General features: G+C 66.7%; 83 protein-coding genes and 1 tRNA gene (2 of these 84 cut by a window edge). 42 read left to right on the top strand and 42 right to left on the bottom strand.

What is annotated here, in order from left to right:
- The 3 genes in view from PV761_RS01005 to PV761_RS00995 are tightly spaced (at most 50 nt apart) and all read right to left on the bottom strand, a layout consistent with a single transcriptional unit that may run on beyond the window.
- Positions 1–610 carry the 5' portion of a PH domain-containing protein gene (locus PV761_RS01005; protein WP_347893642.1) on the bottom strand. 17 nt of this gene lie to the left of the window's left edge, so only the first 610 of its 627 coding nucleotides appear in the window; the start codon lies at positions 608–610; the stop codon falls past the left edge of the window.
- Entirely contained in the window at positions 603–1,571 is a 969-nt protein-coding gene (locus PV761_RS01000) for a biotin--[acetyl-CoA-carboxylase] ligase (protein WP_347893640.1), read from the bottom strand. Before PV761_RS01000 ends, PV761_RS01005 begins: the two co-directional genes overlap by 8 nt.
- 50 nt (positions 1,572–1,621) lie before the next feature.
- Entirely contained in the window at positions 1,622–2,512 is an 891-nt protein-coding gene (locus tag PV761_RS00995; RefSeq protein ID WP_347893638.1) for an NAD(P)-dependent oxidoreductase, read from the bottom strand.
- A gap of 223 nt (positions 2,513–2,735) precedes the next feature.
- On the opposite strand from PV761_RS00995, the gene PV761_RS00990 reads away from it, so the two are divergent.
- From PV761_RS00990 to PV761_RS00975, 4 genes are all read left to right on the top strand, one after another.
- Entirely contained in the window at positions 2,736–4,319 is a 1,584-nt protein-coding gene (locus tag PV761_RS00990) for an acyl-CoA carboxylase subunit beta (RefSeq protein WP_028272527.1), read from the top strand.
- 77 nt (positions 4,320–4,396) lie between these two features.
- The gene (locus tag PV761_RS00985) at positions 4,397–4,585 is read left to right on the top strand and encodes an acyl-CoA carboxylase subunit epsilon (protein ID WP_347893856.1); all 189 of its coding nucleotides are present in this window, start codon (positions 4,397–4,399) and stop codon (positions 4,583–4,585) included.
- Positions 4,586–4,694: 109 nt separating this feature from the next.
- Positions 4,695–6,380, top strand: coding sequence for a DUF885 domain-containing protein (locus tag PV761_RS00980; RefSeq protein ID WP_347893636.1), 1,686 nt, complete (start codon positions 4,695–4,697; stop codon positions 6,378–6,380).
- A gap of 189 nt (positions 6,381–6,569) precedes the next feature.
- Positions 6,570–8,018 carry a dicarboxylate/amino acid:cation symporter gene (locus tag PV761_RS00975; protein ID WP_347893634.1) on the top strand — a complete coding sequence of 483 codons (1,449 nt, stop codon included), beginning with the start codon at positions 6,570–6,572 and terminating at the stop codon, positions 8,016–8,018.
- A gap of 98 nt (positions 8,019–8,116) precedes the next feature.
- Here the strand turns inward: PV761_RS00975 and PV761_RS00970 are convergent, their stop codons facing one another.
- Entirely contained in the window at positions 8,117–8,668 is a 552-nt protein-coding gene (locus PV761_RS00970) for a hypothetical protein (RefSeq protein WP_347893632.1), read from the bottom strand.
- Between the two features lie 209 nt (positions 8,669–8,877).
- Here PV761_RS00970 and PV761_RS00965 point away from each other — a divergent pair, with 209 nt between their 5' ends.
- Positions 8,878–9,549: a TetR/AcrR family transcriptional regulator gene (locus PV761_RS00965; RefSeq protein WP_028272522.1), complete on the top strand. Its 672-nt coding sequence runs from the start codon at positions 8,878–8,880 to the stop codon at positions 9,547–9,549.
- 1 nt (position 9,550) lies between these two features.
- Complete coding sequence (locus PV761_RS00960) at positions 9,551–12,082, top strand: MMPL family transporter (RefSeq protein ID WP_347893631.1); 2,532 nt, start codon at positions 9,551–9,553, stop codon at positions 12,080–12,082.
- Between the two features lie 123 nt (positions 12,083–12,205).
- Here the strand turns inward: PV761_RS00960 and PV761_RS00955 are convergent, their stop codons facing one another.
- Positions 12,206–13,735, bottom strand: a complete 1,530-nt coding sequence (locus PV761_RS00955) for a DUF222 domain-containing protein (protein ID WP_347893630.1) — start codon at positions 13,733–13,735, stop codon at positions 12,206–12,208.
- A gap of 484 nt (positions 13,736–14,219) precedes the next feature.
- Between PV761_RS00955 and PV761_RS00950 the strand changes: the two genes are divergently transcribed.
- The 3 genes from PV761_RS00950 to PV761_RS00940 all read left to right on the top strand — a co-directional run bounded on the left by PV761_RS00950 (position 14,220) and on the right by PV761_RS00940 (position 17,724).
- Positions 14,220–14,918, top strand: coding sequence for a nucleoside triphosphate pyrophosphatase (locus tag PV761_RS00950; protein WP_347893628.1), 699 nt, complete (start codon positions 14,220–14,222; stop codon positions 14,916–14,918).
- Positions 14,919–15,111: 193 nt separating this feature from the next.
- Positions 15,112–16,896, top strand: coding sequence for a biotin carboxylase N-terminal domain-containing protein (locus PV761_RS00945; protein ID WP_347893854.1), 1,785 nt, complete (start codon positions 15,112–15,114; stop codon positions 16,894–16,896).
- 96 nt (positions 16,897–16,992) lie between these two features.
- Complete coding sequence (locus PV761_RS00940) at positions 16,993–17,724, top strand: glutamine amidotransferase (RefSeq protein ID WP_347893626.1); 732 nt, start codon at positions 16,993–16,995, stop codon at positions 17,722–17,724.
- 65 nt (positions 17,725–17,789) lie between these two features.
- Here PV761_RS00940 and PV761_RS00935 read toward each other — a convergent pair whose 3' ends face one another.
- Positions 17,790–19,202: an MFS transporter gene (locus PV761_RS00935; RefSeq protein WP_347893624.1), complete on the bottom strand. Its 1,413-nt coding sequence runs from the start codon at positions 19,200–19,202 to the stop codon at positions 17,790–17,792.
- Between the two features lie 268 nt (positions 19,203–19,470).
- Between PV761_RS00935 and PV761_RS00930 the strand changes: the two genes are divergently transcribed.
- The 5 genes from PV761_RS00930 to PV761_RS00910 all read left to right on the top strand — a co-directional run bounded on the left by PV761_RS00930 (position 19,471) and on the right by PV761_RS00910 (position 26,189).
- A complete protein-coding gene (locus PV761_RS00930; RefSeq protein ID WP_347893622.1) occupies positions 19,471–20,883 on the top strand; it encodes an MFS transporter in 1,413 nt (470 codons plus the stop codon).
- A 1-nt stretch (position 20,884) separates the two neighbouring features.
- Positions 20,885–23,122: a molybdopterin oxidoreductase family protein gene (locus tag PV761_RS00925; protein WP_347893620.1), complete on the top strand. Its 2,238-nt coding sequence runs from the start codon at positions 20,885–20,887 to the stop codon at positions 23,120–23,122.
- The gene (locus PV761_RS00920) at positions 23,119–24,720 is read left to right on the top strand and encodes an FAD-dependent oxidoreductase (RefSeq protein WP_347893618.1); all 1,602 of its coding nucleotides are present in this window, start codon (positions 23,119–23,121) and stop codon (positions 24,718–24,720) included. Before PV761_RS00925 ends, PV761_RS00920 begins: the two co-directional genes overlap by 4 nt.
- A 453-nt stretch (positions 24,721–25,173) precedes the next feature.
- Positions 25,174–25,443, top strand: a complete 270-nt coding sequence (locus PV761_RS00915; protein WP_347893616.1) for a hypothetical protein — start codon at positions 25,174–25,176, stop codon at positions 25,441–25,443.
- A gap of 104 nt (positions 25,444–25,547) precedes the next feature.
- Positions 25,548–26,189, top strand: a complete 642-nt coding sequence (locus PV761_RS00910) for a hypothetical protein (RefSeq protein ID WP_347893614.1) — start codon at positions 25,548–25,550, stop codon at positions 26,187–26,189.
- Positions 26,190–26,209: 20 nt separating this feature from the next.
- On the opposite strand, the gene PV761_RS00905 is transcribed toward PV761_RS00910, so the two are convergent.
- A complete protein-coding gene (locus PV761_RS00905; protein WP_347893612.1) occupies positions 26,210–27,625 on the bottom strand; it encodes an NAD(P)H-quinone dehydrogenase in 1,416 nt (471 codons plus the stop codon).
- 95 nt (positions 27,626–27,720) lie between these two features.
- Between PV761_RS00905 and PV761_RS00900 the strand changes: the two genes are divergently transcribed.
- Positions 27,721–28,539: a purine-nucleoside phosphorylase gene (locus PV761_RS00900; protein ID WP_028272508.1), complete on the top strand. Its 819-nt coding sequence runs from the start codon at positions 27,721–27,723 to the stop codon at positions 28,537–28,539.
- Here PV761_RS00900 and PV761_RS00895 read toward each other — a convergent pair whose 3' ends face one another.
- Complete coding sequence (locus tag PV761_RS00895) at positions 28,540–29,022, bottom strand: Rrf2 family transcriptional regulator (protein WP_347893852.1); 483 nt, start codon at positions 29,020–29,022, stop codon at positions 28,540–28,542.
- 103 nt (positions 29,023–29,125) lie between these two features.
- On the opposite strand from PV761_RS00895, the gene PV761_RS00890 reads away from it, so the two are divergent.
- On the top strand, positions 29,126–30,865 hold the full coding sequence (locus tag PV761_RS00890) for a phospho-sugar mutase (protein ID WP_347893610.1): 1,740 nt from the start codon (positions 29,126–29,128) through the stop codon (positions 30,863–30,865).
- A 43-nt stretch (positions 30,866–30,908) separates the two neighbouring features.
- Here the strand turns inward: PV761_RS00890 and nirD are convergent, their stop codons facing one another.
- Entirely contained in the window at positions 30,909–31,274 is a 366-nt protein-coding gene (gene nirD / locus PV761_RS00885) for a nitrite reductase small subunit NirD (RefSeq protein WP_028272505.1), read from the bottom strand.
- 293 nt (positions 31,275–31,567) lie between these two features.
- Between nirD and nirB the strand changes: the two genes are divergently transcribed.
- The 13 genes from nirB (at position 31,568) to PV761_RS00820 (ending at position 48,050) form a co-directional block, all read left to right on the top strand.
- A complete protein-coding gene (nirB, locus tag PV761_RS00880; protein ID WP_347893607.1) occupies positions 31,568–34,207 on the top strand; it encodes a nitrite reductase large subunit NirB in 2,640 nt (879 codons plus the stop codon).
- 2 nt (positions 34,208–34,209) lie between these two features.
- A complete protein-coding gene (cobA, locus tag PV761_RS00875) occupies positions 34,210–35,244 on the top strand; it encodes a uroporphyrinogen-III C-methyltransferase (protein WP_347893605.1) in 1,035 nt (344 codons plus the stop codon).
- A gap of 19 nt (positions 35,245–35,263) precedes the next feature.
- The gene (locus tag PV761_RS00870) at positions 35,264–36,418 is read left to right on the top strand and encodes a uroporphyrinogen-III synthase (RefSeq protein ID WP_028272502.1); all 1,155 of its coding nucleotides are present in this window, start codon (positions 35,264–35,266) and stop codon (positions 36,416–36,418) included.
- Between the two features lie 177 nt (positions 36,419–36,595).
- Positions 36,596–39,292, top strand: coding sequence for a GMC family oxidoreductase (locus PV761_RS00865; RefSeq protein WP_347893603.1), 2,697 nt, complete (start codon positions 36,596–36,598; stop codon positions 39,290–39,292).
- Positions 39,293–39,305: 13 nt separating this feature from the next.
- Positions 39,306–41,390 (top strand): hypothetical protein, encoded by a 2,085-nt coding sequence (locus PV761_RS00860; RefSeq protein WP_347893601.1) that lies wholly within the window; start codon positions 39,306–39,308, stop codon positions 41,388–41,390.
- Positions 41,387–42,451, top strand: coding sequence for an alpha/beta fold hydrolase (locus PV761_RS00855; protein WP_051629065.1), 1,065 nt, complete (start codon positions 41,387–41,389; stop codon positions 42,449–42,451). Before PV761_RS00860 ends, PV761_RS00855 begins: the two co-directional genes overlap by 4 nt.
- Positions 42,448–43,437 carry an acetoacetate decarboxylase family protein gene (locus PV761_RS00850; RefSeq protein WP_347893599.1) on the top strand — a complete coding sequence of 330 codons (990 nt, stop codon included), beginning with the start codon at positions 42,448–42,450 and terminating at the stop codon, positions 43,435–43,437. Before PV761_RS00855 ends, PV761_RS00850 begins: the two co-directional genes overlap by 4 nt.
- Complete coding sequence (locus tag PV761_RS00845; protein WP_347893597.1) at positions 43,434–43,916, top strand: hypothetical protein; 483 nt, start codon at positions 43,434–43,436, stop codon at positions 43,914–43,916. Before PV761_RS00850 ends, PV761_RS00845 begins: the two co-directional genes overlap by 4 nt.
- The gene (locus tag PV761_RS00840) at positions 43,913–44,413 is read left to right on the top strand and encodes a hypothetical protein (protein WP_347893595.1); all 501 of its coding nucleotides are present in this window, start codon (positions 43,913–43,915) and stop codon (positions 44,411–44,413) included. Before PV761_RS00845 ends, PV761_RS00840 begins: the two co-directional genes overlap by 4 nt.
- Complete coding sequence (locus tag PV761_RS00835) at positions 44,410–45,816, top strand: patatin-like phospholipase family protein (RefSeq protein ID WP_347893593.1); 1,407 nt, start codon at positions 44,410–44,412, stop codon at positions 45,814–45,816. The genes PV761_RS00840 and PV761_RS00835 overlap by 4 nt, the downstream gene beginning before the upstream one ends.
- A gap of 213 nt (positions 45,817–46,029) precedes the next feature.
- A complete protein-coding gene (locus tag PV761_RS00830; RefSeq protein ID WP_347893591.1) occupies positions 46,030–46,908 on the top strand; it encodes an FAD-dependent oxidoreductase in 879 nt (292 codons plus the stop codon).
- Between the two features lie 92 nt (positions 46,909–47,000).
- Positions 47,001–47,747, top strand: coding sequence for a deoxyribose-phosphate aldolase (gene deoC / locus PV761_RS00825; protein WP_028272494.1), 747 nt, complete (start codon positions 47,001–47,003; stop codon positions 47,745–47,747).
- 72 nt (positions 47,748–47,819) lie between these two features.
- On the top strand, positions 47,820–48,050 hold the full coding sequence (locus tag PV761_RS00820) for a hypothetical protein (protein ID WP_028272493.1): 231 nt from the start codon (positions 47,820–47,822) through the stop codon (positions 48,048–48,050).
- Between the two features lie 106 nt (positions 48,051–48,156).
- Here PV761_RS00820 and PV761_RS00815 read toward each other — a convergent pair whose 3' ends face one another.
- Both PV761_RS00815 and mfd read right to left on the bottom strand, forming a co-directional pair.
- Positions 48,157–48,981: a metal-dependent hydrolase gene (locus PV761_RS00815; protein ID WP_347893588.1), complete on the bottom strand. Its 825-nt coding sequence runs from the start codon at positions 48,979–48,981 to the stop codon at positions 48,157–48,159.
- A 4-nt stretch (positions 48,982–48,985) separates the two neighbouring features.
- The gene (mfd, locus tag PV761_RS00810; RefSeq protein WP_347893586.1) at positions 48,986–52,663 is read right to left on the bottom strand and encodes a transcription-repair coupling factor; all 3,678 of its coding nucleotides are present in this window, start codon (positions 52,661–52,663) and stop codon (positions 48,986–48,988) included.
- 197 nt (positions 52,664–52,860) lie between these two features.
- On the opposite strand from mfd, the gene PV761_RS00805 reads away from it, so the two are divergent.
- From PV761_RS00805 to PV761_RS00795, 3 genes are read left to right on the top strand one after another with little or no spacing between them, the layout of a single operon-like run.
- On the top strand, positions 52,861–54,357 hold the full coding sequence (locus tag PV761_RS00805; RefSeq protein WP_347893584.1) for an SDR family oxidoreductase: 1,497 nt from the start codon (positions 52,861–52,863) through the stop codon (positions 54,355–54,357).
- A 54-nt stretch (positions 54,358–54,411) separates the two neighbouring features.
- The gene (locus tag PV761_RS00800; RefSeq protein WP_347893582.1) at positions 54,412–54,909 is read left to right on the top strand and encodes a DUF2505 domain-containing protein; all 498 of its coding nucleotides are present in this window, start codon (positions 54,412–54,414) and stop codon (positions 54,907–54,909) included.
- A gap of 4 nt (positions 54,910–54,913) precedes the next feature.
- Positions 54,914–55,135, top strand: a complete 222-nt coding sequence (locus tag PV761_RS00795; RefSeq protein WP_028272873.1) for a hypothetical protein — start codon at positions 54,914–54,916, stop codon at positions 55,133–55,135.
- Positions 55,136–55,190: 55 nt separating this feature from the next.
- Here the strand turns inward: PV761_RS00795 and PV761_RS00790 are convergent, their stop codons facing one another.
- The 3 genes from PV761_RS00790 to PV761_RS00780 all read right to left on the bottom strand — a co-directional run bounded on the left by PV761_RS00790 (position 55,191) and on the right by PV761_RS00780 (position 58,397).
- The gene (locus PV761_RS00790; RefSeq protein ID WP_347893580.1) at positions 55,191–56,174 is read right to left on the bottom strand and encodes a glycosyltransferase family A protein; all 984 of its coding nucleotides are present in this window, start codon (positions 56,172–56,174) and stop codon (positions 55,191–55,193) included.
- Entirely contained in the window at positions 56,174–57,778 is a 1,605-nt protein-coding gene (locus PV761_RS00785) for a polysaccharide pyruvyl transferase family protein (RefSeq protein WP_347893578.1), read from the bottom strand. The genes PV761_RS00790 and PV761_RS00785 overlap by 1 nt, the downstream gene beginning before the upstream one ends.
- 481 nt (positions 57,779–58,259) lie before the next feature.
- Complete coding sequence (locus tag PV761_RS00780; RefSeq protein ID WP_156037236.1) at positions 58,260–58,397, bottom strand: hypothetical protein; 138 nt, start codon at positions 58,395–58,397, stop codon at positions 58,260–58,262.
- A gap of 197 nt (positions 58,398–58,594) precedes the next feature.
- On the opposite strand from PV761_RS00780, the gene PV761_RS00775 reads away from it, so the two are divergent.
- Positions 58,595–58,819 (top strand): helix-turn-helix domain-containing protein, encoded by a 225-nt coding sequence (locus PV761_RS00775; RefSeq protein WP_011691098.1) that lies wholly within the window; start codon positions 58,595–58,597, stop codon positions 58,817–58,819.
- On the opposite strand, the gene sufU is transcribed toward PV761_RS00775, so the two are convergent.
- From sufU to PV761_RS00760, 3 genes are all read right to left on the bottom strand, one after another.
- Positions 58,816–59,301, bottom strand: a complete 486-nt coding sequence (gene sufU / locus PV761_RS00770; protein WP_028272871.1) for a Fe-S cluster assembly sulfur transfer protein SufU — start codon at positions 59,299–59,301, stop codon at positions 58,816–58,818. The two genes, PV761_RS00775 and sufU, sit on opposite strands and share 4 nt — an antisense overlap.
- Positions 59,298–60,629: a SufS family cysteine desulfurase gene (locus PV761_RS00765; RefSeq protein WP_347893575.1), complete on the bottom strand. Its 1,332-nt coding sequence runs from the start codon at positions 60,627–60,629 to the stop codon at positions 59,298–59,300. The genes sufU and PV761_RS00765 overlap by 4 nt, the downstream gene beginning before the upstream one ends.
- A gap of 126 nt (positions 60,630–60,755) precedes the next feature.
- Positions 60,756–63,437, bottom strand: coding sequence for a helix-turn-helix transcriptional regulator (locus tag PV761_RS00760; RefSeq protein WP_347893573.1), 2,682 nt, complete (start codon positions 63,435–63,437; stop codon positions 60,756–60,758).
- A 403-nt stretch (positions 63,438–63,840) separates the two neighbouring features.
- Here PV761_RS00760 and PV761_RS00755 point away from each other — a divergent pair, with 403 nt between their 5' ends.
- Positions 63,841–64,887, top strand: coding sequence for a hypothetical protein (locus tag PV761_RS00755; RefSeq protein ID WP_347893571.1), 1,047 nt, complete (start codon positions 63,841–63,843; stop codon positions 64,885–64,887).
- A gap of 98 nt (positions 64,888–64,985) precedes the next feature.
- Here the strand turns inward: PV761_RS00755 and PV761_RS00750 are convergent, their stop codons facing one another.
- The 3 genes from PV761_RS00750 to PV761_RS00740 all read right to left on the bottom strand — a co-directional run bounded on the left by PV761_RS00750 (position 64,986) and on the right by PV761_RS00740 (position 69,831).
- The gene (locus tag PV761_RS00750; RefSeq protein ID WP_347893569.1) at positions 64,986–66,431 is read right to left on the bottom strand and encodes a glycosyltransferase; all 1,446 of its coding nucleotides are present in this window, start codon (positions 66,429–66,431) and stop codon (positions 64,986–64,988) included.
- Positions 66,428–68,248 (bottom strand): polysaccharide deacetylase family protein, encoded by a 1,821-nt coding sequence (locus tag PV761_RS00745; RefSeq protein ID WP_347893567.1) that lies wholly within the window; start codon positions 68,246–68,248, stop codon positions 66,428–66,430. Before PV761_RS00745 ends, PV761_RS00750 begins: the two co-directional genes overlap by 4 nt.
- 134 nt (positions 68,249–68,382) lie before the next feature.
- A complete protein-coding gene (locus PV761_RS00740; RefSeq protein ID WP_347893565.1) occupies positions 68,383–69,831 on the bottom strand; it encodes a polysaccharide deacetylase family protein in 1,449 nt (482 codons plus the stop codon).
- A gap of 591 nt (positions 69,832–70,422) precedes the next feature.
- Here PV761_RS00740 and PV761_RS00735 point away from each other — a divergent pair.
- Positions 70,423–71,604, top strand: coding sequence for a chitinase (locus PV761_RS00735; protein WP_347893563.1), 1,182 nt, complete (start codon positions 70,423–70,425; stop codon positions 71,602–71,604).
- A gap of 9 nt (positions 71,605–71,613) precedes the next feature.
- Here PV761_RS00735 and PV761_RS00730 read toward each other — a convergent pair whose 3' ends face one another.
- The 13 genes from PV761_RS00730 to PV761_RS00670 form a co-directional block, all read right to left on the bottom strand.
- Complete coding sequence (locus PV761_RS00730; protein ID WP_347893561.1) at positions 71,614–72,378, bottom strand: hypothetical protein; 765 nt, start codon at positions 72,376–72,378, stop codon at positions 71,614–71,616.
- Positions 72,379–72,518: 140 nt separating this feature from the next.
- The gene (locus PV761_RS00725) at positions 72,519–74,492 is read right to left on the bottom strand and encodes an S-layer homology domain-containing protein (RefSeq protein ID WP_347893559.1); all 1,974 of its coding nucleotides are present in this window, start codon (positions 74,490–74,492) and stop codon (positions 72,519–72,521) included.
- An 80-nt stretch (positions 74,493–74,572) separates the two neighbouring features.
- Complete coding sequence (locus PV761_RS00720; RefSeq protein ID WP_347893557.1) at positions 74,573–75,580, bottom strand: GDP-mannose 4,6-dehydratase; 1,008 nt, start codon at positions 75,578–75,580, stop codon at positions 74,573–74,575.
- Between the two features lie 53 nt (positions 75,581–75,633).
- Complete coding sequence (locus PV761_RS00715; RefSeq protein ID WP_347893555.1) at positions 75,634–77,067, bottom strand: nucleotide sugar dehydrogenase; 1,434 nt, start codon at positions 77,065–77,067, stop codon at positions 75,634–75,636.
- A gap of 550 nt (positions 77,068–77,617) precedes the next feature.
- Positions 77,618–80,317, bottom strand: a complete 2,700-nt coding sequence (locus PV761_RS00710) for a LuxR C-terminal-related transcriptional regulator (protein WP_347893553.1) — start codon at positions 80,315–80,317, stop codon at positions 77,618–77,620.
- Positions 80,314–82,992 carry a LuxR C-terminal-related transcriptional regulator gene (locus tag PV761_RS00705; protein ID WP_347893551.1) on the bottom strand — a complete coding sequence of 893 codons (2,679 nt, stop codon included), beginning with the start codon at positions 82,990–82,992 and terminating at the stop codon, positions 80,314–80,316. The genes PV761_RS00710 and PV761_RS00705 overlap by 4 nt, the downstream gene beginning before the upstream one ends.
- A 330-nt stretch (positions 82,993–83,322) precedes the next feature.
- Positions 83,323–86,103: a LuxR C-terminal-related transcriptional regulator gene (locus PV761_RS00700; protein ID WP_347893549.1), complete on the bottom strand. Its 2,781-nt coding sequence runs from the start codon at positions 86,101–86,103 to the stop codon at positions 83,323–83,325.
- Positions 86,081–88,813 carry a LuxR C-terminal-related transcriptional regulator gene (locus tag PV761_RS00695; RefSeq protein WP_347893547.1) on the bottom strand — a complete coding sequence of 911 codons (2,733 nt, stop codon included), beginning with the start codon at positions 88,811–88,813 and terminating at the stop codon, positions 86,081–86,083. Before PV761_RS00695 ends, PV761_RS00700 begins: the two co-directional genes overlap by 23 nt.
- 239 nt (positions 88,814–89,052) lie before the next feature.
- Entirely contained in the window at positions 89,053–89,634 is a 582-nt protein-coding gene (pth, locus tag PV761_RS00690) for an aminoacyl-tRNA hydrolase (RefSeq protein ID WP_347893545.1), read from the bottom strand.
- 91 nt (positions 89,635–89,725) lie between these two features.
- Positions 89,726–90,316, bottom strand: coding sequence for a 50S ribosomal protein L25/general stress protein Ctc (locus tag PV761_RS00685; protein WP_347893543.1), 591 nt, complete (start codon positions 90,314–90,316; stop codon positions 89,726–89,728).
- Between the two features lie 275 nt (positions 90,317–90,591).
- Positions 90,592–91,572, bottom strand: a complete 981-nt coding sequence (locus tag PV761_RS00680; protein ID WP_028270407.1) for a ribose-phosphate diphosphokinase — start codon at positions 91,570–91,572, stop codon at positions 90,592–90,594.
- The gene (glmU, locus tag PV761_RS00675; RefSeq protein WP_347893540.1) at positions 91,569–93,095 is read right to left on the bottom strand and encodes a bifunctional UDP-N-acetylglucosamine diphosphorylase/glucosamine-1-phosphate N-acetyltransferase GlmU; all 1,527 of its coding nucleotides are present in this window, start codon (positions 93,093–93,095) and stop codon (positions 91,569–91,571) included. The genes PV761_RS00680 and glmU overlap by 4 nt, the downstream gene beginning before the upstream one ends.
- A 93-nt stretch (positions 93,096–93,188) precedes the next feature.
- Positions 93,189–93,260 (bottom strand) — tRNA-Gln (locus tag PV761_RS00670).
- A 192-nt stretch (positions 93,261–93,452) separates the two neighbouring features.
- Between PV761_RS00670 and PV761_RS00665 the strand changes: the two genes are divergently transcribed.
- Complete coding sequence (locus PV761_RS00665) at positions 93,453–94,055, top strand: TetR/AcrR family transcriptional regulator (protein WP_028270409.1); 603 nt, start codon at positions 93,453–93,455, stop codon at positions 94,053–94,055.
- Between the two features lie 106 nt (positions 94,056–94,161).
- Here the strand turns inward: PV761_RS00665 and PV761_RS00660 are convergent, their stop codons facing one another.
- The 5 genes from PV761_RS00660 to PV761_RS00640 all read right to left on the bottom strand — a co-directional run bounded on the left by PV761_RS00660 (position 94,162) and on the right by PV761_RS00640 (position 100,510).
- Positions 94,162–95,997 carry an ABC-F family ATP-binding cassette domain-containing protein gene (locus PV761_RS00660; protein ID WP_347893538.1) on the bottom strand — a complete coding sequence of 612 codons (1,836 nt, stop codon included), beginning with the start codon at positions 95,995–95,997 and terminating at the stop codon, positions 94,162–94,164.
- Positions 95,998–96,059: 62 nt separating this feature from the next.
- On the bottom strand, positions 96,060–97,022 hold the full coding sequence (locus PV761_RS00655; protein ID WP_028270411.1) for a 4-(cytidine 5'-diphospho)-2-C-methyl-D-erythritol kinase: 963 nt from the start codon (positions 97,020–97,022) through the stop codon (positions 96,060–96,062).
- Positions 97,023–97,104: 82 nt separating this feature from the next.
- Complete coding sequence (rsmA, locus tag PV761_RS00650) at positions 97,105–97,992, bottom strand: 16S rRNA (adenine(1518)-N(6)/adenine(1519)-N(6))-dimethyltransferase RsmA (protein WP_347893536.1); 888 nt, start codon at positions 97,990–97,992, stop codon at positions 97,105–97,107.
- A 184-nt stretch (positions 97,993–98,176) separates the two neighbouring features.
- Positions 98,177–99,352, bottom strand: coding sequence for a ubiquitin-like domain-containing protein (locus PV761_RS00645; RefSeq protein WP_347893534.1), 1,176 nt, complete (start codon positions 99,350–99,352; stop codon positions 98,177–98,179).
- 270 nt (positions 99,353–99,622) lie between these two features.
- The gene (locus PV761_RS00640; RefSeq protein ID WP_347893532.1) at positions 99,623–100,510 is read right to left on the bottom strand and encodes a TatD family hydrolase; all 888 of its coding nucleotides are present in this window, start codon (positions 100,508–100,510) and stop codon (positions 99,623–99,625) included.
- Positions 100,511–100,683: 173 nt separating this feature from the next.
- On the opposite strand from PV761_RS00640, the gene PV761_RS00635 reads away from it, so the two are divergent.
- The 3 genes from PV761_RS00635 to PV761_RS00625 are packed head-to-tail and all read left to right on the top strand — an operon-like array spanning position 100,684 to position 105,730.
- Positions 100,684–101,802, top strand: a complete 1,119-nt coding sequence (locus PV761_RS00635) for a MoxR family ATPase (RefSeq protein WP_043438132.1) — start codon at positions 100,684–100,686, stop codon at positions 101,800–101,802.
- Between the two features lie 14 nt (positions 101,803–101,816).
- Positions 101,817–103,217 (top strand): DUF58 domain-containing protein, encoded by a 1,401-nt coding sequence (locus tag PV761_RS00630; RefSeq protein ID WP_347893530.1) that lies wholly within the window; start codon positions 101,817–101,819, stop codon positions 103,215–103,217.
- Entirely contained in the window at positions 103,214–105,730 is a 2,517-nt protein-coding gene (locus PV761_RS00625; RefSeq protein WP_347893528.1) for a DUF3488 and transglutaminase-like domain-containing protein, read from the top strand. Before PV761_RS00630 ends, PV761_RS00625 begins: the two co-directional genes overlap by 4 nt.
- 24 nt (positions 105,731–105,754) lie before the next feature.
- On the opposite strand, the gene PV761_RS00620 is transcribed toward PV761_RS00625, so the two are convergent.
- Both PV761_RS00620 and rsmI read right to left on the bottom strand, forming a co-directional pair.
- Positions 105,755–107,254, bottom strand: a complete 1,500-nt coding sequence (locus PV761_RS00620) for an NAD-dependent succinate-semialdehyde dehydrogenase (protein WP_347893526.1) — start codon at positions 107,252–107,254, stop codon at positions 105,755–105,757.
- A 155-nt stretch (positions 107,255–107,409) separates the two neighbouring features.
- Positions 107,410–108,231 (bottom strand): 16S rRNA (cytidine(1402)-2'-O)-methyltransferase, encoded by an 822-nt coding sequence (gene rsmI, locus PV761_RS00615; protein ID WP_231511167.1) that lies wholly within the window; start codon positions 108,229–108,231, stop codon positions 107,410–107,412.
- A 174-nt stretch (positions 108,232–108,405) separates the two neighbouring features.
- Here rsmI and PV761_RS00610 point away from each other — a divergent pair, with 174 nt between their 5' ends.
- Entirely contained in the window at positions 108,406–110,121 is a 1,716-nt protein-coding gene (locus PV761_RS00610; protein WP_347893524.1) for a phospholipid carrier-dependent glycosyltransferase, read from the top strand.
- Positions 110,122–110,178: 57 nt separating this feature from the next.
- Positions 110,179–112,008 carry an AMP-dependent synthetase/ligase gene (locus PV761_RS00605; protein WP_347893522.1) on the top strand — a complete coding sequence of 610 codons (1,830 nt, stop codon included), beginning with the start codon at positions 110,179–110,181 and terminating at the stop codon, positions 112,006–112,008.
- Between the two features lie 99 nt (positions 112,009–112,107).
- Here PV761_RS00605 and PV761_RS00600 read toward each other — a convergent pair whose 3' ends face one another.
- Together PV761_RS00600 and PV761_RS00595 are read right to left on the bottom strand one after the other, a co-directional pair.
- The gene (locus PV761_RS00600; RefSeq protein WP_347893520.1) at positions 112,108–113,382 is read right to left on the bottom strand and encodes a TIGR01906 family membrane protein; all 1,275 of its coding nucleotides are present in this window, start codon (positions 113,380–113,382) and stop codon (positions 112,108–112,110) included.
- Positions 113,383–113,504: 122 nt separating this feature from the next.
- The gene (locus PV761_RS00595; RefSeq protein WP_347893518.1) at positions 113,505–114,497 is read right to left on the bottom strand and encodes a stage II sporulation protein M; all 993 of its coding nucleotides are present in this window, start codon (positions 114,495–114,497) and stop codon (positions 113,505–113,507) included.
- A 71-nt stretch (positions 114,498–114,568) separates the two neighbouring features.
- On the opposite strand from PV761_RS00595, the gene PV761_RS00590 reads away from it, so the two are divergent.
- Positions 114,569–115,343 carry the 5' portion of an RDD family protein gene (locus PV761_RS00590; protein WP_028270423.1) on the top strand. 35 nt of this gene lie beyond the right edge of the window, so only the first 775 of its 810 coding nucleotides appear in the window; it begins with the start codon at positions 114,569–114,571; the stop codon falls past the right edge of the window.

The raw sequence follows: 115,343 nt of genomic DNA, 5'->3' as shown, positions 1-115,343 counted from the left end.
CACCTTCTCTCGTATCCCACATCTCTCCCCTATCCCACGGCCGGGACCGGGGCATGTCCCCGCCGATATCCTGCGCCCGGTCCGCCTCGTAGATCACTCCTGCCGGCAGTTCATCGATGGCATCGAGAACGAAGTTCCGGAACTTCGCAGCCTCCGGAACATCCGGGATGACCGACTCGGCACCGTGTCCGGTATCCAACGATATATTCCCGGAACGCAATATGCGTTGCCACAGTGACTGACTGACGCCGACATGATGAACCGCCGCGAGCGGGATCTGCATGTCCCGCCTGCGCAACATACCGTAACGGGCAATTATCCGTCGGCTCGTGAGCACGTACTGGGTGGCGTGCCATCTAAGAAGCCGCGGCAGGCAGTATCCCAACAGTATCCACGCAACACCGCCGACGCACACTGCGACAAGCCAAAATGTCCATTCCTCGGAGATCAGCGGAACCAGCCTGGCCGGCTCGCCCCTCACGATCCAGGCGCTGGCGAAGGCGCCCACAGCGGGTCCGGCGATGAACAGCAGGCCCGGGAAAAAGAGCTTCCGGGGCTGCGGCCGGGTAACAGTGATGACCTGTTCACCCGGCAGGAGCTCTTTACGCATATCCGCTTTCCGCGGTGCCGGTTCCCGTACCGGTTCCGGTACCTGGCGGGGTCCAGGGGCGGAGATGGACGACGTCGCCGGCCGTCACCACGTGCTCGTGCTTGCCTGCGTCCACCACCAGGAGGGAGCCGTACTCGTCCAGGCGGGAGGCATGGCCGATGATCTCGTGGTCTCCGGGCAGCTGTGCGCGCACCTGCTTGCCGAGGGTGGACATCACCGATTCCACGCGCTTATGCAGCGACGGCCCGCCGGCCATCCCGGCGGCGGGGTCGCCGTCGGCATTGCAGAAATTGCGGTACAGCGCGGCAAAGCGCGACAGGTAGCTCTTGAGCAGTGCGGTCCGGTCGACTGTCCGCGCGTTCTCCAACAGCACGGACGTGGCCGTGGGGACGGGGAGCTCCTCGGCAGTAAGAGTCACGTTAAGCCCGGTGCCCAGGATCACAGGCGGAACGGTGCCGTCCCCCATCGGTCCGAGCTGAGCCAGGATGCCAGCAATTTTCCGGCCGCGCACCATGACGTCGTTGGGCCACTTTATTTCGGCAGGGATCCCTGCCGTTTCCAGAAGGGCCTCCCGGAGTGCAAGGGCGGCGAGCAGTGAGAACCAGGAGTAGCTGTGGGTGGGCAGCGGCCGTCCTTCGGCGTTCACCGGCCGGAGGACGATTGACACGGACACGGAGCTCAGCGGCGGCGCCTCCCAGTGCCGGTCCAGGCGGCCGCGGGCCGCGGTCTGGTGCTCGGCGGTGAGGACAGACAGGTCCGGCCAGGCGCGGGGATCCACAGTGACTCCCTGCAGGAGGTCCGCGTTGGTGGACCCTGTTGAGTCCACCACGGTGAGCTGCGCTATGCCGTTGGCAGCCAGGAAATCCTCACTGCCCAGTTCGTTCCTGTTGAGTCCAACGCGGGCAGCGGGAGACTGCGGGGTGATCGGGTCCTGGCCGTCGGCAGGCTGTGGGGCGTCCATAGTTGAATCCTACCGAGTTGGTACGGCCCCGGCGGCGGGCGGACGGGTTCTCAGAGGAAAATGTCAGGGACCAGCCGGCCCTCCGGCGCACCGAGGCTGTACGGCGAAAAATCGGTGACGCCGGCTGCGGTGAGCACCTGTTCGTCCGTGTAGAAGTTGCCGCTCCGCCGTCCGGCCCCGCCCGCGAGGTTGCTTCCCGTCAGCACTGCGTGTGCCGCATCCGCCATGATCTCCGGTCCGCGGGCTGCCTTGACCATGGTCTCGCCTCCGGGCATGTTTCGGATGGCAGCGGTGTCGATCAGCGTGCAGGGCCAGAGCGAGTTGACGTTGATGCCGTCTTCCTTGAGTTCCTCGGCCAGGCCGAGGGTGGTGAGGCTCATTCCGTATTTGGCCATGGTGTAGGCAAGGTGCATGCCTGCCCACTTGGGATCCAGGTTCAGCGGCGGTGACAGCGTCAGGATGTTTGCGTCTGCGGAGCGGCGAAGTGCCGGCAGGGCGAGCTTGGAGAGCAGGAAGGTTCCCCGGACATTGATGTCCTGCATCAGGTCGTAGCGCTTCATGTCCACGGCGTCGGTTTTGGACAGATCGATCGCGGAGGCGTTGTTGATCACGATGTCGATCCCGCCAAAACGTTCGACGGCGGCGGCAACCGCCCCGGCGACGTCGTCGTCATTGCGGACGTCGCCGACGATCGGGAGCGCCCGGCCGCCTGCGGCTTCCAGTTGTTCCGCGGCGCTGAAGACCGTGCCTTCGAGTTTTGCGTGCGGCTGGCCGGTCTTGGCCATCAACACGATATTGGCGCCGTCGCGCGCGGCGCGGAGCGCAATGGCGAGGCCGATGCCGCGGCTGCCGCCCGACATCAAAATGGTGCGTCCCTGAAGGGAACCGGCGGCCTGGTACGGCCCTGCGGCGGTGCCCGAAGCATCGTTGCTTGAAGTCATAAGGACACTCTAGCCGAAGTATGTTACCGGCGAGTAACATAACGGTCGGCGTCACCCGACGGCAGAAAATTGTAGGTTTTCTACAGCGGTCCCGGCCAATAGCGTCACTAGACTAGCCAACAGGGTCCTGTTTTTGTGCGGAAGCTACTTAAGCGCCGTCGCGACACAGGGCCAGCGACCATCAGCTACAGCGAACCATCAGCTACAGAGCCGGAGACACTTGATGAGCCACGATCTGACAACGACTGCGGGAAAGATTGCAGACTTCCGCGACCGCCAGGCGCGTGCCGAGCAGCCATCCGGCCCCGAGGCCATCGAAAAGCAGCACGCCCGCGGGAAGAACACGGCACGCGAGCGCATCGACCTCCTGCTGGACGAGGGATCGTTCGTCGAGTTCGACGCCCTGGCCGTCCACCGCTCCACGGCCTTCGGCATGGAGAAGAAGAAGCCCCTGGGTGACGGACTGGTGTCCGGTTACGGCACGGTGGACGGCCGCCCCGTGGCCGTCTACAGCCAGGACTTCTCGGTCTACGGCGGCTCACTCAGCCAGGTCAACGGCGAGAAGATCGTCAAGGTGCAGGAATTCGCGCTGCGCAACGGCTGCCCCGTGGTGGGCATCCTCGACGGCGGCGGCGCCCGCATCCAGGAAGGCGTGGCCTCCCTGGCCATGTTCGCGGACATCTTCCGCAACAACGTCCACGCTTCCGGAGTGGTCCCCCAGATCTCCCTCATCATGGGCCCCTCCGCCGGCGGCGCGGCCTACTCCCCTGCCTTGACCGACTACGTGGTCATGGTGGACAAGACCTCGCACATGTTCATCACCGGACCGGACGTGATCAAGACAGTCACCGGCGAGGACGTTGACATGGAGACCCTGGGCGGAGCACGGCAGCACAACGCCACCACCGGGACATCCACGTACCTGGCCTCGGACGAGGCGGACGCCATCGAGTTCGTCCGTGAACTCCTGGATTTCCTCCCCTCCAACAACCTGGCCGAGGCTCCGGTCCTGGAGCACCAGCAGGACCTGGAAGTCGACGACGACGACCTCGCCCTGGACACGCTCATTCCGGATTCGGCCAACCAGCCCTACGACATGCGCAAGGTCGTTGAGCAGATCGTGGATGACGGGCACTTCCTGGAGATGCAGGCCCTCTACGCACCCAACGTGATGATCGGCTACGGCCGCATCGAGGGGCACACCGTCGGCATCGTGGCCAACCAGCCCATGCAGTTCGCCGGCACCTTGGACATCTCCGCATCGGAAAAAGCAGCGCGCTTCGTCCGGCACTGCGACGCCTTCAACATCCCCATCATCACGCTGGTGGACGTGCCGGGCTTCCTGCCGGGCAAGGACCAGGAATTCCAGGGCATCATCCGCCGCGGCGCCAAGCTCCTGTATGCCTATGCCGAGGCCACCGTCCCCAAGCTCACGGTCATCACCCGCAAGGCATACGGCGGGGCGTACATCGTGATGGGTTCCAAGAAGCTCGGCGCCGACCTGAACCTGGCCTGGCCCACGGCCCAGATCGGCGTCATGGGCGCCCAGGGCGCCGTCAACATCCTGTACCGCCGCGAGCTTGCTGCGGTGGCGGAGGCCGGCGGCGACGTCGAGGCCAAGCGCGCAGAGGTCATCCGGCAGTACGAGGAGGAGCTCCTCAACCCCTACCAGGCCGCGCAGCTCGGGTACGTGGACGCCGTCATCGCGCCGTCAGAGACCCGGGTGCAGATCATCAAGGGCCTGCGTGCCCTGCGGGACAAGCGCGCCAGCCTTCCCGCCAAGAAGCACGGGAACATTCCGCTGTGACGGTCAGCCACTCCGCGGTTGAGCCCGGGGACGAGTCCGCGGTCGGGTCCGGGGAGACGACGGCGGCCGAGCAGCCGCTGTTCGCCGTCGTCAAGGGCGATCCGACCGATGTGGAACTCGCGGCGCTCACCGCCGTCGTCCTTTCCCTCGGCAGTGCCGCACCCGAGGGCAACGCGAAGCCCAGCGTCCGCCACTGGGTGCGGAGGCAGCAGCTGCGGCTGGCCCCCACCCCGGGGCCGGGCGCGTGGAAGCGAAGCCGCGGCTAAGGCCGGCAGCTGCCGTCTGGCCGTAGCATCACCGCAGCGGCCGGGAACTGACACACCGAAAAGTTCAGTGAGTCTTTCATAACTGGGATCGCCCCGTTAGTCTCGTGGGGTGACTACCGAAACCGCAGCCTCAGTGCGCCCCCACACAGCCATCGACGCCGTCGCAGACGCCTACACGGATACCCTGATCAGCCTCAACCCGAGCTTTGCCACCACGCTCGGCGTGCCCGGCCACGAGACTGAATTCCAGGACTTCTCGCCTGCGGGCATCGAAGAATTCATCGCAGCGGCGCGGAAGGCCCTCGGCGACCTGGACGGGCTGGAGCCGGTGGACGACGTTGACGCCGTCACGCTCGACGCCATGCGGGAACGGCTGGGGCTGCAACTGGAAATCCACGAATCCGGCTGGGATGCCGCCGACCTGAACAACATCTCCTCGCCGGCGCAGGACATCCGCGCCATCTTTGACCTCATGCCCACCGATTCCACGGAGCACTGGGAGCACATCGCCGGGCGCGCCCACAGCGTCCCCGGCGCCATCGACGGCTACATCGAGTCGCTGCGCTTCGCTAGGGAACAAGGCAGGGTCTCAGCCTCCCGGCAGGTGTCCATCGTCGTCGAGCAGGCCACCAGATACGCGGCCGAGGACGGCTTCTTCGCGAAGATGGCCGCCGGGGCAAAGACCGCGGACGGCCCGCTTTCCGCGGAGCTGCAGGCCAAGCTCGACGACGGCGCCGCCGCGGCCCGCGCCGCGTACCTCAAGCTGGCGGATTTCCTGTCCGCCGAACTGCTGCCCGTGGCACCGGCCAAGGACGCTGTGGGCCGGGACCGGTACGCGCTGGCATCCCGGGCCTTCCTCGGCGCGACGGTGGACCTCGACGAGACGTACGCCTGGGGCGTCCAGGAACTGGAACGGCTCATTGCCGAACAGGAGCGCGTGGCCAACGAGATCCGGCCCGGCGCCTCCGTGGCGGAAGCCAAGGAAATCCTAAACAGCGATCCCTTGCGCCAGCTTAAAGGCACCGACGCGCTCAAAGCCTGGATGCAGGGCCTCTCGGACAAGGCCGTGGCGGATCTGGCCGGCGTGCACTTCGAGATCCCGGACATCATGAAGACGCTCGAATGCCTGATCGCTCCCACCGACGAAGGCGGCATCTACTACACCGGACCTTCGGACGACTTCAGCCGGCCGGGCCGGATGTGGTGGTCGGTCCCCGCGGGTGAGGACACCTTCACCACCTGGGCCGAAACCACCACGGTGTTCCACGAAGGCGTGCCCGGGCACCACCTCCAGATCGCCACGGCCATCTACCGCCGGGAGCTGCTCAACAAGTGGCGCCGCAACGTCTGCTGGACTTCGGGCCACGGCGAGGGCTGGGCGCTGTACGCAGAGCAGCTGATGCTGGAACTGGGCTACCTTAAGGACCCGGGCGACCACATGGGCATGCTCGACATGCAGCGCATGCGGGCCGCGAGGGTGGTGTTCGACATCGGCGTGCACTTGGAGCTGGACGTGCCGGAACGCTGGGGCAGCGGCACCTGGACGCCGGACAAGGGCTACGACTTCCTGAAGCAGAACCTGGCGATCAGCGAAGGCCAGCTCAACTTCGAATTCGCCCGCTACCTCGGGTGGCCGGGCCAGGCACCGTCCTACAAGGTGGGCCAGCGCCTCTGGGAGCAGATCCGTGCCGAGCTCGAAGCCCGCCCCGGCTTCGATCTGAAGTCCTTCCACACCAAGGCACTCAACGTCGGCTCCGTCGGCCTCGATACGCTGAAGCGCGCGCTGCTGGGGTAGGCCCTGCCGGATGCCGGTCCCTCCGGCCCCGTTCACGAGACGTTTGCCACACCGGGCCTGGGAATAACTTCATAAAACGCTGACCTGGCACCGAAATTGCTTGCATGTGAGCGTGAGGGCCGAATGGGGCCGCGTAATATTTCTCAATGTCGAGTGGAAGCTGTATTTTGTGCGGCCTAGCGTGTTCGGGTGACCACTCAAACCAGCACTCCCTCCCCCGCAGGAAACACCGGCTTCCGGCTGCCCAAATGGGCCGGTTCGTTCGGCTTCCAGATCATTGCCGCCCTGATCGTGGGCCTGGGTCTTGGCCTCCTGGCCAAGTACACGGGCAGCACCAAGGCAAGCCCCAATGCCCTCGGCGCCACCCTGCAGACGATCGGCTCGAGCTACGTCTCGCTGCTGCAGACCGCCGTGGTGCCCCTTATCTTCACCGCCGTCGTCAGCTCCATCTCGAACCTCCGGCAGGTCTCCAACGCTGCGAAGCTGGCCTGGAACACGCTGCTGTGGTTCGCCATCACGTCGCTGATCGCGGTGCTGATAGGCATCGGCCTGGGTGTGCTGCTGCAGCCCGGCGCCAGCACCGGCATTACCCAGGAAGCCAAGTACAGCGGCAAGTCCGGTGACTGGTGGGCCTTCCTCACCGGCCTGTTCCCCAAGAACTTCCTCGGCCTCGGCGCCAGCTCCACTGTGACGGAAAACGCGAACGCTGCAACGACAGTGAGCACGTCCGTCAGCTTCAACGTCCTGCAGATCCTAGTGATCGCGATCGCCGTCGGCGTGGCGGCGCTGAAGGTGGGCAAGGCCGCCGAGCCCTTCCTGAACCTCAACGCCTCAGCCCTCGCGGTCATCCAGAAGGTGCTGTGGTGGATCATCCGCATCGCCCCGCTGGGCACTGTGGGCCTCATCGGCAACGCCGTGGCCGTCTACGGCTGGGACACCATCGGGTCGCTGGGCAAGTTCACCTTTGCCATCTACGTCGGCCTGGCCCTGGTCCTGTTTGTGGTCTACCCGGTCCTGGTCCGCACCCATGGGCTGTCCGTCAAGCAGTACTTCTCCGGCGTCTGGCCCGCTGTCCAGCTGGCCTTCGTGTCCCGCTCGTCCGTGGGCACCCTGCCGCTGACCCAGCGCGTGACGGAGCGGAGCCTGGGCGTACCCCGCGCCTACGCCTCCTTCGCCGTACCGCTGGGCGCCACCACCAAGATGGACGGCTGCGCCGCGATCTACCCGGCCATCTCCGCGATCTTCGTCGCCCAGTTCTTCGGCATCCAGCTCAACTTCAGCCAGTACCTGCTGATCGCCCTCGTCTCCGTGCTGGGCTCCGCCGCGACGGCCGGCACCACGGGCGCCGTCGTGATGCTGACCCTGACGCTCTCCACGCTGGGACTGCCGCTGGCCGGCGTCGGCCTCCTGCTGGCGATCGACCCGATCCTGGACATGGGTCGCACTGCGGTCAATGTCGCCGGGCAGGCGCTGGTCCCCACAATCGTGGCCAAGCGCCAGGGCATCCTGGACGAGGCGCTGTACAACGCACCGCGCAACGGCGACCCGTTCGCGGACGACTCCGCCAGTGCAGATCCGACGGCGGCCGCTCCGGCAACTGAACGGGACGAACGCGAGCTGGCGGACGCCAAGGCGTAACCCCCTTCGTCACCGAAGCGCGAACGTACAGTTGAGGCCTCAAATCCACACGGGTTTGGGGCCTCAACTGTATGTCCCCGCTGATGTGGTGGGACGTCCTAGCGGCCGCCGCCGCCGATCACGCCGTTTTCCACGGCCTTGGTGACGGCGTCGGCTTCCGCCTGGGTGAGCTTGCCGTCCGCGACAGCCTTGTCCAGCCGGGACTTCAGGGCCGCGGCGCGCTCGGACCGTTCCTCGGCGCGCAGCTCCTCAAGTGCGGAGGTGACCTTGGATTGGTCTATCCCAAGCGACTCCGCGAGGGACTTGGCCAAGGCGGCTTCCCTGGCCGCACGGTCCGGCTTCTCTCCCTCGGCGGGCCGTGTGGCCGGCTTGTTGGCATCGCGGAACGCCTTCAGCGCCTCCGTAACCTTTGCCTCGTCAACACCGAGCTTGGCCGCAAGCTCCGATGCCTGCACGCCCACTCCGTGCCCGTGGCGGCCGCCCTTGTGGCCGCGGTCGTGGCCGTCGGTGTTGGCATCGGCCGATGCGCTGGCCGACGGAGTGGGAGTCGGAGTGGTGGCTGCGGACGCAATTCCGCTGACGCCGATCCCGGCCCCGACAACCAGGGCAGCGGCGCCCAGGCCGAGGCCCAACTTCTTTCTGCTGGTCATGGCACGTCTCCTCGATCCGCCGCAGCTGCGCGGCTACTTCAGGTGGCAGGTACAGTACGCCTACCTTCCTCAAGGCTCCGGCATCCACTTATGGAAGACCTGTCATGAAGCTGTTAGGAAGCTGTGAATCGGACATTCTGAGAAACTTGCACAGAGTGTAAAAATGCACGTAGTGTAATGCCGTGCCACCCACCCAGAATGCGCCAGCCATCCCGCCGCGCAGTGAAACCGCCGAACCGCCGCCGCCCTCGCGCCGGGAACTCAACAAAGCCGCAACACGCCAGGCCATTACCGATGCCGCCCTGCAGCTCCTGCGCAGCAAGGGGCCGGGAAACTTCACGGTGGAGGACATCGCTGACGCCGCAGCGATATCGCGGCGCACCTTCTTTAATTACTTCAGCAGCACCGAGGCGGCACTCGCCTCCGTGACCCACGGCTTCCTGGACAACGCGTTGGCGCAGTTCCGGCTGCGGCCCGCCGACGAGCCCATCCTTGAGTCGGCGAGGGCTGCACTGGTTCAGTTGGCCGACCCCATGACGGTGGCCCCCATGGCCGAGCTGTACAGCCTGGCGCAGTCCAATCCGCAGCTCAACCGTTCCGAACTTGAGGCGTGGGATCACTGCACCGCGGAAATCATCGATGCGGCCCGCGAACGTTTCGCACGGACCACGGGTGAGGAGCTCGACGAGCTTTACCTGCGCGCGCTTGCGGGGTCCATCATCTCCTGCGGAAAAGCCGCCATGGACGTCTGGTTCGCCGAGCGCGGCGCAGACCTCTCCGCCACGTCGCTTGCAAGGCTCCGCCAGCTCCTGATCGACGCCATGGGCCTCCTTGGCTCAGGCTTTACGCCCACCGCCAACCTCTCCACAGATCGGCACTGACATGGCCCTCTTCCTCTACCGCCTCGGCAAGTTCTCGTATCGCCGCCGCTGGCTGGTCATTTCGCTCTGGCTGGCAGCGCTTGTGGCCGTGGGCGGGTCTGCCGCCGCCTTCCACGGCACGCTGTCCAACAACTTCCAGATCCCCGGCACCGAAACGCAGCAGATGGCGGACAAGCTCAAGAAGGAGCTTCCCTCGTCCTCCGGCGGCTCGGCAAGCGTGGTGTTCGAAGCCAACGACGCCCGGTTCAGCCAGGCCGGAAGGGATGCGGTCACGGCTGCGCTGACGAAACTCGAGACCCTTCCCGATGTCCAGGGCACGGTCGATCCCTTCGCCACCCAGGCGCAGCTGGACAAGGCTGTCGCAGATCTCGACGCCGGCAGGGAGCAGTCCGCGGCCGGCAAGGCGCGGCTGGACCAGGCCGCTGCCGAGCTTGCCGCCGGAAAGGCACAGCTGGGAGCAGCAGAACAGCAGATGGCGGCCGCCGGTTTGCCTGCTGCCGCGATTGAGGCACAGCTCGGCAAGCAGAAAGCAGCCCTCGCCGAGGGCCAAGCCAAGCTCGACGCCGGTACTAAGGAACTGGAAGCGGGCGAAGCCAAGCTTGCGCTTGGCGCCCGCCAGCTGGAAGCCTCGAAGGGCCTCCGCTTCGTCTCCGAGGACGGCAAGGCCGCAATCGCACAGGTCCAGTTCAGGACCTCCATCAACGGCCTGACGCCCGACGTCCGCCAGCAAGTCCAGGACATCGTCAAGGAGGTCTCGGCCGCCAACGTCACTGCCCTGCCCAGCAAGGAAATCAGCGAGGACATCTCCGAACTCTTTGGCACCGCCGAGATCATCGGCATCGCCGTTGCGGCCCTGGTCCTGGTGTTGATGCTCGGGACCCTGATCGCCGCCGGGCTTCCGCTGCTGATGGCCGTCGTCGGCGTGGCCGTCGGTGTGGGCGGAACGATCGCCCTGAGCGGTGCCACGGAAATGAGTTCCATCTCGCCCATGCTGGCGCTGATGCTCGGCCTGGCAGTGGGAATCGACTATTCGCTCTTCATCGTCAACCGGCACCGCAGCCAGTTGCTGACCGGCATGGACGCTGAGGAATCGGTGGCCCTGGCCACTGGTACTTCGGGCAACGCCGTGATGTTCGCCGGACTGACCGTCATCATCGCCCTGGCTGCCCTGGTGGTCCCCGGCCTTCCGTTCCTGGCAGTTATGGGTCTCTCCGCTGCCGCCACAGTGGCCGTCGCCGTCGTCGTTGCCTTGACCCTGACCCCCGCTGTTCTCTCCCTGGTGGGCCGGAAGCTGATCTCCAAGCGTGCTTGGGCCAAGGCGGAGAAGCACAACGCCGCCCCGGGGCACGACACTGAGGACCGCACCAGGGACGAATACCGCAGCAGCCACGGCTGGGGCGGCATGGTCACCAATCACCCGTGGCTGGCCCTGTTGGCCGGCGTCGTCCTGCTCGGTGTGGTGGCGCTGCCCGCCAGCCAGCTCCGGCTGGCTTTGCCGGATGCCAGTTCCGAGCCGGTCGCCTCGCAGGCCTTCAAGGCCTATGACGTCACCAAGCGGAGCTTCGGCGAGGGCATGACCGGCCCGATCATTGTGGTGGGCGACCTTCCTGAGGGACTCAGCGACGCCGAGGCACAGGCCAAGCAGTTCGATGTCGCGGACATTCTGCGGGAAACCGGAAATGTCACCGCTGCCGTGCCGCTGGCACTGAGCGAGGACCGCCGCACCGCGGTGTTCCAAGTCATTCCCAATGAAGGGCCGGCCAGCGCGAGCACCGTGCAGGTGGTCTCCGAACTCCGAGCCGAAAAGGGCCAGATCAGGGACTCCACCGGCGTCAGCATCGGGCTCACCGGACAGACCGCCGGCAACGTCGACGTATCCACCAAACTCGGTGACGCGCTGCCGCCGTACTTGGCGATCGTAGTTGGTCTCTCCTTGATCCTGCTGCTGCTGGTGTTCCGCTCCATCTGGGTGCCGCTGCTGGCCACCGGGGGCTTCCTGCTCTCGCTCGCCGCAGCGTTCGGCGCGGTCGTGGCTGTGTACCAGTGGGGCTGGCTCGGAGCGGTGTTCGGCGTCGAAAATCCCGGTGCCGTGCTGAGCTTCCTGCCGATCATCCTGATCGGCGTGCTGTTCGGGCTGGCCATGGACTACCAGGTATTCATCACCTCCGGCATGCGGGAATCGTTCATGCACGGGGAATCAGCCAAGCACGCCGTCCGGTCGGGATTCAGCCACGCGGCCGCGGTGGTCACAGCCGCCGCGATCATCATGGTCAGCGTGTTCTCCGGCTTCATCTTCTCGCACCTGAACATGGTCCGGCCGCTTGGGTTCGCCATGGCCTTCGGCGTGCTGATTGATGCCTTCGTGGTCCGCATGACGATCGTCCCTGCCGTGATGTACCTGCTCGGCGAAAAGGCATGGTGGCTGCCGCGCTGGCTGGACCGCATCCTGCCGGACGTGGATGTGGAGGGGGCGAAGCTCCGCAAACCTACGCCGGCCGCCGATGTGGAACCGGAAGAAGTCGGCGCACGCTGACAGGCCTCCTCTAGTCCGCCACAGGCCGCCCGCTGATCAACTGATCGGCGGGCCGCCTGTTTGTGCGGGTCAAATTCTGTGGGCCCTGTTCTCCGTGCCGCGTTCTCTGGGACCGTGCCGGAGTTAGGCCGCAACTGGGGCACCACGCCGTGACCGGAGGGTACGCCTGTGAACCTTGGCACGATGGCGGAGCTCTTTCCGACGACTGGAATCTTCTCGGTAGCGGATTTCTTCCGGGTGGCCGGAGTCTGTGGCCGGGCTGCCTCGTTGACTCCCCGGCAGCGGCGGCGCAGTGGAGTGATAGGTGTGGCCGTTGGGAGTTGTCAGTTGGATGCCATGCCTGGCCCTACCGGGACCACTCGTCCCGGCGGGAACACTCGTTCCGGCGGGTGCGTTTGGTGCGTTGGCCGGGTGTGCTCTCCAGCCCGGCGTTTCCTTGTTGTGGTTGCAGGCTTCGCAGAGCCCGGCACCGTTGCCCGCCGTTGTAGCGCCACCGCCGTGCCAGGGAACGATATGGTCCAGGTGCCGGATGGGAGCATCACAGTACGGGGTTCGGCACGTGTCGTCGCGGGCCTCGATGAACCGCCGGAGCCCCGCCGGGAAAAGTCTCGCCCGGGAGTCCATCGCCACCAACTCACCCGTGCCCGGGGCTGTGTACAGGCGGCGGATCCACGTATTGAACGCTTGGTCCCCGTCCTTCGAGTCCGACCCAGTGGCCTCATTACTAAGCACGTTGCGCGCCCAGCCGCCGGGAACTACACCGTAGCCGGGCAGGCGGGCCGGTTCGCTGTCGCCCTGGAAGAGGGTGCGGTCGGTCATCACCAGCTGGATCTCAATACCGCTGATCCCGCCCGGTGTGCCCGTGACGCGTTCAACCAGGTCGTCCGCCATGATCTGCCCCCGGGAGCGGATGTCCCCGGACGACCGCAAAGTATCAGCCTGCCGGATCAGTGCAGCGTGGACCGCAACACCGGCCGAAACCGGCAACAGGGCCGTCAGATAGCACATCGTGTCAGGGGCGGGACGGAGACTCACATGCCGCTCCGTCACAGCATGCGCAGCACGTTTCGCGACAGAGCGCGGATCCAGCCGGTACGCCGCGGCCCGGGCCGCACCAACAAGGGCCCGGTCACCGGCCCCGGCCAGCGCCCCGGAATCCGGCGCCAGTTCCTGATCGACCGCACACCGGTCGTCCGCCGACAGGCACGCCGTCTCACGCACCAGCAACGTGGCCCGCCACTCACTCAACTGCCCCGCTTCCAAGGCAGCAAGCGTGTGCGGCATCTCCGTCACCAAAGCCTTCGCCAGACCCAGCAACCGGCTCCCCTTCGCCGGAGACTCCCGCCGGGCCAGCGCAACCTGCGCCCCGACACCCGCCCCGAGCTGGTCTGCGGGGACCCCGGCAATCGACTGCGCCCGGCGCTGCAGCAGATCAAAGGCCACCGTCAACCGGGCCTGACGGGCAGCCAACGCAGACTTCCGATCCTCCAATGCCCGGATCTCATCGATCAAGCCCGCACCACCGTCCCCGGGCGGAACACCGTCCAGCCCCCAGGCCGGGTCCTGAGTTGCCGGCCCCTGACCACAGCTGCAAGCGCGACCGCACCCCACCGCCAGTGCCGGCGTCTCGTCGGATCCCCCAAGACCGTCCATAGCTCAGGTGTCTCTCTGGGCCCTGACATTAATGTTTCTGGCATTGGCTGCCTTGGTAACCGCGCTGGCATTAGCTGCCACGAGACAAATCACGGCCTGCCGAAGCCGGCCAGCGGCTTCCCCTGCCATTGGGGAGGTCCCCAAACCGGTCGTAGCTATGGGCGCACGACTGAGGACAGCTGCCACTTCGAGACGGGTCCGGACAGTGTTCACCGCGGAGTTCAGCTCATCCAACGTCCGGTTACATTCGATCAAGCCGGGAATATCCGGGGGCAAGGTGAATTCCTGGAGCAAACAGTCGAGCATCGCGCTCAGACTGTGGAGGTCGTAATGATCGCGTCCGGCCATTGCCCCTGCCGTTTCCGGTCCATGTTTCCCGTCCATGAACCCACTATCCCGCCGACCTCCGACAATAAGCCGAGCGATAAAGACCTGAGCGAAAAGAGCGGCGACAAGGCGACTCAGAGGGAACTAGGCTGGACCGGTGACCCGCCTCATTCTTGCCTCCCAGTCCCCCGCACGCACCAAGCTGCTGAGCCATGCCGGCATCCGGCACGAGATCCTCGTCTCCGACGTGGACGAGGACGCAGTCCAGGCCCGCTACGGCGTGACGGACCCACACGACACCGCCCTGCTGCTGGCCCGCGCCAAGGCGGAGGCCGTGGCCTCGCTGCCCGAGGCGGAGGGTGCCCTGGTGCTCGGCTGCGATTCCGTCTTCGAGTTCGACGGAGAGGCACACGGCAAACCGTACACGGCCGACGTCGCCAAAGAGCGGATGCTGCGCATGAGCGGCGCCATGGGCGTGCTGCACACGGGCCACTGGCTGGTGGACTGCCGCGACACCGAGCCGGACGACGACGCCGACGCCGAATCCGGTTCCGACACCGGCACCGGCACCGGCGCCACCCTGGGCTCCGTCACCTCCGCGGAGGTCCACTTCATGGATATGAGCGTCGACGAAATCGACGCCTACATCGCCACCGGCGAGCCGCTCCAGTGCGCCGGTTCGTTCACGATCGACGGCTACGGCGGGGCCTTCATCCGCAAGGTCGACGGCGACCCGCACACCGTCGTCGGGCTTTCCATTTCCACCCTCCGCGCGCTGCTGGGCCAGGCGCGGGTGGGCATTACGGAGCTGTGGACCGGCGGCGCCATTGACCCCGCAGAAGTCCGCGCTGAGTGAGCCAATTCGCAACTCTTTGTAGCTTCCCTACAAAGGACCGGAGCTTTACACGCGGAATCCGCAAGTAATATCGGCGGAACCCTCAAAATCGCGCTAGGCTCCCTGAAGGAAAGAAGGAGACGCCTTGTCAGCAAATACGGAGCAGTCCGCAAGTCCAGAGCAGTCCACCGCCCCCAGCCACGCAGGTGCCGCCCTGACGAGCTCCAAGCGGCTGAGCAAAGTCCTGATCGCCAACCGCGGTGAAATCGCGGTGCGCATCATTCGCGCCGCCCGCGACGAAGGGATCTCATCGGTGGCCGTCTACGCCGACCCGGACCGTGACGCCCTGCACGTGCGCCTCGCGGACGAAGCCTACGCGCTGGGCGGCAACACTGCCGCCGAGTCCTACCTGGTGATGGAAAAGCTCATCGAGGTTGCCCACGAGTGCGGCGCTGACGCCATCCACCCCGGCTACGGCTTCCTGGCCGAAAATGCCCAATTCGCGGCCATGGTCATCGGCGCCGGCATCACGTGGATCGGCCCGTCCCCCGAGGCGATCTCGGCCCTCGGCGACAAGGTCCAGGCCCGCCACATCGCCGAAAAGGTGGGCGCCCCGCAGGTCCCCGGCACGGCCGACCCCGTGGAATCAGCCGAGGAAATCCTCGAGTTCGTTGACAAATTCGGACTGCCCGTGGCCATCAAGGCTGCCTTCGGCGGCGGCGGGCGCGGCATCAAGGTGGCCCGCACCCGCGAAGAGATTCCCGAACTTTTTGAATCCGCCGTCCGCGAGGCCGTCGCTGCTTTCGGCCGCGGAGAGTGCTTCATCGAGCGATTCCTGGACGCCCCCCGCCACGTAGAAACCCAGTGCCTGGCGGACGCCTACGGCAACGTCGTGGTGGTTTCCACCCGCGACTGCTCCCTGCAGCGGCGCAACCAGAAGCTTGTGGAAGAAGCCCCGGCACCCTTCCTCACCGAAGAGCAGAACCGCCGCCTGTACGACTCGTCCAAGGCCATCCTCAAGGAAGCCGGCTACCTCGGTGCCGGAACCTGCGAATTCCTGGTAGGCCAGGACGGCACCATCTCCTTCCTGGAGGTCAATACCCGCCTCCAGGTGGAGCACTGCGTTTCCGAGGAAGTCACCGGAATCGACCTTGTCCGCGAACAGTTCCGGCTGGCCCGCGGCGAAAAGCTGGGCTATGACGATCCCGAAGTGCGGGGACACTCCATTGAATTCCGCATCACGGGCGAAGACCCGGGCCGCAACTTCATGCCTGCCCCCGGCACCATCACCACGCTGAAAAACCCCACAGGACCCGGCATCAGGATTGACTCCGGCGTGGAGCAGGGCGATGTCATCAGCGGCAACTTCGACTCGATGCTCTCCAAGCTGATCGTCACAGGCGCCACCCGCGAGCAAGCACTGCAGCGCTCCCGCCGGGCCCTGGAGGAGATGGTGGTGGAGGGCATTCCCACCGTCATTCCGTTCGACCTCGCTGTGGTCACCAACCCCGACTTTGCCCCTGCGGAAGGACCGTTCAAGGTCCACACCCGCTGGATCGAGACGGCTTTCGTCAACGACATTCCGGCATGGACGCCTAACGGCGCCGAGGGTGAAGCGCCCGACGCCGGCGATCGCCAGCGCGTCGTCGTCGAGGTGGGCGGCAAACGACTTGAGGTGGTGCTGCCGGCGTCGCTCGGCTCGTTCAGCACCGGCGGCGGTTCCGCCAAGCCGGCCAAGGCCAAGAAGCGCTCCCGCTCCGGCGGACCGGCTGCAGCCGCCGGCGGCAACGCCTTGACCTCTCCCATGCAGGGGACCATCGTCAAGGTGGCCGTCGCCGAAGGCGACGTTGTTGCCGAAGGCGATCTCGTCGTCGTACTCGAAGCGATGAAGATGGAGCAGCCGCTCACGGCGCACCGGGGCGGCACCATCACCGGACTTGCCGCCACCGCCGGCGAGACGGTGTCCGCCGGTGCCGTGATCGCCACGATCGAGGACTGATCCGGCCGGCTCACCTTCAGCTCGAACCACAGCATTACCAGCCGCCCCCCCGGCGCGCCCATGGCGCCCGGGGGCGGCTGCATGCAGACTTAGCGTGTGAAGCCATTTCTCCTTCTTGCATCGCGCGCCGAGGACAGGGCAGCCGAGGAAGAATACGAGGCCTACCTGCGCTATGGCGGCCTTGAGCCCGCGCAACTCCGGCGCATCCGGATGGAAGCCGGGCCCCTGCCGGAGCTGGACCTGTCCGACTACTCCGGCGTGATTGTGGGCGGCAGCCCCTTTACATCCAGCGACCCGGCGGACCACAAAAGCGCAGCCCAGCACCGGGTGGAGCGTGAACTGCGCCAGCTGCTGGACCGCATTGTGCCGGCCGACTTTCCGTTCCTGGGGGCCTGCTACGGGGTCGGCACGCTCGGCCTGCATCAGGGAGCAGTCATCGACAGGACGTACGGCGAGGGGCTGGGCGGCACCACCATCAAGCTGACGGCGGAAGGACTGCAGGATCCCCTCCTGCGCGGGCTGCCGGAAAGCTTCACGGCCTTCACCGGCCACAAGGAAGGCTGCACCGTCCTCCCCTCCCACGCGGTACTGCTGGCCAGTTCGGCGGCCTGCCCGGTGCACATGTTCCGGATCAAGGCCAACCTGTACGCCACCCAGTTCCACCCGGAACTGGATGCGGAAGGGCTGGTCACCAGGATCGACATCTACCGCCATGCCGGCTACTTCCCGCCGGAATCGGCCGAAACACTGATGAATGACGCCCGGCAGTTCACCGCCACTGAACCGATGAAGATCCTCCGCAACTTCGTGGAGCGCTACGCGAAGTAGCGCCGGAAACGACAAATGCCCGGTCCCCCCAAGGGGAACCGGGCATTTGTTGCGAGCGAAACGGGTCAGGCTACGTTGTTCTCGTAATCCAGGTCCCGGGTTTCCTTGCTCAGGAACAGGGCGATGAGGGTCAGCACGGCCATGGAGCTGAGGTAGACACCCACCAGCACGGGGCTTCCCTTCGCCGTCTCCCAAAGCCAGACCGCGATGAACGGGGCCACGGCAGCACCCAGGATGCTGGAAACGTTGTAGCTGACAGCTGATCCCGTGTAGCGCACGTTGGTGGGGAAAAGCTCCGGAAGCAGCGCGCCCATGGGACCGAAGGTCAGGCCCATCAGGGTGAAGCCGAGGATCAGCAGGGCCATGGTGCCCACGAAGCCGCCGCTGAACAGCGGAACGAACAGCATGCCAAAGACGAATATCCCGGCGGTAACGCCGATGAGCATCTTGCGGCGGCCGTACTTTTCAGCCAGCGGGCCGGAGACCAGGGTGAAAATCCCGAAGAACACGACGCCGGCAATCAACATCCAGAGGAAGTCGTTGCGGGTGAAGCCAAGGCCGGGGACGAACGCGGCGGCTGCAGCCTCGGTCATCGGCTTCCCTGCCTTTTCCGCGGCTGCCTTGGCGGCGTCCAGCGTGGCGGGGCGTGTTCCGTAGGTGAGCGTGAACGTGGTCATCAGGTAGAACAGCACGTACGTGGCCAGCATGATGAACGTGCCCAGGATGAGCGGGCGCCAGCTGGTCTTGAAGACGCGGGCCAGCGGGAGCTTGGCAACCTCGTTGGACTCCAGCACCTTGGTGAAGGCGGGGGTCTCGATCAGCTTCAGGCGAACGTAGAGCCCGATGATCACCATAACCGCGCTGAGCAGGAACGGAACGCGCCATCCCCAGGCTTCAAACGCCTGCGGTGAAAGCGTGTAGCTGGCCACCAGGAAGATCACGTTGGCAATGATGAACCCGATGGGTGCACCCAGCTGCGGGAACGTGCCGTAGATGGCGCGCTTGTTGGCGGGGGCGTTCTCGGTGGCCAGGAGCGCTGCGCCGCTCCACTCCCCGCCGAGGGCAAGGCCCTGGGCGAAGCGCATGACCACCAGCAGCGCCGGAGCCCAGAAGCCCCAGCCCGGAACCAGTGCGGTGGGGAGGCAGCCGATCAGGAACGTGGCGATACCCATGGTCAGCAGCGATGCCACCAGGGTGCCCTTGCGGCCGAACTTGTCCCCGAAGTGGCCGAAGACAATCGATCCGAGCGGGCGGGCAATGAACGCGACGCCGAACACGGCGAAGGAGCTCAGCAGCTGGGTGGTCTCGTTCTGTCCGGGGAAGAACAGCTTGGGGAATACGAGCACAGCGGCCGTGGCGTAGACGTAGAAGTCGTAGAACTCAACGGTGGTGCCGATGAGGCTGGCGACGATCACGCGCCCGCGCGAGTTAACCTGCTTGGCTGACCCCGGCTGCGGTGAGGTGGCAGTGGATGACATGTAGTAACGCTTTCGTGAGAAACCGGGCGGGTGCCCCAAAAGACTGCCCGGCTAAGGGATACGTATCTCTCAATAATAGTTCCCGCCGTCCAGCGACTGGACAAACAGTCCACTATGCGGACTTTTCGATTCGTCTCACTAATTGCGCCTCACGCCGTCACAAATGCCCCGATAGGCAAACTTCACAGCACGTTAACAAACGGCGACGCTTCACGAAACGCGGGCTCCCTACCTTTGAAGAACAACAAACCCCCGAAGGAGGTACACCGTGACTGTTGACCGCACGGCAGAGGCCGGCGCACAGCCCGGCACTACCCGCACCGTTCACGCCCCCGCCCTTGAAGTCCGCCCCGGTCGCTGGATCGCCAACTGGGATGCCGAGAACAAGGAGCAGTGGGAAACCCAGGGCCGCTCCATCGCCCGGCGCAACCTGAACTGGTCCATCTTCGCCGAATTCCTCGGCTTTGTCGTCTGGCAGCTCTGGTCCATCGTGGTGGTCCAGCTCCCCGCGGCAGGCTTCACATTCTCCACCTCTGAAATCTTCTGGCTGATCTCCATGCCCAGCCTGGTGGGTGCCACCCTCCGCATCCCCTACACGTTCATGGTTCCGAAGTTCGGCGGCCGCAACTGGACCATCGTCTCGGCCCTGCTGCTCCTGATCCCCTCCATCGGACTGGCAATGTGTGTCTCCAACCCGGAGACCCCGTTCGGTGTCATGCTCCTGGTGGCAGCACTTGCAGGCTTCGGCGGCGGAAACTTCGCCAGTTCCATGGCCAACATCACGTTCTTCTACCCCGCCCGCGAAAAGGGCTGGGCCCTGGGCTTGAACGCCGCCGGCGGCAACATGGGTGCCGCCGTCGCACAGCTTGCTGTGCCGATCGCCATCACGCTCCTGGCCGCCGGAACCGTCAACCTTCCGATCGCAGGCCTCATGTGGGTCCCGCTGATCCTGCTCGCAGCGTTCGGCGCCTACAAGTACATGGACAACCTCACCAGCGCCAAGGGTGACGTGGCAGGCTCGATCGCCGCGCTGAAGGAACCGCACCTGTGGATCATGGCGCTGCTGTACATCGGCACCTTCGGATCGTTCATCGGCTTCGCCGGTGTATTCCCCAAGCTCATCAAGGACTACTTCCCCGCCTTCTCCTCCATCGGCGTGGGCACAGTGGCTCTCTCGCTGGCCTTCCTCGGCCCGCTGGTTGGTTCCCTGGCCCGCCCCTACGGCGGCCGCATGGCGGACCGCATGGGCGGCGCCCGCATGACCGTCGCCGCCTTTGCTTCCATGGCCGTCATCACCCTCACGATGATCTGGACGCTGCCGCTGAAGAACTTCTGGCTTTTCCTGGTCCTCTTCCTGATGCTCTTCACCGCCAGCGGCTTCGGAAACGGCGCCACCTACCGGATGATCCCCATCATCTTTGCCACCAACAGCCGGGCAGCACGCAACGGCGCCAGCACGGTGCAGACCCAGCGACTGGCTTCCTCCGCCCTGGGCCTGATCTCGGCAATCGGCGCATACGGCGGGTTCGTCATCCCGCAGGTGCTGAACGCCTCCAACACGGCCAGCGGTTCCTACACCCCCGCTTTCTACGGCTTCGTCGGGGCTTACGTCCTGATGCTGGTGGTCTGCTGGGGCTGCTACATCCGCAATGCCAACCGAAATGCGATGGGACACGTCTAACATGACCACAAGCGCCGACACGCACTGCCCCTACTGCGCTTTGCAGTGCGCCATGACGCTGAAGTCCCCAGCGGCTCTGACCCCGGCTGTCCAGCCGGGGTCAGACCCCGTGCCGGCTCCATCCGCCCAGAGCGTGACCGCCACGGCTGGACCCGTCCTCGAAGTTTCCGGCCGCGACTTTCCCACCAACCGCGGCGGACTCTGCCGCAAGGGGTGGACCTCAGCGTCCCTTCTGAGCCACCCCGGACGTGTCACCGAGCCTATGCTGAAGGGTTCCGACGGCGTGCACCGCCCCGTCAGCTGGGATGACGCACTGAAGCTCATCACCGCAGCAGTGAAGGACACCCGCGCCCGATACGGCGCGGACGCCGTCGGCGTTTTCGGCGGCGGCGGCCTGACCAATGAGAAGGCTTACATGCTGGGCAAATTTGCCCGGCTGGCCCTCGGCACGTCCCGGATCGACTACAACGGGCGGTTCTGCATGTCCTCCGCGGCCGCCGCCGGTATGCGCGCCTTCGGCGTTGACCGCGGCCTGCCGTTCCCGCTGACAGATCTCGACGGTGCCAGCACCATCCTGATGCTCGGCTCCAACGTTGCCGAGACCATGCCGCCCTTCGTCCAGCACCTCCAGGGCGCGCGCGACGCCGGCGGGCTGATAGTGGTGGACCCCCGCCGTTCCGCCACGGCGGCGTTCACGTCCGACGGCGGCGGCCTGCACCTCCAGCCCCTGCCGGGCACCGACCTCACCCTCCTCCTGGGCCTCTCCCACGTGGTGATCCACGAAGGCCTGGCGGACACCGACTTCATCCAGGCGCGCACCAGCGGTTTCGAAGCCCTGTCCCGCAGCGTCAACGCCTTCTGGCCAGAGCGCGTCCAATCCCTCACCGGTGTGCCCGCGGACCTTGTCCGCGAGACGGCCCGCAGGCTGGCCCATGGGGCCACCAAGGGCGGAAGCTACATCCTGACCGGCCGCGGTGTGGAGCAGCACGTGGATGGCACGGACACCGCCACAGCCGCCATCAACCTCAGCCTGCTGCTCGGCCTGCCGGGTTCCGCCCGCAGCGGCTACGGCACCCTCACCGGCCAGGGCAACGGCCAGGGCGGCCGCGAGCACGGCCAGAAGGCAGATCAGCTCCCCGGTTACCGCAAGATCACCGACCCCGCCGCCCGTGCGCACGTGGCCGGGGTGTGGGGCGTGCCGGAATCGCTGATTCCCGGCCCCGGCCTGCCCGCCGTCCAGCTCCTGAAGTCCCTCGGCCAGCCCGACGGCGTCCGTTGCCTCTTCGTGCACGCCTCAAACATCGCTGTGGCCTCCCCCGATGCCAACGCGGTCATTGCCGGCCTGCGCAGCCTGGACTTCCTGGTGGTCTGCGATTTCTTCGTCTCCGAGACGGCGGCCGAAGCCGACCTCATCCTGCCGGTCCTTCAGTGGGCCGAGGAGGAAGGCACGCTGACCAACCTCGAGGGACGCGTCCTGCGCCGCCGCCGTGCCCTGCAGCCGCCGGCCGGGGCCCGCAGTGAACTCTGGATCATGGCGCGGCTCGCCGAAGCGCTCGATGCCCCGTCCACCTACAGCGAGGATCCCGAGACGGTCTTCGAGGAGCTTCGCCTGGCCTCAGCCGGCGGGCTCGCCGACTACTCCGGGATCGACTACGCCATGCTGGACCGCGGCGAGGCCGCGTACTGGCCCTACCCTGTGGGAAGCACCGGCACGCCTCGGCTGTTCCTGGACGGCTTCGCCCACGCCGATGGCAAGGCGGTGATGACCCCGGTGGCGCCCCGCCGCCGTCGTGCTCCTGCTGCAGGTCCCGCCACAGATATCAGGCGGGACCTCATAGGCGCCAAACCCATGACGCTCATCACCGGCCGCCTGCTGGAGCACTACCAGTCCGGATCGCAGACACGCCGCGTGTCCGAGCTGCTGGAGTCCCAGCCGGAGGCCAAGATGCAGATTCACCCTGCCGCGGCCGCGTCCATGGGCATCACCGACGGGGCGTTCGTGTCGGTGGCCAACGAGCGCGGCGAGGTGCTCTGCCGGGCCGAACTCAGCACGGCCATTCGGCCCGAGACGGTCTTCCTGCCGTTCCACTTCCCGGAGCTCGAGAGCGCCAACCGCCTGACGGAGGCCGCCACGGATCCCATCTCCGGGATGCCCGAGTTCAAATTCAACAAAGTGTGGGTCCGGGCGGCCGCAAACGGACTTCAGCACAGCGTTCTTCAAGCATCGGAGGCCTCATGAGTGAGCAGATTGTAGTTGTTGGCTTTGGTCCGGTTGCCGCACGTCTGATCGACGAGCTGCTGCCGGCAGTGCGCAGCGGGCTCGCGCGCCTGACGGTGATCGGCGAGGAAGCAGACGCCGCATACAACCGCGTGCTCGTGGCCGACCTCGGCGTCGGGCGCACCACGGCCGCGGCGCTGGCGCTGTCCGATGCCGCTGCCCTGATCGCCGACGGCGTGGATGTCCGGCTCGGTGTCCGCGTCCGCCGCGTGGACCGCGCCCGCCAGCAGGTCATCCTCACCGATGGCACCACGCCGCACTATGACCGCCTGGTGTTCGCCACCGGCTCCCGTCCGGTTATTCCCAACCTGACCGGCCTCAACCCGGACCCGGCCCACCCTGTGCTGCCCGCCGGCGTGACCGCCCTGCGTGACCTGCGCGACGCCGAGGTGCTTCGTGCGGCCGTTTCCGGCGGCAAGCGCGTGGTTGTCCTGGGCGGCGGCGTCCTCGGACTCGAGACGGCACTGGCCGCCGCAGAGGAAGGCGCTACCGTGACCGTGGTCCACAACGGACCGCACCCGCTCGGCCGCAACATCGACCGCGGCGGCGGTGCGGTGCTGGCTGCCAACCTGCGCAACTGCGGCGTCCGGATGGCCGGCAATGCCCGCTCCACCGGCCTGGAGCACAACGCTCCCGACGGCGGGTTCTCCGCCTTGCTGCTCGCTGACGGTTCAGCGATCGACGGCGACCTGCTGGTGCTGTCCTGCGGCGTGCGGCCCCGCGTGGAACTGGCCGAAGGCTGCGGGCTGTCTACGGCCACGGGCATCCTGGTGGACCACAAGCTGCGGGCACACCACGAGCCGCACATTTTCGCGATCGGCGACTGCGCCGAAGTCCGCTGCCCGGATCCGTCCTGCAGCGACTGCCGCACCGCCCCCGGCCCATCCGGCCTGGTGGGACCCGGCTGGCGGCAGGCCGAATGGCTCGCCGAGTACCTGACGCTTCTTGCGGAGGGATCAGCCGAAGCATCGGCTGAAGGCGGCAGCGAGGCCGCGTTGGCGGAGGTCGCCAACGCCCTGCCGGAACTCCCGATGGAGAAGCCGGGCGTCATTGTCCTCAAGGCACGCGGCCTGAACATGGCCGTGGCCGGCGACAACGCCGCCGAACCGTGGGACGAGGAAGTACTCACGGCCGGCGCCGTCGACGGCCGCCCGCGCCTGCAGATTGCGCAATGGGCGGATCCGGAACACGGCCGCTACGTCAAAATGACCACGCGCGGCGGAGTCCTGGAAGGCCTCGTGGCCGTGGGGATGCCGCGCACTGCGGCCGAGCTCGTGTCGCTGTTTGAGCGCGGCGACGAACTCCCGGCCGACAGGTCGCTGCTGCTGCGGCTGGACGGCCCGGACCAGCTGGCTGCCGCTGCCAACACCGACCCGGCGCGCACCGTGTGCCGGTGCGCCGGCGTCAGCGGAACCAAGATCCAGGACGCCGTTGCCGAGGGATGTTCCACCGTGGCCGAGGTTTCCGGAGCCACCCGCGCGGGCACCGGCTGCGGCGGCTGCCACTCCGACATCAAGGACATCATCGAAAAACACTTCCAGGCGGCAACAGCCGCCTGACGTGACGTGAAGCGGCAGGGGCCCCGCGGGGGTCCCTGCCGCTTCTGCGTCCCCGCCTGCTAGCCTGAACCATCATCGAGGGTTGGGGGTGCAGTGAACCAGGCTGCGTGGGGCGTTCTGGCTGCAGGGACACTGTTGGCTTCGGGGTGCGCCGCCCCAGTGGCGGGGCCGGCTGCGTCCGGTACAGAACCAGGCGTCCAGCAGGCTACTGCCACCGTTGCCGCGTCGCCGGAAACGTCCGGCCCCCTTCCGGATCCTCCCTCCGGGCTTCCGTCGTCCGGGCTTCCCTCGTCCGGGCTTCCGGTGCCGGACTTCTGCGCGGCCGGAGAGATATATTTGGCGCGTTTTCCGGGGCTGTCACGCTATGAGCCCGAAAGCGAAGCCCCGGAGCCCCAGGACTCGAGCGGCTGCGCCTATTCTGAAGCAGCCGGTGACGAAACCAGACCGTTTGCCGTGCTGACTTTTGCCGAACTATCAGAGGCCGACGAGATCCAGGCGTTGCTGACCGCCAGCTGTACGTACAGTGCGTTGACTCCCGGGGTGACACACATCGAGGCCCTCGCCCGCGAACGGGGGTGGTCCGCTTGGACCGCCACGGAAAAGGCTGGTGTCTATGAAGCCCAGGTCTGCACCGGCAGCCATATGTACAAGGCTTCTTTGGGCAACGTTCCTGGCACCATGCCGGAGGACGCCCTCAAGATCATTCTCGCTGTCATCCGCTAGGGACGCCCGCACGAGGTTTCGGAGGGACTTTGGACCCCTTGCCCTCCACAAGGGGCAAGGGGTGTCATGGAAGCTAGAGCCCGTGGATCCAAGGGAGGGTTGCCATGTTCGCCGTCACGATCTTCCTCGCCGCGGCCGCACTCATCGTGGTTGCCGCCGTGATGGGCATCGTCACCCTGCGGAAGCTGGACCGCTCCGCCCAGGCAAGAGCACTGATCTGGACGGCAACAGCCATCATGGCCGCGTTTACGGTCCTCGCCGGCCTGTTCATCAGCGGTTACGCCCTGACCGATCCCGGCGGCACCGAAGGCATCGCGATCGTCCTCTCCTGGGCTGTTCCGCTGGCCACGTTGGCCGTGTTTGCCTGGCTTCGTCCCGAGTGGGCTGCACCGGCGCTGGCCGTGCTGACCGCGTTGATGGTGGTGGCAGGGATGTGGTTCGCCGTGGATTCGGCATCGTGGCGCGCCTTCGAGAACGCCAACGGCCCGGTCCGCGCCGTCGCAATTCTGGTGCTCGCCCTACCGTCAGCAGTCCTGGGCTTGAAACGAACAGCCGCTGCGGGCTGGCTGCTCCTGGCCCTCGGCCTCGGACCCATAGCCTTCTCGGCCCTGGGAAGCCTCGCTGGAATAGTGTCCCTCTCAGCCATCAGCGTGATCCCGCTGATTACCGGGCTGGCGTACCTGGCCGCAGCCCGGATTTCCCGTCCCGCAGGTTCCACGGAAACCATCCGGGCCGCGCCTGCCTAGGCAGGGTCAATCACCGGACGTTACATGTGTACGTGCAGGCGGCGTGCCGCTTCCGAGATGGAACCACTGAGTGACGGGTACACCGTAAAGGTGCTGGCGACGTCGTCGACGTGCAGCTTCTGCGTCACCGCGAGGGAAATCGCGAAGATCAGCTCGGACGCGTTCGGGCCGACCACCACGCCGCCGATCACGGTGCCGGAACCCTTGCGGGCGAAGATCTTGATGAAGCCGTCGCGGTGGTTGCGCATCTTGGCGCGGGCATTGCTGCGCAGCGACAGCTTGATCACGTCGCCCTGGTATTTGCCGGAGTCGATCTCTGCCTCGGACACGCCGACTGACGCGATCTCCGGCGATGTGAAGATGTTGGAGGCCACCTGGTGCAGCTTCAGCGGGGTGACGCTGTCGCCCATGAAGTGGGCCACGGCGATGCGTCCCTGCATGGCAGCGACGGAGGCGAGGGCCAGGACGCCGGTGCAGTCGCCGGCCGCGTAGATGTTCGGTGCTGTGGTGCGGGAGACGCCGTCCACCTTGATGTGTCCGGCTTCGTTGAGGGCCACGCCGGCTTCCTCGAGGCCGATGCCTGCCGTGTTCGGGATGGAGCCCACGCAGACCAGGCAGTGGCTGCCGGTGACCTTGGAGCCGTCACCCAGGGTGACCACCACGCCGTCGTCCGTCCGCTCCACCGTTTCCGCGCGGGAGCGGGAGAGCACCTTTACGCCGCGGCGTTCAAAAACGCCTTCCAAGACCTCTGCGGCGTCGGTGTCCGAGCCCGGCAGCACACGGTCGCGGCTGGAAATCAGGGTGACCTTGGAGCCCAGGCCGTTGTAGGCGGACGCGAACTCCGCGCCGGTAACGCCGGAGCCCACCACGATGAGTTCCTCGGGGAGCTCGTCCATGTCATAGATCTGCGCCCAGTTCAGGATCCGCTCGCCGTCCGGCCGGGCGGTGGGAAGTTCGCGCGGGTGGGCGCCCACCGCGAGCAGGATGGTGTCCGCTTCCACCGTCTCGGTGCCGTCAGCAGTGAGGACCTCGATGGTGTGGCTGTCCAGCAGCCGGCCGGAGCCGATGAGGATGCGCACGCCCTGGTGTTCCAGCCCTGCCCGGATGTCCTCGGACTGCTTCCGCGCAAGGTTGAGCAGCCGGTCGTTGATGTGCTTGAGGTCCGCCCTCATCACCGGGGCGAAATCGCCGCCGTCGACGTCGAACTTCACTCCCAGCTCCCCCGCCTCACCGACGCGGGTCATCAGGTCTGCCGTCGCGATCAGGGTTTTGGAAGGCACGACGTCGGTAAGCACCGCCGAGCCGCCGAGGCCCGCCCGCTCAACGATGGTGACTTGCGCCCCCAGTGAGGCGGCCACCATGGCGGCTTCATAGCCGCCGGGCCCTCCGCCGAGTATTGCGATTCGAGGTGAGCTGAAATCCGGATGCGTAGTCACAAAGATCCATTCTCTACCCATGCGGCGCCGCACACCAATAAAAGGGACCTGCGCCACTGCTGGGCAGGGCTCCGCCGGCACGATAACTTGTACCAGTGAGTAATACAGAATTCCTGAACACGGACCCTTTTGACGCCGCCCGCGCGGCCGCGGACTATATCGCCGAGGAGACGGGCGTGGACAGCCACGACGTCGCACTGGTGCTCGGCTCCGGGTGGGGCGACGCCGCGGACCTGATCGGTGAAACCACAGCCACCCTGTCCGCGGACGAAGTGCCCGGCTTCCATGCGCCGGCGGTGGAAGGCCACGTAGGCACCATCCGCTCCGTCCTCACCCGGGAAGGCAAGCGCGCCCTGGTGCTCGGCGCCCGGACGCACTACTACGAAGGCAAGGGCGTCCGCGCCGTCGTGCACGGAGTACGGACCGCCGCGGCGGCCGGCTGCAAGGTCCTGGTGGTAACGAACGGCTGCGGCGGCCTCAACGAGGACTGGGCTCCCGGCACCCCCGTGCTCATCAAAGATCACATAAACCTCACCGCCACGTCCCCGCTGGAAGGCGCAACCTTCGTTGACCTGACAGATCTCTACTCTGCAAGGATCCGCGGACTGGCCCGCGAAGTGGACCCTTCCCTCGACGAAGGCATCTATGCGCAATTCACCGGACCGCACTACGAGACTCCGGCGGAAGTGCAGTACGCCAAGCGGATCGGTGCCGACCTGGTGGGCATGTCAACAGCGCTCGAAGCCATCGCCGCCCGGCACGCAGGCATGGAGGTCTTCGGCATCTCGCTGGTAACCAACCTCGCCGCCGGAATCAGTCCGGTGCCGCTGAGCCACCAGGAAGTGCTGGAAGCCGGGCAGGCTGCCGGCCCGCGCATCTCCAAACTGCTCGCGGAAATCATCGCCAAGCTCTGACTACTGCTTCCTGGCGGGCATCAGCCGGCGGAGTACGTCCTTCCGGGAGCCGGGAAATTTCCGCTCAACCGAGGCGGCAATGCCGGCGATGGTCTGCCGGGACAGCGTCTGGCGCCACACAAGCTCGGCCTGCCGCATGGTCTGCGACACGAGGCAACTGCGCAGGTAGTCCTCGCCGGGCTCTGCGCCGGGTGCGTTCGCGAGGATGGATTCGCAGCGAAACGCCGGTTCCGGACCTTCAATGGCCAGGACGACGTCCAGCACGGTGATCTTTTCTGCGGGCTGGGCCAGGTGGAAACCGCCGCGGGGCCCGGATACGGAGGACAGGATGCCGGCACGGACCAGCGCCTGAAGCTGCTTGTTCAAGTACGCCGCGGGCAACTGGTACAGCTCCGCCAGCCTGGCACTGTTTACGGCCTCCCCCGCAGGGGTCCAGGACATGTTGACGCAGCAGTGCAGCGACCACTCAACCCCCTGCCCCATCTTCACTTTTCAGACATTACGTGTCCGGAAAATTTACTGTCAAGGTTCCGGGTTGCGCATGCCGGGCATCGCATCCGGGTCGTTAGGCGATAGCTTTGTTCCTATGACGTCTTCCGATGCCGAATTTCCGCAGCTTTTGAGCGCCGCCCGTGACTGGGCCGCCCAGGACCCGGATCCCGCCACTGCCGCCGCTTTGACAGAACTCGTCCAGCTATCCTCGGACGGCGTTCCCGCGGCCCGCCAGGAGCTTGAGGACAGCTTCAGCGGAACGCTGCAGTTCGGCACCGCAGGCCTCCGCGCTGAACTTGGCCCCGGCCCTAACCGCATGAACCGCGTCGTTGTCCGGCGCGCGGCCGCCGGCTTCGCTGCGTTCCTGACCACCGCCGTCGCGGAAGCCTCGCCGGGCACCCGGCCCCGCGCCGTCGTCGGTTATGACGCCCGCTACAACTCCGACATTTTCGCGGAGGAGACCGCCGCAGTGTTCACGGCTGCGGGAATCGAGACGTTCCTGATGCCGCAGGCGCTGCCGACGCCGCTGCTTGCCTACGCCGTCCGGGCCCTGGATTGCGACGGCGGCGTGATGGTGACAGCCAGCCACAACCCGCCGCAGGACAACGGCTACAAGGTGTACCTCGGCCGGCACGCAGTGGAGGAAAGCGGGCGCGGGGCGCAGATCGTGGCACCCTCCGACGCCCTGATCGCCGCGGAAATCGATCGGGTGGGCGCTCTGGACTCCATCACGCTCGCCCCGGCGGGCTGGACTGTGCTGGACCCATCCATCACCGCAGACTACGAGGCAGCGGTGGCCGCCCTGGCCCTGCCCGCGCAGTTCCCGGCCAGGGACCTGAAGATCGTCCTGACCCCCATGCACGGCGTGGGCGGCGACACGGCCGTTGCCGTTCTGCAGGCGGCAGGATTCGACGACGTCACGCTGGTATCGGAGCAGGCCTTGCCGGACCCGGACTTCCCCACGGTGAACTTCCCCAACCCGGAGGAACCCGGCGCCCTTGACCTGGCCCTGGAAACGGCAGCCCGCGTGGACGCCGACATCGTGCTGGCCAACGACCCCGACGCCGACCGCGCAGCCGTCGCCGCCAAGGACCCGGACACGGGTGCGTGGCGCATGCTTCGGGGGGACGAAGTGGGCGCGCTGCTGGGGGCACACATCGCGGCCAGGCTCGCCGGCGGCGAAACTGCAGCACACGGTGTCTTCGCTAATTCAATCGTTTCCTCGCGCCTGCTGGCACGGATTGCCGTCGCCGCCGGGTACGCCCACGAAGAGACCCTGACCGGCTTCAAGTGGATTTCGCGCGTTCCGGGCCTGCTCTACGGCTACGAGGAAGCGCTGGGTTACTGCGTGGCCCCGGAACTGGTCCGGGACAAGGACGGCATCTCCGCCGCAGTGCTTATCGCGGAACTTGCTGCCGCGGCCAAGGCGGACGGCAAGACTATTTTCGATACCCTCGACGAGCTGTACCTGGTGCACGGGCTGCACGCCAGCGACCAGCTCAGCATCCGTGTCGCGGACCTGGGCCTGCTGGACGCCATGATGAACCGGCTCCGGGTGAGCCCGCCGGAATCCTTCGGCGGATCCGCCGTCGAAACGTTCAAGGACCTGGCCGACGGCAGCGAAAACCTGCCGCCGACGGACGGCCTGCTCTATCTCACCAAGGACCTCAGCCGGGTGATCATCCGGCCCAGCGGCACCGAGCCGAAACTGAAGTGCTACCTCGAAGTTATCCGGAGCGCGGGTTCAGCTGCGGAACTGCCCGAGGCGCGGCAGGCGGCACGGGCAGCCCTCGACGGCGTTCTGGGAGATGTTCGGGAAGCCCTGGGACTCTAGTTAGAGCCCTGGGGGCTCGGGTGGTGCTCGGGTTGGGCCCTAGTTAGAGCTCAACCTCGACGTAGCCGTCCACCACACGGGTGCGGAACGTGGGGAGGCGGAGCTCTGCGGTGCCGAAGCACTCGCCGGTCTCCAGGTCATAGACCTCTTTGTGCAGCGGTGACGCAATGGTCTGGCGCGTTCCGCGTGAGCCCACGATGCCGCGTGCCATCACATGGGCGCCTGTAGCGGGATCCTCCTGGGCCACGGCGAAGACCTCTGCGGGCGCCGTGCGGAACAATGCCACCTGGCGGCCGGCGATCAATGCAGCCTCGCCCCAGGCCAGTTCCAGTTCCTCCACGGCGCAGACGCGGTTCCAGCCCGTCGCAACGCCGGTGCTCTGGTCTTCAAGTTCAAGTACTGCGGTCATTTCCGACCCCTCTCGCATCGCGTGCCGCCCGGCGCTCCTTGGAACGGCAGCCGGGCCCGGACCGCCAACGCGGCCACATCTCAAAGCTAGGGCTGCGGTGTTTCGGCGGCGTGCAGTCAATGTGTCCGGCACGTAAAAGGCAACTCACCTGCCCGGAAATCCATTCGTGATGCAGAAGTTAAGTTCACGAAACATAAGGGAAACTGAAGCGAAACTGCGCGTACCTAGTCTGGATGGACACCTCGATTGAGATGGTCGCAGATCACCGCTGCGCCCCATGCGAAAGGCCCACAGTGACCGAACAGACTTCAAGCACCGAGACTCCGCGCCGCATCGTCGTCGCCGGCGGCGGCCCCGCGGCCCACCGTTTTGCGGACGCCATGCATGCCCGCGGCCTCGAAGGCTGGCATGTCACGGTCCTCACCGAGGAAGCCCACCTCCCCTACGACCGTGTGGCCCTCAGCAAGGCGCTCACCGACAGCGACGTGGACCTCACCCTCGGCGCCGCTTCCATGTGGGACCACGATGCCCTGGCCCTGAAGACCGGCGAACGCGTCGTCAAGATCAACCACGCCGCCAAGTCCGTTGAGACGGCAGCCGGCAACACCTACGAATTCGACGAACTGGTGGTGGCTACCGGTTCGGACGCCGCCCGCCTGCCGATCCCCGGCGCGGAGCACGTGCACGTCTACCGCACCCTCGAGGACGTGTGGGCCATCAACAAGGCGATCTCCGAACTCACCGAGAAGCTCGGCCGCAAGATCAACGCAGTCACCATCGGCGGCGGCCTCCTCGGCCTCGAATCGGCTGCAGGCACTGAACAGCTCGGCGCAACCCCCGTTGTGATCAACGGCGCCCCGTGGCTCATGAACACCCAGCTCGACGAAGGCGCGGGCCAGGCGCTCGGCCGCCTCATCGAAGCCAAGGGCTTCACCGTCCACGGCGGCGTGTTCCCCTCCGAAGTACTTTCCGAAGACGGCCAGGTTACCGGAGTGCTGATGGCGGACGGCCGCATCATCCCCGCCGATATCGTCGTCGTGGCCATCGGCGTCAAGCCGCGCGATGAACTCTTCCGCGCCGCTGAAGGCGAGGAGCAGCTGTTCGATCTCGGCCAGCGCGGCGGCGTCGTCATCACCGACGGCTGCGAAACCCAGGTTCCCGGCATCTGGGCCATCGGCGAGGTCGCCAACTTCGGCGGCATGTGCCTGGGCCTCGTGGCCCCGGCCAACACCATGGCCGAAATCGTCGCGGACCGGCTGCACGGCGGCGACGCAACTTTCCCCGGCTTCGACACCGCCACCAAGCTCAAGCTCTCCGGCGTGGACGTTGCCAGCTTCGGCGACGCCTTCGCCCGCACGGAACACGCGCTGGAGATCGTCTACGCCGACCCCGCCCGCGGCGTCTACCAGAAGATCGTCACCACGGACGATGCCAAGACCCTCCTGGGCGGCATCTTCGTGGGCGACGCCTCACCGTACATGAGCCTCCGCCCGCTCCTGGGCCGCGAACTTCCCGCCGAGCCGGGCGCGTTCCTCAGCGCTGCCGGCGGCGGCGAGGCCCCGGAGACGGAACTGCCGGACGACGCCATCCTGTGTTCCTGCAACAACGTGACTGCCGGGACCATCCGCGACACTGTCAACGGCTGCGGCGCCTGCGACGGGAATGCACCCGTCCAGGAACTCGGCGAGCTGAAGGGCTGCACCCGCGCCGGAACCAGTTGCGGTTCCTGCGTGCCGATGCTCAAGAAACTGCTGGAAACCGAACTCACCAAGTCCGGCGTCGAGGTCTCCAAGGCACTCTGCGAGCACATCGAGCTCTCCCGGCAGGAACTGTTCGACGCCATCCGGGTCCTGGAACTGACCTCCTTCGAAGAGATCATGGCCAAGTACGGCACCGGCGCCGGCTGCGACATCTGCAAGCCGACTATCGCCAACATCCTGGCCAGCCAGAACAGCGCCTACGTCCTGGACGCCGGCCGCGGAACGCTGCAGGACACCAACGACCGCGCCCTCGCCAACATGCAGAAGGACGGCACCTACTCGGTGGTCCCCCGCATCGCCGGCGGCGAGATCACCCCGAAGAAGCTCGGCGTGATCGCCGCCGTGGCCGAGAAGTACAACCTGTACACGAAGATCACCGGCGGCCAGCGCATCGACATGTTCGGCGCCCGGCTGGAGGAGCTGCCGGAAATCTGGAAGGAACTGGTGGACGCCGGCTTCGAATCCGGCCAGGCCTACGGCAAGAGCCTGCGCACGGTGAAGTCCTGCGTCGGTTCCACCTGGTGCCGCTTCGGCGTCCAGGACTCGGTGGCCATGGCCATCCAGCTCGAGCTCCGGTACCGCGGCCTCCGCAGCCCGCACAAGCTCAAGATGGGCGTCTCCGGGTGTGCCCGCGAATGCGCCGAGGCCCGCGGCAAGGACGTCGGCGTGATCGCCACGGCCGACGGCTGGAACCTGTACGTCGGCGGCAACGGCGGTGCCACCCCCGCCCACGCCCAGCTGCTGGCCAAGGACCTCGACGACGAGACCCTGATCAAGTACATCGACCGGTACTTCATGTACTACATCCGCACCGCCGACCGTCTGCAGCGCACCGCGCGCTGGCAGGAAGAGCTCGACGGCGGCATCAAGCACGTCGAGGATGTGGTGGTCAAGGACACCCTGGGAATCGCCGCAGACCTCGAAGCCGCCATGGAAAAGCATGTCGACACCTACATCGACGAATGGGCTGACACCCTGAAGGATCCCGAGCGCCTGCGCCGGTTCCGTTCCTTCGTCAACGCCCCGGACCAGAAGGACGACTCCATCACCTTTGTCTCCGACGAGCGCGGCCAGATGCGCCCGGCAACGGCAGAAGAGAAGGGGAAAGTCCTCATCGGGGCCACCATCCCGATGCGTCCCTCCACTCCGGAACTCGACAAGAACGAGGTATAGGCATGCAGCTCAGCATTGATCTCACAGGCCGTGAAGTCCTGGTCACCGGATCCGACCACGCCGCCCGGCAGGCAGTCCGCCGCTACCAGGCTGCCGGCGCCGTCGTCTCCCGCCTCAGCACACCGCAGGGTGCGAGCCACGACGGGCCGCTGCCCGAACGTCCGTTCCTCGTGGCTGCCGTCGACGACGGCCAGCCCGGCTGGGACGCGCTGCTGGACCGTTGCCGCGCCACCGGCATCCCCGTGGCCGTGGAACCGGCTGCGGGAGCAGTAGGGCATGTGACCCTGGTGGGCGGCGGCCCCGGCGTCGGCGAGCTGCTGACCGTTGCTGCTGTCAAGGCGCTGCGCGATGCCGACGTCGTGTTCTACGACCGGCTGGCCCCCTACCAGGAGCTGCCCTTCCTGACCTCGGCCGAGCTGGTGGATGTGGGCAAGCAGCCCGGCCACCACAAAGTGAGCCAGGGCGACATTGAAAAGCTCATGGTGCAGAGCGCCCTGGCCGGAAACAACGTGGTCCGCCTCAAGGGCGGGGACCCCTACGTCTTCGGCCGCGGCGGCGAGGAAGTTGCCGCCTGTGTGGCGGCCGGCGTTCCGGTGAAGGTCGTTTCCGGCGTCACCAGCGCCATCTCCGTTCCGGCGGCGGCCGGCATCCCGGTCACCCACCGCGAGGTCAGCCACATGTTCACCGTGGTGTCCGGCCACGCACCGCTGACTGAGAAGGAGCTCACGCACCTTGCCGGCCTGGGCGGGACCATCGTGGTCCTCATGGGCATCGGAACGCTGCACCAGCTGGCCGCCGGCCTCCGCCGCGCCGGCATGAAGGCAGACATGCCGATGGCCGTCGTCGAACGCGGCTACCGCCCCGGCCAGCGCACCACGATCGCCCAGCTCGGTACGATTGTTACAGCGGCCGCCGATTGCACCAACCCGGCTGTGCTGGTCATCGGCGAGGTGGTGCGGGTGGCTGAAGCCAACCGCGGGCACGCCGAGGCGGCGGCTGATCTCGACCGCCTCGCAGCGTCACTGATGGAATCGTGAAAGAAAACCCATGAGCGCCATGAACTCTATTGCCCCCGCTTCCGGCCCCGGCCCGCAGGACTCCCCTGCTGCCGACGGCCCCGATTCGCCCCTGGAGGGATTCCGGATCGGCGTGACGTCGCACCGGCGTTCCCAGGACCTGATCGAGGCCCTGGAGCGGCGCGGAGCCGAGGTGCTGCACGCACCCGCGCTCAAGATCGCACCGGTGCAGGAGGACATGCGGCTTATCGACGACACCCGGGCCATCATTGCCGCCAAACCCGACCTCTGCATCGCCACCACCGCCTACGGCATGCGCCGCTGGTGCGAGGCGGCGGACGCGTCCGGCATCGGCGACGAACTGCTGGAGACCCTCGCGGCCTGCCGGATGTTCGTCCGCGGGCCCAAAGCCCGCGGCGCCGTCCGGGCGGCGGGGCTTGCCGACGTCGGGATCAGCAGCGACGAAACCACGGCCACCCTGGTGGACATGCTGCTGAAGGAAGGCGTCCGCGGCAAGACGGTGGCCGTCCAGCTGCACGGCTACACGGACGTCCGCCAGCTTGAGCGCCTCAGGATGTCCGGCGCCACCGTCCTGACCGTCACCCCCTACCGCTGGGTCAAGCCCGACGGCGAGGACAAACTTCCGCGCCTGATCGAGGCCGTCTGCAGCGGCAACCTGGACGTGCTGACGTTCACCAGTGCGCCCGCCGTCGACGCCATGTGGAGCACAGCCCACGAGATGGGCCTCTACAAGCAGCTCGTCGACGCCCTGAAAACCACGGTCACCACCGCGGTGGTAGGCCCCATCACCGCGCAGCCGCTGATCGACGCCGGGATCACGCCGCTGGTTCCGGAACGCTTCCGGATGGGTGCCCTGATCCGGCTGGTCTGCGAACACCTTGCCCTGAACCATGTGCGCCGCCTGGACACCCGGTCCGGCAACGTGGAGCTCCGCGGACGGTCGCTCCGGATCGACGGGGAGGCTGTTGAAATGGCACCGGCACCGCTCCTGCTCCTGCGGGCGCTGCTCGGTGCCGAGGGCGCGGTCCTGTCCCGCGAATCGCTCTCCGACCTGCTCGAACTGCGTGGCTCCGTGCACGCCCTGGACATGACTGTCAGCCGGCTGCGTTCCTCCCTGCCGGACGGCCGGATGGTCGAAACCGTGGTTAAGCGCGGGTACCGGATCCGGGTCTAGCGGTTCCTGCCGGACGTCCCCGCAAGGCTCCGCACTTTCCCGTCCGTGGACAGACCCGGTCCGCGGTGGGAACATGTCGCTATGGTTTGCGTCTGACCGCCCCGTGGCCGCTTGGGCACTCCTTGGGTGCCCGGCTGCCGGGGCGTTCGGCGATTCAGCTCTTCCGAGGGGAATTGCGTGGAACCGGTGGTGCAGGGCGACGACGATCCCGCGGAGTCAGTGGACGCTGTGGTGGTGGGTTCCGGCTTTGGCGGATCGGTAGCGGCCTACCGTTTGGCGGCCGGCGGCCAGTCGGTGGTCCTGATGGAACGGGGCAAGGCCTATCCGCCCGGGAGTTTCGCCAGGACGCCGTCCGAGATGGGCCGGAATTTCTGGGATCCGGACAAGGGCCTCTACGGGCTTTTTGACGCCTGGACTTTCCGCGGCCTCGAAGGAATCGTCTCCAGCGGACTGGGCGGCGGCTCACTCATCTATGCGAACGTGCTGCTGCGCAAGGACGAAAAGTGGTTCGTCCAGGAATCCCCCGTGCCCGGCGGAGGCTACGAAAGCTGGCCGTTCAGCAGGCAGGACCTCGACCCCTATTACGAGGCCGCCGAGGCCATGCTCCGGCCCGTGCCCTACCCCTATCAGGACACGCCGAAGACCCTGGCCATGGAAACGGCCGCCCGCGCGCTCGGACTCAGCATCACCCGGCCGCCCATCGCCGTCACGTTTGCCGCGTCCCCCGGAGAGGCTCCCGCCAGGAACCGGGTGCTGGCGCCCGCACCGTACGGAAGCGTCCACGGCGACGGGACCGTGCGCACCACCTGCACCCTGTCCGGGGAATGCGACATCGGCTGCAACACCGGCGCCAAGAACACCCTGGACCACAACTACCTGTCCGCGGCCAAGGCTGCCGGAGCGGACATCCGGACCCACCACGACGTCCGCGGCATCCGACCCCTTCCGGCCGGCGGCTATGAGGTCCGCTACGTCGTCCACGATCCTGCCGACGCCCGGCCCGGGCTCCTGGAGGAACAGGTGATCCTCTGCCGCCGGCTCATCCTGGCCGCCGGCACCTTCGGCACCACGTTCCTGCTGCTGCGCAACCGCGCGTCGCTGCCTGCGCTGAGCCCGGCACTGGGTACACGGTTCAGCGGAAACGGCGACCTGCTGGGCTTCGTCCTGGATGCCCAGGACCCCGACGGCGTCACACGCACCCTTTCGGGCAGCATCGGGCCGGTAATCACCACGGCCATCCGCACGCCCGATTCCACCGACGGCGGTGACGGCCGTGGCTATTACATCGAAGACGCCGGGTACCCCTCGTTCATGAACTGGCTCCTGGAAACGGGACAGTTCCGCCAGGTGGCCAAGCGCGCCGGCAAAGTGATGGTGCAGCTCCTCAAGGACCGGCTCTTCCAGGCCCAGCGATCCAACATCTCCGCCGATCTGGCCGCCGCCCTGGGAGACGGCCGGCTCTCGGCGTCGTCGGTTCCCCTGCTCGGCATGGGGCGGGACATCCCGGACGGCGTCATGACCCTGCAGGGCGGCCGGCTGGCCATCAACTGGACCCTGGCCACCTCAGCCGCGTACTTCGGCCGGATGCAGGCCACCATGCAGGCGATCGCCAGCGAGCTGGGCGGCAGCTTCAAGCAGAACCCGCTGTGGTGGAGCAAACGCGTCATCACCGTGCATCCGCTCGGCGGTGCCCCGGCCGGCCGGAACAGCAGCGATGGCGTGTGCGACGCGTACGGTGAGGTGTTTGGCTACCCCGGGCTCCATGTGGTGGACGGCGCCGCGATGCCAGGGCCGGTGGGAGCCAACCCCGCCCTGACCATCGCCGCCTTTGCCGAACGGGCCTGCCACCGGATCCTGCAGGGAACCGGCGGCGCCGGGCAGCGGGGCGGCCTGGATGACGCCGGTGTCCGGCCTGGCGCTTCCAACGAGCCGTTCGAGGGCGGGCGTTACGACGGCGGGCCGTTCGACGCCGGAACTTACGACGGCGGGCCGCCGCGCGCCCTGGTGCCGGACGCCACCAAAGGTGCGAAGGCACCCCGGGAGGAAAGGACGCTGGTCCCGCGTACCCGCAGCCGTTCGCTGGGGCTGCCCGGCGCCGGCCCCGGGCCCAGCGATGCCGGAGTGCTTTCCGAAAGCGAGGCGTTGCAGGAGGCCGAAATCGAAGAGGAAACGGAGCTGGCCGAAACAGGGCCGACGTCGGTCAGCTTCACCGAACAGATGCACGGGTGGTTCAGCGCCGGCGTGTCGGACCCCGAGAAGGGCCGCGGCCTGGGCCGTGACCGGAGCCGCCGGATGATGTTCGAGCTCACCATCACGGCCCCGGATATTGACGCGTTTGTCCGTGATCCGCTCCATCCGGCCACCGCGGAAGGCTACGTCCTGGCGGACCAGTTCGGCGGCCGCCTTCCGGTGGAACGCGGCTGGTTCAATCTCTTCGTCAAGGACGGCGGTCCTGATGCGGCCGGACGGAAGATGCTCTACCGTCTCTGGCTGCGGGATCCCGGCGGCACCCCGCTCACCTTCGTGGGCCACAAGGACGTCCGCAACGACGCAGGCTTCGACGCCTGGGCTGACACCACCACGCTGTACGTCACCGTCCTCCGCGGGCACCTCCCGCCGCCGGACACAGCCACCGCCGCTGCCACCGCCGCTGCCACTGCTGCCGCCGGTGCCGCCGCCGCGTCCGCTGCTGCCGTGGCGGGGGCCGGAGTGCTTTACATCCGGCCGTGGGACTTCGCCCGGCAACTGACCACTTTCCGGGCGGCGGGCCCGTCGCCTGCGAGCGCCCTTGCGGCGTTCGGGAAGGTGTTCCTGGGTGAGCTGTGGCAGGTGTACTCCGGCAGAGTCACCGGCAAGGTCACCGGCCGGCAATGAAGGGCGGCGCGGCATGAAGCGGGCTGAGCTGGCGCAGCACAGCAACGGACTTGGCTTCACTCCGCGGGACGCTGTGCGCTGGCTGGCACCGGCCCAGCTGGGCAGGACCGCCGTGCGGGTTGTCCTCGCGTCCGTCTTCGCCGATTTCGGTGACAAACGCGAACTGGAGGGCGGCTTTCCCCGTTACGAGCTGGACCTGGAACGGCTGCCTGTCGCGGGCCAGCCCGCGCAGCCGGTGGTCCGCGGCCTTGGCCTGCCCGGTGCTGGTAATGCCCGTGCTGGTAATGCCCGTGCGGCGGCTAGCCCGGCGGAGGCTAATACCGCGGAGGCTGGCAGCGCTGGGACGGAACGGTCTTCCGGGGCCGAAGACCTGTGGCTGGATTTCACGGCTGACCTGGGCGACGGCTTCGACCCCACCTACACGGTGGCGTCGCTGCTGGCGGAAGCGTCGCTGCAGGTGGACGGGCAGGAGCTTCGCCGCGGGAAGGTGCTGGTGCTGGGCGGCGACGAGGTGTATCCGGTGGCATCGCCCGCCGCGTACGAGGACCGCATGGTGGGTCCCTACCGGACGGCGCTTCCCGGCGGCCGCTCCCCCGGCCGCGCCGGGGTGCTGCTGGCCCTCCCCGGCAACCATGACTGGTACGACGGCCTGACCTCCTTCATCCGGCTGTTCACCCGGCAACGGAACATCGGCGGCTGGCGGACAATCCAGACGCGAAGCTACTTTGCCCTCCGCCTCACCGGCGGGGACGACGCTCCCGGCTGGTGGCTCGTGGGGCTGGACAGCCAGCTGGGCCAATACATCGACGAACCGCAGCTCGACTACTTCTACAACACGGTGACCACCAGGCTTCTGCCGGGCGACGCCGTCATCCTCTGCGTTGCGGCCCCCTACTGGGTGCGGGAAACGGAAAACGCCAACGCCTTCCGGCAGGTGCATTTCTTCGAGCAGGACTACCTTCGGCGGCGATTCAACCGCCGCGCCGGGATCTTCGAGGAAACCGGCGCCTCCGTCCGGCTGTGGCTCACCGGGGACCTGCACCACTATTCGCGCTACGAGGAACTGCCAGGGGAACTGCCAGGGGACGCTGACTCAACCGCCGACAACCGGACCGGGGCCGACCCGGGCCGGACCCAGCTCATCACCTGCGGGATGGGCGGCGCCTTCCTGGCGGACGCCGGGTGGCTGCCCCCGGAGCTCACGCTTCCCGGACACCGGCCGGCACCCGCACCGGCGGACCACACACCGGCGGACCAGCAGTCTGCCCACACACCGGCGGACCACATGCCGGCGGACCACCAGCCTGCCCGGGGCCGCCGTTTCGTCCTGGCTCCGGGGACATTCCCGGGACGGGCGGAGTCCCGTCAGTTCCGCGGACGCCTCGCCAATCCGCTCTCACCGTTCTGGCTTCCGGTGCGTAATCCGGGGTTCGGCTCGGCGCTCGGTGTCGCCCACATGCTGGCGGCACTGACCCTCTGGACCGTGTTCAGCACTTTCCGCGGACTCTCTTTCCCTGACAGCCTCGCCACCCTGAAAACAGGCAACGCCATGCTGCTGGCACTGACGTTCCTCGGCGTGCCTTTGCTGTTGCTTCTGCTGCTGGCCACCCTCGGCACCGCGCTCGGACTCAACCGGGATCCGCGGGAAAACGGCGCCGGGTTCACTGTTGCCCGGGGCGCGCTCTGGCAACTGTCGGCGCTCGGGGCGGGGATCGCCGTCGTCCTCCTCCTTCCCTGGCCGGCCGGGTTGCCGCCGTTCCTGACCCTTGGACTGGTGCTCACTTTCACGTTTGCCACCGGCTACGCGGCCGGCAGCGAAGCGTTCGCCTTCTTCATCCTGAGCACGGGAAGCGGCGAAGTGGCCTCGTGGGCCATGTCCGGGCAGGCCATCGAAGACCACAAGGGCTTCCTGCGGATCCGGATCGCCCCGGACGGCAACCTGACGGTCTATCCGGTGGCAGTGGACCGGATCTGCCGGGACTGGGATGTGGAAAGGAACGACGACGGCGGCCTCCGCCCGGTCCCGGCCGGCGGGCTGCCGCCGCTGCGGCTTTTCGAACCGCCGATCACCATCGCCAGGGAGGGATTCCCGCCATGAACAACCCGCGCACCATCACCCGGGCGGACCACGTCACGGAAGTCATCCCCTTTCCGGCCGGCGACGGAACGCCGCTGACCCTGGTGCACATCACCTCCGCCGTGCCTCCTGACGCCGGAGCGCCCGAGAAGGGGCCGGTGCTGCTGGTCCACGGGGCCGGAGTCCGGGCCGAGCTCTTCCGGCCGCCGCTGCCGCGCACCCTGGTGGACGCCCTGCTGGAAGACGGCTGGGACGTCTGGCTGCTGAACTGGCGGGCCTCGATCGACTTTGAACCCCTCTCGTGGACCCTGGGCGACGCCGCGGTGTACGACCACCCTGCCGCCGTCGACTATGTCCTGGGCGCGACCGGTGCCGAAACGCTGAAGGCGGTCATCCACTGCCAGGGCTCGGTGTCCTTCACCATGGCGGCCGTGGCCGGGCTCCTCCCCCGGGTGGACACGGTGGTCTCCAACGCCGTATCCCTGCACCCGGTGATCCCGCTGTGGTCGATCGTCAAGATCACGTACCTGGCCGAGCTGCTGAAACCGTTCACTCCGTACCTGTCGCCGGCATGGGGCTACAAGTCCAACGGGTACCTCTCCCGGATCCTCCGGTCCATGGTCAAGGCCACCCACCATGAATGCAACAACCTGGTGTGCCGGCTGGTCAGCTTCACGTACGGCAGCGGCCGGCCCGCGCTCTGGTCACACGAGAACCTGGATGAGGCCACCCACAACTGGATCAGCGGCGAGTTCGCGGAAGTGCCGTTCACCTTCCTGTCCGAGATGGGCCGCAGCGTACTGGCCAGGCGCATGGTGGCCGCCGGAAACCACCCGGAACTGCCCGCGAATTTCCTGGCCGACGCGCCGCAGACGGACGCCAGGTTCTCCTTCCTGGCCGGGCGCAACAACCGCTGCTTCCTGCCCGAAAGCCAGGAGCGGACTTTCAGCTTCTTTCAAGGCCACCGTCCCGGCAAGGACTCACTGCACCTGCTGTCCGGCTACGGGCACCTGGACGTCTTCTTTGGAGTCCGCGCCTGGGCGGACACCTATCCCGTCATCCTCAAGGAGCTGAACAGATGAACAGACTCATCGGACTGGCTGCATCCCTGCTGCGGCTGGCGCCTTCCCCGGTGCCGCACCGCCAGGAGCGCCTGCGCGGACATCATGCCACCGTGGACGGCATCAAATACTCCATGCCCGTCAATTCGGACGATTCCCCGGTGTTGATGGCGGCGTTCCCCATCAACAAGCGCGCCGCCGCGGCCGTCCTGCCCGGCACGGAGCTCCGGCCGTTCAGCCTCGGCGGGAAGGGGCTGCTGGTGGTCACCGTGGTGAACTACAAATCGACGGACATCGGCCAATACATTGAATACTCCTTGGCGATCGCCGTCACGCACGGTTCCCGGCCGGCGCCCCCGCTCCTGCCGCTGGTATTCCAGAAGACGTTCGGGCTCGGCCAGTACGTGGTGGACCTACCTGTCAGCACCGAAATCTCGGTCAAGGGCGGCAAAGGCATCTGGGGCATGCCCAAGCACCGGGCCAGCCTGGACTTCGTGGTCACCGATTCAACCGTTTCCGCGCAGTATGACGACGCCGGCAGGCTGGGCTGCTTCGTCGAAATTGAACGCCCCGGGCCAATGGGCATCCCGCTGAAGCTGGCCGCCTCCAACTACTGCGCCTTCCGCGGAATGCTGATGAAGTCCGACATCTACTTCGAAGCCACCGGGGACATCGCACTGGGAGGCGCCGCCAAGGCCCGGCTGGTGCTGGGTGACGCGCCGGGCGTTGCCGTCCTCAAAACCCTCCAGCCGGCGGAAAAACCCGTGTTCACCGCCTATCTTCCCGAAGCCCGCGGAGTGCTGGACGACCACTACGAGGCGTGGTTCCTGACCGCACCAACCGCCGAGGAGGCCGCCCGGATCCCCGGCGGCGACCCGCTGGAGTCCGTCGTCGGCCTGGGACAGGGCCAGGAATGGCTGCCCGCGCCGGACCGGGGACGCACGTCCCAGGGCACGTCCGGCCGCGCCGGCGCCGGCGCCAGCTCCGGCACCGGAGATGCGCCGTGAACTGGCTGCTGCTGCTGAACGCGTTGTACTTCCTGTTCGGCGCCACCATGTACGTGGGCACCATGTGGGTCCTGAAGTTCTTCCTCTACCCCACGTGGGAGTCCCTGGACCGCGGCAATGTGGACATGCACTTCGGCATCCCCACCCGCCAGGCCACCAAGTTCTTCACCGTGGTGGTGCCGCCGATGTTCATCGCCGGCATCATCCTGGTCTGGACGGAGTGGGGCACGGTCCGGATTGTCCCCGCGGTCCTTTGCCTGCTGGGCATCATCGTCCTCACGGTGGTGGGCCAGGCCATGATCATTCCCGTCAATATCAGGATCCGCGGCGGGGACTTCGCCAACGACGCCGAACTGCGTTCCCTGCTGCGCCGGTGGATGCTGCTCAACGACATCCGCTTCTACGTCTCCACACTCACCTGGCTGGCCATCGTCTGGCTGCTGGTGGACCGGGGCCGGCTGTGGGAGGCATTCGCATGAGCGGCATTGTCCGCCCGTCCGGGGCGGCTGTTCCCGGCGTCGGCGCCTGGATCGCGGCGGATCCGCTGCGCGCCGTCCTGGCAGCAATCGCCGTCGTCACCGTCTTTTCCGGTGCTGTCCAGATACCGTTCGGCGGCGCCGTCCTTGAGCTGCTGGGGGCGGAGCCGACGACGGCGGCGCGCCAGTTGTTCGGCACCGTGGGCATGTTCATGGTGGTGGTGGGCGGACTCCTGCTGCACACGCTGCTGCGCCCCCGGCCCGCGGCCGAGGTGCTGCTGTGGTCCGGCGTGCAGAAGGCGGGGGCCTGCGCCGCCGTCGCGATCGGGGTCATCAACGGTGTTTTTGCGCCGGTGGCGCTGGCGGTGGCGGTCTTCGACCTTGCGACGGCGGCGATCTGCCTGATCTACCTTCGCCGGATTTACTGGGAAAGCGGTCCCCGCGTGTCCGGAACGGGCCCTGGAAGCGGCTTGGGAACCGGACCGGGGACACGACCGTGAAACGCTCGCTGGTACTGGCCGGCGGCGGGATGCGGGTGGCCTGGCAGGCCGGCGTGGTCCGCGCGCTCGCTGAAGAAGGCCTGCACTTCGACCACATTGACGGGACATCCGGCGGCATCCTGACAGCCGGCATGCTGCTGTCCGGGGTGCCTGCGGAGGACATGTGCCGGAACTGGTCCGGCGTGAACGTCAAGGACTTCGGCTCGGCACTTCCGCTCGGCGACTACGCGAAGGGGCCGTGGTCGCTGCCCGCCATCGGCGACGCGGACGGCCTGCTCGGCAAGGTGTTTCCGGCCCTCGGGATCGACGACGGCGAGATCAGGCGCCGGGCAGCCCTGCCGGGCGCCGTCGAAGGCACCTTCAACGTGGTGGAATTTACCGGAAAGCTCTGCCATGCCATCGACGCGCGGGACATCGATGCCGGACTGATGGCAGCCGGAATGTCCTTGCCCATTTTCCTCACGCCGCTGCGGCGCGACGGGAAGATCTGGACTGACGCGGTCTGGGTCCGCGACGCCAACGTGGCCGAAGCCCTCCGTCGCGGGGCGGACGAGGTGTGGCTTGTCTGGTGCATCGGCAACACCGGCTACTGGGGCGACGGCCCGCTGGAACAGTACGTCCATATGATCGAAATGAGCGCCATGGGCGCCCTCCTGGCCGACTTCGAGGCCGCGAAGGCTGCCGGCAGGGACTTCATCCTCCACGTTGTCAGGCCGGAGAATCCCCTCCCGCTGGATCCGGAGTTCTACCTGAACCGGATCGACGCGGACACCTTGATCGGCATGGGGTACCGGGATGCCCGCAGCTACCTCAAGGACATGACCGCCGAGGGCCTGCCGAAGGATGCTTCCTGCACTGCGATGGTGGAACCTCCTGCAGGCATCCGCTTTACCGAGCGGTTTGTCGGCAGGGACGGCGGGGACGGCGGCGGCGACGACGGCGGTTGGGCAGGCGGCGGCGACGGCCCGGCCGGTGAGGAAGTGCGCCTGACGGTCACGGTGGCGCTGCCGCTCGACGGTTCAGGCGCAGCGGCCCGGCTCACAGGGTTCCTCGACTACGCACCGTTCGGTCCACGGATCTTCCTCGCCGGCGGACGGGTGGACGTCCGCGGCGACTCGGTGACCTACCGGGCTTCCGTTCGTGCGGGCGGCGCCTGGCACCGCCTGTCCCTTGCCCGGGTCTTCCACGACGATCCCGGCCCGGACGCCTGGGACGACACCAGGAACGCCCGCCTGACAGTGGGTTCACTGCTGGATGTGCCGGTCACCATGGGGCTGGCCGATGCGGCGGCCCTGATCGCTTCCGTGGAACCGGCCGGCGTCCACGGCCCCGGAGGCAGGGCCGGCGTCCTCGCAACCATTGCAGCCCGGGGGCTTCGCGAGGCTTTCCGCCGGTATGGCTAAGCGCTCCCCGCAGGCGGCAAGGGCCGGAAGGGGGCTGACTGTGAGGCAGGACACAACGAAAGTACACGTTTGTTGCCGGCTGGTAAACACCGTGGAACGGGCAGGGACATTCCGGCAACAACCGGGAAACACCCTCGAAAAACCTGAAGCCTACGCTGGGTTTCATCACCAACCGGGGCCAAACGAAGGCCTCACCAGCGAAAGGGCCTTCACATGTCCGCCTCGGCACCGTCCATCCCCTCCTCCGCCTCGTTCCAGGCGTCACCGCCTGTTCAGCGCGTGGTCATCGCCGGAGCCGGACCTGCTGCCCGTGCCCTGGTGGGCAAGCTGGACGGGTCCCGCTTCGCAGGCAGCATCACCGTACTCAGCAACCGCGACGACGCCCCGTCCGAGCTCCTGGAACTGGCGGCGCTCCCCCAGGTCTCGATCCGCTTCGGCCAGCCGGCCAGCTTCATCGATGCGGCCAACCGTGTGGTGACCACCTCTGACGGCATGGAATTCAGCTACGACCAGCTGGTGATTGCCACCGGCTCCGCCCCGGCATTGTCTCCCGTGGACGGCGCCGGCCGCTGCCTCAGCTACTCCACCATCGACGACGCCGCCCGCATCGGCGACGCCGTCAAGGAAGTCACCCGCGTCCTCGGCCGGCGGCCGCTGGGGATCCTGGTGGGAACCGGCCCGGAGGCGGGCCAGGCCGAAGCGGTGCTGCGCGCCCGCGGGGTGAGGCCCGTCCGCACCACGCTCCGGCCGGCCGCCGTGGTTCCGACGCTCGCCGGTTCCGTGCTCCCGGCCGCCGGGATTGTGTTCGACGACGGCAGCAGCATGAACGGCGACCTGGTGGTCCTGGCCGAGGAGCGGGTGGCTCGGGACGGCCTGGCGGCCAGTGCCGGCCTGGAGACGGCTGCGAACGGCGGAATCGTGATCGGCCAGGACTTCCGGACCTCCGTCCCGGGAATCTGGGCCATCGGCGACGCCGCCTCGTACGACGGCGTCCGGCTGGGTCTCCTGGTGGCCTCAGGCTCCGCGGCGGGGGCGTGCGCAGCCCAGCTCATGCAGGCAACTCTGCAGGCGCCTGTGCAGGCTGCCGCCTAGCGTCGTTGTGGCAAGATGGTCACCTGAGAAGCCACGAAGAAAACGGCGCCTGCTGCCCACGAGGCCCGGCAGGCCCACCAGGAAGGATCACCATGAGCAACGAAGCCAGCGCGGCCGGCACACCTGACGCCACCGCTGCGGGAGTCACCGCACCCGGGGCCACCGGACACGGAGAAATCGCCTCCTTCATCGACCATACGCTGCTGAAGCCGGAGGCCAGTGAGGCGGAGATCCTCAAAGTCTGCTCCGAAGCCGCCGAATACCACTTCAAGTCCGTCTGCGTGAACCCGGTGTGGGTCAAGACCGTCAGCACCGCGCTCAAGGGCTCCGGCGTCCTGACCTGCTCGGTGGTCGGCTTCCCGCTGGGAGCCACGCCCACCGATGTCAAGGCCTTCGAGGCCCGCGGCGCCGTGCTGGACGGGGCCGACGAGGTGGACATGGTCATCAACATCGCAGCCGCCCGCGCCGATGACAAAGGCGCGCTGGTTGATGACATCAGGGCCGTCGCCGAGGCCGTGCACGGCAGCGACGCGATCCTGAAGGTGATCATCGAAACAGCGCTGCTCAGCGATTCCCAGAAAGTCCTTGCCTGCGAGGCTGCGGTGGAGGCCGGGGCTGACTTCGTCAAGACATCCACGGGCTTCAACGGCGGCGGGGCCACTGTTGACGACGTGGCCCTGATGCGCCGCACGGTGGGCCCGGATGTCGGCGTCAAGGCCTCGGGCGGCGTGCGTTCACTGGCTGACGCGCAGGCTATGATTGCAGCAGGTGCAACACGTATTGGCGCCAGTTCCGGCATTGCGATCGTCAAGGGTGAACAGGGTTCGTCCGCGTACTGACCAGATCCGGAAACGCCACAGTTTTTGAGCCCTTCGGGGCCTTTTGAGCCCTGCGGGGCCGAGGAGGAATGAATGTCCAAGACCGTTGATAGCCCCAAGACGCCTCAGAACGAGAACAGCCTTGCCGGGAGCATTGCCGTTTTCGCGGTCATGATGGTCCTGTTCCTCGGCTCCATCTACTCGCTGTCCTTCCTCACGCTCGGCAACCCGTGGCCGATGGCCGTCTGCCTGGGCCTCTTTGCGGCAGCGTTCTGGATCCCGCAGACCATCCTGGGCCGTTCGGATTCGGCCGGCGAGCACTAAGCCTTCGAAATCAAGCGACTGAAGCCCCCGGATCTTCCGGGGGCTTCAGCTCTTTAAACGGGGCGGCGGCTTAGCGGCCGGCTGCGCCGCTGGCTGCATGGTGCGGCTAGCCGGCGCCGAACAGGCTGTTGACCAGGGTGCTTCCGAGGGCAAGCGCGGCCGGGTAATGCGCCTTGGCCAGCGCCCACGCGGCCACGCACATCCCCACCATGGCGTAGGCGCTCACCGGGATGAGCACCAGCCATTCGCGGCGGGAGCCGGCCCGCCCCAGCAGGGGGATGGAAAACGCCCCGTTGGCCCTCCAGACGTCGTTGAGCACCGGCAGCTTCCGCAGGAACTTGGGCGGCTTGATCACGATCGGCCAGAGCAGGGGAACTCCCCCGGTGGTGATCATGTCCCCGACGATGTGAACCACCACCCCGGTGAGCATCGAAACCGGCAGCCAGGTCCATTGGTCCGGCGCGAACCAGGTGACGAGGCCGGCCATGGTCAGGGCAAAGAGCCAGTTGCTGATGAAGCCTGACTTGGGGAAGAGCTTGAGGGCCTTGGCGGCGATGTTGATCATGAACATGCAGAGCAGGCCGGCGCCCACCGAAAGCAGGCCCCAGTCCGTGTGCAGCTGGACCTGCCCGGCAATGGTGGCCAGCAGCACGAAGAACGACGCCCCGAGTACGGAGTGCGTTCCCTGCCGGTGGCCGCCGCTGGCATTTTCGATCCCGACGGCAATCACGTTCGAGAGCGGCGGCAGCGAATTGGCGACGGTGCTGTGCCGGTGGTCCCAGTCGCACACCAGCGCGGTTCCTGCCGTCGCCATGCCGCCGATCAAAATTCCGGTGGCGTCCAGCGGGTACCAGCCAAGGGTGTACGGCCCCGTTGAGGCAATGGCTACCCACGCCGCGGCTCCCGACGCGGCGTGATGTCCTCCCATCATTCTTCTATTTCACCGCCGGCGTGGCCGATACAGGCGTATCAGAGAAGATGTTCCGGATGACCCCGTTGGCCCATTCCAGGATCTCGGCGTCCTGCAGGTCCCGGCCGCCGATCTTGGCGGTCTTCGGCTTGGGAATGAGCACCGCGTCGAGGGCGGGCTTGGACTGCGCACCGGGGTACATGCGGTTGAGGCGCATGGTCTTGGACTCGGGCAGCTGAGCCGGGGAGAACTTGATGAAGTTCCCCTGCAGGGCGACGTCGGACAGCCCGGCTTCGCGGGCCCCCACCCGGAACCGCGCGACGGCGATCAGGTTCTGCGCCGGCAGCGGCGGTTCGCCGTAGCGGTCCACGAGTTCGGCCTGGACCTCGTGGATCGCTTCGTTCGTGAGCGCGGACGCGAGCTTGCGGTAGGCCTCGAGGCGCAGCCGTTCGCCCGGCACATAGTCGTGCGGCAGGTGGGCGTTGACGGGCAGTTCGATCTTCATTTCGGCGGCCTTCTCCTCGGCCTCGCCGCGGAAGTCCGCCACGGCTTCGCCCACCAGGCGGATGTAGAGGTCGAAGCCCACGCCCTGGATATGGCCGGACTGTTCGCCGCCCAGCAGGTTGCCGGCGCCGCGGATTTCGAGGTCCTTCATGGCCAGCTGCATGCCTGCGCCGAGTTCGTTGTGCGTGGCCACGGCCTTGAGCCGTTCCAGCGCCACCTCGCCCAGGGGCTTCTCGGAGGGGTACAGGAAATACGCGTAAGCCCGTTCGCGGCCGCGGCCCACGCGTCCGCGCAGCTGGTGGAGCTGGGAGAGGCCGTACTTGTCCGCGCCGTCCACGATCAGGGTGTTGGCGTTGGAAATGTCCAGGCCGGTTTCGATGATGGTGGTGCACACCAGGACGTCGAAGCGCTTCTCCCAGAAGTCCACGATGATCTGCTCGAGCCGGCTTTCGGACATCTGGCCGTGGGCCACCTCCACGCGGGCTTCGGGCACCAGCTCGCGGATCTTGGCGGCGGTCCGCTCAATCGTCGACACCCGGTTGTGGACGAAGAAGACCTGGCCCTCGCGCATCAGTTCCCGCCGGACCGCAGCCGAGGTCTGCTTGTCCGTGTACGGGCCCACATAGGTCAGCACCGGGTGGCGCTCTTCCGGTGGCGTTGCCAGGGTGGAGGTCTCGCGGATCCCGGTCAGGGACATTTCCAGGGTGCGGGGAATCGGCGTGGCACTCATGGCCAGGACGTCCACGTTGGTGCGCATCTTCTTCAGCGCTTCCTTGTGTTCGACGCCAAAGCGCTGCTCCTCGTCCACGATCACCAGGCCAAGGTCCTTGAAGCCGAAGTCCTTGGACAGCAGCCGGTGCGTGCCGATGACGACGTCCACGGAGCCTGCCCTAACGCCGTCGGCGGTTTCCTTGGCCTCTTTGCCGCTCTGGAAACGGGACAGCGGCTTGACCACCAGCGGGAAGCCGGAGAACCGTTCGGTGAACGTCTCGTAGTGCTGCTGGGCCAGCAGCGTCGTGGGGACCAGCACAGCGACCTGTTTGCCGTCCTGGACGGCCTTGAACGCGGCCCGGACGGCAATCTCGGTCTTGCCGTAGCCCACGTCACCGGAGATCAGCCGGTCCATCGGGATCTCGCGCTCCATGTCGGCCTTGACCTCATTGATGGTGGTCAGCTGGTCCGGCGTCTCCACATACGGGAAAGCCTCTTCCAGCTCGCGCTGCCACGGGGTGTCCGGGCCGAAGGCGTAACCGCGGGAGGCCATCCGGGCCGAGTACAGCCGGATCAGCTCGCCGGCGATCTCCTTGACGGCCTTGCGGGCCTTGGACTTGGTGCTGGCCCAGTCCGCGCCGCCCATCTTGCTCAGCGCCGGGGTGTCCCCGCCGACGTAGCGGGTGACCTGGTCCAGCTGGTCGGTGGGCACAAAAAGCCGGTCGCCCGGCGCCCCGCGCTTGGACGGGGCGTATTCCAGGACCAAGTATTCGCGGACGCCGTCGCCGCCACCGGCCACCCGGCGCTGGATCAGCTCCACGAACCGGCCGATGCCGTGCTGTTCGTGCACCACGGAGTCCCCGGCCACGAGCTGGAGCGGATCCACGGCATTCCTGCGCTTGGACGGCATCCGGCGCATGTCCTTGGTGGAACCGGCGGACGTGCGTCCCAGCAGGTCCGCTTCCGTCAGCAGGCCAAGCTTGAGGCCGTCCAGCACAAAGCCGCGTCCGACGGCGGCGGTGGTCACCTCTATGATGCCCGCCTGCGGCTCGTCATCCAGCGAGTCCACCCGGGCGCACGGGATGTCTGCGTCATGGAACAGTTCAGCCAGCCGCTGGGCCGGGCCGGGACCTTCCGTGACAACCACAATGCGCCACTGGTCCCGGACGTTCGAGCCGATGAACTCCATCATCTCCGCCACGTCGCCCTGGTAGCCGCGGGGTTCCCGGGCGTGCAGGTTGAGGACGTTGATGTCCGGGGTCAGCTCTTCGTCGGTGGCCAGCGAGGTGATCGACCACCAAGAAACCTCCTGCCCCAGGGCCGCGGTGCGGGTCTCCGTCAGGGAGCGGAAGCTGGCCGAATGCAGGGCAGCCGAGGCCGCGGACGTCAGATCCAGCGGAGCCGTGCCGCCGTCGGACGCCGTGGACCATGCAGCTTCGAGGAATTCCTCATTGGTCGCGGCCAGGTCGTGGGCGCGGGTGCGGACCTTTTCCGGCTCGATCACCACGGAGATGGACCCGGCGGGCAGCTGTTCGACGAAGGGCACCATGGCATCCACCAGGACGGGAGCCAGCGATTCCATGCCTTCCACCGCGATGCCGCCGGCGATCTTTTCCAGCATGTCCGCGGCGGCCGGCAGTTGTGCCTTCAGTGTCGCGGCCCGGGACATCACGGACGGGGTGATCAGGATTTCGCGGCACGGCGGGGCGTGCAGTTCCGTGGGGTGGTGCAGGCCGGGCGAGGAAAGCGAGCGCTGGTCGGCAACGGCGAACCACCGCATCTGGTCCACCTCGTCGCCGAAGAACTCCACCCGGATGGGATGGTCCTCGGTGGGCGGGAAAACGTCCAGCATGCCGCCGCGGACGGCGAATTCGCCGCGGCGGGACACCATGTCCACCCGGGCGTAGGCGGCGTCGGCCAGGCTCTTGACGACGCTGCTGAAGGGTGCCTCCTGCCCCACCTTCAGGGTCACGGGCACCAGGTCGCCCAGGCCGGCCACGATCGGCTGCACCACGGCGCGGACCGGAGCCACCACCACCCGGAGCGGTCCCCCGGCCACAGATTCGGGGTGGGCCAGCCGGCGCAATACGGACAAGCGGCGGCCCACGGTGTCCGAGCGCGGGGACAACCGTTCGTGCGGGAGGGTCTCCCAGCTGGGAAACTCTGCCACGTAATCGGCCGGCAGGAAGGCCCGCAGCGCGGCAGTGAGGTCCTCCGCTTCACGGCCGGTGGCGGTGACGGCCAGCACCAGGGGCGTGCCGCCGTCGTGGTTTCCAACCGCGGCAGTGCCGGCGGCGGCATGGAGGGCCGCGAGGCCGTCAGACATCTCGGCCAGCAGGGCAGCGCGGAGGCCTGCCGGGGCGCTGATCTGGTAATCCTCGCTGCGGGTTCCGAAACCCCGGGACGCTTCAGCCTGCACGCGGGCAAACGTTGTGTCTCCGGCGAGCGCGCGGCGAAGGCCTGTGAGTGACGGGCCGTTGAGGCTCATGGCAGAAGCTCCTGAAATGATCACGGGAAAGCAGGCAACACGAAAACCCGAAATTCGCGAGAATCCCGGGTCTTCCCAGCCTACCGCGACGGCGGAGCCTGGAGTACGCTCCTGCGGAAGTCAGGCGATGAAACCGGACCCGATTGCTAAGCTGGCTGTGCATCGACGCCCTCCGCTTTCGTTCCAAGGAGATCCACATGAACGGCACCCCCAAAACCGTGCTCGTCACCGGCGCCACCGGCTATATCGGCGGGCGCCTGGTCCCCCGGCTCCTTGAGGCGGGGCACACGGTGAAAGTGGTCGTCCGGACTCCCGCCAAGATTGCCGGCGTGCCATGGCTGGAACAGGTGGAGGTCATCCAAGGCAGCCTTGACGACGGCGGCATGCTCCGGGCAGCGCTGGACGGCGTCGACGTGCTCTACTACCTGGTCCATTCAATGGCGGCCGGCGCCGGCTTCGAGGCCAAAGAAAAGGCGATGGCGGAGACCGCTGCCAAGGCGGCCGCCGACGCCGGGGTGGAAAGGATCGTCTACCTCGGCGGCCTTCACCCCGAAGGCGCGAAACTGTCAACGCATATGCGTTCCCGGGAAGCCGCCGGCAAAGTCTTCCTCGCGAGCCCGGTGGACGCCGTCGTCTTCCAGGCGGGCGTCGTGATCGGCTCCGGGTCGGCGTCGTTCGAGATGATCCGGCACCTTTCAGAGACTCTCCCCCTCATGCCGGCCCCGAGCTGGGTCCGGAACCGCATCGAAGCGATCGCCGTCAGGGACGTCCTGTACTACCTCGTCGCGGCCGCGTCCCTGGAAGGGCACATCAACCGCACCTTCGACATCGGGTGCCGCCAGGTCCTCACGTATGCGGCCATGATGAAGGAGTACGCTGCCGAGGCCGGCCTGCCGTACCGCGTGGTCCTCGCGCTGCCCATCCCCGCACCGAAACTCGCTGGCATGTGGGTTGCATTGACCACGCCCATTCCCCTGTCCATGTCCCTGCCGCTCGTCGAATCGCTCCAGCACGACGCCGTCTCGAGGGAACATGACATCGACGGCTACATTCCGCTGCCCGAGGGCGGACTGACACCGTATCGGCGCGCCGTGTCCCTCGCCCTGGGCAAGGAACGCGTCGCCCAGGTGGAAACGACGTGGGCCAGTGCCGGAGCGGACGCGGACCCGCTGCCCAGCGACCCGGAATGGGCCGGACACCGCGTGTACGTGGACGAGCGAAGCTATTCCAGCCCGGTGGATCCGAAGTTCGTCTGGACCATCATTGAGGGGATCGGCGGCCGCAACGGCTGGTATTCCCTGCCGCTGGCGTGGCGGGTCCGCGGCTGGCTGGACAAGCTCACCGGAGGGGCAGGACTGCTCCGTGGCCGGCGGCACCCGCACCTGCTCGCCGAGGGCGAAGCGGTGGACTGGTGGCGGGCCGAACGGATCGAGCGCGGCCGGTTGCTGCGGCTGCGGGCGGAGATGCGCGCCCCCGGCCGTGCATGGCTGGAGCTATCGGTGGAGCCCGACGGGACGGGCAGCCGCTACCGGCAGCGCGCCATCTTCTTCCCGAAGGGCCTCAGCGGCAAGCTGTACTGGCTGGCCGTCCTGCCGTTCCACAGCGTCATTTTTCCCGCCATGTCGCACAACATCACGGCCGCTGCGCAAAAACTGGCAGAGGCCGAATCGGAGTCCGCGGCGTCCAGCACGTAGGATGTGGGAGGCAAAAAACCGATGCCCCATACCCCCCAACCCAATGGAGGAACAATGGCACTGAGTGCTTCCACCACCCTGCCCCACAGCGTCGACCGCGTGACCGCTGTGTTCGCCAACGAAGACTTCCAGCGCCACACCAGTGAACTGGTGGGCGGAACCCTTGAATCGTTCAAGGTCGACGGCGATCTTGCCGGCGGGTTTAGCACCACTTCGGTGCGCACCCTGCCCACCACCCGCCTGCCGGAGATTGCCCGCAAGTTCGTGGGCGACAGCCTGAAGGTAACCCAGCTGGAGACGTGGGAAGCCCCCGCCGCCGACGGCTCCCGGCAGAGCAGCATCAGCCTGAAGATCGCCGGTGCCCCCCTGGACGTCAGCGCCGTGCAGCGGCTTGTCGCCGACGGCGGCAGCACCCGCGTCGAGCTCGAAGGCAACGTGACGTCTTCTGTTCCGTTCCTGGGCAGCAAGATTGCAGATGCAGCCGAGCCCATGGTGGGCAAGGCCCTGAACATCCAGTCCCAGCAGGCGCAGGCCTGGCTGGAAAGCCACTAATCCCGTGCAGCTTCCCGTTGCCCTCGCCTGGGTCCTGATTATTGCCGGCGTCTGGTCACTGGTGGTCTGGCCCCAGTTCCTCAAGAGGGTAATGAAGGATCCGCGGGCCCGTGACGCAGCCGGCAAGGCGACCAGGTTCCTCACGGTGCACGTGGTCCTGGTGTCCGTTTCGATGGTGCTGGGCGCAGCCACAGCGGCGATCGGCATCGCCGGCCTCGTCAGCTAGCGAAACGTCAGTTTCGTTCCTTCCGGCCGGCGCCCTGCCGGCCGGAAGGAACGGCCTAAACCTGCCTGCGCGACTTCCAAAGCCGCGCTGCGACGCGCACCGGCCGGCCGACGAACTCGAAAACGCTGGTCCGGCGGACCAGCGTCTCTTCCAGTGCCGTAATACGCCGGTTGAGGTCCTCCAGGGTGGAGACCACCCGGTCAGCCAGAACCCGTGCTTCGGCTGCGGCTTCCTCCTGCTGCCCGCTCAGCTGGGCCAGGTACAGCAGGTACCCCACCCCCGTCTTCCCGGCTTCGCGCCGCAGGAAGGCATCCCGCACCAGGCTGTCGAACTTCGCGTGTTCGGCGGCGGCGGCAATGACGCTGTTCCCCATGTCTCCGCTGGCTTCGGGGCGCTGGCACCAGAAGGCCAGCGGCTCGTCGTCGAGCAGTTCCATCGGATATGCCTGGAGGAACCGCAGGTAGAACTCCCAGTCCCCCACAACGTCGAGTTCCTCGTTGTAGAACCCGATGTGGTCATGGACGGAGCGGCGGTACAGGAAGGAAATGGGGACGATCCGGTTGATCCGCAGCATGTCTGTCAGCGTGATGGCCTGAAGATCCGGCCAGTACGCGAAGGAGCCCGTCTCCACGATCGCGCCGTCACGGACTTCCTCGTACACCACATTCGTCCTGACGGCGACACCCTGCGCGGCGGCTTTTCCGTCCAGCAGCCGCACGGTCTTGAGCAGGAAATCCGGATGCCACCGGTCGTCGTCGTCATGCACGGCGATGTATTCAGACCTTGCGGCCGCAATGCCCGCGTTGCTGGCTGCTTCCATGCCTTTGCTCTGCGGGTGGTGGATGACGTTCAGTTTCCCCGCAGGAAGGTGGCGGTACCCGTCCGCCAGCGCGTCAACCGGCGCCGGGTCCCCGCCGTCGTTAACCACCACGATGGAGAAATCCTGGTACGACTGCCCCAGGATGTTCTCCAGGGCACGGTTCAGCAGGATGGGCCGGTTCTTGGTCCGGACCACCACCGTCACTCGGCCGCTGGCCATCAGTGCTTCCTTCCGGTCAGCCGGCGCGCAACGTCCGCGCCGCGGCCCAACAATTTCGCTGCTTTGAAAGTCCGTGACTGCAGGATTCTGTCCCTTTCCCGTATTGCTTCATCCCGTTCGTGGATGAGCACATCGCGTTGGGACCGTACATCGTCCCACTCCGTCCATTGCCTTCCGATCCCCAGGCTCAGGGTGCGGAACAGTTCCCTTTGTTCCGCGGCCTGGCGGGACCAGGATTCCACCGCGCGAAGGGCTGGCGCGTCTTCAAGCCCGGCGTAGCTGCCCACGCCGCCACGCAGTACAGCTGCCACGGCATCCCACCATGTCCCCTGGGAGCGCTCGAATCCGGGCCGGAGCCCGTCCAGGTGGCGGCGGATCTCGTCGCGACGGTTCCAGGCCTCCAGCACTGCTTCGTCCACGCCGCCCGGGGAAAGGCTTGGCTGCGGGAGTGCCCAGTCGCCCAGCCCCCAGTTCCCGAGTGCACCGGCGAGGCGGATATCGGAGTAGGCGTCGTTGGCCAGGGCGACCACCGGCACGCCGGCCGCCAGGCCGAAGACGGCCGGGTGGTAGCGGTTCGTGATCACCAGGGCGGCGGCCGCGGTCACCGCTGCAGCCTCGCGGACCGGCAGCACTGGCAGCATTGCCAGCCGTCCCGAGCGCGAGTGCGCCAGCACCGTACGGTGGGATTCGTGGTCTGCCCCGGCATCCAAAGACCCCAGCGTCCCCATGTGCGGCAGCAGGTACACCGGAAGGCCCGTGCGCTGTGCCGCACGGTCCAGCACTGCCGCGAACGCTGCCAGAGTGCGGGTTCCTTCGCGCCACGCATCCGGGCCTACTGTGGCAGCAATGTAGCCGTCCGCCGGAAGGTCCGGAAGGTCCGGAAGGTCCGGAAGGTCCGGAAGGTCCGGAAGGTCCGGAAGGTCCGGAAGGTCCGGAAGGCCACCCTCCAGAAGTCCGCCGTCCGCAGCCTGCGGTTCGCCGTCCTGCGATTCGCCGTTCTGCCGGGTCTGCAGGAAGCTGCCGTCATCAAGGACGCGGACAAGCTTTTCCGAGCCGAGGCCCAATTCAAATCCGAGTGCGTAGGAAGCAGGCTCGCGGGCACCGATCAGCGCCGCGCTGTCGAGGAGCTCGTGCAGCACCTTCCGGTCCTGGGGCAGCAGGGTGGGACCGAACGTCTGTCCGCTTACCACCAGCGGCTTCCCAAGTTCCCTGGCGATAAGGCCGACGGCGGCCCGTTCGTAAAGCAGCCAGCCGTAGAGGGAGTTCATATTGCCGCCGCCTGCGATCAACACTCCGTCGGACGTCGACACTTCCTCGATGACGCCCCACACCGGGTCGGCGGGCGGGAGCGCGCCGCGGTCGCCCGTCGCGGCCCGGCGGACGCGCGCCAGGTAAGCGCTCCGCCCCTCGGGCGGCCACGGAAATTCAATGGTTGCTATGGAACGGGTGCCATAAAGTGCTGCCGTCTGCGCCGGGTCACGGGACAACAGCACAGCTGATGCCCCGGTCCGCTGCAGGAGTTCGTCCACTGCGGCCAGCGCCATGGCCTCATCGCCGACGTGATACGCACCCTGGCCCAGATCGCCCTGCACCACGAACTTCACTTGACGGTCCTCTTCCACTACTTGTCTCATAACGCAGCCGGAGACGGCCCCGTCGCGGGGCCGTTGGCGCGCAACCAGACTACCGTCTTTTGCGGAACCGCCCGCCGGACGGTGGTCTCATCCGGACACAACCGGGCAGCAACAGGCCACCCGAGTACTCGGGCCGGCAAATGGAGTAGGAGGGGGCGTAGATGAAGTGGACAACACGCTGTTATCTGAACGTGATAAGCCGTAAATTTCTGCTATGGACGCGCAAGATATGGAACGGGTTTGGCACGGTAGCCACCGTAAAATCGACCGCAGAAATTGGTCGTTGTATTTCGCACTGACCCTATTGGGGCTTATCTCGTGGGTAATTGTTGTATTTCCCCACTAATCTTCAATTTTCGACACTTCAATCGAAGCTCCGGCGGGTCCCCACCTACCGGAGCTTTACTTTAGCCGGTTGATATAGCCGCGCCGCATGATCACCGGAGCGGATTTACCGGACGAAATCGGAGAAGCCGGCCATGATGGTCAGCACCGTGAGCACCACGAGGGCCAACACGCAGACAATTTCCGCCCTGTGAATCCTGTGCTGCGTTTGCCGCACTTCAATGTCGTCCTGGCTATCAACCATATTTAGAGGCTACTGGCCCCTCCGGCACGCCACTAGAGTAGTCACTACCCGTCTTTATCCCCATTGCCGTGCGCTCTTCACATCAAGCTCACCATGCCATAAAGTGGCAGTAAGATCGGCGATCGGCTCAGCGACGTTTGTCTCAGGATTGAAGTACGTCCTCAGGATTGAACTACGTCCCAGGAGAGCTGAGAACAGTGGCCGCTGAAGGATTTTCAAATACCCGTTTCCTCACAGTTTCCGAGGTCGCAGAAGTCATGCGGCTGTCCCGGATGACCGTGTACCGGCTCGTCAAAGCGCACGACCTCCCGGCCGTCCGTTTCGGCCGGTCCTACAGGGTCCCGGAGCACGCGATCGAAGACTATGTGCAGCACCACTCAACGCTCGCGGACGACGAGCACCCGGAAGCCGGCAAGACCTAGCGGCCGGTGGCTACGGCCTGCCGCAGCGCGTCCTCGGCAGCCACCCACGCCAGCATGGCGCATTTGACCCTGGCCGGATACTTCGCCACGCCCGCCAGGGCAGCCGCATCTCCCAGGATCTCGTCGTCCGGCTCCAGCCGGCCGCGTGAGCGCATGAGCTCCCTGAAATGGCCGATCATCTCCCCCAGTTCATCCGGCGACGCACCTTCGGACAATTCGCTCAAGATGGAGGCCGAGGCCATTGAGATGGCGCAACCGTCGCCATGCCAGTGGATGCCTTTCACCGTTGACTGGCTTCCTGCCGCTTCCAGCTCCAGGCGAAGCGTAATTTCGTCACCACAGACCGGGTTCAGCTGATGGCACTGTCCCACGCCCGGCTGGTCAGGCATGGACGTGGCCTCGTCAGCCGTCAGGTCGGCCCCGCTGCGCGACTTCGCGTGCTCGAGGATCAACTGCTGGTACATGGCATCAAGTGCGCTCATTTGGAGGACCCCGAGCCAGCTACGCCGAAGTAGGGCCGGACCTGGGCCACAGCCTCCAGCAGGAGGTCCACTTCTTCGGTGGTGTTGTACAGGTAGGTGCTCGCCCGGGTGGTGGCCGTCAGACCCAGCCGCCGGTGCAGCGGCTGCGCGCAGTGGTGACCGACGCGGACGGCGATCCCCACACTGTCCAGGTACTGCCCGACGTCGTGGGCGTGCACTCCGGCGACGTCGAAAGCCGCCAGTCCGAGCCGGTCCACACCTGCCGCCGGCCCCACGACGCGGATTCCGTCAATGGCGCTCAGCCCGGTGACCAGGCGCTGGCCCAGGGAGGCCTCCCAGCCGGCGACGCGTTCCATGCCGGTTTCGTGGAGGTAATTGGCGGCGGCGGCGAGCGCCACGGCCTGCGATATGGGCTGGGTGCCGGCTTCGAAGCGCTGGGGCGCAGGAAGGTATTCGGCTTTCTCCATCGTGACGGTCGTGATCATGGAGCCCCCGGTGAGGAACGGCGGCATGGCGTTCAGCAGTTCCCGCCGCCCGTAGACTCCGCCGATGCCCGTGGGCGCCAGCATTTTGTGGCCGGAGAAAACGGCAAAATCGACGTCCAGGGCTTTGAAGTCCAGCGGCAGATGCGGCACCGACTGGCAGGCGTCCAGTACTACGAGGGCGCCCGCTGCCCGGGCCAGCGCCACAAGCTCGGCAACCGGGTTGATGGTTCCCAGGACGTTTGAGGCGTGGGTGAACGCCAGGATCCTGGTTCGTTCGGTGATAAGCCGCGCTGCCTCCTCAAGCCGCAACGCGCCGTCGTCGTCGATGGGGATGAACTTCAAGGTGGCACCGGTGCGCCGGCAGAGTTCCTGCCACGGAATCAGGTTCGCGTGGTGTTCCATCTCCGTCACCACAACCTCGTCCCCCGGGCCGAGGGCGAAACGGGCCGCGTTGCCGCGGACAGTGCCGACGCTGGCATTCGAGAAGGAGTACGCCAGGAGGTTCAGCCCCGCGGTGGCGTTCGCGGTCCAGACCAGTTCGTCCTCTGCCGCACCCACAAAGCCGGCAACGGTGGCCCGGGCGTCTTCGAACGCGTCGGTGGCCTGGACAGCAAGGTGGTGGGCACCCCGGTGCACGGCCGCGTTCCGCAGTTCATAGAATTCCTGCTCGGCTTCGAGCACGCTTCGGGGGTTCTGTGACGTGGCGCCGGAATCCAGGTACACAAGGGGCCGGCCATTGACTTCCTGGTCCAGGACGGGGAAGTCGTTGCGAATTCGCAGGACCTCGACATCAGTCAGCGCGACCTGGGTGGCTGCGGTGGCGGAAGTGGATACCATGACCAAACTGGAGCTCCTTGATAGGCAAGACCTGCCGACGGCTCGCCGCCACGGGCAGGCACACCGCTTACGTCCGCGGTGCTACTCCTCAATTGTCCCACTATTGGCCCGGCGCCGTTTATGCGCGCGGCGTCACTGCCGTGTGCCGTCCAGGCTGTGCCAGAGTTCGGCGAGCTCCTGGCGGCGGGAAACACCCAGCTTGCCGTAGATCCTCTGCAGATGCGCGTTCACTGTGTTCACCGCGATCCCGAGTTCTTCAGCCACGCGTGCACTGCCCATCCCGGTGACGACAAGCACTGCCACTTCCCGTTCCCGTTGCGAGAGCTTGGCGGGATCCGCGGCCGGCCGCTTCATTTCGGCTGGCCCGCCGTTACCGGGAACGTTCAGCAGGTCAAGGGACTCGCCAGGCACCGGACCGCTGTTCCCGTCGCTCGACCACCGCCAGTCCGGCAGCCCGTCGGCGGGGTCAAACGCCGTACCTTCAGGCCGGCCAGCGACACCGAGATTCAGCAGCTCCCGTGCCCGGCGGCCCCTGGCGCCGCCGGACGCCTTGGCCGGCTTCCGGAGCGTCCTCTGGGGCGGTCCGGCGGTTCCGGTAACGGCCGGACGGGCCACCGCCGCGTACGTGTCAGCCAGCCTGGCCGCGACGTCGCCGTCAGCAGACCGGTCGTCCCCGGCCCGGACGTCCACTGCCAGGGCTTCCCCCGCCCGATCGTCTTCTGCCCGGACGTCGGCCGGCGCGGGTGCACCAGTCAGCCCAACCCCCGGCAGCTGCGCCAGGTCCCACGTCAGCCACTCCGCAGTGGCCTGCGCGCCCAGGGTGAGTGCCAGCAGGTCGTCCGGTTCGCCGGAGGTTCCGCCGTCAGCACCGGATACACGCACGGGTGTGCGGCCTGCGGCGGCATGCCGGCAAAACATCATTGCCCGGAAAAGCTGCAGGGGTCCTCCCGGGTAGCTCATCCATCTGTTGCGGCCGGCACGCTTTTCGGCGCTCCCTGCGTCGGCCCCCTGCCCGAACCTGGCCAGGTTGGACGCATGGATCGTGAGCACCATGGAGTGGAAGTCGACGCTGCACCGCGGCAGGCGCTCCACCGCGTTCAGCGCCCGGGTGGAAAGCTCGACGGCCTCAGCGGACTTGCCCCGCGCGGACAGCCCCTGCGAGGCCAGCGCCAGAAGCAGGATGCCGGCGTGGGTGCCCGGCGCCTCGTTCGTACGGGGGCTGCCGCCGTCGCAGAACCCGGCCGGGCAAAGCCGGTGGAACAGCTCCCCGCCCGTGCTGGGCCAGTTGCCCTCCCTCGACTCCAGGTAGAGCTGCAGGACGTCCAGTTCATCCTGGACGGCGTTTTGGTAGGTGTCGGCGGCCGTATCCCCAATGGACGCAGCCGCCGCCAGGGTCAGCCGCCGCCTCGCACTGTCCAGTACGGATTGGAGGGCGTCGCGGCCGGGATTCATCGGCAGCAATGCCTGCAGGAGCAGGGCGACAGCCCGAGCAAACTCCATGCTCAGCACTGCGGGAGTGGTTTCCACGAGGCTGCGGAGAACGTCGGCACTCTGGCCGTACTTGTGGGAGTGGAACAGGGCCCGGGCGGCCTCCGTCTGTGCCATCAACCGGAGCTCGGGTGCCTTGACGGATTCGGCTGCCTTCAAGGCACGGTCGCTGTCGTAGAGATTGTTTGCTGCGGTGGCCGCGGCCAGCAGATCCAGGTCCGCAACAGCTGCCCCGGCGTCCAGCGCCGCTTCCACCCGGCGAAAGAGATCCCACAGCGGTTCCTCCCCCGGCCGGCCGGAGAAGCGGGGACCTCTGCCCTGCAGGTCCGTTTCGCTGCGCAGGTCCAGTGGTCCCGCCCCACCCGGAAAAAGCCGGGCTGCGCTGGCCTCGGCTTCGTGGTTCAGGGTGACGTCCGCCCCGCCGTCGCTCCTGATCTGGAGCCGGATGACATGGCCTCGTTCCAGGGCGGCCAGGGCGTCCGGTGGCACCGCCCTGGCCAGGCTGGACAGAGGCGCCGGATCACCGGATGCCAGAAAGTCGACCACCTGGCGCTGCTCTGGCGGAAGTGCCTCGATCCGCCGGCGCGCCAGGTCGAATTGGCGTGACTCCGACGGGTCCAGCGGATGGACGATGGCGCAGCTGCCCCCGCGCTCCACAATCCGGCCGCCCGCCAGGGCTTCCTCGACGAGCCAGCTGGCCGTTAGCGCATTGGCGTCCGATGCCGCATGGATGTCGCGCACCAGCGTGGGCACGGGCGGGGCCGGGAGCCGGGACTCTAGCAACGTCCGGAGCTGGTCCAGCGTGAGGTCATCCAGTGCCACGATGGAAAGTTGCCGGGCCACCACCGATTCCATCAGCTCCATCGGCAGCTGCCGGTCGGAACGGTGGCTTGCCAGCATTCTGATGTCCCGTTCTGCGAGGAGCTGGTTGAGGACCCACAGGGATGTCCCGTCGAGGTGGTCCACGTTGTCCAGGACCACCAGGATTCCGTTGGCCCCCGGGTCCTGGCTCCGGAGCGCCTCACGGCAAGCGCGGACAATGTTCAGCGGCGACACTTTGACACCCGCAGGCAACGAAGGTGCCAATACACTGCCGATGCCGAACTTCATCCGGCGGCAGGACTCGGGAATGCTGTGCACAATGACCGTCAGCCGGCCTGAGAGTGCCTCGGCCGCAGCGGCAAGGAGCCGGCTCCGGCCCGATCCGGCTGCCCCGGTAACGATGACGCCTGAACTTTCGGATCCTGTGAGGCCAGCGACTGCGGCCCGCAGTTCAGCCACCCGAATGACCGGGGGGAAAGGGGAATTTCCTGCCCTAACGTCCATGGTTGCGCCGATTCCTTAGCCGTGGAGCGCGAAGATCCGGACCGCCCCCAACCCACCTGCCGGCATTAGCAACTTCCACGCTACCTAGCCACTGCTTGCGCTGGCGTGAGTGGTGACTACTCGAATATGACCGCCCCTCGCTCTCAGCCCCGTTCAGGCTACTCACAGGCATCCGTGTAAAGTGGAGCGGGTGTTAACGGTCTCTTCGGGTCTCTTGACGGTCCCGCTAGCTGCTTCTGGGGAGTATGCGGCTTAGCTGGTTTCGCTATCAGCATTGATTCTGGGCGCGGCCATCGCTGCGCCAATCTGGCGGTCATGACCCGTACTTGGCGTGCCCTCATGGGGCACCTGCCATCCCTGTTAATGTCCCCAACAGAATATGTATCCCAAAAAAATGAAACACATGACCACCCCAACCATGGCTGTGTTGATCCTCCTCATCGGAGTATTGACCGCCGGCTGTGCCGCCCAATCGGCGCCCGGCCCGTCGGCCTCCGCCAGTCCTTCGTCAGCCAGCGCACAAGCGCTGCCGGCAAAGCCGAAGGCATCACCCTCACCCAGTACGACGCCGGCCGCGGCCCCCGTCGAGGAACCTGCACCGGCTGCGGTTTCCGCTCCCGAACCTGCTGCCGCGGCTCCCGCGCCGGTAGCAGTGGCCGCAGCAGTGCCCGCGGCCGCTCCGGCAACTAACAAGTACCCCTTGCACACCAACGTCGTAAGCACCACTTTCTGGGTCGGCGAAATCTTCAACGCCAGCCTTGCCGACGGATCTCAGGTCTGCTCCACGTATAACGGGCAGTGGGCTTTCCAGCACACCGGCATCAACGCCGGCACCACCCCCGCCTCAGCCTCAGGCTGCCCCGGCAGCATCTACGGCGGCTGCGACGGCGTCAGCTCCGGCACCGGCGCATCGTTCACCTGCGCTACCGAAGCACGCGACGCCTCCAACGGCTACTTCCCCAAGAACCAGCCCGCCCCGCTGGAGAACCCGTTCTACCTCGACCTGCCCTACGACGACATCAATGACAGCGTCGCCTTCCAGCAGCGGTGCCAGGTCATCCCCTGGGCAGCCGCGGACAACGCCGCTGCCGGTGTTAACCGCTGCGGCGACGGCAGTTACTCCTACATGAAGAACCGCTGGGTGCAGATGACCGGACCGAACGGCAACGTCTGCTACGGACAGATCGAGGACGCCGGTCCTTCAAGCGGTTCCGAATATCATGATGCGAACTACGTTTTCGGTGCCTCCGACGCACGTCCGGCAAACACCGATTTCTCCGCTGATGGCACGCAGGGCGCGGGAATGGATGTTTCCCCGGCGCTGAACGGCTGCCTCGGCTTCGCCGAACTGGACGGCAGCGGCGATCACGTCTCGTGGCGGTTCGTTGACCGCGCAGACGTCCCCGCCGGGCCGTGGCTGAATGTCGTCACCACCTCCGGTGTGAGCTGATAACAGCAGCACGTGGCAGAACGCAGCGGCGCCCCTTCCCTGGACACAATGTCCTGCGGGAGGGGCGCCGCTTTTCGTTAGCGCGTGACGGGTGAGGGCTAACGCGTGACGCCCGCGCCCGCGGTGGCCTCTTCCAGCTCGAGCGCTTCACCCTGGACACGCCGCATCGGGCTGACCCACACGCCCGATGAGGCAGCTGAATAGGCCCGTGGCAGGACCATCAGGCAGATCACCGAGTCCAGGATCCGCATGAACGGAAAGAACGGCGCCATCAGCAGGATGGCCGGCCGGCGAAGGGCAATGGCCGCGATGACGGTGAGCGTGAGGTCCGGGATCAGGACTCCCAGCAGGACGTCCTGCGGACGCATGAGACCGGACAGGTATAGGAACGATTCGCCGTTTTCTCCGAACGCCTGCAGCTGCATCGACGCCACCAGCGAGAGCAGGAAAACCGGAATCAACAAGACGAAGAAGATGCAGCTGATGACCAGTTCGATGCAGTAGAACACCAGCACGAACCAGAATTTTCCGGCCTGCAGCCGGTGCCGCCGGACTGTCTGCCAGAAGCCGAGGATCCAGCGCCGCACCTGCCTGGTGTAGTCCTGCAGGTTGTCCGGATCCTGGGTGTAGGCAACGGCGGCCGACGGGTGGAACGCGATCCGTCCCAGTTTCTTGGCATGGATCTCAAAGGTCATGTTGAAGTCCTCGATGACCAGGCCCGGTGCCAGTACTTTGATTTTTGCGAGGGCACTGGTCCGGTACATGCTGGCGAAGCCCGGCACGATCGAGACGACGTTGGCACCCCTGGCCGCCTGCCCGTATTTCAGCAGCAGCTGCACCACAATGTACAGCCGCTCCCGGTACGCAACCAGGAATCGGCCTAGCAGCGTGGGCGCCGGCGGCGTCATGATGGACTTGGCACGGCCTGCCACCGCAACCACGGAGGAGTCCAGGAAGAGCGGCAGGCCGGTGTCCAGATAGTCGGGGGTTGGCCGGGTATCCGCATCCAGCATCATCACCACTTTGAATTTCCGGCACAGCTCGAAATAGGCAATGCCGGCGGCAAGCGCCCCTGCCTTCCCCCTGTTCGGTTCCAGATCCAGTACTTTGACCCCGGCGGCGCGGGCAATCGCTGACGTGTCGTCCGTGGACATATCGGAGATCACGTGGATGTTCCGGAGCGGCACCAGCGCCGCAGCGGCCCGGATCGTCTCCCGGATGACCAGCGCCTCGTTGTGCGCAGCAATGAGCACCGCAACATTTGCCGGCAGGATCCTCGGGTCCCTGGCACGGTGCCGGCCGTGCTCCCGCCGGATCTGCCCGCGGTGTGCCCGCGGGGCAGGCAAGGTGTGGACGCCGTGGACACCGGGGCCCGGCCGGTTGGCCAGCGGCCAGCGCTGCAGGAGCCGGAGCAGGCGCCCGCCCAGCGGAGGACCCAGCGCCACCCGCCGGACGTACTGCTCATTGGCCAGGCGCAGCAAGCCAACGAGCGACCAGAAGATGGTGCTGACTCCAAGGACGAGGACGATGTATACGGCTATCACAGCGACGGTGCTCCAATCGTGTCGTACATGGCATAGTCATCCGTGACGAGCGTGCCATTCCTGAAGAGGTTCAGCCCGAAGCTGATTGCGGTTGCCCCGGCGGGCAACGCGGGGGTGGTGAAGGCGGCCTGCGTGTAGGAACCTGCCGCAGCGAACCAGGGACTGGACGTCCAGTAAACCCAGGTGCCTGCAGAGTTCCGGTAATACACGGCGAACTGCGTCACCGTCGTCGAGGTGTACCATGCGCGAAGCGAGTAGGTGCGGCCGGCAACGGCGGACGGTGCGCACGATCCGGCGTCGAGCGATTGCAGCAGCTTGGCATCACCGCTGGAATAGTTGCTGACCACGAGGCGCTCTGCCTTGGTCCCGGTCCTGGCGCTCGAGACGGTGCTGAAAGAGGCGGTGTTGGTACCGAATCCCGCAGTTTGCCAGCACTGCGGCGTCGAACCCGGGCCCGCCGTTTCAAGGCTGGCATTCTGCACCAGGTTGGAACCCGCCGGCGGTGGTGGCGGAGGCGGCGGCGAGGACGCCGTGTCTATCATCTCGTAATCGTCGGTGGTCAACGTGCCATTGCTGAAGAGGTTGAGCCCGAAACTGATGCCGCTGGCTCCCGCTGGCAGGGCGGGCGTTGTCCAGCTGGCCTTTTGGAAGGTACTGGCGGGCCCGAACCATGGGCTCGACGTCCAGTATGCCCAATACCCCAGGCCGGTTCGGAGGTAGAGAGTAAACTGCGTGTTGGCAGTGGACTTGTACCAGGCGCCCAGCTCGTAAGTGTGCCCGGGCGTAGCCGCGGGAGAGCACCCGCCGAGGTCCAGGGATGGCAGCAACTTTGCATCGCCCTCGCTATAACCGCTCACCACCAGGCGCTCGGCCACGGACCCGGTCCGTCCGGGGCTCACTGTGGTGAATGTCCGTGAATTCGTGCCGTAGCCAGCGGCCTGCCAGCATTGGGGCGCACCGCTGACCAAGGTTTCGAGGCTTGGGTTCCTCACCAGGTTACCGCTCGTCGGCGGTGGTGGTACGGCCGGACCTGATACTGCGGGCTTGACGGTTCCGCCGATGACCTGATCCACCGTCCTCACGGTGGTTGTGGCCGGTCTGGTCGTCAGCCACGATACGAACTGAGTGAAGAGCCCGGGACTAACGTTGAGCGGCCCCGGGGTGGACGAGATGTGGTGAAAGGTGAATTGAACCCACCCGCCGGCGCTTTCGGCTCTGGTCACACTATTTTGAAAATCAGCGAGGGTCCATGGGCTGTCCACTTGGTCCAAAGCCGCGGTGCGAAATGGATTTGCCGGGGGGACATTCTCCGCCAAGGCGCACCCCGAACAGCCAAAGCGGGATTGAATATCACCTAGCGAACGTGCACTGTTGTAGCCACAGTTTTTCACTGTGGCCTGCACCGAGGGATTGTCGGCCCCAAACGGATATGCGAAACTCGTGACCCTGAAACCCCAGTTGGTCAGATTTACCCTGTCGTTGCACGCCTGGCGGGTCACCTCGTCTGACGGCAGAGTGGTGAGGTCGGAGTGGCTCACTGTGTGCCCCCCGATCTCATGCCCGTTGGCGGCCAGTCCTTGAAGATTCGCAACGGTCAAGAATCCGGGGTTGTTCACATTTCCCGAAGGAACGAAAAATGTCCCGTCAAGCCCGTAGTTATCCAGGATCTGGGCGGCAGCCATCTGGCTGGCGTTGGCGTCGTCGAACGTCAACGACACCACCGTTGGTGCCGCTGCTTGTGCGGGAAGGGCCAGCGCAGCCATACCGGAGACCACAATCGCCACGATGCCCAGGACCGTGACGGCGGTCTGTGCCAACTTTCCAATCCTGCGGGGTGCAGGGCCCACGTCAATTTTCCTTGGCATTCGCCCCGGAGTATTGAACCTCATGGGAATCGACTCGATTCTTGTTTTCGAGCCCGTGGAGCCTCAGCACTGGCAACGGGCGGGGCCTAGGGGGCGGCCGGCGCCCCCGTGTCGTACATCTCGTAGTCATCTGTAGCCAGCTCCCCGTCGCTGAACAGATTCAGGCCAAAACTGATGCCGACGGCGTCTGCCGGCACCGGTGGTGCAGTCCACTCAGCCTGCCGGTAGGCAGCGCTGGCGGGAAACCATGGGCTGGCTGTCCAATAGGTCCAGGTGCCAACCTTGTTGCGGTAGTACAACTCGAACTGCGTGGATGCCGTGGAGCTGTACCAGGCCCGCAGCGTGTAGCTGTGGCCGGGGATGACGCTTGGCGCGCACGCCCCCAGGTCCATGACAGGAAGTAGCTTTGCGTCCCCGGAGGTGTACCCGGTAACGTCCAGCCGCCGCGCGATACTGCCGGTGCGGCCGGGAGCCATCACGCTCAGCACGTGTGAATTCTCGCCGTAGGAGGAGACCTGCCAGCACTCCGGCAGTCCGTACTTTCCGGCTGTTTCCAGCCCCGGGTTGCGAAGCGCGTTGGTGCCGGGCGGCGCAGGCGGAGCAGGAGGTCCCGGAACAGCGGGCTTGGCCCCTCCCCCAATGACGTCGTGCACCGTGCGGATGGCCGTGGTGCCCTCGTCCGTGCGGGTCACCAGCCACGAGACGAAGTCATTGAAGAGGGCCGGGCTGACGGACCGCGGGCTGCCGCTGTCGTCGATATCGTAGAAGGCCAGCTGCAGCCACCCTCCCGTGGCCTCAGCGCCCATCACCGACTGCTGCAGATCCGCAATCGTCCACGCGGAACCGACCTCCGGCGTCGATCTCGTGCTGAACGGGTCGGCCGGCCTCACCGTTTCAGACACGGCGCAGTCGGCGCAGCCCAGCCGGCTGCGGAGGTCGCCCTGGCTGCGTGCGCTGTTGTACCCGCAGCCGGCAACCATCGCCTTCGCCTCCGGCGACTTCGCGGCAAACGGGTAGGAAAAGGAGGTGACCTTGAAGCCCCAGTCAGTGAGGTTGGAGCGGTCGTTGCAGACCTGTCGGGTGGCTTCATCAGGTTCAAGCGCCGTCAAGTCGGCGAGGGTTGCGGTGTGGCCCCCGATCTCGTTTCCTTCGGCGGCCAGTGCGTGCAGGTCCTCCACTGTCATGTAGTCCTTAGCCCCCATGAACCCGGAGTTAACGAAGAACGTCCCCCGCAATCCCTGGCTTCGAAGGGTCCGGGCGGCGGCCAACTGGCTGGCCCTGCCGCCGTCGAACGTCAGTGTGACCGTGGTCAGCGCCAGGCTGGAATCCACGGGCGCCGCAAAATTCTTCAGGGGTCCCTGCGCGTCCGTGGCCGGTGCCGGACCGCCCTTTGGCGCCAGGGCGGCGGACCCGGTCAGGAGTGCCAGCCCTGCGAGCCACGAAACTGCCCAGAGCGTTGTCCGTTTCCGCTGCCTGGTCAATCCGGAACCGGGCGGACCGCCCTGCTCCCCCGGCAGTTCATATCTTTCGCTCATGACAGATATCCCCTTTTACATCCGTATCGCCCGGCCGCAAGAGGATCCCCCAGGCCGCAATGTTTCATGGATTGACACCTTGAAGGGGTCGGTGACGACTGGGGGGAAGCCTTGGTCTCAAAGGCTTGTTCGCCACCGACCCCCGTTCATGGGCCCCGGGCCTGCGCGCCAGGGCTGGCTGCCTCGCGGCAGCTGCGTCGGCAGAATTGGGAGAGGTTTCACCGGCGGTTTCCGCTGGCCCGGGCATTCCTGCCGCCATGGCTGTCACGGATTGCAGTTCAGGGGTATGGTCGCGTGCATTCGCCCGCAAAGGTGCGTCCATTCCCATTTTGAGACCCGATTCTCCCCCGGAACTCTGTATCTATCCGACACCCAAAGCCTATTAAGCCGCGAGGCCTGCGGCACGAGTGGTGCCTACCCGTCTTTACCTTTGTCAGGGGCCGGCTGGGCCCGGCGCCACTCGCCCGCTACCCGGTGCGGTACTCGTTGCGTACCCGAAGACACCCGAAGTGGCAGGCGCATAGGAGCCACCAGCAGGGGTGGCGTGGTGAAATGGTGACTAAGTAAACCAGAGGGGGGCGTGGGAACCGGATGTCAGCCATCAGCCGAGGCTCGGGTCCGGCCGCCAAGGCCGAAAAGGAGCCGGCGTCGCAGCCGGTTGCGACGCCGCTTGCCGGTGGATCCCGTGCCCGCCCACGGTTGCAGCTGCGTCAGCCCTCATCACCGCTTATGGCAGGACTGGGCATAGCCACCATCCTCGCCAGCGTCATCTTTTTTTGGGCCTGGCGTTCCAGCCTTGCCACAGGCGCCGCGCAACCCACCTGGTTCGCGGGGTACGTCGACGTCACGGTCTCGCCGCCCTACGCTTTCGAGGAGGGTGCCACGCCGGGCACCAGGGACGTTGTGCTGGCGTTTCTGGTCGCTTCCCCACAGGACCTTTGCGTGGCCAGCTGGGGCCCCGCCTACGGCCTCGAAGAGGCAAACACCGCCCTGGGCCTGGAGAAGCGGATTTCCGATCTTCGCTCCCGCGGCGGATCGGCGGCCGTGTCCTTTGGCGGGGCCCGGAACAGTGAACTGGCCACGACATGCCGGGACGAAGGAAAACTCCGCACCGCATACCGGGACGTCATCGAGCGCTACGAGCCTGCCTTCATCGACTTCGACCTGGAAGGCGCGGACCTGCTGGACCAGGCCGGCGGCGAACGCAGGGCCCGTGCGGTGGCCGCGCTGCAGGGGGACCGCAATTCGTCCGGTAAGGAGCTCCCTGTCTGGCTGACTCTCCCGGCGTCGCCGCGTGGACTCACCGACGCCGGCATCGCAGCCGTCGAACAGATGCTCCAGGCCGGCGTAAAAGTGGCAGGCGTAAACATCATGACCATGAACTACGGCGCCAGCCGGAGCAGTTCGCAAGGCATGCTCGACGCCGCCAAGGCAGCGGCGGAGGCGACGCATGACCAGCTGGGCATCGTGTACCAGAGGGCCGGGATCAACCTCAGCCGCGAACAGCTTTGGAAGAAGATCGGGCTGACCCCCATGATCGGCCGCAACGACCTGCCGGGCGAGATCTTCGGGCTGGACGCTGCCCGCGGCCTGAAAGACTACGCCGTAGGGTTGGACATCCAGCGCCTGTCGATGTGGTCCCTGAACCGCGACGCGACCTGCCCTTCCAGTGAGCAGGGGGAAAACGCCAGCTTTACCTGCAGCGGCGTAGACCAAGGAACCAACAGGTTCTCGGACCTTCTGGGATCAGGACTCCCTGGCAGGATGGATTGAGCGTGGCCCCTACTTCACCTGGCTGGTTGTGACGACGTCCAGCCAGGGACCCGGCGGAACATCCTGCCCATCCACGAACTGCCAATCCACTTTGTCCGTTTCCCCGTTGAGGCTGCTGAAGCCGAGGCAGCCGTTGAGGGCGGGCGAAACATCCATTCCGGCGCCGTTGAACTTCTTGTTGGCCGGCCGCGCATCGTTGGCACCAAAGACGTACTCCTTGTCCTGGTACTCCCCCGGGCCGGCATCCTGGATCTGGCCGTAGCACTCCCTGCCGTCCTTGCGGATCTTGACCCAGCGGTTCTTCATATAGCTGAAGGAGCGGTTGGCCGACTGACCTTTGTAGCCTTCGTCGTTGGCCCAGGGGATGACTGTTGCCCGCTCCCGGAAGGCGGCAGCATTGTTGATGTCGTCATATGGCAGGTCGAGGTAGAAGGGGTTCTCTTTCGGCTTCATGTTGGCAGGCGCATAGCCGTTGGAACCTGACCGTGGCTCGGTCTCACAGCCGTCGGACGTGAGCCGGCCGTCACAACCGCCGTAACTGTCCATCCACTTCGAATCATAGGTGGAGAAGACCTGACTGCCATCCGCGGCATTCGGGTCAAAGACTTCGCCCACCCAGAAGGTGGTGGCCACAATGTTCGTGTGCCAGGGGTACTTCCCCTGCGACCGTTGCTCCGACTCCGGAGGCGTGCACGCCGTGGCCACCATGGCCAGCAGCACGGCGGCTGCACCGCCGCGGATGCGGCGGCGGCTCTTGGAGCCTGGTTCCTTCACTCTGGTCCCCCGAATCGATGAACTTCAGCCTGCGGTAAGAAAGTCCTGCGGTACAAGTACCGCGGCGAGGGCGGCCGCACGTCCCGGGGGATTCCCCGGCTGCGCGGCCGCCCGTAGTGTCCAACCGGTGCTGGACCTGGCTACATTCCCTTCGGGAAGTTCAGGTTGTAGCGGTAGACAAACGCTGCCATGGCGTCCCTGCCGATCGGCTGGACCGGCCGGAACGTACCATCCGGGTACCCCGTGGTGATCGCCGTCGCTGCCAGCCAACGGATCTCGTTGTAGAACTGGTTGCCGGTGGTGACGTCAGGGAACGTCGGGGCGGTAGTTGGTACGGCGGGCTTGCCGTTGTAGCGGTAGAGGAATGCCGCCATCGCGTCACGGTTTACAGGATCCAGTGGCCGGTAGGTTCCGTCCGTGTAGCCCGTGGTGATGCCCTGGGCCGCCAGCCAACGGATTTCGTTGTAGAACTGGTTGCTGGGGGCCACGTCAGTGAATGTCGGAGCGTTGGCCGGCACTGCGGGACTGCCCGCCAACCGGTACAGGAACGCTGCCATCGCGTCCCGGTTGATCGACGCCCCCGGCCGGAACGTGCCATCCGCGTAACCCTGGGTGATCAGGTTGTTGGAGAGCCAGCTGATCTCGTTGTAGAACTGGTTGGTGGCGGCAACGTCGCTGAACGTCTTAATGCTAGCCGTGTCGTACAGCTCATAGTCGTCCGAAACCAGTGTCCCGTTGCCGATCAGGTTCAGGCCGAGGCTGATGCCGGTGGCACCGGCAGGGACAGCCGGCGTCGTGTAGGTGACCTGCGTCCATACATCGGCGGTGGGCAAATACTGCGGCCCGGAGGTCCAATAGGCCCACGAGCCGGCGGCCGTCCGGTAGTGCAGTGAGAATTGGGAATTCCCGCCGGTCGACTTGTACCAGGCCTTGGCCAAGTAGGTGCGGCCGGGCGTTGCGCTGGGAGCGCACTCGCCCGTGTCCAGCTGTGGCAGCAACTTGCCATCGCCGTCGGTGTAGGCCGAAATCACCAACTGCTGGGCCGCGGTGGCTGTGCCGGCATGGCCCGGCGTCACACTGGTAAAAGTCCGGGTGTTGTTGCCGAAGCCGCCCGCTTGCCAGCACCGCGGGATCAGGGATCCGTTCAAGCCCGCGGTCTCAAGACTGGGGTTCTTGATCAGGTTGCCCGTGGTCTGGGGCGCCGGCGGCAAAACGGTGGGTGCCAGCGCTTTCGTGGTGCCTCCAATGACCTCCTTGACTGTCTTCACAAGAACCGGATTGGTGGTGTTGGTGTCCCTCTGGTTTGCCAGCCAGTCCACAAACTGGTTGAACGTGTCCGTGCTGACGGTCAGCGGATCCTTGACAGGTGAACCAATGAGGATGCCGGTACCGACGTGGTGGAACGTCAGCTGGACCCAGCCCCCACCGTTGGCCTGGGCCTGGGTGACCAAGGACTGAATATCCGCCAATGTCCACGTTTCGTCCAGTTGGTCGGGCGCCCCGGTGAAGAAGAGATTCGCAGGCGTCAGGGATTCAGCAAAAGGGAAGGTCTCCGACCCCACAACCTTGCTCCGGATGTCACCCAAGCCCCGGGCGCTGTTGTAGCCGCAGGCAGCAGCGGCGGCCTCTGCGCCCGCGTTGGCCGAGGCAAACGGATACGCGAAATTTTGGATATCCAGCCCGTAGCCCGTCAGCGTGGCCCTGTCATTGCAGAGCTGGCGCGACAACTCCTCAGGTCCCACAGCCGCCAAATCGGCGTGGGTCACGGTGTGCCCGCCGATCTCATGTCCGGCGGCCTGCAGGGCCTGGGCCTGTGCCGTCGTGATGTAGTTCGTTTGGTTCATGTAGCCGGACGGCAGGAAGAATGTTCCGCGCATGCCCGCGGAAACCAGCTTGTCCGCGGCGGCAACCTGATCGGCGTTGGCGTCGTCGAACGTCAGCGTGACGACGGTTTCGCCAACAGCGTTGGCGGCCGGGGCAGTCAGCCCCAGCAACGAGGCGGCGAGGGCCACCGTTGTGGAGGCGGCCAGCCAGCGGGCCTTTCGCTGGCCGGGAGGCCTCTCGGCCCGGTGCCTGGGCTCTGAGGCCGCAGTAGAGCGATGCAGAAGCGTCATGGAACTCAACTCTTTCGTCGAAGGTGCACATAACTTTTGACGGTTGCCGCCCCCCGTCCGGCGCGGCACCTCACGGACGGCTAGCTGGCCGCCATCGTGACTTTCCACCCGAGCGGATCAGGTGCTTTCACCGGGCGGTGATCGGCCGCCACGTTCTGGATGATCTGGTCCAGCGTGGTTTTGGGGTCGAAGCCCACCAGATCTTTCGCTTTGCTGTTGTTTGGTACTCGGCGGCGCATATCCTCATACCCCTCCGCGTAGGCCTGTTCGTAGGGCACCAGGGTGATGGGGCTTTCACTGCCGAGCAGCTCCACAACTCGCTGTGCGAGGGTCAAAATCGAGATCTCGTAGCTGCCGCCGAGGTTGTACGCGTTGCCGTAGGCGGACTCTTCCTCCGAGATTTTGGTGATGGCCGGGACGATGTCGCCGACGTAGGAGAAGCACCGCGTCTGGTGTCCGTCTCCGTAAACCGTCAACGGCTCGCCGGCCAACGCCTGCTTGACCAGGCGCGGCACCACCATTCCGTAGCGGCCGGTCTGCCGCGGACCCACTGTGTTGAACAGCCGGACGATGGCAACCGGAAGGCCGAATTGCCGCCAGTAAGCGTGCGCGAATGCCTCGTCGATCCCCTTTGCCGCCGCGTAGGTCCACCGGGACTTGAGCGCTGAGCCAAGGATCCGGTCCGACTCCTCGGACAGGCTGTCCGAAGTGTTCTTTCCGTAGATCTCACTCGTAGACGCCAGAAGCAGCGTGGCACCGGACTCCAGGACGGCGTCCAAGACCACTTCCGTGCCGTGGATGTTGGTGCGCAGGCTCTCCAGGGGATGCTCCACGATGAGGTTGACGCCGACTGCTGCCGCCAGGTGGAACACCCGGTCGGCACCGGCCACCACTTTGTCCACCGCCGCGCGGTCCAGGATGGTGCCCTCCACGAAGTGGAAGTTCCGGTGGCCAATCACCGTCCGGAGGTTCTCCAAGCGACCGGTCGAGAGGTCATCCAGTACGGTGACTGTGTCTCCGGCCGCGAGGAGATGCTCCACGAGATGGCTCCCGATGAAGCCGGCTCCGCCGGTGATTGCTGTTTTCACTTCTCCTACTTTCTTTTGAAGCCCAGCGGGGCCGCTGGAATCACAACCTGAATTCACAACCTCGTGACGTTGGTTCCGGCCGGAAGCCGGTAGGTAGTGTCGAGGACGGCCGGCGCGTCGCGCAGCCACCCGATGTCCATTGCCGAGTGCCTTGTGTGAAGGATGACCAGGTCTGCGTCCCAGCCCGAGGGATCCTCCAGCGATTCCAGGGCACTTCCCTGGCCGTCGGGAGCCGTGGGGCACCACGGATCGTGGTAGGCCACGACAGCGCCGTGGGCGACCATTGCGGCGATGATTTCCAAAGCCGGCGATTCGCGGAGGTCCTCGACGTCCGGTTTGTACGCCACGCCGAGAACCAGCACACGTGCTCCGCTGATTCCGTGGTTCCGGTCCGAGAGGATGCGGCGGGCCTTCTCCACCACCTGGTGGGGCCTTCCGGCGATGCCCGCCATGGCGTGCTCGATGACCGGCGCCGTGACCCTTGCCTTCCTGAGCTGCCACAACAGGTAGTGCGGATCGCAGGGAATGCAGTGGCCGCCGACGCCCGGGCCGGGGGTGAACGGCATAAAGCCGTATGGCTTCGTCGAGGCCGCGTCAATCACGTCCATGACCTCCATGCCCAGCTCGTGGCAAATGTCCGCGAACTCATTGGCCAGCGCGATGTTCACGGCACGGAAGGTGTTTTCGACGAGTTTGGTCATCTCGGCAACGTCTGCGGACGGCACAACGTGCACCAGCTTGGTGCTCGCCTGGAGCAGTTCCGAAGCGGCTTCGCCGCAAGCTGGCGTTACTCCGCCTACCACCCGGGGGACGTCCTCATGCGAGAAGGCGTCCACTCCCGGATTGATCCGCTCCGGCGAGAAGGCCACGAACACGTCCGTGCCGGGGATCAGGCCCTTGGCGGCCAGAGGCACTGCCAGGAGATCCCGGGTGGAGCCCACATACGTGGTGGACGTCAACATCAGCAACTGGCCCGGTACCGCAAATTCCACCACGGAGGCGCACGCCGCCCGCAGGATGCCAAGGTCCGGCACCAGGTACGGATCCACCGGTGTGGGGACACAGACCACCACTGCCGCCGCCCGTGCCAGCAGGGACAGGTCCGTGCTGATCATGAACGACGGATCCTCCAGGGCGTTGCCCAGCCGGACCTTGTCGGAGTCCAGCAGGTCTGCCTGCCGGGACCGGATGACAGCCAGCCTGTTCTCCGACACGTCAAGTCCCAGGACGCGCCGTCCGGAGGCGTTGATGGCCAGCGCCGTCGGCAGGCCAACGTACCCGAGCCCAACTATCGCGACGTCGAACGTGAACGTGTGATCCTGGGCCGCAGCATCGTCCGCCGCTGTGGCTGATTCCATGGCCTCGGGCGCCAGTTCGGGCACCCCTGTCCCGTTCTCCGGCCATTCCCGGGAATCCTCGAGCAGCGGTGGAAGTTCGGCCCGGGTCAGCGGGGCCTTGTGAGCCTTTAGTTTGGTGTTCGGTGTCATGCTAAACCGACCTCCCGGTATTCGATTTGTCCCGTTTGTGTGAAAGCCGGCGACATCCGGTGGCAGATCCCGGTCTCAGAGGACGCTGCCCGGATCGTCGCCGGCTCGAATAGGGTGCCCGCATTCGGCGGGATGCTGGTCGCCCTGGAGGAGTCTTCCAGGTGGATTGCCACATGAAATTCCGAAGGCCAGTTGTCAGCTGATTGATGCATTTAGAGACCCACTACTTTCCCCAATAGATACCTGCGGCCCAACAAGCTACAGCGTATTAACCAACCCCCTGCCGGGGCGCGAGTGGGCTCTACCCGTCTTTGCGGGTGCATCACTGAGGGGAATGGGGTGGTACCCGCCCGGTCCGCCCCCACCACTCGCATCAATACTCGTTTGAGGGCGGTGCGAACGCGGTGGCGGCTCCGGTGTAGGGGCGCGGGCTATCTTCCGGCGGGTAGCCGGAGGCCTGACTACCGTTCGATGGCGCTATTCAGTCCGGGAGGGCACGGCCCAAGGCAGGGTCCTAGGCAAGGTCCTTGGAGTGGCCCTGGAAATGGCCCTAGGCCGGTCCGGGCAGGCTGGCGTGGCGGGCACCGTAGGCCACGCAAGCCAGATCCTCACGGTGGCTGATGCCGAGTTTCGCGAACATCCGGTAGAGATGGCCTTCCACCGTCCGCAATGACAGCCCCAGCTGGAGCGCGATTTCCCGGTTGCTCGCTCCCGCCTGGACCAGGGCCGCGATTTCCTGCTCGCGCCGGGTCAGCTTGTGCAGGTCCGGCGGGATTTCGGCCGCCGAAGCACCCGCTTTGTTGAGTGCCGCATTCCGCTGTTTGACTAGTTTCTGGGCCTCGAACTGCCGTGGTTTGTCGCCTCGGGTCTCAAGGATCCGCAAGGCGTGGGCGGCGCACTCCGCGGCCGCCAGGTCCAGGCCGTCCCGCGCTGCCGCATCGCTCATTTCCACGAGGCGGTTGACGTCCTTGGCCGCCAGGGCACGGCAATACGCGGCCAGGAACTCCGCGCTCCGCCCTTCACAGCCCTCGGCCGCCGCAGCCAGCCGCGGCATAATGGACAGGTCCCCGAGCCGTAGCACCAGCGAGAGGATTTCCACTTCGTAGCTGAGGAATCCGGAGGTCGCTGCAGCATCGGCGAGGGCGATCAGCTTTGACACGGCTGCCTGGACGCCGACCCGTTCGGCCCGCGCCGCTACGGTGTAGGCCTGCCCCAGCAGTGAGGCATGGCGATGGTCTGAGAGCAGCGCGTCGTAGGCGTTCGCGTTGGCAGTGGCCGTGTCCGTCCGGTTCAGGATGGAAGCGGCGTATGCGGTGGCCGCGAGCGCATCGGGCAAATCGCCGCCGGCGTCGGAGAGGCGCAGCACCTCGGCGGCCTGGCTCAGCTTCGGCAGTGCGGCCCCGATGGTGCCCCGCCGGAGGTCGGCCGTGCCCGCCGCGAGGTGCAGCATGCCGCCAAAGTAGATCAGGGAGTTCGACGCCTGGGCGATATGGTTTTGCAGATAGTCGTCGAGGACGTCGAGTTCACCGGCATGGAGCAGCGCCAGCAGGTAGCGTCTCATCACGAACTCGGCGTACTCAAGCCGCCGGTCCCCGCTGGCGGCGAGGATGTCCTCGACGTCCATCACAATCTGCAGTGCAGATACGGCGCGTCCTGTCAGTGCCAGCGACTCTGCCAGCAGCGTTCCGGCCAGAAGCCGGGACTCGTCGTCGTCCGTGGATTCCCAGATTTCCTGGAGTTCCGGCTCCGCTTCGACATGGCGTCCTGCTGCCTGGTAGCCCTCTAGGGCAAGGAGCCTGCTACCCAGACGGGCGGTGGCCAGCTCCGTCGTGTCGAACCCCGGGGTGGCGTCTTCCAGCCTGGAGACGGCTTCCGCCCACGCGTCGGCTGCCCGCAGCACGGCCTCCGGCCCGTTGCGCTTGCCGGCTGCAAGCTGGGCCGCCAGCATGGACGCCTGCCGGACGGTGCGCAGGTCGGTGGCTTGTTCCACCACGCCCTCGAGGCACAGGCCGGCTCCGACGGGATCGCGCCCGTAGAGTTTGGCGCGGGCCAGCTCCACTTGTGCCGCGAGTCTGAGGGACGGCTCCCGGATCGCCCCCACGACCCGTTCCACGTAGTCGGGAATGAAGAGCCTGTTCGCCAGCTGGGCGGCCTCTAGGATGTCGGCGTCCGGGACGGTTGCCCCGGACTCCAGCGCCCAGGTGACGTGCCGGAGCCTGCCGTCCAGGGTCTCGGGGCGGGAGTCCAGAAGGTCGACAATCCGCCGTCGGATGGTCACGCTGCGGGCAGTGGGCACCAGCTGCCTGATCACTTCGCCGATCAGCGGCTGCGCGAGGCGGACGTGCCGGGCGGCGTCCGCCGAGATCACGATGAACTGGAGTTCCTTGAGTTCATCGACGGCGTGGCTGTCGCTGGCACGCTGCAGGACGCTGAGCGGGATCGCCTCTGCCAGCGCCACCGATTCCAGGGCCTGGCGCTGTTCGGGGTTCAGCTGCATGATCTGGTTCCGGACCAGGTCCATCAGCCGGACGGTGGCCGCTCCGGGCTCGCCGAGGAGCACCCAGGTGTCATTTCGCTGGAGCAGGTGGCCGCGGGACTTGGCATGGGCTATCAGTTCCAGCAGGAACATCGGGTTTCCGCCGGATGACCTGAACAAGACAGCGCTGGCGCTGGGGACGAGGGGCGAGCCAAGCACGCGCGTGCACAACTCGTCCACTTCTTCCTTGGTCAGCGGCTGCAGTTCGAAACGGTCCACCAGCCCTTCCGACCACATCGACAGCACTTCCGGCGGCGCCGAAGGATGCGGGCGGCAGAGCAAAACCACCCTGGCGGCCTCTGCAGCGGCCAGCTGTGCAATGACCGCTGCACTGCTGTCGTCCAGATGCTGGGCGTCCTCGACCACCAGCACGGCCTGCGACTGGTCCCGCAGGCTCTCCGGACTGAGTTCCGTTACCAACGCCTTCAGCACTGCGCGCGGCTGGTCTGTCTGTCCGGGAGTCAAAGCCGTCAGCAAGGGTGCAAGGGCCGCGTACGGAACCTCGGAAAGCGAAGGACCCGCGTACACGTAGAAGGGCCTGATCCGGCTGCCAAGCTCAAAGACAACTTCGTTGATCAGGGCGGTCTTGCCGATGCCGGCGTCCCCCAGGATAAGCGCGCCGGGGCCGTTGGCGTCGAGGAGGCAGTCGACTACCGACGCAACCATGCCGAATCGCCCAATCAGCCGTTCTGCCGTGATGGTGGTTTCAGTCATGACTGCTCATCTCCTGTACTGCCAAGGGCTACCGGAAGCTCCAAACGCTCTTCGATTTTTAGCTTGCCGTAAATCTGGTAGAGGTGTCCCTCCACTGTCCGTACTGACACGTGCAGTTGGGCCGCGATGCTCCTATTACTCGCCCCGGCGGCGGCCAGCTGCGCTATTTGGAGTTCACGGGCGGTCAGGGTGAGCCTGTCGTGGGTGCCGTCCTGTGGCGTCCGCAACCGCCGGCGGCACGTTTCCGCCAGGTGCTTGGCCTGCCGGACCAGGCTCCTTTCGAGGTGCGCCTGCTCCAGGTTCAGGATTGACTCGGCAATGTCCAGGGCGAACCTGTCATTGTGCATTCTGGCCGCGAGGTTTGCGGCTGCCATGAGATTGTCGGCTTCACGGGTCATGACCCCCCGGGCGTAATGTGCACACAGTTCCGCGAAGGGTCCCTGGCTTTCGCCTGCACTATCCAGCAGTCTCGGCGCCGCATCGGATTCCCCCAGCCTGACAGCCGAGCTCAGGCACAGCAGCTCATGACCGACGTTGCCGGCGGCACGGTCATCCTCCGCCATCCGGAGCAACTGTTCAATTCCTGTCCGCGAGCCGTCCAGTTCCGCCCGGGCAAGGGCCGTGAAATAGCCTTCTGCCCGGGACACCTTCCAGGTCTTCCGCCTGGAAGCGGATTCCGTCTCCGCAAGATAGGCGAGCGCCGCTTCCCGTTCGCCCTGCAGCGCGGAAGCGTAGGCCGCCGCGGCACAGGCCAGCGGCAGGATGCCGTCGCTGTCCTGGATGCGCAACTGGCTGATGCCGGGAACGAGCAGATCGAGTCCGTCGCGTCCACGGCCCTGCATGCAGGCGCAGATCGCTTCCGGTATTTCAGTGGCACTGAACCGCCGGTAGATAACGGATGACGGGAGCCAGTCCTCCGTTGGCAGAGTCTCGGTCGCCTCATCCCACCTGCCGGCCACCAGGTACGCAAAGCGGAGCCTTGAGATCACCGACTGAGCGATGGCCACAGGAATCTCCGGCCGCAGGCACTGCAACTTCAGCTGTTCGGCGAGCTCGGCGGCATCCGACTGGCGTCCCGTCACGGCCCACGCTTCACACATCCAGCTGCCGGCCTGGAGCCTGAATTCCGGGCTGTGGAACTCGACATTGTTCAAGGAATCGGTGAGGTCTGCCGCCATGTCCCGGTAGCTTCCTGCGTAGCCGGCGGCTTCAGCTTCGGCCAGCGTGAGCTGTTCCCTGATGCGCCTGAGCTCCGGTGCCGGCATGCTCTCTGCAGGACCGGACCTGTCGTCATAAAGGACTTTCCGGGCCTTGGCCAGGGACGCCGGGGCCTCGTGCCAGGCGTCCGGGGTGGCGAGGAACACCGAGCTCTCCGCCAGCAGTATGCCGATCGATTCGGCGAGCGCAGGCTCTGCCTGCGACAACTTTTGATGCCGCCGAACAACAGCCAGGGCCTCCTCCACTTCGCCGAGGGTCATCAGCGCCGCAACCTCTTCGGTCACCGCTTCAGCCCGCGCATCGTGTCCCGGGATGGAGCGGACGAACCGCAGCGCGAGTGCGGCATCCAGCCTCCTGTTGGCGAGCCTGGCGGCCGACAGGGATTCTTCGGTCGACAACGGGGCGCCGCAGTCGAGGGCCCAGACTGCGAACGGCAGTTCCGTGGCGGGTGTGCGGAAGGAGGGGGCGGCGGCCAGGAGGACCATTTCGCGGAGCTCGTTGCTCCGGCCGGGCGGAACATTCTCGCGGACCACATCTGCCACCAGCTGGCTCTGGATCCTGACCCGGCGGGGCAGTGAGTCCTCGACCGCCAGGACCCCGCGCTCCTCAAGGGCGTCCACGTCGTCGGCAGCCACGAGCGTCAGCAGTGTGTCCAGTGGCAGGGTCTCCGCCAGCGAGAGGATTTCCAGGATCCGCCGGTCAGCCTCGCCCATCCGCCCCAGCCGCGTGGCGATCAGGTCGGTAATGGCCCGTCCATGGACCCGGTGATCGGCCGTCAGGACCCACACCCCGTCCCGGACCACCAGCGAACCGGAGTCAGCCAGCTCCATTGCCAGCATCTTGAGGTAGTGCGGGTTGCCATCACTGGCTGCCCAGAGCGATTGGACGGCAGAGTGTGACACCTTGGCACTGAGGCCTTCTTCAAGCCAGCTGACCGCTTCCCGGAAGGACAGTGGTTCGAGGTTCACCCTGGTCAGGAACCCGCCGTCGCACAGTCCCGAAATCTCTGCCGACAGCCGCAACGGATCAGAGCAGGTCAGGACCAGGCGCACTGCGCGGTTTCGGGCGAGCTGGGCGATTGTCACGGCCGTCAGTTCGTCAGCCTCGCCGGCGTTGTCGACAAAGAGGTAAACGGTCTTTCCCATGGCCCGCTCCCGCAGGAGCCGCATCAGACCGGACAACACCAGCACCGGGTGGTTGAGGTATCCCGGCTCCAGGTCGCTCAGCAACATGTTGAGGGCGCCGTACGGCGAACGGGACAGCGCGGCACTGCACCGTAGTGTCACAACCAGGGAATCGTCACGGAACTGCTTGAGTGCGTGGGTGGTCAGGAACGTCTTTCCGGTGCCCGAGGTTCCGGTCACCAGCACTCCCCCTGCCGACTCCGCCAGGGCGCGGGTAATATCGCTGACCGCCTGCTTGCGACCGATCAATGGCCATGCGGCGCCCCGTGACATTCCGGCGGACCTGGTGGCGTGTGAACTGGCCACATTATCAGCTGTCAACATGAGTGAGACCTCTGTATTTACGAGCGATTCCTAGTACCCCAAATTAACCAGCTGTCACGCCCGCGGGCACCAGTAGTGAGTACTCGATTTTGCGCTTGACCGATACCTGTACTTGGAAAGCAAGTACCCCTGGTCACCGGGCCAAGGTACGCGGCCCCGCGGATCCAGCGCTGACACGCGGCTGGAGGTGCGCCCGGGGCGCTTCAAAATAGTTAACAAGTCGCCGACGCCGCACCGTTTTGAGCGCCACGTCCGAGTAGGACCTCCCGGTCCAAGTACTCATTTCCCGGGTGCTGGTTTGGCCCTAACCGGCGGGTCCTCTCCGAGGCCCGCGGCGGCAGCCAACTCGTCACGTCCCGCGATGCCAAGCTTCAGGTAACAACGGTAAAGGTGGCCTTCCACCGTCCGGACGGAGATCTGGAGCTTGTCCGCGATCATCCGGTCGCTGAGTCCCGTGGCCGCCAGCCCCACGATGTTCCGTTCGCGCTTGGTCAGGATCGGGGCCACCGTGTCCGGCTGGGCTTCGTTGCCGGCGTGGCCCAGCTCTTCGTTGCATCGGGCGATGCCGGCGCGGGCCATGGCTGCCAGCTCCCGGTTCCGGCTCCGGTCCAATGAGGTCAGGGCTGCGGCATAGGCATCCGAGGCCAGCTGGAAGGCCGAGGCCGCGAAGAGCGACTCCCCCGCACGCAGGTACAGTTCGGCGCTGCCATCGGCGAGCGCGGCGGAGTATTCAGCCAGGGCCGCCGCCCAAGCGCCTTCCACCGAGCCGGCCAGCTCCTGCACACGCCCCAGCCGGGTGGTGTCTCCCAGGCTCATGGCCAGGGCGAGGGCGTTCAGTTCCAAGAACCCTGCGCCCTGTTGCGCGGCTTCCTCCGCGCTGCGGTGCAGGGCCGCGATGCCGGATCCGTTCCCTGCCTGGAGTTCCTCACCGGCAGCAAGGAAGTCCCGCGCAAATGCTGTCACAAGATGTATGCCGCGCTCGCCCCACGCTTCATAGTCCGACCGCAGCCTGTCGGCCTCGGCCTTGAAGCCCTGGGCCGCCGCCACGTAGTAGGCCATGGCTGCGCAGAACCGGAACATCTGCTGGGGATCACTGTCGCGGAGGGCTTCAATCCCGGTGACCAGCAATTCCAGGGCCTCGGCGAGCTTCCCCTGCCGGAGTGCAATGTAGCCCATGACGACATATGAGGCACCGCTGAAGGAAACCATGGCGGAACCGAAAGACGTCTGGGCGTAGCCATTTAGGAGTTGCTGGGCCTCAGCCCACTCCCCTGCGGCCAGGTCGCAGGCGACGAGCCGGACCACAGTGAACTCCGGAAGGAAGAAGATGTCGTTGTCCGGAGGCTGGACCTGGCCGTAGGCATCCATTGCGAGCTGGCGCCCTTGCAACGGATACCCCAGAGCACAGAGCCGTTCGGCCTGCAGGGCCAGTGCCATCGACCTGGTGAGCGCGCCGTCCGGTTCCCCTGCGGAAGCGTCGGCTGCCAGCAGGTCATCGAGCCCGGGACCCATCCGCCTGTAGTCGCCCGCGAGCGAGTACGCCATGAGTTCCACCAGGGACGCCCGCCGTGCCGTGAGCCTGCGGATGGAGGCCGACTCCGCGGGGTGGGCAGCGGCCTCTTCTTCGCCCCACAGGCGCAGGCGCCGGGCGTCCTCCTCGATCGCAGAGGCGGGCTGCCCGAGTGCCGTCCGGGTGGCGGACCTCAGGAGGCTGTTGACCACCATGTGCGTGAGGCCGCTGCCGGCGTCCACGTTCACATTCAAGAGGGCGGCAGCCTCGTCGTAGTGACCCAGGTTGTAGTGCGAGCGGGCCATCACGGCCCGTGCCGTCTGTTGCAGTTCAGGATCCCGGACAGCCCAGGCGATGCGCAGGGCCGTCTCGCTTTCGAAGAGCTTGCAGGCCAGCACGGCGGCCCGGATCAGCAGCCGGGCGGGGACTTCCGCTCCACAGTCCAAAGACCAGGAAACCATCCGGAGCAGGGACTCGGGTTTGTCAGCGGAGAGTTCCATCCGGGACACGAGCTCCCGGTGCAGCTGGAGGCTTCGGGCCGCGGGAACGATCCGGCGCAGCACTTCCCCGTAGACCGGGCTGACCAGCCGGAGCGTCGGTTCGCTGTCCACCGACTGGACCACCAGACGCTGGTCCAGCAGTTCCTTGACGGCGAGCTCACCCGCGATTTCTCCGACGAGGGTCCTGTCCACCGGTTCCGCCAGCGCGATCAGGTTCAGCGCCTCACGGCCGTCGGCCGAGATGCGCATGAGCTGGACCTTCACGACGGCGGTGAGTTCCAGCGTCCGTACATGGGAGGAACCTGCGTTGAGCCAGACCCCGTTGCGCTGGATCAGGTCGCCGGAACGCTGGGCCTCGCGGATCAGGGTCTTGAGCAGCAGCGTGTTCCCGCCGGCCTCCTGCCAGTATTCACGCGAGGTGCTGTTGAGCACTTTGCCCTCAAGCAGGGCCTCGCACAGTTGATGGCCCTGTTCCAGGGTGAGGGGGGCGATGTCGAACCGTTCGGCAGTGCCGTCGTGCCAGAGCCGGAGCAAGGGCTGGGGGATGCCGGGCCGCGGAATGCAGGTAGCGACGAGTTTGGCCCAGCCGGCCTGGACAAGTTCGGAAATCATCTCGGCCGTGGCGGTGTCGAGGTCGTGGGCGTCGTCCACCAGCAGCAGGGCCGGTCCCGGACCCTTCCGGCCGCTTTCGAGGTGCGCCCACAACGCCCTGAGGACGGCCACTTTGGAGGTGACGTCCTCTACTGAGAGATCAGAAAGGTACGGGGAAAGTGCACCGTACGGAACCGGTGAAAGTGACGGGCTTCCGTGGACGGTCATGACCGCCTGCCGGCCGTTTCCGGCGCTATTCAGTTGCGCCAGGAACGACGACGCTCCCAATCCGGCGTCGCCGACGACGAAAACCGCCCAGCAGTCATCCGATGCGAGGGCGTCTTTGACCGCGGACAGCATGTCCCCCCGGTCTATCCAGGGATCATCAGCATTCTGGCGCCGGGTCCCGGCGCGCGACCGCCCCGAAGCCTTCCCGTCAGACTTGAGCGGTTCCTTCAAGCTCACTCCTCGATGAAATCCCCATTTTCGTGAAGATCTGGTAGAGATGGCCTTCCACCGTACGAATGGAAAGCTGCAGCCGGTTGGCGACTTCCTTGTTGCTCAACCCCTGGCTGGCCATTCTGGCAACCTGCCGTTCCCGTTCGGTCAGTTCCGGTCCCACCGTGTGCGGCATCAGCGGCAACACCGGCAGCGTTTCCACGAGCCGGTCCAGCCGGTGCTGGGCGGCACGTGCGGACTGGGAGTCCCCCTTTTCCCTGGCGATGTCCAGCGCCAGCACCACGCATCTGGACTCCACCGCGTCGAGGTGCAGCTCCTGGGCCAGTGACGCCGCCTCAAGCAGGAGTTTGGAATCCTTCTTTCTGCTCCCCTCCCCGACCAGACGGTTGACGCTGGCCATCTTTCCCTGCCTGCGGGAGGACACCTCGGTCAGCAGGACCAGTTCTTCCTCCGTTCCATGCACCGTAGCACCGAACAGGCTGATGGAGGCAGTGGTTGTCCGCCCCTTGGAAATGTCCTCGTGCGCGGACTCGATCAGCTTCTGCTTTGCGCCCGGATCCTTGAGCCACCGCTTGGCCATCCGCACGCAGAACTCGGCCATCCACGAGGTGAACCAGGCGACATGCTGTTCCTCCTGGGCTGCGAGGTCGAGGAAGTTTCGCGATTCCTGGATGTCCCCGGCCTGGGCGTAGGCGAACGCCAGGGCTGAGCAGGCCAGTGACGGTCCGTAGTAGCTCCGCCTGATTTCCAGCTGCGCCTGGGCGCCGAGCAGCGTGTCGATGGCGAGGTCGGCCCGTCCGGCATAGGTGTATGCCACACCCAGCGCAAGTTCTGCCGCCCCACCCAGGTACTGCATGATTTTGGGCTTCTGGTCCAGTGCGTCGGTGAGAATCCTGACGCAGTCCTCCCATTGGCCGCTGCACAGCAGGGCGGCAAACAGTCCTTCGGCCTGCCAGGCCAGCATTCCGGGCGCCACGTTGGACTGTTCCATCCGGTGCTGAATCTCGGCTGCCAGGGCAATGGCGTCCGCCTCCCTGCCTATGACCGCCCACGCCATGGTCAGCAGGCAGGCGCAGTTCAGGACGTACAGCGGGTCGCCGTCTTCTTTGTAGGACCGTTCCAGGTCTTCGGCGACGGCGGCGTATTCACCCTGGTGGATCATCTGCTCGAATTCGGCGAGCATGATCAGCTCGTGGGCACGGGCAAAGTCGGCCGGCGTCTCATTGCCGATGGATGCCCTTTCCCGCCGGGCCAGCTCCTGCCGGGCCGCCGACTGGATGCCGTCGATCCGCGTATACCCTCCGTGGACCCAGAGCAGCGCGCTGCAGAAATCCTGCACGCAGCTCGCGTAGGCGGTCGCTGGTAGTTCAGCCAGCTGCTCGGGTGTGACCTCCTCGAGGACCGCCACGGCAGACTCATGCTCAGCCAGCGTCATGTAAGCGGCGGCCCGTTGCTGGGCGGCCTCAGCCCAGTGCGGGTCTCCGACGTGGATCTGCGCTAGCGCCTCCAAGGCGAACATCGGGTCGAACAGCCGGTTCGCCGCAGCGGCAGCGGCCAGTGCGAACGCCGGCTCCACCGGCTCACCGCAGTCAAGGGTCCAGGCGACATACCCGAGGAGCTCTTCGACATCCATCTCGGCAGGGGTTGCACCCACAACCCGTGCGACGAGCTGGTGGAGTTCCTTTCGCCGCGGCAGGTCCATCCAGCCCCGGATGACTTCGCCGACGTAGTCGTCCTTCAGGCTCACCCAGCGGCGGCCCGTCTCACCGACTTGCAAATACCCGGCCTTTTCGAGGTCGGCAACCACGGCCGGGTCCAGGACATCGAGGAGGACGAATAAGGGAACCCGGCGGATCAGGGCCAGCCACTCCAGGCCTTCCCTGACCTTGGGGGTTTCCCGTGCCAACCGGGACCTGACCAGGTCCACCAGGGCGTCGGCTTCCGCGAGGTTGATCCCCCCGCGCAGCGCCCAGACTTTCCCGGCGAGGTGGAGGTTGCCTGAACGCAGTTGCTCAATCACGATCGCCTGGAGAACCAGCGGGTTTCCGCCACTCGCCGCGTACAGCGAACTGGCGGCGGTGGCAGTCACGGGACGCCCCAGGACGCCGGCAAGCAGTTTGCTCACTTCCGGCCTGGTGAATACTTCGAGCCGGATTTCTTCGAGCGAATTGTTGCGCAGGAGCCGGATCAGGTCTTCGGGCATGTCCGTCACGTTGCGAACGGTGACCATGAGCTTCGCGGCGCCGCTCAGGATGAGGTGCATCAGGACTGCGGTGCTCATGCTGTCGATCGCCGGCAGGTCTTCGAGCACAACCAGGACCGGACGCCCAGCGGCGTCTTCGCGGATGAGCCGGGAAATGCCGTGGACGATTTCGCCCGGGGATTCCAGCACATGTCCGGGCAGCCGGGCCACGAGAAAGGCCAGTTGACCAAACGGAATGGCAGGATCAGTGGTGGTTCCGTGGAGGTGGATGATATGCATCTTGCCCACCAGTTTGGCTTCCACTGCGCGCGCAAAAGTGGACTTGCCGACGCCTTGCGCGCCGACGACTACGACGCCGTGGAGTTCGCTCTCAGACAGGATGGAGACGACGGACGCCTGGATGTCCTGCCTGACCAAAGACGACCACTTACGACGCTCGGAGGCTCCCATGCCCCGGCGTTCAGTCTCCAGGAGCCCCCCATGTTCAGAGCCTGGTGATGCAAGCACGATCGATCACGCTACCTTCGTGGCTCCAGCTGATGCGAGTTGGCTGAGCCGTCGGGTGTTCAGTTTTCCGATGCCGCCAAACGAGGCAACAAGACCTTGAATGTGAAAATTACCATAGCAGGTATGGCTAAACAATTAGGCCGCTTTATGCAACTGGTTAACCAATTGCATTGCACCAACCGTGACCAGTCCCCCCACCCGCAGGCTACCGCTAAAGAGGCGGTTTCGAGGCAACGTTACTAAACCGACGTGTGATATTTCTGCTGCGCGGCAGCAAGGCCGTCCTTGATGACAATCTCCACGGCGTCGGCGGCGTCATCCAGGAGGAACGGCAGTTCCTTCTTTTCGGCCGTGGCGAAGTCCTTCAGGACAAAGTCGGCGGTATCCATCCGGCCCGGCGGGCGGCCCACTCCGACGCGGACCCGAAGGTAGTCCTTGGTGGCCAGCGCTTTGGAAATGTCCCGGAGCCCGTTGTGGCCGCCCTCGCCGCCGCCGATCTTGAGCTTGACGGTATTGAAGGGAATGTCGATTTCGTCATGGACCGCCACGACGTGCTCCGGACCTATGTCGTAGAACTTCGATAGGGCTGACACCGGACCACCGGAGACGTTCATGTAGCTCATGGGTTTGGCCAGGATGACGCGGGGTCCTCCGATCCCGAGCCGGCCCTCCAGGACGTGGGCGCGGGCCTTGTGGACTTTGAAACTGCCGCCCACCCGGCTCGCGAGTTCATCCAGCACCATTTGGCCGACGTTGTGACGGTTGTTGCTGTATTCGCTGCCGGGGTTGCCAAGGCCTACGATCAGCCAGGTGTCAGTCATTCGTCAATCCTAGGGTTGTTGCAAACGGGCTTTAATACGGCAGTGGCCGGGCCCCGACAGGGACCCGGCCACGAGAAACGGGCTGCCGGAATTACTCGGCTGAAGCCTCGGCGGTGGCGCCTTCGGAAGCCTCTTCGTCGGAAACCTCGGTGGCCTCGGAGATGTTGACCACCAGGGACTCGGGGTCGGCCAGCAGGATGGAACCCTTCGGCAGGATCAGGTCGGAAGCGTGGATGTGCTCGCCGGCGGAACGGCCTTCGATGCTGACCTCGACGGCGGTGGGCAGGTGGGTTGCCTCGGCCTCGAGGGAAACAACGGTCATTTCCTGGTTGTAGGCGTTGCCCGGAGCCAGTTCACCGGTGAGGTGGACGGGAACGTCGACGGTAACCTTTTCGCCGGTGCGGACGGTCAGGAGGTCGAGGTGCTCGACGATCTGCTTGATCGGGTTGCGCTGGATGTCCTTGACGAGGGCCAGGTGCTGTTCGCCGTTGATGTCCAGAGTCAGCAGGGCGTTGGCGGTGCGGACGGCCAGGGTGGTGGCCTTCGCCGGGAGGGTGATGTGGATCGGCTCTGCGCCGTGGCCGTAGATGACGGCGGGGATCAGGTTGGCCATGCGTGCGCGGCGGGCGAAGCCCTTGCCGAATTCGGTGCGTACTTCTGCTGCGAGCTTCTGCTCAGACATGTAAATCTCCTTGAAATCTAAACGGGTGTTCAGCAAGGGCGGAGGTCTGTTTGCGACCTTCAACGCCGGGCGGCCCGTGGCCGGCCCTTCAAGAAGGGAGATTCAGACCCAGTCGATAACGGAGACTGCTCTCCCTCGCCAAGGTATCGTGGACCAGCCTACCAGCGTTGGGCCCTGTTACTGAAAACGGGGCCCAACGCCGGCGGGCTCGGATCCCCACCAGCTCCCTAAGCTCGCAAGCTCGCTCAGGGAACCCTGCTGGCGTGGGCCCTTGCTTAGGCGTTGCCGTCGAACAGGCTGGTGACGGAGCCGTCGTCGAACACTTCACGGATGGCGCGGGCAATCAACGGTGCGATGGACAGCACTGTCAGCTGCGCGAAGCGCTTGTCAGCCGGGATGGGCAGCGTGTCGGTGACCACCACTTCGCGGGCACCCGACTCGGCGAGCCGGCGGGCCGCCGGGTCGGAGAAGACGGCGTGGGTCGCCGCGATGATGACATCCTTGGCGCCGGCGTTCTTCAGCACCTGGACGGCCCCGGAGATGGTTCCGCCGGTGTCGATCATGTCGTCGATCAGGACGCAGGTGCGGCCTTCGATCTGGCCCACGACGGTCTTGGACACGGCCTGGTTCGGAACCGTGAGGTCGCGGCTCTTGTGGACGAACGCCAGCGGGGCACCGCCGAGGCGCTCGGCCCACTGTTCGGCCACGCGGACGCGGCCGGTGTCCGGGGAGACAACGGTGATGTTGTCCGCGGCGACGCGGGTGCGGATGTAGTCGGCCAGCAGCGGGATGGCCATGAGGTGGTCAACCGGACCGTCAAAGAAGCCCTGGATCTGCGAGGTGTGCAGGTCAACGCTCATGATGCGGTCCGCGCCGGCCGTCTTGTACAGGTCAGCCACCAGACGGGCGGAGATCGGCTCGCGGCCGCGGCCCTTCTTGTCCTGGCGGGAGTAGGGGTAGAAGGGCGAAACCACGGTGATGCGCTTGGCGGATGCCCGCTTCAGCGAATCAATCATGATCAGCTGTTCCATGAGGTGGTTGTTCAGCGGGGCCGGGTGCGCCTGGATGACGAAGGCGTCCGTGCCGCGGACGCTCTCTCCGGCGCGTACGTAGATTTCCCCGTTGGCAAAATCGTAGGCATCCACCGGCAGCAGTTCAGTGCCCAGCTCCTTGGCGATCTCCCGCGCAAGCTCGGGGTGGGCCCGCCCTGCGGCGAGAACCAGTTTCTTCTCGCCGCGTGCCGTAATTTCGGTCATGATTGCTTGCCCTCTTCTGTAGGTGCCGGGGTGCTTGAGGAATCCAGGGGCGGCTGTGCCGCGGCTGTTTCGCTGACCGGCGCCGTTGCCCCCGCGGCTTCGGCCAGTACTGCTGAGATGGAGCCCGGCCGGTGCGAGACGACCCAGCCTTCGGCGTTCCGCTGCTTGGCCACCGAGATGGCCAGCGCGCCGGCGGGAACGTCCTGCCGGATCACCGCGCCGGCTCCGCTGTAGGCACCGTCGCCCACCTGGACCGGAGCGACGAAGACCGTGTTGGAACCCGTGCGCACGCCGGAGCCGATCACGGTGCGGTGCTTGTGCTCGCCGTCGTAGTTGGCCGTGATGTTGCCACAGCCGATGTTGGTGTCCTCGCCGATCTCCGCATCGCCGGCGTAGCCGAGGTGCGACAGTTTGGAACCGCGGCCGATAGTGACGTTCTTGGTTTCGTAGAAGGCGCCGATCTTGCCGGTCTCCCCCAGCACCGTTCCCGGGCGGAGGTAGGTGAACGGTCCGACGCTCGCGTTCGCGCCGATCGCGGCTCCGGAGCCGTGCGTCCGCGTCACCTTGGCGCCCTCGCCAATGGTGACGTCGGTCAGCGTGGTGTCAGGGCCGACGACGGCGTCCCTCGCCACGGTCGTGGCGCCGTGCAGCTGGGTGTTGGGCAGGATCCGGACGTCCTCGGCGAGGGTCACCGTGGAGTCGATCCACGTGGTGGCGGGGTCCACGACCGTCACACCGGCGCGCATCCAGGCCTCCACCGTGCGCCGGTTGTGTTCGGCTCCGAGTGCCGAGAGCTGGACGCGGTCGTTGGCGCCTTCGACCTGCCAGCGGTCGTTGGTGACCACGGCGGCCACCCGCCCGCCGGCCGCGCGGGCAATGCCCAGAACGTCGGTGAGGTACATCTCGCCCTGGGCATTGTCCGTGGTGACGTGGGCCAGTGCGTCGCGGAGGACGGCGGCGTCGAAGGCGTAGATCCCGGAATTGATTTCTCGGATGTCACGTTCCTCGTCGGAGGCGTCCTTGTGCTCGCGGATTCCCGTGACGGTGCCGTCGGCCGCCCGCAGGATCCGGCCGTAGCCTGCCGCGTCGTCGAGGACCGCGGTCAGGACGGTGACGGCGTTGCGTTCGTGTTCGTGGATCAGGACCAGCTCGGCAAGCAGCTCCGCCGAGAGCAACGGCACGTCGCCGTAGGTGACCACAACGGTGCCGCTGAGCGGTCCGCCGGCGTCGAGGGCTTCCAGCGCCGCCTGCACGGCGCGGCCGGTGCCGGGGACTTCGTCCTGGTCCACGATCAGCGCCGCGGGATCAAGCCGGGAGACGTGCGCGGCCACGAGGTCGCGCTCGTGCCGGACCACAAGGGCCAGCTGGCGGGGGTCGATGGTGCGGGCAGCACGCAGGGCGTGGCCAACCAGCGAAAGGCCGCCGATTTCGTGGAGAATCTTGGGCGTCCGGGATTTCATCCGGGTACCGGCACCTGCAGCTAGGACGATGACGGCGGCGGGGCCGGTTGTCTCGGGGCTCACGTACAGGCTCTCCTTGCTTGGTGGATCTCAGTTGCGCGCACTTTCACACCTTTGCCGGTCTGTTCCGGATCCGGGATCCGTCCGCAGCGGCAGTTCCGCCCATAGGATTCGAACCTATACTCCACGGCTCCAAAGGCCGGGGTGCTGCCATTACACCAGGGCGGACCGTGCCCGGACCCGCAGCCCCGTGGCACGAGAACCAATTCTGCCACGAAGGTCGGCGGACTTGCGACTCGGGGCCCGGTGCATCCCTTAAGGCATGATGGGACGGTGAGCAAGATCAACGGTGCGCCCGCTGGCGCCGGAAGCCCTGCCGGCAGGCCCGTCAGGGCACCCGGTTACATCCCCCGGCCCCGCATGACCGGTGCGCAGCGCCGCTCACAGCTGATCGACATCGGACGCGGACTCTTCGCCATCCGGGGCCTTGACGGCACCACGATCGAAGAAATTGCGGCTGCTGCGGGCGTATCGAAGCCCGTGATCTATGAGCACTTCGGGTCCAAGGAAGGCCTCTACACCCAGGTGGTGGAGTACGAGTTCCGGATCCTGCTGGCCGCCATCAATGACGCCCTTACGGACGAAGCCAAGCCACGGGTCCAGGTGGAGCGGGCAGCCCTGGCCCTGTTGACGTACATCGAGGACCGCACGGACGGATTCCGGATCCTGATGCGGGACGCACCGCCGTCGCAGCCCGAAGGCGCATTTTCCACGCTGCTCTCCCACGTCACCGCGCGGGTGGAACACATCCTGTCCGACGAGTTCGCCCGCCGCGGGTTCAGTGCGGCCGACGGCGCCATGTACGCCCAGATGCTGGTGGGCATGGTGGCCATGACCGGGCAGTGGTGGCAGGACAGCCGCACGCCGGACAAGCGCGCCGTGGCCGCCCACCTGGTGAACCTCGCCTGGAACGGCCTCACGGGGCTGCAGAAGGAACCCGAGCTCCGGTCCGACGTGGACTAAGGCCCGCCGCCCGGTGAGGCCGTCATCCTCTGCGTGCTGCTCCTTCGTCGCTTTGACGCACGCTGCCGGATAACTCCCTCACCCGCATTGCTGGCCGGCCCCCTTATTACTCTCCGAGCACTTCCAGCGCTTCGAGCCATTCGAGTTCCAGGGCTTCGCGTTCTTCGGCCAGGGTTTTGAGTTTCTTGTTCAGGTCTGCCATGGCGTCGAAGTCGTTGTCGGCGGTGCTCTTGACCATCTGGGCGTGGATCTTTTCCTCCTGCTGGGTCAGTTTGCCCAGCTGGCGGTCGATCCGGTTCTTGGCTTTGCGGGCGTCGCGCTTCTGTGCTTCGGAGGGGCCGGCCGGGCCCTCGGCGGCGGGTGCCGAGCTGCCGCTAGCGCCGATGACGGGGTTGCCGCCGCCTGTGATGGTGGAGCCGGCCAGGGCGCCTTCGCGCAGTTCCAGGTACTGGTCCACGCCCCGCGGCAGCGCGCGGATCTTGCCGTCGCCCAACAGCGCCATCTGGTGGTCGGTTACGCGCTCCAGCAGGTAGCGGTCGTGGCTCACCACAACGAGCGTGCCCGGCCAGCCGTCCAGGACGTCTTCGACGGCGGCGAGCGTGTCGGTGTCCAGGTCGTTGGTGGGCTCGTCGAGCATCAGCACGTTGGGTTCGCCAACGAGCAGGCGCAGGAGCTGGAGGCGGCGGCGTTCGCCACCGGACAGGTCCTTGACCGGGGTCCACTGCTTCTCATTGGTGAAGCCAAGCTGTTCCACCAGCTGGCCGGCGCTGAATTCCTTGCCGCCAACATTGAAGGACCGCTTTTCGCGCTCGATCACTTCGATGACCCGCAGGTCCTTGACGTCGTCGAGTTCCTTGACCTCCTGGGTCAGCACGGCGGTAACAACGGTCTTGCCGCGCTTGACCTTGCCGGAGGTGGGCTGGATTTCGCCGTTGAGGAGCTTGAGCAGGGTGGTCTTGCCGGCGCCGTTGACGCCCACCAGCCCCAGCCGCTCCCCCGGTGCGAGGCGGAGGGTGATGTTGTCGAAGAGCTTCTGGCCGGCATCGCCACCGAGGAAGTCCAGGGAAACGTGCTCGAGGTCCAGCACGTCCTTGCCGAGGCGAGCCGTGGCCATCTTGCTCAGCGCCATCGAGTCGCGCGGTTCCGGGACGTCGGCGATCAGCGCGTTGGCGGCTTCGATGCGGAACTTCGGCTTCGCGGTGCGGGCGGGGGCGCCGCGGCGCAGCCAGGCGAGTTCCTTCTTGACGAGCTGCTGGCGCTTGCCTTCCATTACCGAAGCCGAGCGGTCCCGTTCGGCGCGGGCCAGGACGTAGGCCGCGTAGCCGCCTTCGAACGGGTCCATGATTCCGTCGTGGATTTCCCAGGTCTTGTTGCAGACTTCGTCGAGGAACCAGCGGTCGTGGGTGACCACCAGGAAGGCGCCCTGGTTGGCGCGCCAGCGGGTCTTGAGGTGGCGGGAGAGCCAGGCGACCCCTTCGACGTCGAGGTGGTTGGTCGGCTCATCGAGCATGATGACGTCGTGGTCTTCGATCAGCAGCTTGGCCAGCGCAACGCGCCGTTTCTGCCCGCCGGAGAGGGCGTGCACGTTGGCGTGCCAGTCGACGTCGGACACCAGGCCGCCCATGACCTCGCGGATCTGCGGGTTGCGGGCCCATTCGTAGTCCGCCTGGTCGCCGACGATGGCGGCACCGACCGTGAGGTCGCCGTCGAGCACGTCGCTCTGGTCGAGGTAGCCGATGTTGACTTCGCTGCGCTTGGTCACGCGGCCGGAATCGGGGGTGGAGCGCATCGCCAGCAGGCGCATGAGGGTGGACTTGCCGTCGCCGTTTCGGCCCACCATGCCGATCCGGTCACCCTCTTCAAGGCCGAGGGTAACGCCGTCGAGGACGGTGCGGGTTGCATACGAGACCGTGAGGTTCTCGCCGCCGAGCAGGTGAGCCACTGGGAACTGCTTTCTTCGGTGGAAATTCGTCGAACGTGAAGGGTCGAGCGGGGTCGGAAGTACTAAAGGAGCGTATCGGAGATGATGCGGGCCCCGTGCACCGGTCCGTGGACGGCCAGTGCGTTCAGGCCGTGATGGCCGAGGTCCTCCGCGAGGCTGGCAGCCGCTGCAGGGCTGTGCGTGAGCAGGGCCACGGTGGGGCCGGACCCTGAAACAAGTCCGGCGATCGCTCCGCACGATTCGCCAAGTCCAAGGATATCGCGCAGTCCCGGCGCCAGCTCAATGGAGGCCCGCTGGAGGTCGTTGACCAGGACACGGCTCAAGGCGTCCGCGTCCCCGCTGCGCAATGCCTGCAGGATCTTCGGATCCACGGCGTCGGGCTCTTCCACGGTGACGCCTTCGGCGAGGCGAAGGCGGTCCAGGGTGCGGAAGACCTCCGGCGTGGACAGCCCGTAGTCGGCCGTGACCAGGACCCAGTCCATTTGCGCCTTGGCCAGCGCGGGAGACAACTCATCCCCTACGCCGAGTCCCACCGCGGTGCCGCCGAGGAGGGAAAACGGGACGTCGGCCCCGAGTTCTGCGGCCAGGTGGGCGAGCTCATCACGGGACAGCCCGCTGTTCCAGAGGGCGTCGCAGGCGAGCAGCGTGGCTGCGGCGTCTGCTGAGCCTCCCCCCATGCCGCCGGCCACGGGGACCCGCTTGGTGATTTCGAGGTGGACACCGGTGGAGTGCTCGGACACGTCTGCCATGATGGCGGCCGCCTTGTAGGCGAGGTTCCGTTCGTCGAGCGGTATGTCCACGTCCGCCAGATCCAGCGTGCTGGCCGGACTGATGCTGACCGTAATGCCCTCCGTGGGAGTGCTGGTGGCAGCCACTTCCTCGTAGAGGGAAACGGCGAGGTAGACACTGGCCACGGAATGGTAGCCGTCCTCACGCAGCGGGCCCACATCCAGCGAGACGTTGATTTTGCCGGGAGCCTTGACCCGGACCGTCCTCGCGGCAAAGCGCCCTCTCACTGCGTTCATGAGTCCAAGCTATGGCATGGCAGCGTCAGGCTCCAAGCATGCGCACCCATGGTGGCACCCGATGCGGCAGCGCCCCTGCGACTCAACCCTGCGCGGCCTGACGGGCTTCGGCAATCCGCGCGAACGCCGCGATGTCGATTACTTCGCCCCGGGCAGTGGGATCAACACCTGCAGCCAGCAGGCAACGTTCGGCCTCCGCGGCGCTTCCGGCCCATCCGGCCAGGGCGGCACGCAGGGTCTTCCGGCGCTGCGCGAACGCGGCGTCGATGACGGCGAAGACCTGTTCGCGGGTGGCCGACGTCACCGGCGGCTCACGGCGCGTGAATGCGACCAGCCCCGAGTGGATCTTGGGTGCAGGCCAGAAGACATTCATGCCGATCACGCCGGCCTTGCGCATGCTGCTGTACCAGGCGGCCTTCACCGACGGCACACCGTAGGTCTTGGACCCGGGGCCGGCCGCGAGCCGGTCCGCCACCTCGTCCTGGACCATGACCAGGCCGTGCCGGAGGCTCGGGAAGTGCTGCAGGAGGTGCAGCACCACCGGCACCGCGACGTTGTACGGGAGGTTCGCCACGAGGGCAGTGGGTTCCACCGGCAGTTCCGTGACCCTCATGGCGTCGGCCAGCACCAGATGGAAATCCTTGGCGGCGTCGGGGCGCCACTGCTGCACAGTGCCCGGCAGTTTGGCGGCAAGGACCGAATCGATTTCGACGGCGACGACCGACTTGGCGGCGTCCAGCAATCCCAGGGTGAGCGAGCCCAGTCCGGGACCCACCTCGAGGACGGTCTCGTCGGCGTGGATGTCAGCGGCAGCGACGATACGACGGATGGTGTTGCCGTCGATCACGAAGTTCTGGCCCAGGGTCTTCGTGGGGCGGACCCCGATTTCCTCGGCGAGCCGGCGGACGTCGGAGGCGCCAAAGAGTGGTGCGGGCGCGGTGCCGGAGGCGGCGGGGGTCGGTTCAGTCACCTAGGTATCCTATCCCGCCGGCCTGCGGCGGCCGCGTCCGACGCCGGCGGGCGCTGCCGTCCCAGGCGGCAGTATTCGGAGGGGTCGCCATGAGGACGGCAAAGGGCCAGGTCCGGCGTTCCGGACCTGGCCCTTTATTGCGTCGCGGCGGTGGTCAGCTGCCGCGACGCAGGATCAGTAACTGCTAGCTGGTCGCTGCCCAGCCGCAGCCCCAGGGCTGGAGGCCGCGCTGTGCGTACACGCGGTTGGCGATGTCGATCTGCTGCGCCTTGGTGGCGAGGCTGGCGTTGGGTGCGTACGCCCCGCCGCCGGAACCAATCCAGGTCTGGATGTCGAACTGCAGTCCGCCGTAGTAGCCGTTTCCGGAGTTGATGGACCAGTTGCCGGTGGATTCGCACTGCGCGATCTTGTCCCACATGGCTTCGTTCATCATGGCGGGGGCTGCTGCGCCGGTGTTCGCGGCGGCTTCAGCCTTGGGCTTTTCCTTGGTCCCCACGGAGACCTTTTCGGTCACGGGCTGGACGGAGACGGTCTCGGAGACAAGGGTCCGGGCGGCTTCGCGGCCGTCCACCAGCACGAGCTTGAAGTTCTTATCCACCTTGCCGGGGACACCGGCCTGGGTGACCTTCTTCTCGCCCACGAAGAGATCGGCGCTTTCGGAACTCATCGTGTCGAAAGGAACTTCCTCGGAGGTGGCGGCTGTCTTGGTGGAATCCACCCGGGACACCTTGATGGCCATGTCATTGACGACGTGAGCGTTGCGGGGCTGGGACAACCGGTCGCCGGCGCCGACGGTTACTCCGGCGTCCTTGAGGACCTCAGCCACGGTTGCCGCAGTGGTGGTCGCCTTGGTGGCCTTGCCGTCCGCCAGGATGCTGACGGTCTTGGGGGTGGAGATGGCTACAAACGAACCGGAAACGGCAAGCTGGGCGTCCTTCGGCACGGAGACTTCCGAGGCGCTGGCAACGCCGAGTTCCGTGACCAGTCCTTCGACATTGGCCGAGGTGGTGTTAATGGTCTTTTCTGCCCCGTCGAGGCTGATCTTCACGGCCTTGGCGAGATTGACGTTGATGACCGAGCCATCCTCCACGCGGGCGTCCGCAGAGGGGGATACCCGGTCCGCGGCCTGCAGCTCCACCTTGGCACTCTTGACCACTTGGCCTACGGTCCCGCCGAAGGTCTGGACGGAGCTGACTTTGCCGTCCACGTTCAGGGTGACTGTTTTGTTGTTGCCTACGAAGGCCACGAGGCCCAGCACGAGTGCCGAGAGCACAACCAGCTGGGCGCCGACCTTGACGAAACTGAATTTACCGTCCGAAGTGAAGAACTTGACCACGATTGCCCGTAACTCTAGGACCATCCGGGCACGGGGAAAAACGCACATCACCCACCGACGCAAACACCCTCAGGGCAACTCCGGACATGGTCCGGATGTTTGCAGCAGACGTGTGCGCCGCCATGCTCAGGACTCCGCAGACCAGCCTCTCGGCAGGTCCGGAACTGAGCGAAATTATCCGAAGGCCTTCCCCGACCCCGGCTAATAGTTATCCACTGTAACCGAAGCGTTATAAAGCATCCAAGATTTTGTGCATACCTGGTATTCCCGAGGGTTCCCTGATCGGGGCTCTCCTCAGTCCCAGGATCCGTACGCCTGCAGGGAATTCCGGGCAATCTGAGCGCAAATGTCGGACAAATCAGTGCTTGTCAACTCGGCCATGGCACGGACCGTATGAGGGATCAGGTAACTGGCGTTGGGCCGGCCGCGGAAGGGGTGCGGGGTCAGGAAAGGCGCATCGGTTTCCACCAGGACCCGGGCTGGGTCGGCAATCACAAGCGCTTCGCGGAGGTTGGCCGCGTTCTTGAACGTGACCGTGCCTGCGAACGACATGTACCAGCCTTCGTTATTGCACGTGCGGGCGAGCTGTTCATCTCCGGAGAAGCAATGGAACACCACCCGCTCGGGGGCGCCCTCTTCGCGCAGGACCTGGACAACGTCGTCGTGGGCGTCCCGGTCATGGATCTGCAGCGTCAGGCCGAGGCGCTTGGCAATGTCGATGTGGCGCCGGAACGAGTACCGCTGGTGCTTCAGCCCCTCCCCCTCGGTGCGGAAGAAATCCAGGCCCGTCTCACCAATGGCACGGATCCTGGGATGCGCTGCCAGGGCCTCGATCTCGGCCAGCGCATCCTCAAGTTCGCCGCGGGCGGCGTAGTCCGGGGCGTCGTTGGGGTGGATGGCCACAGCACCGAGAAGGCGGGGGTCCAGGTCAACAGCCTGCACCGTGAACCGGGAGGATTCCAGGTCGCAGCCAACCTGCACGGCTCCCTGCACGCCTACTGACGCCGCAACGTCCAGTGCGGCGGCCACCTCCACCTTCACGTCGGCGTTGGGGAAGTCCAGGTGCGTGTGGTTGTCCATGACCGGGACGGGCAGCGGCTCGGGAGCGGGCGGATAGCCCTGCCGGCCGGAGCCGTCGCTTCCGGGCACGCGAAACGGGGCTGGCGTCAACGGGGTGTTCATCCTTCTACCCTAGCTTCCCGGGCTTTCCGGATCCTGCCGGGAAATACCGGAACTCTCTGTTAGCCCCGGCAGTTGTGTTAGTAGTCTGGTGGCATACGGGCGAACGCCCGACGGCGGGCGCCGGCACTTCCTGCCAACCCGTGCCAGGCTTCCCCAGGTCTGAAAGGCTGCCGATGGACTCCCACAGACGCACGACAGTAGATGAAGCCCTCCCTGACGGGCAGGTCTTCCCCGACGGTGCGGGAGTGGCAGGAAACCCACTGAACGGGACCCGGCCGCCGGCCATGGACGCCGAAGCCTTCCACGCCGCCAGCGAGCGCATCCTGTCAGCCATTAACACGGTCATCGACGGCAAGGCCGAAGCGGCGAAGCTTGCCCTGACGGTTCTCCTGGCCCAGGGGCACCTGCTGCTTGAGGATGTTCCCGGTGTGGGAAAAACGCTGCTCGCCAAGACACTCGCCCGCACCATCGATTGTTCGGTGAGCAGGATCCAGTTCACCCCGGACCTCCTGCCCTCGGACGTCACAGGTGTGTCCATCTACAACCAGGCCTCGCGGCTGTTCGAATTCAGGCCCGGCGCCGTGTTCGCGAACATTGTCATCGGGGACGAGATCAACCGCGCTTCCGCAAAGACCCAGTCTGCGCTCCTGGAGTGCATGGAAGAGCACCAGGTCACCGTGGACGGGCACTCCTACAAGCTGGACGAGCCCTTTATGGTGGTGGCCACCCAGAATCCCATTGAGATGGAAGGGACCTATCCGCTGCCGGAAGCGCAGCGCGACCGGTTTATGGCCCGGATCTCCATGGGCTATCCGGACAAGGACTCGGAGATCGAGATGCTGGAGACGCACCAGGCGACCTCGCCGCTGACCCGGGTGACCGCCGTCGTCACTTCGGCCGATGTGGCCGGCATGATCGCCGCCGTCCAGCGCGTCTACGTTTCGCAGGCAGTCAAGGAGTACACCGTGGCGCTGGGGCGCGCCACCCGCGAAAGCGCCATGCTCCGCCTCGGCGCCAGTCCCCGGTCCATGCTCCAACTGCTGCGGGCGGCGAAGGCCACCGCCGCGCTGGAGGGCCGGAACTTCGTGCTGCCCGACGACGTCGTCACCGTTGCCGAAGCCGTCCTGGCGCACAGGATCATCCTCGACCGCAAGGCCGCCAGCACGGGCGAAACCCCGCACAGTGTCATCCGCAGCATCCTGGCCAAACTTCCGGTGCCGCAGGAAATGTCCGCAGCCCCCTCCCGGGCCGGCAGCCCGCGCGGCGGCGCGGACCTTCGGCACAGCCGCTAGCGGACGGCGCCACGATGGCCCTCACCGACAGGCTCCCGCGGCATCTCTTCAGCACTCGCGGCTGGGGGTTGCTGGCTGCCGGTGTGGTCTCATTGCTGGCAGCACAGGTCATGGGCAGGCGCGACCTCCTCTCGCTCGGCATCCTGCTGATCGTCCTCCCGCTGGTTTCACTGGCAGGGATCCGTCTCCTCAAGCCCCGGTTCAAGGTGTACCGGGAATTCAGCCCCGCCAGTGTGGAAACGTCCTCGACCACCACCGTGCGCCTCGCTGTGGCCCGGACCGGCCCGGCCACCGGCCAGGTCATCATGGAGGAACGCCTCCCGTCGCGGTTCGGCGAGTCGCCGGCCTTCCGTTTCCCGTCACGCGCGGCGACCGGCGGGACCAGCCGCTACGAATACCACCTCCGGTCCGGCAAACGGGGTCAGTTCGTCATTGGCCCGGTGACGGCCGAGTTCACCGATCCCTTTGGACTTTCGCTGCACCGCCACGCAATCGACGACGGCGACACCCTGACGGTGACGCCCGCCGCCGTCGAACTCCCCGCGACGGGACTTTCCGGCGCACGCGGCAACGACGGCGTCACGGCCACGCGCATCCGGGCAAACCCGAGCGACGACGACGTCATGACCCGCGAATACCGCCACGGAGATCCGATGCGCCGGGTCCACTGGGCCGCGACCGCCAGGCACGGGGCCCTGATGGTGCGGCAGGAGGAATCCGTGACCACGCCGGAGGCCACCATCATCCTGGACCAGCGGTGGTCGGCGTTTGCGCGCGGACCGGGCGCCGCCTTTTCTGCCACGTCCGGTGAGGACGGCCACGAACTGGTCACCAGCGACACCTTCGAATGGGCGGTTACGGCCACCATGTCGGTGAGCGCCCATCTGGCCGAACGCAACTACGCCCTGCGGTTCCTCGACCCCGCGGGGGAAGCGGCCTTCCTGCAATCCCCCTCCGCCCCGGAGCCGGAGGCCGAGGAATACACCGGGTCCGCGGGCCTGCAGTCCATCGCCGAGAGCCTGGCGGCCATCCAGCTCTCCGGCGCCCACCATGCAGCGCACCATGCAGCGCCCGAATCGGGTCAGCGGGCCTTCGACGACCGGCTCATGGACAAGCTTTCCGCCCACCGCCAGCGCGGCCCCATCCTGGCGATCCTGGGCCACGTGCAGGCAGCCGAGGCACGGTCGCTGTCCGCCGCCGCCGGGTTCGGGGCCAACGCCTTTGCGATCATCGTCACCGACCATCCCGGAGAGTGCCGCGACGCTGTTGAGGTTCTGCGGTCCGGCGGCTGGCGGGCCGCGGCCATCACCCCCGTCACATCGGTGGCAGCGGCGTGGTCCTCTTTCGACCAGCGCGATGCGGCTGCCGCCACGGCCGCCGCGGACGTCCGCCGCGCCACAGGAGTCAGCCGATGACCATAACTCCCCAGCGGCACTCCGGTCCGGGGACCGGCCGCACATCCGAGGTCCTGGCACCAGCCACGGCGCCGGCTCCACGGCCGCGCCGGGTCGGCGCGCAGCCCTGGGTCATGGCCGCTGCCGTCGCCCTGGCCGTCGCCGGCGCCGCCCTGTCCCTGAACGGAGTGCTGCGGGGCTGGGCCTGGTATCTTCCGGTGCTGACCACAGTCTTTGTTGTTGCCCTGGCCATGGCCGCCCTGAGGTCGCTGCGGGCGCAACCCTTCCTGGTGGCGCTGGGCGGCTTCGCAGCGCTCGTCTTCATCCTGACCTTCACGTTCTTCCGCAGGTTCAGCATCGCCGGGTTCATTCCGTCCGGGGACACCATGGAGCAGTTGGGCCGGTATCTGCGCCGGGCCAGCGAAACCGTCCTGGCCGAGAGCTCCCCGGTGGCCCCGAACGCCGGCATCGTACTGGTCACCTGCGCGGTCCTGGGCCTGGTGGTCATCCTGGTCGATGCCCTTGCGGTGCCCCTGGCTCTTCCGGCAACCAGCGGGCTGGGGCTCGTGGCCGTCCTGGTGGTACCGGCCATGGTCAAACCGCAGAGCGTCGGGCCGTGGGCGTTTGCGGCCGCTGCCGCCGGGTACCTCATGATCCTTGCCTGCAGCCAGTGGTTCGCCCCGGCTGACCGCACCGTGGCCGACACCGCACGGAATCCCGGACAGTTCCGCCGTGCAGCCCTCACGGGCGGCATGGCGCTGGTGATCACGCTCCTCCTCCCCCTCGCCATTCCGGGCTTCGACCAAGGCACGTTTCCGCAGGGTTCCAGGCTCAACCCGTGGGGTTCGTCCACCGGCCTCAACCCCATGATCAGCCTGGGCAACAGCTTGCGGAGTCCATCCGGCGACGGGCGCATCACCTATGCCACCAGTGCCAGCAGGCCCCCTTACCTGCGGTCCGTCACCGTGGACCGGTTCGACGGCGATTCGTGGTCACCGGACGACCGTGACGGGTCCCGCCGGGTGGGCGTCGGGCGGATGGACACCGGGTATGAGATCGTCGCTGACGAGCAGGTCCGGCAGGTCACTGCGATCAATACCGGGCGTTTCACCAGCCCCTACCTGCCGGCGCCGTACGCTCCGGACTCGGTCAACGGCCTGGACGGGCGATGGAGCTGGGATCCGGCCACCCTGAGCATCAAGGGCGTGGACACCAACTCACGGAACCAGCAGTATGTTGTGCAGTCCAGCGCCCCCAGGCTCACGCCCGAACTGTTGTCCCGGTCTTCGGCGGCGGTTCGCGGGATCTCGGAGGAATTCATCCGGCCGCCCAACAACGTGCCGGACATCGTGCGCAGCACCGCGGACACGGTGACCGCGGGAAGCAGCACGGCGTATGCCAAGGCAATGGCCATCCAGAACTACCTGCGCTCCGTGGAATTCACCTATTCCCTGCAGTCCCCCGTGCAGGGCGGCTACGACGGCAACGGGCTCTCCGTTCTGGCGGACTTCCTGACCCAGAAGAGCGGCTATTGCATCCATTTCGCCTCGGCCATGGCCGTGATGGCCAGACTGGAAGGGATCCCCAGCCGCATCGCCGTGGGGTATGCACCGGGCCGGTCCACGGGCGGCACGGTTTCGGTTCCCGGGCAGGGCGCACTGACAGAATACGAAGTTGACTCCAGGGACGCGCACGCCTGGCCGGAACTGTATTTCCAAGGACTCGGCTGGGTGGCATTCGAACCCACACCTTCCCGTGGAATGGTGCCGGACTACGCAGCGCAGGCCTTCACGCCGGGCGGCGCCGGCACCAATGAAAACAACGACGACCTCATCCCGTCCAATGCCGCCACACCGGGTGCCACGCCGGAAACGCCCGCGCCGCTCCCGGGGCTGGATTCGGCCGGTGAGGCAGGGCACCCGCTGACGCTTCCGCTCTACGGCGCCGCCGGCCTCCTGGTCCTTGCGCTGATCGCCGCATCGCCCCGGATGGTCCGCACCGGCCTGCGGTCACAACGGCTCAGGCGCGCACCGTTCCCGGGGGGCAACGCGGCCGCGGCAGCCTGGGCCGAGCTACGGGATCTGGCCACCGACTACGGACTGGCTCCCGGCCTCAGCGAAACTCCGCGGCACTTCTCCGGCCGGTTGCGCGCGTCGGCTGCCCTGGGCGGGCCGGACAATGCGGACGACGCCGGCGCCCGGGCGGTTGCGTCGCTGACCGCTGACTACGAACGCCAGCAGTACGGGCCGCCGGCCGGGAAGCCCGACGGCGCCGCCGCTGCCGGGGCCGCCGGTGCCGCCGCACCCTCCGCGGCAGACAGGATGGCGGTGGTGCAGGCATCGCTGCGGAGGCACTCGCGGCCGGCCCGCAGGCTCCGGGCGGAATGGCTGCCGCCGTCGGTCATGAACCGGTGGGGGCGCATCGTCACCGCCCCGTTCCGTGCCGTCGCACGGGCCGCCGCCATACCGGCGCAGGCCGCCGCGCGGTCCTGGCGGACGGTGCGCGACGGCCTGCGGAGGCTGCGGCAGGGTTAGCCTGCCGGCCGGACTTCGTCCGGACTAGCCGGCGTAGGGGTCGGCGATGCCGATGTACTGGGTGTACAGGTATTCCTCGATGCCCTCGAGGCCGCCTTCGCGGCCCAGGCCGGACTGCTTGACGCCGCCGAACGGGGCGGCGGCGTTGGACACGACGCCGGCGTTCAGGCCGAGCATGCCGGTCTCGAGGCGTTCGCCCATCCGGATGCCCCGGTTCAGGTCGCGCGTGAAGACGTAGGCCACCAGGCCGTACTCAGTGTTGTTGGCCAGGCGGACGGCCTCGTCCTCGCTGTCGAAGGTGATGATGGGGGCCACCGGGCCGAAGATTTCCTCGGACAGGATCCGGGTGCCCTCGGTGACGCCCTTGAGGATGGTGGGCTGGTAGAAGTAGCCCGGGCCGTCCACCGGACCGCCGCCGGCCACTGCCACGGCGCCGGAGTTCACGGCGTCGGTGACGAGCTCGTGGACCTTGTCCCGGCTTTTGGCATCGATCAGCGGACCCACCTTGGACTCCGGCTCGGTGCCGCGGGCGGTGGTCATCTCGCCCATTTTCGCGGCGAACTTCTCCGCGAACTCGTCCGCGACGGACTCGTGCACAATGAACCGGTTGGCCGCGGTGCAGGCCTCGCCCATGTTCCGCAGCTTCGCCAGCATCGCCCCGGCCACGGCGGCGTCCACGTCGGCGTCCTCGAAGACCACGAACGGGGCGTTGCCGCCGAGTTCCATGGAGGTCCGCAGCACGGTTTCGGACGCATCCGAGAGCAGCCGGCGGCCCACTTCGGTGGAGCCGGTGAAGGAAAGCTTCCGCAGCCGGGAGTCCTTGATCAACGGGCCCGTCGTGGCGCCAGCCGTGGAGGTGGGGATGACGTTCAGGACCCCGGCGGGCAGTCCGGCCTCCTGCATCACAGCGGCGAACAGCTGGGAGGTCAGCGGGGTCAGGTTGGCGGACTTGAGCACCATGGTGCAGCCGGCGGCCACGGCAGGGGCGATCTTGCGGGTGGCCATGGCCAGCGGGAAGTTCCACGGGGTGATCAGCAGGCAGGGGCCCACCGGCTTCTTCGTCACCAGAAGGCGGGACTTGCCGTCCGGGGACACCGAGTAGCGGCCGAATGCACGGACGGCTTCCTCGGAGAACCAGCGCAGGAACTCGGCGCCGTAGGTGACCTCGCCGCGGGCTTCGGCCAGCGGCTTGCCCATCTCCAGGGTCATCAGCAGCGCGAAGTCCTCGGCGCGGGCGGTGACCATTTCGAACGCACGGCGCAGGATTTCGCCGCGCTCACGGGGCGGGACCTTGGCCCAGGAATCCTGCGCGGCAACGGCAGCATCGAGGGCAGCCTTGCCGTCCTCGGCCCCGGCGTCAGCGATGCTGAGCAGGACCTTTCCGGTGGCGGGATCTTCGACGTCGAACGTCTTCCCGGACGCCGCCGGGCGCCATTCGCCGTTGATCAGCAGTCCGGTCGGAACAGAGGCCAGCAGCTCGCTCTCGCGCTCCGCAGTAACAGTGGGCTGTGCAGTTACAGTCACGATGACTCCCTCGTCAGCAATTGGGGTGTGGGATGGGTTCAGCTCTCGGCTGCTTTACAGCCACGGTACTGCCGTCCGCTCCGGAGCGTCTATGCATGGGCGCACTACGCACTTCGGAACTTGCTGTGCAGCTGCACAAGGCCCACGCCCGGCTTCTAGCGGGCGGCCAGGACCGCTGAGTAGAGCTCCCGCTTGCTGACTTTCGCGTCCTCGGCGACGGCGGCCACGGCTTCCTTCAGCCTGATGCCCTGCGCAATAAGCCCGTTGACGGCGGCCACGTGGTCCTCCGTCCGGCCCGGCTCGCGCTCCGGGGCGCCGCCCACCACCACCGCTATTTCACCGCGCACCTCGTTGGTTTCCGCCCACTGCAGCAGGTGGCCCAGCGTGCCGCGGATGACCTCTTCGTAGGTCTTGGTGAGCTCACGGCAGACGGCGGCCGGGCGGTCGCCGCCGAAGCGCTCACGGAGGGCCCGAAGCATCGGTTCCAGCCGGTGCGGCGCCTCGAAAAAGACCATGGTCCGGCGTTCGGCGTCGAGTTCGGACAGCCGGGAAGCCCGCTCGCCGGCCTTGCGGGGCAGGAAACCTTCAAAACAGAACCGGTCCGTCGGGAGCCCGGAGAGGGCCAGCGCAGTGAGGACCGCCGACGGCCCCGGCACCGCGGTGACCGTCAGGCCCGCCGCCACCGCGCCCTCTACCAGCCGGAACCCCGGATCCGAGACGGAGGGCATGCCCGCGTCAGTCACCATCACGAGGGTCTTTCCGGCCCGCACCTGGTCCAGGAGTTCGGCCGTTTTCGCGGCTTCGTTGTGCTCGTGGTAGCTGATCACCCGCCCGGCAACGGCGATCCCCAGGTTCTGCACCAGCCGGTGCAGGCGCCGGGTGTCCTCCGCGGCGACGATGTCAGCGGTGGTGAGGAGTTCAACGAGCCGGGGGGACGCATCGCCGACGTTTCCGATGGGCGTCGCAGCCAGCACAATCCTGCCCGGCTGCCCTTCCGCTGCGGGGGCCGCAGGTTCGGCTGCCGGAGCCCAGGCCTCATCGAAGGTGCCGTCATCATCGGAGCTGCTCGCGGGGGAGGTACTGAGTTGTTGGTCCACACGACCAGCCTACTGCTGGCAGGCTCTTCCAGCGCCAAAAGGTAGCATGGGCACGTGACGCAGACCTCCGTACCTCCTGTCGAGGCCGACCCGGCCGATCCGGCCAAGCCAGCACGGCCGGCCCCAGGGACATCGGGACGCAACCTGGAGGGCCAGCGGTGGATCCGCCGCCCGCGGGAAGCGTTCACCGAAGGCGCCCTGCAGGAGCGGCTGATCGGCGGCATCCGCAGCTGGCGTGACTATCCGCCGTCGCTGCGGCTCTGGTTCTGGCTCATCCCCGTTATCACCGCGGCGATCGGCGGCATCCTCCGCTTCGTCCGCCTGGAGAATCCGCGCAGCCTGGTGTTTGACGAAACCTATTACGTCAAGGACGGCTACTCATTCCTGGTCAGCGGGTACGAACGCAGCTGGCCGGACAAGGCCAACGAATCCTTCGTGGCAGGGAACCCCGGCGTCATCCTGTCCTCGCCCGAGTATGTTGTGCATCCGCCGGTGGGCAAGTGGATGATCGCGGCAGGAATGTGGCTGTTCGGCCCGGACAACCCGCTGGGCTGGCGGTTCGGCGCCGCGCTGACCGGGACCCTGTCCATCCTGCTGATCACCCTGATCGCGCAGAAACTCTTCCACTCGCTGACGCTGGGGGCCGTGGCGGGCCTGCTGCTCGCGGTGGACGGCCACCACCTGGTGATGTCCCGCACCTCCTTGCTGGACATCTTCCTGATGTTCTGGGTCCTTGCAGCCTTCGGCGCGCTCCTGATGGACCGCGACGACAGCCGACGGCGGCTCGCGGCCAGGCTGGGGCGCCTGGCCGGCGCCGCGCCGGACGGCAGGCCCTCCGTGGTCCAGCTCGTGTCCGGGCCCTGGCTCGGCATCCGCTGGTGGCGCGTTGCTGCGGGCGTCTGCCTGGGGCTTGCCGTGGGCACCAAGTGGTCGGCGCTGTTCTTTATGGCGGCCTTCGGGCTCCTCACGGTCTTCTGGGACCTGAGCGCGCGCCGGATCGCAGGCATCCGGGGCTGGATCAGCGGCGGCATCATCAAGGACGGGATTCCCGCTTTCATCAGCATCGTGCCTGTCGCCGCCCTGGTGTACCTTTCCACTTGGGCCGGCTGGTTCCAGTCGAAGGATGCGTACTTCCGCCATTGGGCCGACACCAACCCCTCGGCCCAGTGGGGCTGGCTCCCGGGTCCGCTGCGGTCCCTGGCCCACTACCATCTGGAAGCGTACAAGTTCCATCAGGGGCTCAGTTCCGACCACCCTTATGAGGCGAGCGCCTGGAGCTGGCTGGTGATGGGGCGGCCCACGTCGTTCTTCTATGAGTCCCCCAAACAGGGCAGCCCCGGTTGCGACGTCGCCAGCTGCACCTCGGCCATCCTTTCCGTGGGCAACCCCCTGATCTGGTGGAGCGCCACGGTTGCGCTGGTGATCCTGCTGTTCTGGTGGGCGGGCCGCCGGGACTGGCGGGCCGGTGCCATCCTCGCCGGGGTCGGCGCGGGCTACCTCCCCTGGTTCATGTACCCGGAACGCACCATGTTCACGTTCTACGCCGTGTCCTTCGAACCGTTCCTGGTCCTGGCCCTGACATATTGCCTGGGGCTGGTGCTCGGACGGCGCTCGGACCCGTTGTGGCGCCGGCGTTCCGGCCTGTACCTCGTGGCAGTCTTCGTGGTCGGAGCGGTGCTGGTCTCGGCGTTCTTCTACCCCATCTGGACCGCGGAAATCATTCCGTACCAGGACTGGCGGTTCAGGATGTGGATGCCGTCCTGGATCTAGGGCAGTATGGCAAGGGTGCCGGGACACCGCATCACGGATCCGGAAGGGAGACTGGCTGTGAGGGAAGCAAGCACTGAACTGCTCGTGGAGCTGGATCAGGGCAGCAACGTGACTGACCTGCTGCTGGGGCAGCACGCCAAGGACCCGTCGCACGCTGTGTATGCCCGAAAAGGTCCCAACGGCTGGGTTGAGGTCCCCGTCCAGCAGTTCCTGGACAAGGTGGTGGCGCTTGCCAAGGGGTTGATCGCCGGAGGCCTGGCGCCGGGCGACACGGTGGCTGTGATGTCCGGGACCCGGTACGAATGGACCCTGGTGGACTTCGCCATCTGGTTCGCCGGCGGTGTGACCGTTCCGGTGTATGAAACTTCCTCGGCAAGCCAGGTCGAGTGGATCCTGCATGACTCCGGCGCCCGCAGGGTGTTCGTTGAGGACCCTGCCAAGGCCGGGCTCGTAGCCGGCGTCCTGGCCCAATCCGAACTGCTCGGCGACGCTGTGGTGACGGTCGTGCGTATGGACGACGACGGCGGCGCACCGAACCTGGCGAGCCTCGCCGCCGCCGGCGCCGGCGTCACTGATGCCGAGCTGGAGCGGCACCGCAGCACGGCAGGCCTGGCCGACGTCGCCTCCCTGGTGTACACGTCCGGCACCACGGGTAAGCCCAAGGGCTGCGAGATCACGCACGGCAACTTCGCCCTGGTGGCCACCAACATCGTGGACTTCCTGCCCGAAATCCTGCGGCAGGAGGGCGCCCGGACACTGATGTTCCTCCCTCTCGCCCACGTCCTGGCCCGCGCTGTCCAGGTGGTGTGCCTCAGCGCCGGAGTGACCCTGGGCCATACCTCCAGCGCCGCCCAGCTGCTGGAGGACCTCGCCTCGTACAAGCCCACCTTCCTGCTGGTGGTGCCCAGGATCTTTGAGAAGGTCTATGCGGGTGCCGGCCACAAGGCTGCCCTGGCCGGCAAGGAGCGGCTCTTCGCGGCCGCTTCCGCTGTGGCCATCGACTACTCCAGGGCGCTCGATGCCCGGGTCCGGGGAATAGGCAGCGGACCCGGCTTCATGCTCCGCGCCAAGCACGCCGTCTTTGACCGGCTGCTCTACCCCAAGCTCCGGCAGGCCTTCGGCGGACAGGTCAAGTACACGGTCTCCGGTGCCAGCCCGCTCAGCTCCAACGACGCGCACTTCTTCCGCGGTGCCGGCATTCCCGTACTGGAGGGCTACGGCCTCACCGAAACCACCGCCCCCTGCACCGCCAACACCCCGTCGCGGACCAAGGTGGGCACGGTCGGCATCCCCGTGCCGGGCACCACTGTGCGGGTCGCAGACGACGGCGAGATCCTGGTCAAAGGCATCGGCGTCTTCAAGGGTTACCACGCCAATGAGGCAGCCAACGCGGAGGCCTTCGTGGACGGGTTCTTCCGCACCGGGGATCTCGGCTCGCTGGATGAAGACGGCTTCCTCACCATCACCGGCCGCAAGAAGGACCTCCTCGTCACGGCTGGCGGGAAGAACGTGGCACCCGGGCCGCTCGAGGAAAAGATCCGGGAGCACCAGCTCGTGGCCCAGGCCGTGGTGGTGGGCGACGGCCGGCCGTACGTCTCCGCCCTGGTCAACCTCGATCCGGAGGGCTTGGAGAACTGGTGCACCGCCCAGCGGATTCCGGTTATGGGTGTGGCCGAAGCAACGTCGGATATCCGGGTCCGGGAAGCCGTGCAGGGCGCTATCGACCAGGCAAACCTGCTGGTCTCGAAGGCGGAATCGATCCGCAGCTTCGTCCTGCTGGCTGCCGATTTCACGGTGGAGTCAGGTCACCTGACGCCGTCACTGAAACTCAAGCGGGCCGCCGTCGTCCGCGACTTCGAAGCCCACATCAACGGCCTGTACCGCTAGCCCCCGGCCGGTCAACACCCCGGCAGGCGCCCACACAACGATGAAGGCGACCGGCCTGCGCCGGTCGCCTTCATCGTGTTCATGCCTCTAAGGAGTCCGCTACACCGTCGCGGAGTTTCCCCGGGTGCGCCGCTGCGCGGCGTCGGGGAGGTCAGTTGTCCCGGCTTCGCTGTCCGTGGCTGAGGCGTCCTGGGCGTCTGTGTCTTTGTCGTTCGTTTTCCTGGCAAGGCCGCGGCGCTTCCGCGTGGGCCAGGTGAGTATCAGGGTGGCAACGGAGGCGATCAGGACCAGTGCGCCGATAACGATCCCGGAATCAACCCAGAACTGTCCCGGGAAGAGCCGGATCAGGGTGTCGTCCAGGGCGAATGTCCACGTCCCGTTGGCGAAGAAAATCCGGTGGAACTCGGTGAAGAACTGCTGCCAGCCCAGGGCGGCCAGAGTGCCCAGCCCCAGGATGATCACCAGGGTGGCGACGGAGCCGGCGAAGAGGCCGCGGCGGACTCCCCCGGTGCTGCGCCGGCGCAGGTAGATGATCGCGATGATGCCCAGCAGGATCAGCAGCGCCCCGCCGCCGAACGTTGACAGGATGACGAGCTTGACGTCCGCCATGTGGCTGACTTCGCCTTCCTGGAACAGCGCATCGCCGCTGCGGTTCACCAGTTCGCCGAGATACCGCGGGCCGGACCAGTTGCTGAGGTAGTCCACGGCATAGGACCCGTAGGTCATGCGGTCATCGGCGCTGAAGCCGTAGCCATCGCCGGGGAATCCCGGGCGGTTGTATTCAACCCAGAGGAACAGGGGACTTGCGACGGCCCGGACGGCCAGGACCAGGAGGACCAGCGGGTAGAAGACAGCCAGCAGCACCTGCATCACGCGCGGCAGGACGGGCTTGGTGTTGTTCGCCAGCTCGCGTTCGGCGTTCCGGCGTTCCACCTCGTCCTGCGGCGGGCGCACCTGGAGGGCCGAAGTGGGCAGGGGTTCGCGGAAATGCGTGCCCCTCCCCTGCGGCTCTGCGGCCGGTTCGACGGCGGACTCCGCCGCCTTGCGGTCGGCGCGGCTCCCGGCCTGGGAGACAGGGGTGCCGGCCTGGGAGGCAGGGCTCCCGGCCCGGGAGGCAGGGCTCCCGGCCCGGGAGGCAGGGCTCCCGGCCCGGGAGGCAGGGATGCCGGCGGACGCTGCCGGCTGGCCCTTGCCTGCGTCAGTGCCCGGAACAGGGGACGTGTGTCCGGCCGGGGTTGTTCCCTGTGCATTTGCCGCCGTTCCTGCCCCAGTGCCGGCAGGCTTCATCCAGTCGAAGGCGGGCTCGGCAGTGTCGTCGGCCGGATCCAGATGCGGATCCTGCCGATTCGGCGGGGTGGGCGTCTTTTCAGTCACTGCAGTTTCACTTCCGTAGGCGTCCGCGTTGCCGGACACCGCCAGGCAACGCTACTTATCTCCAGATGAGCCTACCGTCAGGCACTCCGTGGCGGCAGGTGCCACCCCGTTCCGCCACGTATTCACGCAGCCAACGCCGTGTAGCCTGCATCAGCGCTATCGAGGTCGCCGCTGGCCCCGGAACGATAGGCACGCCTGCCCCACACCAGTACATACGTCCAGTACGCAGCCAGGACCGCCGCGCCGATCGTGATCTTGGCCCAGACCGGAAGGCTGCTGGGGGTGACGAAGCCTTCCACGAGGCCGGAGACAAACAGCACCACCACAAGTCCCAGCGCCACGGTGATCAGCGAGCGCCCTTCCGCGGCCACTGCCTGGCCCCTGGTCCGGGGTCCGGGGGAAACCATGGCCCAGAAGATCTTCAGGCCCGCAGCGCAGGCAATGAACACCGCGGTGAGTTCCATCAGGCCGTGGGGAAGGATGTAGCTGAAGAAGACATCGGACTTGCCGACGGCGGCGAAGACACCGGCCGCGATTCCCAGCCCCTGGGCGTTGCTGAAGAGGATCATCGGAACCCAGAAACCGGTAATGCCCAGCGCCACCGCCTGGGCAGCGATCCAGGCGTTGTTGGTCCAGACGGCACCGGCGAACGACGCTGCGGGATTCTCGGAGTAGTAGTCGACGAAGTCCCGCTCGACGTACTGCTTGACGGTTGCGTCCGAACCGAGGGCCCGGAGCGCATCGGGCGACGTGGCGATCCACAACGCGTACGCCCCCGCGACTAGGCAGAACGCCAGGCCGCACCAGACGGTAAGCCAGCGGATCCGGTACAGCGCCGCCGGAAGTGCGATGACGAAGAACCGTGCGAGGTCATCCATGAAGTTGGAGCGGGCCCCGGTGAAGCGTGTGCGGGCTTGGGCCAGTGTGGCCGACAGGGAGGCCGAGAGGCCACTTTCGGGGGCAACCGACCGCAGCAGGGAAAGGTGGGCGGAGGTGGTCTGGTAGAGGCGCAGCAGTTCATCGGCCTCGCTTCCGTCCAGGCGCCGCTTGTACGCCAGCACGTAGAGCCGCGCCCACTTGTCCCCGTTGACCGCGGAGAACGCATCGATGTCCACGGCACTACCCTAGCGCCCCCGGATTAGACTGTGAGCGTCCGTAGGCGGCGTGTAGGGGACGGGGACCCGGTTTGAGCTCGATCATCACAGGTGAAGCAGTTGTCTTGGAGCTCCGGCCGGCGTCGTTCGCTGCGCGGGCGCTGGGCCTGATCCTGGACGTTGTTGCGAACGTCGTCCTCCTCATCGTGATGATGACGGTGATCTCCTCGGCCTACAGTGACCTCGACGGGGCGGCCGCGCGTGCCCTGGTCCTGGTCAGTGTGGTGTTCTGTTTCGTGATCCTCCCGGTGGCGGTGGAAACCCTCACCCGCGGCCTCTCGCTGGGGAAGCTGGCGGCCGGGCTCCGGATCGTCCGGGACGACGGCGGCGCCATCCGCTTCCGCCACGCGCTGATCCGCGGGCTGATCGGATTCCTGGAGATCTACCTGACGTTCGGCGGACTGGCCATCGCCGTCGCGCTGTTCAATGACAAATCCAAGCGGCTCGGTGACGTGGTGGCGGGAACCTATTCCCTGCGCCGCCGGGTGCCTACCGAACCGCCGTTCGTCCCGTTCGTGCCTCCGCACCTGAGGTCCTGGGCGGCGCTGGCCGATATCGGCCGGATACCGGACGCGGTGGCCCGCCGCTCGGCGCAGTTCATCCGCCAGGCGGGACGGATGTCGCCGGCGTCGCGCGCCTCCATGGCGGTGTCCCTCGCCACCGAGGTTTCCGCCTGTGTTGCCCCGCCGCCGCCGGCCGGTACGGGTCCGGAGGAGTATCTGGCAGCCGTCCTGGTGGAACGCCGCGAGCGGGAACTGGCCCGGCTGACCCGGGCGCGGGCGCGGAGCACCGGTGTGGGGGAACGGC

It is taken from the genome of Arthrobacter sp. CC3 (assembly GCF_039907775.1).
GTDB lineage: Bacteria > Actinomycetota > Actinomycetes > Actinomycetales > Micrococcaceae > Arthrobacter.
This window is presented reverse-complemented; position numbering and strand designations above follow the sequence as displayed.

Excerpts from the sequence above, each read along its gene's own strand:
- PV761_RS01000 (WP_347893640.1), bottom strand. The coding sequence starts at position 1,571 with ATGGACGCCCCACAGCCTGCCGACGGCCAGGACCCGATCACCCCGCAG.
- PV761_RS00995 (WP_347893638.1), bottom strand. The coding sequence starts at position 2,512 with ATGACTTCAAGCAACGATGCTTCGGGCACCGCCGCAGGGCCGTACCAG.
- PV761_RS00990 (WP_028272527.1), top strand. The coding sequence starts at position 2,736 with ATGAGCCACGATCTGACAACGACTGCGGGAAAGATTGCAGACTTCCGC.
- PV761_RS00970 (WP_347893632.1), bottom strand. The coding sequence starts at position 8,668 with ATGACCAGCAGAAAGAAGTTGGGCCTCGGCCTGGGCGCCGCTGCCCTG.
- PV761_RS00960 (WP_347893631.1), top strand. The coding sequence starts at position 9,551 with ATGGCCCTCTTCCTCTACCGCCTCGGCAAGTTCTCGTATCGCCGCCGC.
- PV761_RS00955 (WP_347893630.1), bottom strand. The coding sequence starts at position 13,735 with ATGGACGGTCTTGGGGGATCCGACGAGACGCCGGCACTGGCGGTGGGG.
- PV761_RS00935 (WP_347893624.1), bottom strand. The coding sequence starts at position 19,202 with ATGTCATCCACTGCCACCTCACCGCAGCCGGGGTCAGCCAAGCAGGTT.
- PV761_RS00925 (WP_347893620.1), top strand. The coding sequence starts at position 20,885 with ATGACCACAAGCGCCGACACGCACTGCCCCTACTGCGCTTTGCAGTGC.
- PV761_RS00920 (WP_347893618.1), top strand. The coding sequence starts at position 23,119 with ATGAGTGAGCAGATTGTAGTTGTTGGCTTTGGTCCGGTTGCCGCACGT.
- PV761_RS00910 (WP_347893614.1), top strand. The coding sequence starts at position 25,548 with ATGTTCGCCGTCACGATCTTCCTCGCCGCGGCCGCACTCATCGTGGTT.
- PV761_RS00895 (WP_347893852.1), bottom strand. The coding sequence starts at position 29,022 with ATGGGGCAGGGGGTTGAGTGGTCGCTGCACTGCTGCGTCAACATGTCC.
- PV761_RS00890 (WP_347893610.1), top strand. The coding sequence starts at position 29,126 with ATGACGTCTTCCGATGCCGAATTTCCGCAGCTTTTGAGCGCCGCCCGT.
- nirD (WP_028272505.1), bottom strand. The coding sequence starts at position 31,274 with ATGACCGCAGTACTTGAACTTGAAGACCAGAGCACCGGCGTTGCGACG.
- cobA (WP_347893605.1), top strand. The coding sequence starts at position 34,210 with ATGCAGCTCAGCATTGATCTCACAGGCCGTGAAGTCCTGGTCACCGGA.
- PV761_RS00870 (WP_028272502.1), top strand. The coding sequence starts at position 35,264 with ATGAACTCTATTGCCCCCGCTTCCGGCCCCGGCCCGCAGGACTCCCCT.
- PV761_RS00860 (WP_347893601.1), top strand. The coding sequence starts at position 39,306 with ATGAAGCGGGCTGAGCTGGCGCAGCACAGCAACGGACTTGGCTTCACT.
- PV761_RS00855 (WP_051629065.1), top strand. The coding sequence starts at position 41,387 with ATGAACAACCCGCGCACCATCACCCGGGCGGACCACGTCACGGAAGTC.
- PV761_RS00850 (WP_347893599.1), top strand. The coding sequence starts at position 42,448 with ATGAACAGACTCATCGGACTGGCTGCATCCCTGCTGCGGCTGGCGCCT.
- PV761_RS00840 (WP_347893595.1), top strand. The coding sequence starts at position 43,913 with ATGAGCGGCATTGTCCGCCCGTCCGGGGCGGCTGTTCCCGGCGTCGGC.
- PV761_RS00830 (WP_347893591.1), top strand. The coding sequence starts at position 46,030 with ATGTCCGCCTCGGCACCGTCCATCCCCTCCTCCGCCTCGTTCCAGGCG.
- deoC (WP_028272494.1), top strand. The coding sequence starts at position 47,001 with ATGAGCAACGAAGCCAGCGCGGCCGGCACACCTGACGCCACCGCTGCG.
- PV761_RS00820 (WP_028272493.1), top strand. The coding sequence starts at position 47,820 with ATGTCCAAGACCGTTGATAGCCCCAAGACGCCTCAGAACGAGAACAGC.
- PV761_RS00815 (WP_347893588.1), bottom strand. The coding sequence starts at position 48,981 with ATGATGGGAGGACATCACGCCGCGTCGGGAGCCGCGGCGTGGGTAGCC.
- mfd (WP_347893586.1), bottom strand. The coding sequence starts at position 52,663 with ATGAGCCTCAACGGCCCGTCACTCACAGGCCTTCGCCGCGCGCTCGCC.
- PV761_RS00805 (WP_347893584.1), top strand. The coding sequence starts at position 52,861 with ATGAACGGCACCCCCAAAACCGTGCTCGTCACCGGCGCCACCGGCTAT.
- PV761_RS00800 (WP_347893582.1), top strand. The coding sequence starts at position 54,412 with ATGGCACTGAGTGCTTCCACCACCCTGCCCCACAGCGTCGACCGCGTG.
- PV761_RS00790 (WP_347893580.1), bottom strand. The coding sequence starts at position 56,174 with ATGGCCAGCGGCCGAGTGACGGTGGTGGTCCGGACCAAGAACCGGCCC.
- PV761_RS00780 (WP_156037236.1), bottom strand. The coding sequence starts at position 58,397 with ATGGTTGATAGCCAGGACGACATTGAAGTGCGGCAAACGCAGCACAGG.
- sufU (WP_028272871.1), bottom strand. The coding sequence starts at position 59,301 with ATGAGCGCACTTGATGCCATGTACCAGCAGTTGATCCTCGAGCACGCG.
- PV761_RS00760 (WP_347893573.1), bottom strand. The coding sequence starts at position 63,437 with ATGGACGTTAGGGCAGGAAATTCCCCTTTCCCCCCGGTCATTCGGGTG.
- PV761_RS00755 (WP_347893571.1), top strand. The coding sequence starts at position 63,841 with ATGACCACCCCAACCATGGCTGTGTTGATCCTCCTCATCGGAGTATTG.
- PV761_RS00740 (WP_347893565.1), bottom strand. The coding sequence starts at position 69,831 with ATGAGCGAAAGATATGAACTGCCGGGGGAGCAGGGCGGTCCGCCCGGT.
- PV761_RS00735 (WP_347893563.1), top strand. The coding sequence starts at position 70,423 with ATGTCAGCCATCAGCCGAGGCTCGGGTCCGGCCGCCAAGGCCGAAAAG.
- PV761_RS00725 (WP_347893559.1), bottom strand. The coding sequence starts at position 74,492 with ATGACGCTTCTGCATCGCTCTACTGCGGCCTCAGAGCCCAGGCACCGG.
- PV761_RS00715 (WP_347893555.1), bottom strand. The coding sequence starts at position 77,067 with ATGACACCGAACACCAAACTAAAGGCTCACAAGGCCCCGCTGACCCGG.
- PV761_RS00710 (WP_347893553.1), bottom strand. The coding sequence starts at position 80,317 with ATGACTGAAACCACCATCACGGCAGAACGGCTGATTGGGCGATTCGGC.
- PV761_RS00705 (WP_347893551.1), bottom strand. The coding sequence starts at position 82,992 with ATGTCACGGGGCGCCGCATGGCCATTGATCGGTCGCAAGCAGGCGGTC.
- pth (WP_347893545.1), bottom strand. The coding sequence starts at position 89,634 with ATGACTGACACCTGGCTGATCGTAGGCCTTGGCAACCCCGGCAGCGAA.
- PV761_RS00685 (WP_347893543.1), bottom strand. The coding sequence starts at position 90,316 with ATGTCTGAGCAGAAGCTCGCAGCAGAAGTACGCACCGAATTCGGCAAG.
- PV761_RS00680 (WP_028270407.1), bottom strand. The coding sequence starts at position 91,572 with ATGACCGAAATTACGGCACGCGGCGAGAAGAAACTGGTTCTCGCCGCA.
- PV761_RS00665 (WP_028270409.1), top strand. The coding sequence starts at position 93,453 with ATGACCGGTGCGCAGCGCCGCTCACAGCTGATCGACATCGGACGCGGA.
- PV761_RS00655 (WP_028270411.1), bottom strand. The coding sequence starts at position 97,022 with ATGAACGCAGTGAGAGGGCGCTTTGCCGCGAGGACGGTCCGGGTCAAG.
- PV761_RS00645 (WP_347893534.1), bottom strand. The coding sequence starts at position 99,352 with ATGGTCCTAGAGTTACGGGCAATCGTGGTCAAGTTCTTCACTTCGGAC.
- PV761_RS00640 (WP_347893532.1), bottom strand. The coding sequence starts at position 100,510 with ATGAACACCCCGTTGACGCCAGCCCCGTTTCGCGTGCCCGGAAGCGAC.
- PV761_RS00635 (WP_043438132.1), top strand. The coding sequence starts at position 100,684 with ATGGACTCCCACAGACGCACGACAGTAGATGAAGCCCTCCCTGACGGG.
- PV761_RS00630 (WP_347893530.1), top strand. The coding sequence starts at position 101,817 with ATGGCCCTCACCGACAGGCTCCCGCGGCATCTCTTCAGCACTCGCGGC.
- PV761_RS00625 (WP_347893528.1), top strand. The coding sequence starts at position 103,214 with ATGACCATAACTCCCCAGCGGCACTCCGGTCCGGGGACCGGCCGCACA.